This window comes from Cupriavidus sp. 01L45, assembly GCF_056399885.1.
Map to the genome: position 1 here is coordinate 1 of NZ_JBFTSG010000021.1, position 115,343 is coordinate 115,343.

Below are 115,343 nucleotides of genomic sequence, written 5' to 3' on the forward strand. Positions count from 1 at the left end.
CGCCCAGCTGCAAAGCATCAACGTGAACACGCTCAACAACGTCGGCGTGATCGGCTCCGGCTTCGGCCCGCTGAGCATCGACGTCAACCCGTCGCAATGGGCCGCCACCCACGCCAAGGTCTGAACGAAATGCGCCAGGCTCCGTGGAATCCCCTGCGGTTTCCACGGCCGTTGCGCATGCAAAGGCAGTGCCTCGGAGGTAAAACCCGTGGCCTATACTGATCTGGATGGGCTTGCCGCATCACCCGCACCCACCCGGCGAGCGCTGGACAACCCGGCCCTCGCCATCAAGCAGGAGGAAGTCATGGCCGTCATCGTCATCAAGGATTTGCCAGACAGCGTGGATCTCGACAAGGAAGCCATGGTGGCAATCACAGGCGGCGCGAGAGTTCGCGCCGGGCATGCATGGACGCCGCGCAAGGCAGGGGGAGGCATGCGCGTCATCAGCTATCCGGGGGGCTTTCCAGGCCAGCCGCTGGCAGGTACGCAGGAGCGGCCGGCCACGGACATCAAGCGCAAGTAAGCAGAATCAGAAGCGCAAGGCAGCGATATTCTGCCCTCCGCGCCCGCTGCCCTGTCGGCAGCGGGCGTCAGTGCTTTTTGGGGGGGGGGTTGACGTTGATTCCTGTTGCTTGACGTCAAAGACTTCAAAGTCAGGGGCCTGAAGTCAACGACGGTCCCCCTCTGCCAGTATCAGCGCGGTGCGTTGCGCTCGATCCAGGCTTCGAAGGTCGTCAGGTATTTGCCCAGGAAGCCGCGAGTGGATTCGTTGGCGATGCCGCCTTGTTCGTCGAACAGTTTATCGACACCGCTGATATAGGCTTCCGGCTGCTGCAGCACGGGGATATTGAGGAAGACGAGCGACTGGCGCAGGTGGTGATTGGCGCCGAAACCGCCGACGGCGCCCGGCGACGCGCTGATCACACCGCCCGGCTTGCCGTCCCAGGCACTCTTGCCATAGGGGCGGGAGCCGACGTCGATGGCATTCTTGAGTGCCGCCGGCACCGAGCGGTTGTATTCCGGCGTCACGAACAGCACGGCATCGGCACGGCGGATGCGATCACGAAAGACCACCCACGGCGCGGGCGGGCTGGCGTCTTCGTCCTGGTTGTACAGCGGGAGCTGCCCGATCTCGATGATCTCGAGCTTGATGCCTGCCGGCGCCATCGCGGCCAGCGCCAGCGCGAGCTTGCGGGTGAAGGAGTCCTTGCGCAGGCTGCCTACCAGTACGGCTACGTCACGGGGAGTACTCATCGCGATTCCTTTCTCGTTCACTGCACCATGGGTGGCAGGACACAACCGTCCCGGTCGGCACAGACAGCGTGCTGCGCGCAGCGGCAGGTCCAGACGACACTCTAATCCATTTGCGGGAAAGGAACCGCCCGGCACGTGCCTACAGCGACGCGAGGGGATGTCCGCCGTGCGCCCAGGGACTGTCGAAGAAGGCGCGCACGCGTTCGCGGCTTACCTCATCCAGGCGCGCCGGCTGCCACTTGGGCGCATGGTCCTTGTCGACCGCCAGTGCACGAATGCCCTCGACGCCATCGCCTTGACGGAACACGTAGTACATCATGTCCAGCTCCATGCGCAGTTCGTCTTCCAGCGACATGGTGCGGGCGCGGCGGATTTGCTCCAGCGTGACATTCAGCATCAGCGGCGAGCGTGCGCGCAGCATGGCGGCTGTCTGCGCGGCCCAGTCGGAGCCGGCATCGCTGACGGCAGCCAGGATGTCGATCACCGAGGCAGCGGCGAACAGACGGTCGATATCATCCTGCAGCGCGGCCAACTGGCTTTCCCCCGGCGGGCAGGCTGCACGGTGCGCGGCGGTGGCCTCGTCGATGCATGCCAGCACGGCGTCGCCATTGGCGAAGTCGCGGGCACGCAGGGTGTCCACCAGCTCGGCCATCGCATTGCCCGGCAGGTAGGCATCGGCCAGGCCGGCATGCAGTGCGTCGGCGGCATGGATCATGGCGCCGGTCAGGCCCAGGTATTCGCCCAGGCGGCCTGGCGTGCGCGACAGGAACCAGCCGCCGCCCACGTCGGGAAACAGGCCGATATTGGTTTCGGGCATGGCCATCTTGGTCCGCTCGGTCACCAGCCGGCGGCGCGCACCTTGCGAGATGCCCATGCCGCCGCCCATCACCACGCCATCCATCAACGCGATATAGGGCTTGGCATACCGATGGATCAGGTGATTGAGCGCGTACTCCTCGACAAAGAACTGGTCGAGCGAAGGATCGCCGGCCTGCGCGGCCTTGTGGAAGAAGCGAATGTCGCCGCCGGCGCAAAAGGCCTTGCCGCCAGCGCCGGCGATGACCACCGCCACCACCTCGGGCGCCACCGCCCAGTCATTGAGCGCCGTGGTAATGGCGCGAATCATCTCCAGCGAAAGCGCGTTGAGCGCCTGGGGCCGGTTCAGCGTCAGGTAGCCGATACCGCCGCGAATCTCGCTTGCGACCAATTCAGTCATGTCTCTTTCTCCGCGAATGCAACCCGCAACTTTACACCAGCCGCGCCGCAGGCCGCACCCGCCGGCACATGGCGCGCGGCGTGCCGCTCAGCGCCGCCGCGCGCCATCCGCTCAGACCACCCGGAACGCCGACATCAGCCCTGTCAGGCGCTGCGCCTGGTCTTCCAGCGATGCCGCGGCGGCGGCTGCCTGCTCGACCAGCGCGGCGTTCTGCTGGGTCATGCCGTCCATCTGCGCCACCGCCTGGTTGACCTGCTCGATCCCGCGCGATTGCTCGTCGGAGGCCGAGCTGATGCCGCCCATGATGCCGCTCACGCGCCGCACCGCATTTACCATCTCCTGCATCACCTGCCCCGCCTGATCCACCATCTCGCCGCCGGCGCGCACCCGGGACACCGAATCGCCGATCAGCGTGCGGATCTCCTTGGAAGCGCCCGCGCAACGTTGCGAAAGATCGCGCACATCACCCGCCACCACCGCGAAGCCGCGCCCGTGCTCGCCGGCTCGCGCAGCCTCCACCGCCGCGTTGAGCGCGAGGATATTAGTCTGGAACGCAATTTTCTCAATCACGTCGATGATGTCCACGATCTTGTTGGCGCTGGCATCAATGGCTTGCATCGTGCTTGCCACCCGCGCCACAGCGTCGCTGCCGCGCTCCGCCAGGCCGGTGGCATCGCTGGCAAGGTCGTTGGCCTCGCGCGCGCTGTCGGCGTTCTGGCGTACCGTGCCCGTGAGCTGCTCCATGCTGGATGCGGTCTCTTCCAGCGACGCGGCTTGCTGCTCGGTGCGCTGCGAGAGATCGCTGTTGCCGCTGGCGATCTGCTTGCTGGCGGCGGCAATCGAGTCCGCGCCACCGCGCACATCGCTCACCATCGCGGCCAGGCTCGCCTGCATGCGGCCGAGCATGGCCAGCATCCGGCCTGTCTCGCTGCGCTCGCCCTCGGCGCTCAAACCCGCGCCATCGGACTTAGCGCCAAGATCGCCGGCCGCGATGCGTTCGAAGCGTGCGATGGCCGCATCGAGGGGACCCACGATGGAGCGGCGCAAGCGCCAGGCCACCACCGTGCTGAAGCACAGCCCGAGCGCCAGCACGCCAATCGAGAGCGAGCGCAACGTGGTGTAGCGCTCCTGCGAACCGTGATAGACCGCCTCCGCGCTGGCGACCTGTAGCCTGCCCAGCTCGGTGTTGACGGCGGTAAAAGCGATATCGAGCTTGGGAATGGTTTCCAGCACGGCACGCATCACGGCCTCGCGGTCCCCTTGATGCAGCGCTGCGATCATCGGTGAGACGCCTTGCGTGAACAACGCTTCACGCCTGGCGGCAACTTCCTCGGCGGCCTTGGCTTCCTCGGGCGAACGCGGCAGCGCCAGGTAAGCCTTCCAGGCGGCGTCCGACTGGCGCGCAAAGCCCTCTGCGGTAGCGGCACGCGCACGCGCATCGGCCGGGTCGGCGGCAAAGGTGGCCTGGTCCAGCAAGACGCGAACGAGCAACTGGTTCGAGCGTGCCTCTGCCAGATTCACGGCGGCGGCGAGCTGCTGCTGGTAGATCTGCCGGGTGGCGTCATTGCTGCACGACATGCCGAGCCAGCCTACGGCACCGACAACCAGCAACAACATATTGGTAACAACAGTCAAAATCCACAATCTAGTACCGATGGTGGTGTTGCGAAACATGAGGGCTCCCCGTTGGAATTAGCGCTGACGCGGCTCTGTTTTCAGCCGCCCTGCTATAACGGCGCCACGCTTGCCGGCTTGACCCCACGCGCATGGATATTCAGTCGTGCAAAATGATCAGGAATGCAAATGTGCGTCACAAGCATTACTGAGTGCATCGGCGTGCGCATTTGGCAACGCCACACGGGCGTATAGAGGGCCGCCTCCAGACAAAACACCCTGAATCGCGCAACATTGCCCGGATGAAACCGTCAACAATCGATCCCGGCCTGATCCTGCTGGCGTTCGCGCCGGCCTTCCTGCTGACCATCGGCGCGGAGGCGTGGTACTGGGCGCGGCGCGATCCCGCCGTCTACAGCTTGCGCGATACCGTTTCCAACGCGGCGCTGGCGCTGATGCATCAGGCGTCGGATGCCTTTTTCCTCTGGCTGATGGTGCGCACGGTCTACACCTGGAGCTACCAGCACGGGTTGAAGGCGATGCCGCAAACCCTGTGGTCGTTTCTTCTGCTGCTGCTATTGCAGGACTTTCTCTATTACTGGTTTCATCGCGCCAGCCATCGGGTGCGCTGGATGTGGGCCTCGCACGTCACCCATCATTCCTCCGAGGGCATGAATTTCTCGACGGCCTTCCGGCAGAGCCTGACTTATCCGCTTTCGGGAATGTGGCTCTTCTGGATTCCGCTGGCGCTGATCGGCTTCACGCCCGACTGGGTGATCCTGGCGGTGGGGCTGAACCTCGCATTCCAGTTCTTTGTGCATACGCGGCTGGGCGGCCGCTGGCACCGGCTTGAATGGCTGGTCAATACGCCCTCGGTCCACCGTGTGCACCATGCCAGGAACCCGCAGTACATCGACCGCAACTATGCGGGCGTGCTGACCGTGTGGGACCGGATGTTCGGATCCTTCGTGCCTGAGCAAGCGCCGCCCGAGTACGGCATAACCCGAGGCATTGCCAGCCATAACCCGCTCACCCTCACCTTCCACGAATGGCGCGACATGTTCGCCGACGCATGGCGCCACCGGGATCCGCGCCATCTCTGGAAGCCGCCGGAGTGGCGCAATCCGCGCGAAGCGGCCGCCAAGCTGGCGCCGCCCGGCGCGGCGTTTGGAGCGGATCGCAGCCAGAATGCCCGACAGCCCCGATAACCCCGAAAAACGGGCAACAAAAAACCGCGCACAAGGCGCGGTTTTTTGTTGGCAAGACTGCCCGAGGCGAAACGCTTACGCGGTTTCGCGCGAAGCACGCTTACGCTCGTGCTCCTTCAGGTGACGCTTGCGCAGGCGGATGCTCTTCGGCGTGATCTCGACCAGCTCGTCGTCGGCGATGAATTCCACCGCGTATTCCAGCGACATCTGGATCGGCGGCACCAGGCGCACGGCTTCGTCGGTACCCGAGGCGCGCACGTTGGTCAGCTGCTTGCCCTTGATCGGGTTCACGACCAGGTCATTGTCGCGGCTATGGATGCCGATGATCATGCCTTCGTACAGCGCATCGCCCGGCTTGACGAACATGCGGCCGCGGTCCTGCAGCTTCCACAGTGCGTAGGCCACGGCATCGCCGTCGTCCTGCGAGATCAGCACGCCGTTGTGGCGCTCACCCAGGCCGCCTTCGCGCACGGGCGCGTAGTCGTCGAAGATGTGGCTGATCAGGCCGGTGCCGCGCGTCAGCGTCAGGAACTCGCCCTGGAAGCCGATCAGGCCGCGTGCCGGAACGCGGTACTCGAGGCGGGTGCGGCCCTTGCCGTCCGATGCCATGTCGAGCAGTTCGCCCTTGCGGCGGCCCAGTTCTTCCATCACGCTGCCCTGGTGGCCGTCTTCGACGTCCACGGTCAGCAGTTCGTACGGCTCGTGCTTGACGCCGTCAATTTCCTTGAACACCACGCGCGGGCGCGACACGGCCAGCTCGTAGCCTTCGCGGCGCATGTTTTCCAGCAGGATGGTCAGGTGCAGTTCACCGCGGCCCGACACTTCGAAGATGGTGTCGTCGCCGGTTTCGGCCACGCGCAGCGCCACGTTCGACTTCAGTTCGCGGTCCAGGCGCTCGCGCAGCTGGCGGCTGGTCACGAACTTGCCTTCGCGGCCTGCCAGCGGCGAGGTGTTGACGCAGAAGTTCATGGTCAGCGTGGGCTCGTCCACCTTCAGCATCGGCAGCGCGTCCTGCGCGTCCGGTGCGCACACGGTACAACCGATGCCCAGTTCTTCGATGCCGTTGATCAGCACGATGTCGCCGGCTTCGGCTTCCGCCACGATTTCGCGCTCCAGGCCCTGGAACTTCAGCACCTGGTTGATACGACCCTTGATGGGGTTGCCTTCGGGGCCGAACTTGACCACCACGTCTTGCAGCGAGCGAGCGCGGCCACGCGAAATGCGGCCCACGCCGATCTTGCCGACATAGCTGTTGTAATCGAGCGAGATGATCTGCAACTGCAGCGGGCCATCCGGGTTGTCGTCACGGACGGGCACCTTGGACAGCACCGTCTCGAACAGCGGCTTCATGTCGCCTTCGCGCACGTCGTCGGTCAGGCCGGCGTAGCCGTTCAGGCCCGAAGCGTAGATCACCGGGAAGTCGAGCTGTTCGTCGGTGGCGCCCAGCTTGTCGAACAGGTCGAAAGTCTGGTTGATCACCCATTCCGGACGCGCGCCCGGACGGTCGACCTTGTTGATGACCACGATCGGCTTCAGGCCCAGCGCCAGCGCCTTGCGCGTGACGAAACGGGTCTGCGGCATCGGGCCTTCAACGGCGTCGACCAGCAGCAGCACGCCGTCGACCATCGACAACACGCGCTCCACTTCACCGCCGAAGTCGGCGTGGCCAGGGGTGTCGACGATATTGATATGGGTGCCGTTGTATTCGACAGCGCAATTCTTCGCGAGGATGGTGATCCCGCGTTCCTTTTCAATGTCGTTCGAATCCATCACGCGCTCGACCACTTGCTGGTTGTCGCGGAAGGTGCCTGCCTGGCGCAGGAGTTGGTCGACCAGAGTGGTCTTGCCATGATCGACGTGAGCGATGATGGCGATATTGCGGATGGCGCGGGTCATTGCAGCGTCTCGCTTTGGGGGCTGAGCATCAAAAGATAACCCGAAATTATAGCATGTTGCGGCGCAAAACCCGAGGCCGACATTCGGACACTTCTTACCCACCCCGCTCGACTGGATTTGGATTATTGCGTCATTAGCAATAACAAATTGCCCTCCTTGCGATTAGCAAATCGTGAACATATAGTTGCCACGACAAACATTGCAGCGACAAGCACCCGAGCGAGATGTCCGAGCAGACCCAATCCACTCCCGATGACACCCACCCCTTCGACCCGGCCGAATATTGCATGGGCGAAAGCGTGGGCTACCTGATGGCGCGCGCCAAGAACGTGTTGTCGCACGAGGTGGAGCAGGAGGTGACCGGCCTGGACATCACGCATGCCCAGGCAACCTGCCTGATGATGCTGGCCGCTGGCCGTGGCAGCACGGTGACCGACCTGGGCCGGGAACTCAACACGGACATGGGTTCTGTCACGCGCCTGCTCAGCCGCATGGAGAAACGCGGCCTGATCGAGCGCCAGCGCAGCGATGCCGACCGGCGCGTGGTCGACCTGTCGATCACGCCCGCCGGCCGGATCCTGGTGGACGAGTTGCCCCGGATCTACTGCCGCGTGCTGAACCGGCATTTCAAGGGCTTTTCCGATACCGAGTTGCAGACCTTCCGCTCGATGCTGCACCGGATCATCAGCAACAACAGCGGCTAGCCGGCGTAACAGACGCGCCTTTGCCAAGCCTCCCGGCCGCCGCCGCCCCGACCTCTCGAATAAAAGAACAAACAACAAGGCTCTGTCGTTCCGCACCCAGATGAATCAAGCTCTCTTCTCTCTCGCCCTGTCGCCGCGCGCAAGCGCGGCGGGCCGCCGGGCCGGCACGCTGGCGCTGACGGCGCTCGCGGCCGCGGTTCTTGCGGGTTGCGCCGCGTTCGGCAATTCGCACAGCACGCAGACGGTCACCGCCCCTGGCGCTCTTGCCAGCGCCCAGTCCCTGCCCTCGCAGCACGGCCAATGGCCCTCGCTCGACTGGATCGACCAGTTCAAGGATGCGCAGTTGCGCGGCCTGGTCGACGAGGCGGTGAAGGACAGCCCTAACCTGCAAGCCGCTTTCGCCCGCGTGGAAGCCTCGCGCGCGATCGCCGACGCCACCCGCAGCGCCCTGTATCCACAGGTCGACCTCCAAGGCAGCCTGGTACGCCAGCGCTTTTCCGAGACAGACCTGTTTGAAGGCACGCCGCTGGCCGGTTCGTGGCAAAACCAGACACGCCTGCAAGCCGGCCTGTCGTACGACTTCGATTTCTGGGGCAAGAATCGCGCGGCGCTCGAAGCCGCGCTGTCCGACGATCGCGCCATTGAGGCCGAAAGCCAGGCCTCGCGCCTGATCCTGACCACATCCGTGGCCCGCACCTATGCGCGCCTTGCCGCCTTGTACGCGCAACGCGACGTGGCCGAGCGCGCTATCGCCCAGCGGCGCGGCCTGACCCAGTTGTCGAGCGAGCGTCTCAGCGCCGGGCTGGATACCCAGGTGGAAACCACCCAGGCACGCGGCACGGTGGCTTCGGCGCAAACCGACCTGCTGCGCGTGGACGAAGACATCACGCTGGCGCGCAACCAGCTCGCCGCCCTGTTGGGCAAGGGCCCGGACCGCGGCCTGGCGATCCAGCGCCCGACCATCCTGGCGCAAGACACACCGCAACTGCCGGACAACCTCACCATCGACTTGCTGGGCCGCCGCCCCGACCTGGTTGCAGCCCGCTGGCGCGTCGAGGCCAGTAGCAAGGATATCGAGGTGGCGCGCGCGGAATTCCTGCCCGCCGTCAGCCTGACCGCCTTCGCCGGCGTCGCCTCGCTGGACCCCGCCAACCTGCTGATGAGTATCAGCCGCACCTTCGGCATCGGCCCGGCCATCCGCCTGCCGATTTTCCAGGGTGGCAAGCTGCGCGCCAACCTGAAGGGCAAGTACGCGCAATACGACCTCGCCGCGGCAAACTACAACCAGACGCTGGTCGACGCGCTGCGCGAAACCGCCGATACGGTCGCCAGCATCCGCAGCGTGGACACGCAGATCACGGCCCAGCGCGAAGCACTGGCCCTGGCCGAGCGGGCTTACTCGCTGGCCACCATCCGCTACAAGGCCGGACTGGGCACGCAGCTCACCGTGCTCAATGCCGAAAGCAATGTGCTGCAGCAGCGCCGCCTTGCCACCGACCTGCAGGCGCGCCGCCTGGATCTGCAAGTGGGCCTGATGAAAGCGCTCGGCGGGGGCTACCAGGAACAAGCCGAAGGCACGCCAAAGCCGGCCGAGGCACGCGGCTAAGCCCGCCCTCGCAGCGCAGGCACAGACAACAAGAACAGACCAACGGTACCGACAGCATTCTTCAAAGACGATCATGAGCGATAACAAGCAAGCGGCCCAGACTCCCGCCTCCCAGGCGGCCCCCGTCAACAACAACGGCAAGCGCAAGCGCCTGCTGCTTTCCCTGACCGCCGCGGTAGTGGTGGCCGGCGTGGGCTACGGCGTTTACTGGGGCCTGTACGCGCGCCATTTCGAAAGCACCGACGACGCCTATGTGGCGGGTAATGTCGTGCAGGTTACGCCGCTGGTGGGCGGCACCGTGATCTCGATCGCGGCCGACGACACGCAACTGGTCACTGCCGGTCAGCCCTTGATCCAGCTCGACCGCGCCGACTCGCAGGTCGCCCTGGAACAAGCCGAAGCGCAGCTGGCGCAAGCCGTGCGCGAGGTCCGCACCCTCTACGTCAACAACGGTTCGCTGGCAGCCAACGTGGCGATGCGCGAGGCCGATGTGGCCAAGGCGAAGGAAGATCTCAGGCGGCGCATGGCCATCGCCAACTCCGGCGCGGTGTCGGGTGAAGAAATTTCGCACGCCCAGACGGCGCTGACGGCAGCCCAGTCGGCGCTGTCGGCAACACGCGAGCAACTGGCGTCCAACAAGGTGCTGACCGACCAGACCACGGTGGAGAAGCATCCCAATGTGCAGCGTGCCGCGGCCAACCTGCGTGCCGCCTACCTCGCGTTCGCGCGCTCGACCCTGCCGGCGCCGGTGACGGGCTACGTGGCCAAGCGTTCGGTGCAGGTGGGCCAGCGCGTGGCACCGGGCGCGCCGCTGATGGCCGTGGTGCCGCTGGACCAGGTGTGGATCGACGCCAACTTCAAGGAAGTGCAGATCACGCATATGCGTGTTGGCCAGCCGGTCACGCTGGAGGCCGACCTGTACGGATCCAAGGTGACTTACAACGGCAAGGTAGAGGGTTTCTCGGCCGGTACCGGCTCGGCCTTCTCGCTGCTGCCGGCGCAGAATGCCACCGGCAACTGGATCAAGGTGGTCCAGCGCCTGCCGGTGCGTATCGCGCTGGATCCGAAGCAGCTGAAGGACCACCCGCTGCGTGTCGGCCTGTCGATGAACGTGACCGTCGACGTGCGCAAGGAGGAAGGCGCTGCGATGTCCAGCACCACGGTCGCCCGGCCGATGCAGACCGACGTCTATGAAAAGGTCGCGCAGGACGCCGACGCGCTGATCGCCCGCATCATCTCGCTGAACAATGGCGGCCGCCATGCGGCCGAACCCATGGCAGCGCCGGTTGCAGCCCCCGCCTCGGCCAAGCCCGCCAACACCTGAACATGGCCACCTCCATCCCCGCGCGCGACGGCGCCGCTCCCGGCGCCCCCGCGCCGGCTGCGCGCCCTGCCGCGCCAGTACCGCTCTCGGGCGGCAAACTGATCATCGGCACCATCGCGCTGTCGCTGGCCACGTTCATGAACGTGCTCGACTCGTCCATCGCCAACGTGTCGATTCCGGCGATTTCGGGCGACCTCGGCGTGGCGCCCAACCAGGGCACCTGGGTCATCACCTCGTTCGCGGTGGCCAACGCGATCTCGGTGCCGCTCACAGGCTGGCTGACAACGCGCTTCGGGGCGGTACGGCTGTTCATCACCTCGATCCTGCTGTTCGTGCTCTCGTCGTGGCTGTGCGGCGTCGCGCCCAACCTGGAAGTCCTGCTGGCGGCGCGCGTGCTGCAAGGCGCCGTGGCCGGGCCCATGATCCCGCTGTCGCAATCGCTGCTGCTATCGAGCTATCCACCGCAGAAGAGCACCATGGCGCTGGCGCTATGGGGCATGACCACCCTGGTGGCGCCGATCATGGGGCCGCTGCTGGGCGGCTGGATCTCAGACAACATGACCTGGCCGTGGATCTTCTACATCAACATCCCGGTGGGCCTTGGCGCTGCCTATGCCACCTGGGCGATCTACCGCGATCGCGAAACGCCCGTCAAGATCCTGCCGATCGACCGGATCGGGCTGGCGCTGCTGGTGATCTGGGTGGGGTCGATGCAGCTCATGCTCGACAAGGGCAAGGAGCTGGACTGGTTCCACTCGACCTCGATCGTGGTGCTGACCGTGGTGGCCATTGTCGGATTTCTGTTCTTCCTCATCTGGGAGAGCTATGAAAAGCATCCGATCGTGGATATCACGCTGTTCAAGGGCCGCAATTTCAGCGCGGGCGTGGTCGCCATCTCGGTCGCGTACGGACTGTTCTTCGGCAACCTGGTGATCCTGCCGCTGTGGCTGCAAACCATCGTCGGCTATACCGCGACCAATGCCGGCATCGTGATGGCGCCGGTCGGGATCTTCGCTATCCTGCTGTCCCCGGTGATCGGGAAGAACCTGCCCAGGATGGATGCCCGCTGGGTCGCCACCGTGGCCTTCATCACCTTTGGCGTGGTCAGCCTCATGCGTTCGGGCTTCACCCTGCAGGTCGATACCCGCTCGCTGATGATCCCGACGCTGATCCAGGGTGCGGCGATGGCGATGTTCTTTATCCCGCKGACCTCGATCATCCTGTCCGGCCAGCCGCCGGAGAAGATCCCGTCGGCCTCGGGCGTCTCCAACTTCGTGCGGATCACCTTCGGCGCGATCGGCGCTTCGATCTCGACCACAATCTGGGAGAACCGCACGGCGATGCATCACGCGCAGCTGGTGGAACAGGTCAACCCTTACAACCCGGCATACGCCGACCAGTTGAATCACCTGACGCAGTTGGGCATGAGCCAGGCCCAGGCCATTGGTCAGATCGAGCGCAGCATTTCGCARCAGGCGGCCATGCTCGGCGCCAACGACATCTTCTGGATCTCGGGCGTGCTGTTCTTCGTGCTGATTGTTTTCGTCTGGCTGACCAAGCCGAAAAAGGGAGGCGAACTTGACGCCTCCGCCGCCGGGGCGCACTAAGCCAAGCGAGTGCTTCGCGCCCCCGGGCCAGGCCGGTGCCCTCACAGGCATCGGCCTCCCCCCCAATCGCCAATCGCCGGCGTACCTGCTCGACCCTCCCCTACCGGTTCAAGCCGGCAGGATTTCCTGCACCACGAATTCGACTGACTGCGCACCATCGGCGACGGGCAGGCGAACATGCCATCCAGTTGGCGTCCCTAGCAACGCCATGCCGGCGGGCGACAGGACAGACAGCTGTCCGCGCCGGAAGTCCGCCACATCGGGGTAGACGATGCGCCAGACAAAGTGCTCGCGGTGCTGCGCCTCAATGCAGAGAAAAGGTGCATTCAGCGTGACCACCTCGCGCGGCCGGTTGGCGGAGGCGCCGACCACGGCACGTCCGATGACTTCGCGGATGGACTTGCGCTGGAGCGCCGCCGTCCGTTGATCGGCGGCGAGCGCATTCAGGCGTTCGATATCGCAGGGGGTGAGGAAAACTGTCTTTCGCATGCCGACTCCCGGTGTCAACGCGCGCGACGTGGTCGCGCGTGTGGCATTTGGCTTCTGGGGGGAGCGAGGTTCGGCCCGGTGCGCTGCGCTTCGACGCGCCTTGCAGGCGGATCAGGCAGCGTACCGGGCGGCAGCGAGCGAGGCGGCTGTTGCCGCGCGTAAGAGCAGGAAGAGGCGGTTCACGAAGGCTCTGCAGTCGTGCCGCGTGTGCCCGGACGCAGGATGCGCCGGGTTGCGCGACAGATATTTTATATTTAAACAAATATCCGCCACAAAGGAAAGGCATCGCGCCAACCCTGCGCGCTTTCGCCGCGGCTCTCGTGATGTGAAGCGGCCTTTTTGCGCGATGCAACACGTTGGTAGCACCAAAGTCAGGCCGATGCGCCATTCGGAGCAGGGTCGGGCGCCCGCCTCCCTTATAGCTTGACCAGCCGCTCGGGACGGAGCGCCCCTTCGCGCATGCGTGCCACGCCCAACAGGCGTTGCGGTGCATCGCCATAGACGCGGGCAAGCTCGTCCTCCGCCAGCGCGGTGCCGGCAGGCAGGTCGCGCTGCGCAATACGCTGCCCCTGCAGGAAGCGTCCCATCGCCGCCGCATCGAGCGTCACCGGAACGCAGCGCTGCAACAAGGCATCGACCGGAGCCAGCAACGCCGGGCGTTCGTCATCGCCGTGCTGTTCGATCTGTTCCAGCGTGACCGCGCCGGCCAGGCTCAGGTCGCCAACCGCGGTGCGGCGCAAGCCGGTCAGGTGCGCGCCACAGCCCAGCGCCTCGCCGATATCTTCGGCCAGGGTGCGGATATAGGTGCCCTTGCTGCAAGTCACGCGCATGCTGAAGGTGGGTGCCAGCGGCAAGCCGCACTCCAGCAGCGTGATTTCGCGAATGGTGACGCGGCGCGCCGCGCGCTCCACTGTCTGGCCCGCGCGCGCGTACTCGTACAACGGGCGCCCGTCTTTCTTCAGCGCGGAATGCATCGGCGGCACCTGCTCGATTTCTCCCGCAAAGCGCGTCATGGCTTCTCGCAGTGCCTCCATGTCACACGTCACCGGGCGTTCCACAATCGCCTCGCCTTCGGCATCGCCGGTGGCGGTCTTGATGCCCAGGCGCACGACCGCCTCGTAGGTCTTGTCGGCCTCAAGCAGGTCCTGCGAAAACTTGGTCGCCTCGCCGAAGCACAACGGCAACAGCCCGGTGGCAAGCGGGTCGAGCGTGCCGGTATGGCCGGCCTTGAGCGCGCGCAGCAGGCGCTTGGCACGCACCAGCGCATCGTTGGACGACAGGCCGAGCGGCTTGTCGAGCAGCAGTACACCATGCACCTCGCGGCGGGGCTGCCGGGGCGGGCGGTTGTTTTGGGGATCGGTCATGACGGGAGCAATGTGGCGCCGGCGGGATTCCGAGCCCGGCGCGACAAACGGAAACAAGACAAGCGGGAACAAGAAAACGGCCCGTAATCACGGGCCGTCTTTCAGTCTTCTTTTGCGCGAGTGGAGTTCGCTTCTTTAATCAGCTTGGACATCTCGATCGCCTGTTCCACCGAGGTATCGTGGAAAAAGCGCAGCGTCGGCACCGTATGGATATGCAGCCGCTTGTAGAGCAGCGAATGCAGGTAGCCGGACTTTTCGTTGAGGATGCCTTCCACTTCCGCGGCGTCGGCCGCCAGCACAGTGAAGTACACCTTGGCGTGCGCGTAGTCGGGGGTCAGCGTGACCGACTGCAGTGTGACGAGCCCCAGGCGGGGATCGCGCAGCTCACGCTGGATCATCTCGGCCAGGTCGCGCTGGATCTGGTCGGAAATCCGGAGATTACGGGAGGAGATACTGCCTTTCTTGGCCATTCAATACGCTTCTGTCGAGAAGGGCAGCGGCGGGCCAGTTGGCCCGCCGCCCGCAACACGCCTTACAGCGTGCGCGCCACCTCGGTGATTTCATACACTTCGAGCTGGTCGCCTTCCTGAACGTCGTTGAAGTTCTTGATCGACAAACCGCACTCGAAGCCTTGCTTGACTTCCTTGACGTCGTCCTWGAAGCGCTTGAGCGAATCGAGCTCGCCGGTATGGATGACCACGTTGTTACGCAGCACCCGCACCAGGGCGGTACGCTTGACCATGCCATCGGTGACCATACAGCCAGCCACCGCACCGATCTTCGGCACACGGAATACCTGGCGCACCTCGACCGTACCCAGCGTGACTTCGCGCTTTTCCGGAGCCAGCATGCCCGACATTGCCGCCTTGATCTCGTCTACCGCATCGTAAATGATGTTGTAGTAGCGGATATCGATGCCGTTGTTCTCGGCCAGCTTGCGCGCGCCAGCATCGGCACGCACGTTGAAGCCGATGATGACCGCCTTCGAGGCCGTGGCCAGGTTGACGTCCGACTCCGAGATGCCGCCCACGCCACCGTGCACGATCTGCACGCGCACTTCTTCGGTCGACAGCTTCTGCAGCGATTGCACCAGCGCTTCCTGCGAACCTTGAACGTCGGCCTTGACGATCAACGGCAGCGTCTGCACTTCGCCTTCGCTCATCTGCTCCAGCATGGTTTCGAGCTTGGCCGCCTGCTGCTTGGCCAGCTTGACGTCGCGGTACTTGCCTTGGCGGAACAGCGCGATTTCGCGCGCCTTGCGCTCGTCCGGCAGGACCAGGACTTCTTCACCGGCGGCCGGCACTTCGGACAGGCCCTGGATCTCGACCGGAATCGAGGGACCCGCTTCCTTGGTCGGCTTGCCGGTTTCGTCCAGCATGGCACGGACACGGCCGTATGCGCTGCCAGCCAGCACCACGTCGCCACGCTTGAGCGTGCCGCTGGTGACCAGAATGGTCGCGATCGGGCCCTTGCCCTTGTCCAGCTGGGCTTCCACCACCAGGCCCTTGGCCGGGGCATCCACCGGAGCGCGCAGTTCCAGCACTTCGGCCTGCAGCAGCACTTGCTCCAGCAGATCGTCGATGCCCGCGCCGGTCTTGGCGGATACCGGAACGAACGGCGAATCACCGCCGTACTCTTCCGGCAGCACCTGCTCGGCCACCAGTTCCTGCTTGACGCGGTCCGGGTTGGCTTCAGGCTTGTCGATCTTGTTGATCGCCACAACGATGGGCACGCCCGCCGCCTTGGCGTGGGCGATAGCTTCCTTCGTCTGCGGCATCACGCCGTCGTCGGCCGCCACCACCAGGATCACGATGTCGGTTGCCTTGGCGCCACGGGCACGCATGGCCGTGAAGGCCTCGTGACCCGGGGTGTCCAGGAAGGTGATCACGCCGCGTTCGGTTTCCACATGGTAGGCACCGATGTGCTGCGTAATACCGCCGGCTTCGCCCGCCGCCACCTTGGCACGACGGATGTAGTCCAGCAGCGAGGTCTTGCCGTGGTCGACGTGACCCATCACGGTCACCACCGGCGGACGCGGCAGCTGCTCGGCGTCGGTGTGGTCTTCGCCACCCACCACCAGCAGCGCTTCCGGATCGTCCAGCTTGGCGGCAAACGCCTTGTGGCCCATTTCTTCCACCACGATCATGGCGGTTTCCTGGTCCAGCACCTGGTTGATGGTCACCATCTGGCCGAGCTTCATCATCTGCTTGATGACCTCGGATGCCTTGACGGCCATCTTGTGGGCGAGATCCGCCACCGAGATGGTTTCCGGCACGTGCACTTCGCGCACCACCGGTTCCGTCGGCGCCTGGAAATTGGTGCCGCGATCATCCTGCTGGTGACGGTTGCCACGACCGCGCGGACCGCCGCGCCAGCCGCCAACGCCACCCGACGAATCGCCGCGAGTCTTCAGGCCGCTGCCCTTCTTCTTCGAGCCTTCGTCCTGCCAGGTCGAGGACGTACCAGCCTTCACTACCTTGCCGGTCTTCTTGTCGACGGTGGTGGTGGCGGTGGTCGTCGTCGTTGCGGGCTTCTTGTCGTCTTTCTTGACTTCGGTGCCCGGTGCCTTGACCGGCTTGTGCAGGGTACCGGTCTGCTCGGCCTTTTTCTCTTCGGCCTTGCGTTCCGACGGCGCCTTGAGCACGCGCGCCGGCGCATTCAGCATCTGCTGAATGGCTCGCGCCTCGGCTTCGGCGGCCTCGCGGCGCTTGCGCGCTGCGTCCTGCTCTGCACGCGCCTTGTCGGCAGCCTGCTTGGCATCGTCGGCGGCCTTCTGCGCGGCAGCGCGCTCGGCGGCCAGACGGACCTTTTCGTCCTCGGCCTTCTTGCGCGAGTCGTCGTCTTCCGGCGCCTTGGCGGTAGCGGCGGCGCGCAGGGCAGCGGCTTCCTCTTCCGCCTTGCGGGCGGCGAGCTCAGCCTGGCGGCGTTCTTCCGCCTCCAGTGCTTCCTGCTTGGCACGGCGCTCGGCTTCCTCGCGTTCAGCCGCCTCCTGGCGTGCCTTCGACTCGGCTTCCTGGCGTGCCAGCAACTCGGCCTGCTGACGATCTTCCTCTTCCTGGCGCGCCTGCTCGGCCGCATCGACCTGCAGGTCGGCCACGTCGTGGCCATCGGCGCCCTCGGGCGAAGCCTCGTCGCGCTTGATCAGGACGCGCTTCTTGCGCACCTCGACCTGCACCGTGCGAGTCTTGCCGGTGGAATCAGCCTGGCGGATCTCGGAAGTCTCACGCTTGGTCAGCGTGATCTTCTTGCGCGCGCTGTCATCGGCCGCCCCGTGCGAACGCTTGAGGTAATCCAGCAACTTGGTCTTGTCGGATTCGGTGATGATGTCGTCAGGCGTCACCTTGCCCACCCCAGCTGCCTGCAATTGTTCCAGCAGGGCAGCTGCGCTGCGGCTCAGTTCTGCGGCCAGTTGGGCAACTGTTGTGCTTGCCATTCAAACCCTTTCAATGCTCGGTTTATACGTCGGGACAGTCGTGTGCGGAATGCGCGCTCAGGTAGCCTGAAAAAGCGTTACGTGAGCGTGTCCCTCAGTTAAACCAATGTTCCCGTGCTTTCATGATCAGCGCGCGGGCGTCTTCCTCGCCGAGACCAACCATGTCGACAAGTTCGTCGACGGCCAGCTCGGCCAGTTCGTCACGCGTGTGGATATTGCCTTCAGCCAGCTTGCCGATCAGTTCCGGGGTCAGGCCGTCGAGCGAACGCAGATCCTGCGACACCTCTTCCACCTTTTCTTCCCGGGCCAGTTCCATCGTCAAGAGCGCATCGCGTGCGCGGTTGCGCAGCTCGTTGACGGTATCTTCATCGAAGGCGTCAATCTCCAACATCTCGCTGATGGGCACATAGGCCACTTCTTCCAGCGTGGAGAAACCTTCGTCGATCAAGATGTCAGCCACTTCTTCGTCCACGTCCAGCTTGGCCATGAACAACTTGCGCACCACGTCGCTTTCCTCGGCCTGCTTCTGCGCCGATTCTTCCTGCGTCATGATGTTGATCTGCCAGCCGGTCAGCTCGGACGCCAGGCGTACGTTCTGACCGCTGCGGCCGATGGCGACAGCGAGGTTTTCCTCGTCCACCACCACGTCCATGCTGTGCTTTTCCTCGTCGACAACAATCGACTGTACCTGTGCCGGCGCCAGCGCGCCAATCACGAACTGCGCTGGGTCTTCCGACCACAGCACGATGTCGACCGCTTCGCCGCCGATTTCGTTACGGACCGCGGTCACCCGCGTGCCGCGCACGCCAACGCACGTCCCGATCGGGTCGATGCGCTTGTCATGCGCCACCACGGCGATCTTGGCGCGTACGCCAGGGTCACGGGCAGCCGCCTTGATCTCCAGCAGGCCCTGCTCCATCTCCGGCACTTCATTCTCGAAGAGCTTGATCAGGAACTCGGGCGCGGTACGCGACAGCTCGATTTGCGGGCCGCGTGCGGTGCGATCCACATTCAGGATATAAGCGCGCACACGGTCGCCGGTGCGCAGATTTTCCTTCGGAATGATCTGGTCGCGGGCCAGCAGCGCTTCCACGCGGCCGGACTCGACGATCAGGCCCTTCTTGTCGGCACGCTTGACCGTACCGGTCATGACCTTTTCGCCACGATCGAGGTAATCGTTGAGGATCTGCTCGCGCTCGGCGTCGCGGATCTTCTGCAGGATCACCTGCTTGGCGGCTTGCGCACCGATACGGCCGAACTCGACCGATTCGATCTGCTCTTCGATGAAGTCATCCAGCTCGATGTCCGCATTCTGCTCGCGTGCCTCGAACATGAGGATCTGCTTGTCCGGCTCCTGCAGGCCCTGTTCATCGGGGACCACAAGCCAGCGACGAAACGTCTCGTGCTCACCGGACTCGCGATCGATGGCGACGCGAATGTCCACGTCTTCCTCGAAGCGCTTCTTGGTTGCCGAAGCGAGTGCCGCTTCCAGCGCACCGAATACCACATCCTTGTCGACGTTCTTCTCACGCGCAAGCGCATCGACGAGCAACAGAACTTCGCGGCTCATTGCTTGTTCCCTTTTTTCTGATTTCCTTTGAAGTCGATCACCGGCACCAGGCGTGCGCGATCGACATCGGATATGGCGAATTCCAGCAGTGCCGTGCCATTCTGGCCTTCGAACTCGAGGCCGACCTGCTCCGCCCCCGGCTCGCCGGTGGGCGTCTGCAGGATGCCGACGAAATTCTTCTGGCCATTGATCGGCAGGCGCAGCGTGACCCTGGCTTCCTGACCCGCGAAGCGGACGTAGTCAGCCAGTTTCTTCAGCGGCCGGTCCAGCCCCGGCGAGGACACTTCGAGGCGCTCGTAGTCGATATTCTCGACGGTCAGCACGTGGGTAAGCTGGCGGCTTACCTTCTCGCAGTCCTCAATGACGATGCCGGTTTCAGGCTGATCGATATAGACGCGCATGAGTCCGCCCGGAGCGCGCTCGAGCTCAACCAGCTCGTACCCCATGCCGTTAAGGGTGGTTTCGATCAAATCTGCCAGATGCACTGTATTCCCGAATAATGGCCATCAATACCGTGGCAGACCCAGCCCACCGGCACGGCCGCCTTTGTTGGCGGCTTGCAGCCTGCTTGCCTGCCAGCCATCCCGACCGGCGCGCCGTGAAACACGGCAAGCACACGAAACGGGCGAAGCAAAAAAAAAATGGGCGCAATGCCCATCATTCGCCCACCCTTTTACAGGATGACTTTTGAATAGACTTGGATTATACGCTGTCGCGATGCAAAAGGCAAAGGCACCAGGACTTGGCTTGCCAGGGGCGCGGCCCGGGCCGCGCTTTTCCTTGCGTGGCCGGCCCCGCGCGCACTGCCTTCCCTCGCTTTAGCGATTGCCGTCGCGGCCACCGCCGCCGCGAGGACGGCGATTGCCACTGGGCTTGCCAGCCTGCGGCATCACATTGCCGTTGGCTTCACCACCGCCRCGACGCTGGGAACGGCCTTGGCCGCCACCCATGCCACCCATGCCACCCATACCGCCCATACCACCCATCGGGCCCATGGGTCCRTTCGTGCCTCGGCTGCCCCGGCCACCGCCGCGCCCCGGACCACCAGGACCACGCGGGGAACCCGCCGCGCCACCGCCAAACTTCGTGGTATGCGAGGTGAGCAGCGTCGGGCCGCCGATATAACCCATCGAGGTCTGCATCGGATCTGGCTGACCCCGGCCTGCGCCACTACCGCGCGGGCCATTGTTCCTGTTGACGCGCGGCAGGCCATCCATGCCGGTCGGCATCGGCATGCCGGCAATGGCTGCCTCGGTGCGCTGCTGGCGACCACCCACCTTGGTGCCACCTCTGGGGCCGCCATCACCCTTGCCGGGCGCCTTCAGGCCGATGGACGCCATCAGCGCGCGCACGTCATCCGCGGCGAGTTCCTGCCAGCGGCCGCGCTTAAGGCCGCGGGGCAGCAGGAACTGACCGTACCGGGTGCGAATCAGGCGCGACACGGTCAGGCCGACGGCCTCGAACATGCGGCGCACTTCGCGATTGCGGCCTTCGGTCAGCGCGACGTGATACCAGTGGTTGATGCCCTCGCCACCGCCGTCGGCGATGCGCAGGAAATTGGCTTCACCATCGTCAAGCTTGATGCCATGCAGCAGGCGCTGGCGATCCGCCTCCGCCAGCTCGCCCAGCGTGCGGACCGCATACTCGCGCTCCACGCCGTAGCGCGGATGCATGAACTTGTTGGCGATATCGCCCGAGGAGGTAAAGATCAGCAGCCCTTCGGTGTTGAAGTCCAGGCGGCCCACGGCCACCCATTTCCCTGCCTTGATGCGCGGCAGGCTGTCGAACACGGTCGGACGGCCTTCCGGATCCGACTGGCTGACGATCTCGCCCGCCGGCTTGTGGTAAAGCAGCACGCGCGGCGGCTTGGTCGACACACGGCGATGGATCAGCTTGCCGTTGACGCGGACCTGATCGGCCGGCAGGATGCGTTGTCCAATATGGGCCGGCAGGCCATTGACAGAAACGCGCCCCTGCAGGATCAGCTCCTCCATCTCGCGGCGCGAACCCAGGCCGCCCTCGGCGAGCACTTTGTGCAGCTTGGGCGCATCGTCATCGGCCGAGAGCTCGCGCACCGGCTTTACCTTGGCACGCACACCGCTGGTATCTTCCTGGTCGTACTGGCCGGAGATGACGAAACGAAACAGGTCTTCGCCACCTGCGGCTGCAGCCGCGGGGGCCTTCTCGGGCACGCCCGGAGCCTGGCGCTGCGTGCCGCCCCTGCCTTTGTTTCCTTTGCTTGCCTGGCGCGGGCCACCCTGCTGCCCCTCGGCACTGCCGCGCCTGGCCGCGCCCTGCGGCTGCTGGCCTTGCTGCGGCTTGCGCTTGCGCGCGCCGTTGGAGTTGGCGCGGGCACCGTCGCGCTGGCGCTCTCCAGCGGCTTCGCCGCCGGTTTCGCTCGCACCTTCGGCAGTGTCGCCGCCGAACGCGCGGCGGCCTCGCGGCGCCGGGCGTTCGCCCTGCTGCTCGCCGGCCTGCACGGACTCGCCTTCGGCGGGCTTGCGCTTGCCGCGCGTACGCCCCTTTCTCACGCCATCGCCACGCGCGGATTGCGCGTCCGGTGCGGCTCCCGCGTCCGGACCGCCAGCGAAGGCAAGTGCATCGCCTTCCGCGGCACGCCCGCCATCGCGGTCCTGCGTGGCCTGGCGGCGCGTGGCCACCAGATTGCGCAGGCCACGGCGCAGGCCCTTGCGGCGCGGCGCGCCTTCGGCGCCATTGCCGGCATCGCCGGCCGGCGTATCCGCCTGGCGGACGTCTTGATCAACAGAATCGGACAAGGTATTCACATTCGGATGTTGCATGGTGTTCAGTTGGACACGCGCTCGTCGTGCTCGCTGGGGTGCGCCGGATTCGTCTTGGACGCCCCCGGGACTTCGGACTCCTGCTCGCCGGAGGCCACTTGCTCGTGGTAACCGTTGGCGGGTGCTTCCGTTTGCTCATTTGCTTCGCCGTCGTCGACGGCATCCTCCACGGCTGTGCCGTCAAGCCGCGCCCCCATGGGCCCGGCGGACACCAGTTCGCTCTCCGGCCCATCATCCGGCTCGGACACCGCGGGTACTTCAGCCTCGGGCACGGCTTGCGCTTGCACCGAGGCGTCCTTCTTTTCAAATGCTTCCACCAGTTCGGCGATGCCATCCGTGGCACCGGCATCGAGGACACCGGGGACGGAGCGGGTCAATTCGCCAGCATTGGACACATCGGCGACGGCAGCGCCAGCGCCGCCCGCAGGCTCCTCGCCGGCCTCCGCGAACGCTTCTTCGTCGCTTCCGGCCGGCAAAGCGGGCACAGTGCCCAGGGCCTCGAAATCTATGGGCTCCTGGTTCAGCAGCGCGGCTTGCGTCTGCGCCTGGACATCCTCCAGCGGCGGCAACTCATCTAGCGAGCGCAGGCCAAGGTCATCAAGGAAGTTCTTGGTGGTAGCGTACAAGGCCGGCCGGCCCGGTACGTCGCGGTAGCCGATCACCTCGATCCAGCTACGGTCCTCGAGCTTCTTCACGACTTCGGTGCTCACCGCAACACCGCGGATTTCCTCGATATCGCCCCGGGTGACCGGCTGCCGGTAGGCGATGATCGCCAGCGTCTCCATGACCGCGCGGGAATATTTCGGCGGCTTTTCAGGATTCAGCCGGTCCAGGTATTCGCGCATGACGGGGCGGCTCTGAAAGCGCCAGCCGCTGGCCAGCGCCACGAGTTCCACGCCGCGCTGCTCCCAGTCGCGGCGCAACTCTTCCAGCAGCACCCGAATGGTGTCGGCACCGACGTCGTCGGCAAAAAGCCGGCGCAAGTCATTGACGCGCAAGGGTTCCTGCGCACAAATCAGCGCGGTCTCGAGGACGATCTTCGCCTCTTGGGTATTCATGTGATTGCGTGCAGCCTGTCTTTGCACCTGCGCCCCGGACAAACCCGGACGCACTGGAGATTGCGGGTTCAGCGGTTGGAATTGCCACCGCCATCTGACCGCGCAGCCAACCACAATGCTTGATGCATGCAGTCGTGCGCTTTCTTTTTTGCATCGGGTGCCGGACCTGCCCGGCAGGAGATCGCCCGGCCACCGGCTTTACCTGCCGGTCGACGGAGCCCTTGCGTCGCGCCTTCCCCCTGATGTGGCGGACCTGTCCGGCACGACGTCCGTCGCTCCGGGTGCAAGAAAAATACGGATATCGGGCCTGCTTGGCCTATTTCACCCCGCCCTGCCGTGGCTGGTCTTTTGAACCAAATAATCTTTTGAACCGGACGGCGGATTGGGAACGGTCCCTGGCGGTAATACGTGCTGGAGGGTTCCTGGCATGCATCCCCGAGTGCGAATGCTACCTGACGATGCCACGATGAAATACGCTGCGCGATATCGCTGTTCTTGCGATTGTATGGCATTCCCTGGCAAACCTGCAACCGATTCACACAGGCATCTGCCCGACAAAGTGCGTAATGCGCCATGAAGCGGCGTATCAGAAGACCAGACAGAAGCCGTGCGCGGCCAGCGTCTCTGGCAAAAGCAGCGCGCGCGCCACCCCGACGACACCAAAGGCAGCCACTGCCAAACCGGCAAGGGTACGTACCGCCGGGCGGCRCGACCACTGCCTGAGGTAGCCGGACAGGCCCGAGATAACCAACAGGTTTGGCAAAGTGCCCAGTCCGAACACGGCCATCACCAGCGCACCCGAAGGGGCGTTCCCGGCCAGCAGCGCCATCGCCAGGGCGCCATAGACCATGCCGCATGGTACCAGCCCCCAGGCCAGCCCCATGCCGTAGCGGCGCAGCAGCCGCCCCTGTGGCAGGCCCAAGGGCGCCAGGCGCACGCCCACGGCGGCAAGAAAACGGAGCAAACCGCCAGCGCCGCGCGCGGCAAACCGCTCCAGCCAGCCAGCCCCCACGGCGCGCCCACGCAACATCCATAATCCCGACATCACCAGCATCATGCTGCCGATTCCGAACAGCCAGCGCTGCAGCGGCAAGTACTGGGCCTTCCACACACCGGCGCCCAGGGTACCCAGCAAGGCGCCCAACAGCGCATACATGCTCAGCCGCCCGGCATGCATCACCAGGAGTTCGAGCAGCCAGTGGCCTGGCCGGCGCAGGATGGTGGCCGGCACACGGGCCGTGCCGCCTTGCTCGGCCGCAAGCGCAATGCCGCCACACATGGCCGCGCAATGCACACCACCTAGCAAAGCCAGGGTAAAAACGCTGAAGAGCACGCCTACGGTCAACTTCTCCTCCCAATCACATCGCCTGGCGCGGTAAAATGCGCCCTACGCGCCCCCGCGACTCCAAGAGGCGCTATCAACATGAAGCCCAGCGCCCGCGCACATCCGCGCAATCGCAAATCATGACGACGGGCACGGCAGGCGGCGCCACGCAGATGGCAGGCCCCGCCAGACCCGCGCCAGGCTAATGTGGATAGCGCTTCCAACCGACAGCTCTCAACGTCAAGCTTTCAACTCAATGCGCCTGCCACACGCGCTTGAGTGATTGCGCTAAACCGACAGGCCCCAATTGCTAACATCCATTCCCATTACCGAGATGTCGCCCCGCTGCTCCACTTGCTCGCTGGGACAGCTCTGCCTGCCCGTCGGCATGTCGCAGCAGGACCTCGAAAAAATGGATTCGCTGGTGCAGGAGCGCGTGCGCGTACGCAAGGGCGAGACCCTGTACCGCCTCGGCGATCCGCTCACCGCCGTCTATGCGATCCGCTTCGGCACGCTCAAAACCCACCTGACGATGGAAGATGGCCGCTCGCAGATCACGGGCTTCCACCTCCCCGGCGAAGTCGTCGGGCTCGACGGCCTTGGCGAAATGCAGCACGCGTCCGACGCCACCGCCCTTGAGGATACCGAAGTTTGCGTGGTGCGCTTCGGCGACCTCCAGTCGCTGTCCGGTGCGCTCCCGTCGTTGCAACATCAGTTCATGCGGCTGATGAGCAAGGAAATCTCGCAGGACCAGGTGATGCTGATCACGCTGGGCTCGATGCGCGCCGAAGAGCGGCTTGCCGCCTTCCTGATCAACCTTTCGGAGCGCCTTTCCGCGCGCGGCTATTCGGCCTCCGAGTTCGTGCTGCGCATGAGCCGCGAGGAGATCGGCAGCTACCTCGGGCTCAAGCTCGAAACCGTCAGCCGCCTGTTCTCCCGTTTTGCGGAAGCCGGGCTGATCCAGATCCGCCAGCGGCACGTCAAGCTGGTCGACATGACAGGCATCAAGCAGATCATCAACAAGTCCTGCTAGTCCGGCAGGCATCGACCGGCCGCGCGGAGTTTCCCGGCTCCCGCGGCATTGGCAGCCGCCTTGCCTTCCTTGCGTGGTGCCAATACCACGTCGCGCCGGCCTGGTCACGACACTCCTGCTCCGCCGCCCCCTGCCCCGCGGCGCGAAGACGCGCATCGCGCTCACTCCAGTTCGTCTGTCTCCGCCAGCCGCGTGGGCATGGTGTAAAGCGTCAGGCCGCTCGACAACGAACAAAGCACCCACGCGACCAGGAAGCCCACGGTGTAAACCGCCTCCCGCGACGCCTCGACCGGCTGTCCGAAGAAGCGCAGATCGCCGGGATCGACCATCGAAAACACCAGGGCGGTCGTCAGCCCGGCTACCAGGAAGCCGGGCCATAGCACCCACATCAGCCAGCGCAGTCTCATGGTCACCTCGCCTGCGCCGTGGCCGGCTCAGCCTGCCGCCCGATACCCGTCTTCTCGACCACCAACCCGTGCCGCGATACGCCATCGACAACGGGCGGGTCCGGGTGCGTCATGGCCAGCCAGATCGTGACCCCGCAGGCCACCATCGCCAGCAAGGGCCCGCTCATCAGCAGCCATGGCCAGGGTTCCTTCCACCAGGGATTGCTTTGCTGCATCATCAGGCCTCCTCTAGATTTCTCGGTTCAAAGATTGCGCGGTACGATGAAGCTGGTGCCCTGGCTGATTTCCGCACCGCCCCCACTGTCATCTCCTGTCGCAGTGACCGTCACCTGGATCTTGTGGGTGCCCTGGCCAGCGGCTTCGATCGGCACGCGCACGCGAATCGGAATCAGGCGGTTTGAGGTGGGCTCGAGATTGCCGGCAGCGTGATCGTATTCCACGGCCAGGCCCTTCAGGTCATCACTGTCCGCGCGAATGGCCACATGCATCGGCGCCTCGGTCGTGTTGATCAGTTGCAGGCGATACACGTTCTCGATCCAGCGTCCCTCCACTTCCCTGCCCAGCGCGCCGCGGTCGCGGATGATATCGACCTTGAGCGGTGTGCGCATGGCCAGCGACACCGTGAAGCCGGCAACCAGGGCCAGCCAGATCACGGAGTACACCACCGTGCGCGGCCGGAACAGACGCTTGCGCGCCTCCGCCTCGGGCAGCACGCTGCGCATGGCGTTCTCCGAGGTGTAGCGGATCAGCCCGCGCGGATACGCCATCTTGTCCATGACCTGGTTGCAGGCGTCGATGCAGGCGCCGCAACCGATGCAGTCGTACTGCAGGCCGTCGCGAATATCGATGCCGGTGGGGCAGACCTGCACGCAGATGCTGCAGTTCACGCAATCGCCCATGCCGGCGGCCTGGTGGTCCACCTTGCGCGAGCGGCTGCCGCGCGGCTCGCCGCGGCCCACGTCATACGTCACCACATACGTGTCGCGATCGACCATCACGCTCTGGAAGCGTGCATAAGGACACATGTACTTGCACACCTGCTCGCGCATGAAGCCGGCGTTGCCCCAGGTGGCGAAGGCGTAGAACAGCATCCAGAACGTTTGCCACGGCCCCAGCGACAGGCTGAGCACGTGGCCGCCCAACTCGCGAATGGGCGAAAAGTACCCGACGAAGGTAAAGCCGGTCCATAGCGCGATCACGATCCAGAGCGTGTGCTTGGTGGCCTTGAGCCGCAGCTTGCGCGCGCTCCACGGATCGCCATCCAGGCGGATGCGGGCAAAGCGATCGCCTTCCACATGCCGCTCGATCCACATGAAGATTTCTGTGTACACCGTCTGCGGACAGGCATAGCCGCAGAACAGGCGACCCGCGATCGCCGTGAACAGGAACAGCGAGAGCGCGGAAATCACCAGCAGCACGGACAGGTAGATCACATCCTGCGGCCAGAGCACCAAGCCGAAGATGTAGAACTTGCGCGCGCCGAGATCGAACAACATGGCCTGGCGGCCGTTCCATTGCAGCCAGGGCATGCCATAGAAGAACAGCTGGGTCAGGACCACCATCCAGACCCGCCAGCTCGAAAACGCCCCTGTGACTGAGCGCGGATAGATCTTGCGGCGGACTTCGTACAGGGTTTCATCCGAGGTTTCCCCATCCCCCGTGGCGGATGCGGGCTCCCGCAGAGGCCCCCAGGCGGCTCCGTGCTTTCTCAGCGGTTCCGGTTCCGGGGCATTCATGGGCGATCACCCCCAGCGGCACGCAGGCTCCACATGCTGGCGTCGCCGTTCATTGCCCGCTCCCCGCGGGGGCTGCCCCATTGTTCGACAGTCCCCAGACATAGGCCGTCAGCATGCGGATGCGCTCCGGCGTCAGGATTTCCTCGTGTGCCGGCATGTGGTTGTTGTGACCCTTCAGGATGGCGTCGACGATGTTTGCCTCCGAACTGCCGTACAGCCAGACCTTGTCCGACAGGTTGGGCGCACCGAGCGCCTGGTTACCCTTGCCGGAAGAGCCATGGCAGGCCGCGCACGTGGACTTGAATGTGCTTTCGCCACGCGAGGCGCGAATCGGATCGGAAGACAAGCCTGACAGCGAACGAACGTATTGCGCCACGTCGCCGGCCAGTTTGCCGTCGATGGTCGAAGCGAATGACGGCATCACGCCGTTGCGCCCCTTGGTAATGGTCTGGGTGATGGTCGCGGGATCGCCGCCATACAGCCAGTCGTTGTCGGTCAGGTTGGGAAAGCCGCGGCTGCCGCGCGCGTCGGAGCCATGGCATTGCGCGCAGTAGTTGAGAAACAGGCGCTGCCCGATCTCGCGCGCAGCCGGATCCGCGGCCACCTGCTTGACGTCCATCTGCATGTACTTGCCATAGACATCGCTCTGCACCTGCTCAGCCGCCTTGCGATGTGCCTCCAGTTCGACCCGGCTGGATGTCTTGAGCACGCCGGCGTAGGAACCCAGTCCCGGGTACAGCACCAGGTAGACCAGYCCGAAGAGGCAAGCCAGCAGGAACATCCACATCCACCAGCGTGGCAGCGGATTGTTCAGCTCGCGCAGGTCGCCGTCCCACACGTGGCCAGTGTCTTCGGTAGCGCCGGCCACCTTGACCACCTTGCGCTGGGAGAACAGCAGCCATATGCACCAGACGATGCCTACCAGCGCAATGGCGGCGATGTAGTAACTCCAGAAATCCGTGAAGAAGTCGCTCATGACTCAGTGTTCCTGCTTGGTGTTGTTTGCTCCGCCGGCACGATGGCGGCCGTCGTGGTTCGCGGCCAGCGGCTCGTCGGGCAGCGCGAATGGCAGCATGGCCGACTCCTGGTTGGCTGCCTTGCGGCCGGACGACCAGGCCCACCAGCAGATCGCGAGAAACGCCACCATCGAGATCACGGTGGAAAACGCAGTGATCATTGCCATGGCTTACTCCTTGGCCGGCGCGGCTGCGGGCTGAACCGCGGCTGCGGTGTCCACACGCACATTGCGCTTGCTGATGCCAAGCTCCTGCAGGTAGGCGACCATCGCGTCCTCTTCGGTCTTGCCTGCCAGCGTGGCGGGCGCCTGTTCGATCTCGGCGTCGGTATAGGGCACACCCAGCCGCCTCAGCGCACGCATGCGGTCGCGGATATCGTTGGCCTGCAGCGGAGCCTTCTCGAGCCACGGGTAGGACGGCATCACCGACTCGGGCACCACGTCGCGCGGATTGCGCAGGTGGATGCGCTGCCAGTCATCGGAATAGCGGCCGCCCACGCGCGCCAGGTCGGGACCAGTACGCTTGGAGCCCCACAGGAAGGGATGGTCATAGACCGATTCGCCGGCCGTCGAGTAGTGGCCATAGCGTTCGACATCGCCCTGCAGCGTACGCACCTGCTGCGAATGGCAGCCCACGCAACCCTCGCGGATATAGATATCGCGGCCCATCAGGCGCAGCGGCGAATACGGCTTGATCCCCGCATCGGGCTCCGTTGTGGAGTGCTGGAAGAACAGCGGCACAATCTGGACTAGCCCGGCGATACTGACCACCAGGATGGTGCAGATGATCAGCCAGCCGATGTTCTTCTCCAGGGTCTCGTGCGTAAAGAAGCTTCGTTTTTCAGACATCGTTTCTATCCTGGAATGATCAATGGGCGGAGGCACCAACGCTGGTCGGGATCGGCGCATCCACCGCGGGCTTGCCGATGATGGTTCGCGCCACGTTGTAGGCCATCAGCAACATGCCGGACAGGAAACACAGGCCACCCAGCAAGCGGATCAGGTAGAACGGGTACTTGGCCTTGACCGCTTCCACGAAGGCATAGGTGAGCGTGCCGTCGGGCTGCGTGGCCCGCCACATCAAGCCTTCCATCACGCCTGCGATCCACATCGAGGCGATATACAGGACCACGCCGATGGTGGCGATCCAGAAGTGCAGTTCGATCAGCCGCACGCTGTACATCTCCTTCTCGCCAAACAGACGCGGGATCAGGTAATAGAGCGAGCCGATCGAAATCATCGCGACCCAGCCCAGCGCACCGGAGTGCACGTGGCCGATGGTCCAGTCCGTGTAGTGCGACAGCGCGTTGACAGTCTTGATCGACATCATCGAGCCCTCGAAGGTCGCCATGCCGTAGAAGGACAGCGCCACCACCAGGAACTTGAGGATGGGATCGGTGCGCAGCTTGTGCCAGGCACCCGACAAGGTCATGATGCCGTTGATCATGCCGCCCCAAGAAGGCGCCAGCAGGATCAGCGAGAACACCATGCCGAGCGACTGCGCCCAGTCGGGCAGCGCGGTGTACTGCAGGTGGTGGGGGCCGGCCCACATATAGGTGAAGTTCAGCGCCCAGAAGTGAACGATCGACAGGCGGTAGGAGTAGATCGGGCGGCCGGCCTGCTTGGGAATGAAGTAATACATCATGCCCAGGAAGCTGGTGGTCAGGAAAAAGCCCACCGCGTTATGGCCGTACCACCACTGCACCATGGCGTCCTGCACGCCGGCATAGGCCGAGTAGGACTTCCACATCGTCACAGGCATCTCGACGTTGTTGACGATGTGCAATATGGCGATGGTCAGGATGTAAGCGCCGAAGAACCAGTTGGCCACGTAGATATGGCGGGTCYTGCGCTTCATGATGGTGCCGAAGAACACGATGGCGTAAGCCACCCAGACCAGCGTGATCAGGATGTCGATCGGCCATTCGAGTTCGGCGTATTCCTTCGAGCTGGTGAAGCCCATCGGCAGCGTGATGGCCGCGGCAACGATCACCAGTTGCCAGCCCCAGAACGTGAACGCGGCCAGCGGGCCGCAGAACAGCCGTGCCTGGCAGGTACGCTGCACGATGTAGTAGGAGGTGGCAAACAGCGCGCTGCCGCCAAACGCGAAAATGACGGCATTGGTATGCAGCGGACGCAGGCGCCCGAAGGACAGCCATGGCGTGTTGAAGTTAAGCTCCGGCCAGATCAGCTGTGCTGCGAGCAGCACGCCGACGGCCATACCGACGATCCCCCAGACTACCGTCATGACGGCAAATTGCCGCACGACGCCGTAATTGAAGGTGTCGGCGCGAGAATACGCGGCGGTGACAGCCATTCAGACCCCCAGATTGGATAAATATGAATTGATGTTGTGACTGTAGGAAAACCGCGCTCCGGGCGTCTTGATCTGTATCAAGCGCACGGGAAAGCATGGGAACTAAGGCGCAACGGCGTCTCGCATCCGCACGCATGCGCGTCGCGCGTGGGCGAGGACAGCCATTCTTGCCGCGGCAAGCGGCGGCGAAAAAGGGGGATCTCCATGCGGGGCGGAGCGCGGCCGCGATGGATCAGGGCTTGTCGTTATCGAGCAGGATGGCCTCGCCGGGCCGGTCGAGGTCGTCATATTGCCCGGCATGCAGCGCCCACCAAAGCGCGCCGGCGATCACGGCCACCAGCACCAGGCTCATCGGCACCAGCAGGTAGAGCATGTCCATGTGTCAGTCTCCGGGCTTGCCCGAGCGCAGCAGGCGCCAGGCGTTGGCCACCACCAGCAGCGACGACACCGACATGCCGATGCCCGCCATCCAGGCGGTGACATAGCCGGTCGCAGCCAGCGGGATGGCGATCACGTTGTAGGCAAAGGCCCAGCCGAGATTCTGGCGCACCACGCGGCGGGTGCGGCGAGCCATCTCCAGCGCGTTCGCGATCTCGGCCACACGGCCATGGGTCAGCACGGCATCGGCGCCGGCCTGCGCCAGCGGGGCGCCGCTGCCGATGGCGATCGAAACCTGCGCCTGCGCCAGTACCGGCGCATCGTTGATGCCGTCGCCCACCGCCAGCACAACCGCACCGGCACGCTGCAGGTTCGCCACATACTCGCGCTTGCCTTCGGGCGTGACGCCGCCCTCGCGGCGCGCGATCTGGAAATGATCGGCCCACCAGCCGACCGTGGCCGGCGTGTCGCCTGACACCAGGTGGCAGGTCACGCCGAGCGCACGCAATGCAGCAAGCAATCGCGCCGACTGCGCGCGTTCAATGTCGGCGAGCACGAACACAGCCTGCGCGCCCTTCGCACTACCCAGCCACACCAGGGTGGCGCCGCTGCGCTCGCTGGCTGCCAGCGCGGTGGAGATACCTTCACGGTCCGTGCTTGCGCTCGTGCCCAGCGCGGTAACAAACTCGCGCCGGCCCAAGCGGTAACGCTGCCCGTCCACTTCAGCCTCCAGGCCCTGCCCCGGTACATTGCGCATGGCACTGACGGCGTGCGCGCCGCAGGCGAGTCCCTGAGCCTGCGCTGCCTCGACGATGCCCCGCGCGATGGGATGCTCGCCGGAACGTTCCATGGCCGCGGCCAGTTGCAGGCTGGCATCGGCGCTGGCGTCGCCCAGGGCCAGGATTTCGGTCAGCGCGAAACGGCCTTCCGTGAGCGTGCCCGTCTTGTCGAGCATCACGTCGGTAACGGCAGCGAGCGTTTCCAGCGCGTGACCGCGCGTCAGCAGCAGCCCGCGGCGCGAAAGCGCCGCCCCGGCGGCGGCCAGCGCGGCGGGCGTGGCCAGCGAGAGCGCGCACGGGCAGCTGACCACCAGCACCGCCACCGTCACCAGCAGCGCGCGCGACGGGTCGATCCAGGCCCACCAGACCGCCCCGGCAAGGGCGGCAAGCACCAGCAATATGCCGACGAACCATCCGGCAACACGGTCGGCCACTGTGGCCAGGCGCGGCTTCTCCGCCAGCGCGCGGTCCAGTACGGCGACGATCTCGGCCAGCCGGGTCGCCGCGCCTACCTTCGACACGCGCAGCTCAAGCGGACTGGTGGTATTGAAGCAACCCGCCAATACCGGATCGCCGATACCACGCGGCACCGGACGGCTCTCGCCGGTCAGCATGGATTCGTCCAGCTCACTGGCGCCAGCAACAACGGTCGCATCGGCCGGAACCACCTCGCCAGCCTTGACGCGGATCAGGTCACCTGCACGCAAGCGCGCCACCGGCACCCGCTCGCCCGCCCCGCCTTCGGCCCGCAGGCGTTCGCAGGTGGCAGGCAACTGCCGTGCGAGCATCTCGGCGCCGCTGCGCGATGCCTGGCGCACGCGCAGTTCCAGGTATCGCGCCAGCAGCAGGAATGCGACGAACATGGTGACCGAGTCGAAGTAGACCTCGCCAGTGCCGCGCAGCGTGGCCACCGTACTGGCAAGGAAGCCCGCGCCGACGCCGATCGCCACGGGCACGTCCATGCCCAGATGGCGCTGCCTCAGGCTGCGCCATGCCCCGGCGAAGATTGGCGAAGCCGAGTACAGCACCACGGGCAAGGTCAGCACCAGGCTGGCCCAGCGCATCAACTGCAACTGGCCGGGATCGATGGTGGCTTCATGGGTGTAGATAGGCCATGCGTACATCATCACCTGCATCATGCCCAGCATGGCTACCGCCATGCGCATCAGCAGGCCACGGCGTGCGTGGCGATCCTGCCGGTCGGAGCGTGAGACCTCGAACGGCCACGCCAGGTAGCCGATGCCGGCCAGTGCCGCGAGCAAGGCGGAAACCGGCTGCTCGGCGGCGCGCCAGCGCACCACCACGCGGCGGGTCGCCACATTGGCAATCACCGATTCCACGCCAGGCAGGCTGCCGAGGTGCTGCTCGATCAGCCAGGCACAGGCCGCGCAACGGATGTTCTCCGGCGCCAGCGTGATCTCGGCACGGCGTTCGTCGAGCGGGCGCACGAACTGCGTCCGCAATTCCTCGGTGTCGTAGGCGGCCCACACGGGCTCGGCCTCGCGCCGCGCCGCCTCGTCGATGGGGCGGGCAAAACGGGCTTGGTCGCCATAAAGATGCCCGAACCCGGCGGCGTGCAGGGTCTGCGCCAAGGCCTGGCAGCCGCCGCAGCAGAAGGATTGGTCCTTGCCGTCGATGCTGGCACGCAGGGAGGGCTCGGCGGCTGAAAGCGGCTGTCCACAGTGAAAGCAGCCTTCCTGCACGACGGCCGTCGGCGCGCCGCTTGCGCGTGCAAGCGGCGAATTGGGCAGATCGGGCAGGGAATAAGCAGGAGAAGGCGGCATCGGGGCTCTTTTTTACCAACTGCATGGTAAGAGCCCAGGCTGCAAGCCGCCTTGATACAGATCAAGCGTGCGGTGGGATGGCCGCCTCAGGTCAGCGAGGTGTCGACAGTACGGCGCGGCGCTTCGAGATATTCGCGCGACTGCATCTCGATAATGCGCGAGACCGTGCGGCTGAACTCATTGGCCATCTGACCTTCCGTATAAAGCTCATCGGCAGGCACTTCCGCGGAGATCAGCAGCTTTACCTTGTGATCATAGAAGACGTCGATCAGCCAGGTGAAACGCCGTGCTTCCGAGGACATGCGCGGCGTCATCTTCGGCACATCGGAGAGAATCACCGTGTGGAACTCGGTGGCCAGTTCGAGATAGTCGTTCTGCGAGCGCGGGCCGCCGCACAGCGTATTGAAATCGAACCAGACCGCCCCGCCCGCCTTGCGCAGCGCACGCAGTTCGCGATGCTCGATATGCAGGATGGGCGACTCGTCGGCCACACCGGCAATGCTGGTGAATGCGTGACGCAGCGCCGAACTGGCTTCGGGCCCCAGCGGCGTGTGATAGGCATCGACCTGTTCCAGCGCACGCTTGCGATAGTCGATGCCGGCATCCACGTTGAGCACATCGAGCTTCTGTTGCAGCAGTGCGATTGCCGGCAGCACACGGTCACGGTGCAGCCCGTCCGGATACAGCAGGTCGGGCCGGTAGTTGGAGGTCATCACGAACTGCACGCCGTTCTCGAACAGCTGCTGCAGCAGGCGGTGCAGGATCATCGCGTCGGCCACATCGCTGACGTGGAATTCGTCGAAGCAGATCAGGCGGAAACGCCGTGCAATCCGCTTGGCCAGTTCGTCCAGCGGGTCCGGGCGGCCACGCAGCTCTTCCAACTGGCGGTGGACCTCGCGCATGAATTCGTGGAAGTGCAGCCGCGTCTTGCGCACCACCGGCACGCAGGTATAGAAGCTGTCCATCAGGAAGGACTTGCCGCGCCCCACCCCACCCCACAGGTAGACGCCCTTGGGCACGTCCGGGTGCACCAGCAGCTTCTTCAGCGTGCTGTTGCGCCGGCTCTTGTACGCCACCCACTCGTCGTAGCACTGCTGCAGCCGGTCGACGGCGCGCAGCTGCGCCTCGTCGGAGGTGTAGCCACGTTGCTTCAGTTCCTGCTCGTAGTACTCACGGACGTTCATGCTGACTGCTTGCGCTGGATGCCGGGAGGCTCCGGCTTGAATGAGGATCGGGACGCCTGACAAGGCAAATAGCCCCTGTCGCCCCGAAAGCGAAAACGGCGCGCCGCTGGAGCGGCGCGCCGGTACTCAACAATACGAAGGCTTGTGCCTTACATATTGAGCTGGCGCTTGTCCACGGCGAGTGCGGCTTCGCGCATGACTTCCGACATCGACGGATGCGGATGGCAGGTGCGGCCGATATCTTCGCTGGCGGCCTTGAACTCCATCGCCACCACGGCTTCGGCGATCAGGTCCGACGCGTTCGCGGCAACCACATGCACGCCCAGGATCTCATCGGTCTTGGCATCGGCCAGCATTTTGACGAAGCCATCCGAATGACCCATGCCCAGCGCACGGCCGTTGGCCATGAACGGGAACTGGCCGGACTTGTACTCGCGGCCCTCGGCCTTGAGCTGCTGCTCGGTCTTGCCCACCCATGCGATTTCCGGGAAGGTGTAGATCACCCACGGAATGCAGTTGTAGTCGATGTGCGGCTTCTGGCCGGCGATGCGCTCGGCAACCGCCACGCCTTCGTCCTCGGCCTTGTGCGCGAGCATCGGGCCACGCACCACGTCACCGATGGCCCACAGGCCCGGCACCTTGGTGGCGCAGTGGTCGTCCACCTCGATAAAGCCGCGCTGGTCGGCAGCCAGGCCGATGGCGTCCAAACCGAGGTTATCGGTGTTGGGCACGCGGCCGACCGACACGATCAGGCGATCGACTTCCAGCGTCTGAGCAGCGCCGTCCTTGTCGGTGTAGCTGACAGTGACGTTGTCCTTGCCGGTCTTGACTTCCTTGACCGTCACGCCCAGGCTGAACTTCAGGCCCTGCTTGGTCAGCAGCTTCTGCGCTTCCTTCGCCACGCCTTCGTCGGCGGCGCCCAGGAAGGCCGGCAGCGCTTCCAGCACGGTGACTTCGGCACCCAGGCGGCGCCATACCGAACCCAGCTCGAGGCCGATCACGCCGGCACCRATCACACCCAGCTTCTTCGGCACGCCGGAGAACTTGAGCGCGCCTTCGTTATCGCTGACCAGCACGTTGTCCACCGCGACGCCCGGCAGGTGACGCGCCTTGGAGCCCGTGGCGATGATGACCTGCTTGGCCGTCACGACTTCGGCGCCGGCCTTGCCGGCGATCTCGACCTGGAAGCCCTCGGCGGTCTTGCCGACGAACTTGCCGTAGCCCTTGAGCAGCGTGACCTTGTTCTTGCGGAACAGGAACTCGATGCCCTTGGTCATCTTGCCGACGATATCGTCCTTGCGCTTGAGCATCTTGGCCACGTCGACCTTGACGTCGCCAACCGTGATGCCGTGGTCGCCCAGGTGATGCTGCACGTTCTCGAATTCTTCCGAGGAGGCCAGCATTGCCTTGGAGGGGATGCAACCCACGTTCAGGCAGGTGCCTCCCAGGCGCGGTTCGTCCTTGGGATCGTCGTAGGCATTGCCTTCGCAGCAGGCCACGTTCAGGCCCAGCTGGCCGGCACGGATGGCGGCGATGTAGCCGCCGGGGCCGGCACCGATGACCAGCACGTCGAATTGTTTGCTCATGGAGATTCCTTTTGCAGCCCGGGCCGGGGCAACATCGCCCGCCAGGCCGCCTTCAACTCTTCGGTCCGTCATGCCCGCCCGCGCCGCGTATATCTGCGGGCATGGCGGGCAAGACCTCAGTCAATGCGGATGATTACAGGTCCAGCAGCAGGCGGGCCGGATCTTCCAGCGCATCCTTCATGGCGACCAGGCCCAGGACGGCTTCCCGGCCGTCGATGATGCGGTGGTCGTAGGACATGGCGAGGTAGTTCATCGGACGGATCACGATCTGGCCGTCTTCCACCACCGCGCGGTCCTTGGTGGCGTGCACGCCCAGGATGGCCGACTGCGGGGGGTTGATGATCGGGGTCGACAGCATCGAACCGAAGGTGCCGCCATTGGAGATCGAGAACGTACCGCCGGTCAGCTCTTCCAGGGACAGCTTGCCGTCACGGGCCTTCACGCCGAATTCGGCGATCTTCTTCTCGATGTCCGCCAGGCTCATCTGGTCTGCGTTGCGCAGGATGGGCACCACCAGGCCGCGCGGCGAGCCCACCGCGATACCGATGTCGAAATAGCCGTGGTAGACGATGTCATTGCCGTCGATCGAAGCGTTGATCAGCGGGAACTTCTTCAGCGCATGCACCGCGGCCTTGACGAAGAAGGACATGAAACCCAGCTTGACGCCGTGTTCCTTCTCGAAGCGGTCCTTGTATTTGGCGCGCAGGTCCATCACCGGCTTCATGTTCACTTCATTGAAGGTGGTGAGGATGGCGTTGGTGGATTGCGATTGCAGCAGGCGCTCGGCAATACGGGCGCGCAGGCGACTCATCGGCACACGCTCTTCCGGACGGTCGCCCAATGCGGCGAAGTCCACCGGGGCGGAAACCTGCTGCAGCGCCGGCCTGGCGGCGGCCGGAGCCGGAGCGGCCTTGGCGGCAGGCGCGGCGGCCGGAGCCGAGGTCGCGGCCAGCACGTCGCCCTTGGTGATGCGGCCATCCTTGCCCGTGCCAGCGACCTGGCCGGCCGACAGGCCACCTTCGGCCATCAGCTTGGCTGCCGAAGGCATGGCAACGGCGCCGGCTGCGGCGGGCGCAGCGGCGGCCGGTGCGGCAGCGGCAGCAGCGGCGGGCGCCGGTGCGGCAGCAGCCGGTGCGGCGGCGCCAGCGGTGGCTTCGGTGTCGATCTTGGCGATCACTTCGTCGGCGACCACGGTGTCGCCATCGTTGCGGATGATTTGCGACAGCACGCCGGCCGACGGGGCGGGCACTTCGAGCACGACTTTGTCGGTCTCGATTTCAATCAGGATTTCGTCTTGGGCAACCGCTTCGCCCGGCTTCTTCTTCCAGTTCAGCATGGTTGCTTCTGCAACCGATTCAGAGAGTTGCGGAACCTTGACGTCAACAATAGCCATGGTTGGAATTTCCTTGATGTATTCGTTTTTGCTTAAGGCAGGTGGCAAAAAACATGGCGGTGCGCGCTCTTCGCGCGCGCCGCCATGCTGGCCACGATCATTTGGTCAGGACAAAGCCCTTGAGCTTGGAGAACGCCGCATCCAGCAGCGCCTTTTGTTGCTCGTTGTGCTTGGCGTAGTAGCCCACCGCCGGCGATGCCGAGGCGGGACGACCTGCGTAACCGAGCTTCTGGCCTTCCGCCATGTTTTCCATGATGAAATGCTGGACGAAGAACCAGGCACCCTGGTTCTGCGGCTCGTCCTGGCACCACACGATTTCGTTGGCGTTCGGGTACTTCTTCAGCTCGGCTGCCACTGCCTTGTGCGGGAACGGATACAGCTGTTCCATGCGGATGACGGCCGTGTCGGTAGCGCCGCGTTCCTTGCGGGTGTTGACCAGGTCGTAGTAGACCTTGCCCGAGCACATGATCACGCGCTTGACCTTGCTGGCGTTCAGTTCTTCGTGATCGGGGATGACCGTCTCGAAGTGACCCTTGGCCAGGTCGGACAGTGGCGAGACCGCATCCTTGTTACGCAGCAGCGACTTCGGCGTCATGATCACCAGCGGCTTGCGGAACAGACGGATCATCTGGCGGCGCAGCAGGTGGAAGATCTGGGCCGGCGTGGTCGGCTGGCAGACCTGCATGTTGTGGTCCGCGCACAGCTGCAGGAAGCGCTCGATGCGCGCCGAGCTGTGTTCCGGACCCTGGCCTTCATAGCCGTGCGGCAGCATCAGGGTCAGGCCCGAGGCGCGGCCCCACTTCACTTCGCCGGAGGAGATGAACTGGTCGATCACCACCTGGGCGCCGTTGACGAAGTCGCCGAACTGGGCTTCCCAGATCACCAGCGCGTTCGGCTCGGCCGTGGAGAAGCCATATTCGAAGCCGAGCACGGCCTCTTCCGACAGCACCGAGTCGATCACCGTGAACGGTGCCTGGTTTTCCGACACGTTCTGCAGCGGCACGTAGCTGCCGGCATCCCAGCGCTCGCGGTTCTGGTCATGCAGGACCGAGTGGCGGTGCGTGAACGTACCGCGGCCTGCATCCTGGCCGGTGATGCGCACCGGGTAGCCCGAAGCCACCAGCGACGCGAAGGCCAGGTGCTCGCCCATGCCCCAGTCGAGCGCCTGGTCGCCGCGGCCCATGTTGGCGCGATCCTTGACAACCTTCTCGACCAGCGGGTGCAACTTGAGGTGCTCGGGGATGGCGGTAATGCGTTCGGCCAGGCGCTTGAGCTCGGTCACCGGCACGGCGGTGTCGGCGGCGTCGGTCCACTTGCGGTTCAGGAACGGCATCCAGTCCACGGCGAACTTGTTCTTGAAGTTCGACAGGACGGGGTCGACCGTGTGCTTGCCCGCATCCATGGCGGCGCGGTATTCCTTGACCAGTTGATCGCCGAAGTCAGCGGGCACCAGGTTTTGCGCAGCCAGCTTGTCAGCGTACAGCTTGCGCGTGCCCGGGTGCTGGGCGATCTTCTTGTACATCAGCGGCTGGGTAACGGCCGGGGTGTCCTGCTCGTTGTGGCCCAGCTTGCGGAAGCAGATGATGTCGACCACGACATCCTTCTTGAATTCCATGCGGAATTCCACCGCCAGCTGCATGGCGAACACCACGGCTTCGGCATCGTCGCCGTTCACGTGCAGCACCGGTGCCTCGATCATCTTGACGACGTCGGTGCAATACAGCGTGGAGCGCGAGTCGCGCGGGTCCGAGGTGGTGAAGCCGATCTGGTTGTTGATCACGATGTGCATCGTGCCGCCCGTGCCGTAGCCGCGGGTCTGAGCCAGGTTCAGCGTTTCCATCACCACGCCCTGGCCTGCGAAGGCCGCGTCGCCGTGCACTTGCACCGGCAGCACTTCCGCATGGCCTGCGGGTTCGCCGCGGCGTTCCTGGCGGGCCTTGACCGAGCCTTCCACGACCGGGTTGACGATTTCCAGGTGGGAAGGATTGAAGGCGAGCGACAGGTGGATCGGGCCGCCTTCGGTGGAGACGTCGCTGGAGAAGCCCTTGTGGTACTTCACGTCGCCGGCCGGCAGGTCGTCGACGTGCTTGCCCTCGAATTCGGCGAACAGGTCAGCCGGCATCTTGCCCAGCGTATTGACCAGCACGTTCAGGCGGCCGCGGTGGGCCATGCCGATGACGATTTCCTGCACGCCCTTGCTGCCGCTGTGCTGGATCAGTTCGTCCATGGCGGCGATGAAGCTTTCACCGCCTTCGAGCGAGAAGCGCTTCTGGCCAACGTACTTGGTGTGGAGGAAACGCTCCAGGCCTTCGGCCGCCGTGAGGCGGTCGAGGATATGCTTTTTCTTCTCGAGCGTGAACACCGGCTTGGAACGCGTGGTTTCCAGACGCTCTTGCCACCAGCGCTTTTGCGCCTGGTCGCTGATGTACATGAACTCGGCGCCGATGCTGCTGCAATAGGTTTCGCGCAGGTTGTTGAGCAGCTCGCGCAGGCTCATCGATTCCTTGCCGAAATACGTATTGCTGGCGTTGAAGACGATATCGAGATCGCTTTCCGAGAAGCCGTAGAAGGCCGGATCGAGATCCGGCAGGGGCGGACGTTCCTGGCGCTTGAGCGGATCCAGGTCAGCCCAGTGCGAACCGATGTTGCGGTAAGCGGCGATCAGCTGCGTGGCAGCGACGCGCTTGCGCCCCATATCGGAGTCGGCCGAAGCAACAATTGTCTTGATCGGGCCCGCCTTGGCGCGCTCTGCGAACGAGGCGACGATGGGAGCGTGGGGGATATCGCGGGCGTTGGAGCCATCGACAGCCGGCACGTTCTGCATCGCGTCGAAGTACGCGCGCCAGTTATCGGGAACCGAGGAGGGATTTTCGAGGTAGGCCTCGTACAGCTCTTCTACATAGGGGGCATTGCCGCCGAAGAGGTACGAATTGCTCTGATACTGCTGCATCATGGGGCGCTCACTATTATCCGGGAATGCCGGAATAAAGCGGGTTTATCAACCTTCCGCGACACGGCTTGACCGGTTAGCGGATTGCAAACAACTCTTTAGGGGCAGCAACCGAAACATATTCATGCATCATTATGCAAACGGCACCACAGCGGGTGCCGAACTGTTCAGTCGCCCTGAAAGGGTCAGTTGTGCGTGGAAGGACCTAAGTCTTCACTCGCATAAGGATAGCACGTTTGACACATAAGCCGGGGGAATTTTGCCTCACGGCCCTTTTGCGGGCGTGCCACGTTGCGTAGAGGCCAATGCACGCAGCCAGCAAGGCAGCAGGGCCTGCCGGTTCGATAGCATGGACAGGAAACCAAAACCAATGGAGCGCTCGGTGTATTTCTCGAAATATCTACGCCAATCCGGCGCGAACGGCAGCCAATAATGCCAGCTCCCACCATCAACGCCGCCGCACCGAGCGCCGGCCCCGCCACATGGCGGGCAGACCTGGTGGCCGGGCTAGCCATCGCCGGTCTGTTGCTCCCCGAAGCCGTGGCCTATTCCGGTATTGCCGGACTGCCGCCGCAAGYCGGCGTGATCGCGCTCTTCGCCGGCCTGTTGGTCTACGGCGTGCTTGGCAGCAGCCGCTTTGCCATTGTCTCGGCCACGTCATCGTCGGCAGCGGTGCTGCTGGCTGCCACCACCGCTGCGGCAGAAGGTGACATGGGACTGCGCATCGCGCTTGGCACCGCGGTCATCCTGCTGGCGGGGGTGTTGTTCCTGCTGGCGTCGCTGGCGCGCCTGGGGGCGATTTCCAGCCTGATCGCCAAGCCCGTGCTGCGCGGCTTTGCATTGGGGCTGGCGCTGACCATCGTGCTTAAGCAATGCCCGAAGATCCTGGACATTCATCCGGCGCATGGCGACTTCCTGCGCCTGGCCTGGGAACTGCTCGCCGGATGGCGCCACTGGAACCTGGCAGGCGCGGCGGTGGCCCTGGTGGCGCTGGCGCTGCTGCACGTGTTCGCGCGCTGGCGCGCCATGCCGGGCGCGCTGCTGGTCATCGCCGCCGGCATCGTGCTCGATCTCAGCGGCTGGACCCAGGCGCACGGCGTGGCGGCCGTCGGCAACATCGCCTTGCAGTTCTCGGCGCCGCGGGTGCCGGAACTGACCCCGACCGACTGGATGCGAGTGGGCGAGCTGGCGGCCGCGCTGGCGCTGATCCTCTACGCCGAAAGCTACGGCTCGATCCGCACCTTTGCCATGCGCCATGGCGATATCGTCTCCCCAAACCGCGACCTAGCGGCACTGGGGCTAGCCAATCTCGCCTCGGGGCTGTTCCAGGGCATGCCGGTGGGTGCGGGTTTTTCCGCCACCTCGGCCAACGAAGCGGCCGGCGCGCAAAGCCGCCGCGCCGGCCTGGTTGCCGGCACGGTGGTCTTTGCCGCTGTGTGCACGCTGCTCCCCTGGATCTCGCACACGCCGGAGCCGGTACTCGCGGCCATCGTGATCCGCGCGGTCGGGCATAGCCTCAATCCGGGCAGCCTCAAGCCGTATTTCGACTGGCGGCGCGACCGGCTGGTCGCGCTGACCGCCTTTGCCGGCGTGCTGTTGCTGGGTGTGCTGCATGGGCTGCTGCTGGCGATCGGGGTCAGCCTGGCGATGCTGCTGCAACGCTTGTCGCGCCCGCAGGTTACGTGGCTGGGCCGCTGGGCCGATAGCCACGACTTCGTCGACATGGCGCGCCACCCCGAGGCCACCGCGCCCAAGGGACTGCTGATCGCGCGCCCGGAAGTCCCGCTGTTCTTCGGCAATATCGATAGCGTGCTTGGCACCGTGCGCCAGGCACTGGCGCACGAGCACCCCCAGTATGGCCTGGTGCTAAGCCTCGAAGAATCGTCGGATCTCGACGGCACCGTCCTGGAAGCCCTGGGCGAACTGGCGGTGTTTGCGAAGGCACACGGCATACCGCTGCGGCTCGCGCGGGTCAAGGACGAGGTGCGCGACCTGCTGGCCCACGCGCGCAACCCGGCCCTGCCCGAAGAAATGTGGCGCGGCTGGAGCGTGGACGACGCGGTCCGCGACGCGCTGGCGCAACCTGCATGAACAGGCGATGCGCCCGCGCCTGGCGGACTAGCCCTGGCGCGGCGCGATCAGGTCGACCGCGTCGGTAATCAGCGCGTCGAGCCCCCAGCCAAGCAGTTCAGTCGCGCGCTCCGGGTCATTGACCGTATAGCAGGCCACCCTGAAGCCGGCCGCATGGGCGGCCCGGATGACCTCGGCACTGAGTTCGCGATGATTGGCATCGAGCGCCACGCAGTCCAGACGGCGCAGCCGCTCCAGCCAGTCGGGTGGCAGCTTGTCGAGCAGCAGCGCGCGCGGCAGGCCCGGCGCGGCCCGACGGGCCGCCTCCAGCGACTCTTCCGAGAACGACGACAACAGCGGCTGGGTGTCGCTGCCAGCCCACAGCGCCTGGGCATCGAGGGCCACGGCGGCGCCGGTACGCCATTCCGCGCCCGGCACCGGCTTGATCTCGATATTGACCATGAACCCGTTGGCGCGCGTATAGCGGGCAATCGCCGCCAGCGTGGGAACCGGCTCCCCGGCATAGGCCGGGCTATGCCAGCTGCCCGCGTCCAGCATGGCAATCTCACCCAGGGTCAGCGCATCGGCGCGACCCTGGCCGTTGGTGGTGCGGTCGAGCGTAGCGTCGTGCAGCAACACCGGCCGCCCGTCGCCCGACAGCTTCACATCGAACTCGAACATGCGATAGCCGAACGACGCGCCGTGGCGGAAGGCCGCCAGGGTGTTCTCGGGCGCCAGCTTGCCGGCGCCCCGGTGGGCGATATGGCGCGGATAGGGCCAGGCGGCTTGGGTCATGTCAGGCCTCGATGCGTTTGCCCGAATCGGCGTCGAAGAAGTGCAGGTGCTCGGCCGTGGCCGTAATCGGCAGGCGATCGCCGCCGCGCACCGGCATGTTGCTGTCCAGCCGCACCACGACCGGCTGGCCACCCAGCGTGCCGTAGGCAAAGGAATCGGCACCCAGCGCTTCCACCAGACGAACCTCGATTTCGGCAATCGCATCGTGCGCCGCGCACGGCTCGATATGCTCGGGACGCAGGCCAAGCAGCGCGCGCTGAGGCAGGTGCAGGCCCATCGGCAGGTGGCCGAGGGTGGCGGCTTGCCCTTGGGCGCCCTCCTTCTGCTCCACACGCATCTGCGCCTCGCCCTGCCCGCCATTGGTCCGCGCAACCGGCACGAGGTTCATCGGCGGCGAGCCGATGAAGCTGGCGACGAACGTGCTGGCGGGGCGCGCATAGACTTCCAGCGGCGTGCCGATCTGTTCCACGCGCCCGCCGTTGAGCACCATCATGCGGTCGGCCAGCGTCATGGCCTCGACCTGGTCGTGCGTCACATACATGCTGGTGGTACGCAGGCGCCGATGCAGTTCCTTCAGTTCCAGGCGCATCTGCACCCGCAGCTTGGCGTCGAGGTTGGACAGCGGTTCGTCGAACAGGAACACGGCAGGCTCGCGCACGATCGCGCGGCCCATGGCCACGCGCTGGCGCTGGCCGCCCGACAAGGCGCGCGGCTTGCGCTCCAGCAGCGGCGCCAGCTCGAGAATGCCCGCGGCATGCTTGACGCGCTGCTCGATCTCGCTCTTTGCCATGCCACGTATCTTCAAGCCATAAGCCATGTTGTCGTACACGCTCATATGCGGATAGAGCGCGTAGTTCTGGAACACCATGGCGATGTCCCGCTCGGCGGGTTCGAGGTTATTGACGATCTTCTCGCCAATATGCACCTCCCCGCCACTGATGGCTTCAAGCCCGGCCACCATGCGCAACAGCGTGGATTTGCCGCAGCCCGACGGGCCGACAATGACGATGAACTCGCCATCGTTGATTTCCATATCGATGCCGTGCACAACCTTGACGTTGCCGGCGTAGGTCTTCTGTACGTTGCGAAGCGACAGTTTTGCCATTGCTATTCTTTCTCGCTGGGCAAGCGTGGCGGGCGCGCCAACCAGTGGGCACACCCCGCCCCGCCCGCTTATTTTTCGGTTTCGACCAGGCCCTTGACGAACCACTTCTGCATCAGCACCACCACGATCGCGGGCGGCACCATGGCCAGCATCACGGTGGCCATCACCAGGTTCCAGTCGGTGGCTGCGTCTCCGGAGCGGGAGATCATCTGCGTCACGCCCACCACCACCGGCGTCATCGACTTCTGCGTGGTGATCAGGAGCGGCCACAGGTACTGGTTCCAGCCGTAGATGAACTGGATCACGAACAGCGCCGCGATGCTGGTCTTGGACAGCGGCAGCACCACGTCCTTGAAGAAGCGCAGCGGCCCGGCACCGTCGATGCGCGCGGCCTCGGCCAACTCGTCCGGGATGGTCAGGAAGAACTGGCGGAACAGGAAGGTCGCGGTGGCCGAGGCGATGATCGGGATGGTCAGGCCAAAGTAGCTATCCAGCATGCCCAGGTCCGACACTACCTTGTAGGTCGGCAGGATCCGCACTTCCACCGGCAGCATCAGCGTGATGAAGATCATCCAGAAGAAGGTCTTGCGCAGCGGGAACTTGAAGTACACCACCGCGAAGGCCGAGATGATCGAAATCGCGATCTTGCCCAGCGAAATGCCCAGCGCCATGATCAGGCTGTTGAACATCATGCTGGAGACGGGGGAAGCGGACTCGCCCACGCCCCTGAACAGTACGGTGCGATAGTTCTCGAAGAAATGGCCGCCGGGGATCAGCGTCATCGGTGCGTCAAGCACCTGCTCCGCCGTCAGCGTGGAGGCCACGAAGGTGATATAGACCGGAAACGCCACTACCAGGATGCCGAGGATCAGCACCGCATGCGTGAGGAAATCCAGAAAGGGTCGTCGTTCTACCATGTTTGCGCCCGCCTGATCAGTATTGAACCTTGCGTTCCACGTAGCGGAACTGCACCACCGTGAGCGCGATCACGATCACCATCAGCACCACCGACTGCGCTGCCGAGCCACCGATGTCCATGCCGCGGAAACCGTCGTGGAACACCTTGTAGACCAGCGTGTTGGTGGAGTTGAACGGACCACCGTGCGTCACCGAGTCGATGATGGCGAAGGTATCGAAGAACGCGTACACCACGTTGATCACCATCAGGAAGAAGGTGGTCGGCGACAGCAGCGGAAAGATGATCGACCAGAAACGGCGCCACGGCCCCGCGCCGTCGATGGCGGCAGCCTCGATCAGCGACTTTGGAATGCTCTGCAGGCCCGCCAGGAAGAACAGGAAGTTGTAGCTGATCTGTTTCCACGCCGCCACCAGGATCACCAGGGTGAGAGCCTGCTGTCCGTTGAGCAGGAAGTTCCAGTCCATGCCCAGCGCGCGCAGCGCGTACGACACCACGCCCAGGCTGGGGTTGAACAGGAACATCCACAGCACGCCCGCCACTGCCGGCGCCACGGCATAGGGCCAGATCAGCAGCATCTTGTAGGCCATCGCGCCACGCAGCACGCGGTCGGCGAAATACGCCAGCACGAGCGCGAAGGAGAGCCCCACCAGCGTGACGCCCACGGCGAATACGCCGGTAATGCGGAAGGACTCCAGGTAGAGCGGATCATTCCACAGCGTGCGGAAGTTCTCCAGCCCGACAAAGTCCAGGTTGATGCCGAACGCGTCCTGCTGCAGCACGGACTGGTACAGGGCCTGGCCCGCGGGCCAGAAGAAGAAGATGAGCGTGATGGCGATCTGCGGAAAAACCAGCAGATAAGGCAGCCATCGCGATCGGAAGACAACCCGTTTTTCCATGGGCAATTGTCCAACGGATGCCGCGCGAAGCGGCATCAAACCAGATCACAGCGCGAGTCCGCGAAGCGGCGCGCCAACCAATCGGCGCATTGGCCGGGACGCACCCTTGCGGGAACGCCCCGGCCAATGCGCCGGGCCAACAAAAACGGGCGGGATACTGCCCCGCCCGTTTTGCGGCAAAACAGGCCTAGCTTACTCGCGCGCGGTCTTCTGGAAACGCTCGAGCAGATCGTTGCCGCGCTTGACGGCGGTATCGAGGGCTTCCTGGGGCTGCTTCTTGCCTGCCCAGACCGCTTCGAGTTCCTCGTCAACCACGGTACGGATCTGCACCAGGTTGCCGAGGCGCACGCCGCGCGACTTGTCGGTGGTTTTGACCACCATCTGCTCCACGGACACGTCGGCGCCCGGGTTCTTGTCATAGTAGCCGGACTTCTTGGTCAGCTCGTAGGCCGCCATGGTGACCGGCAGGTAGCCGGTAGCCTGGTGCCAGTCGGACTGGATTTCCGGACGCGACAGGTAGGTGAAGAACTTGGCCACGCCCTTGTACTCCTCGGCCTTCTTGCCGCCCATCACCCACAGCGAAGCGCCGCCGATGATGGTGTTCTGCGGGGCGCCCGGCACGTCCGCGTAGTACGGCAGCTGCGATACGCCGAAGGCGAACTTGGCATTCTTGCGGATATTGGCCAGCGAAGCCGACGAACCGGTGAACATCGCGCATTCGCCGTTATAGAACTTGGCCTGCGATTCCGACTTGCGCCCGCCGTAGCTGAAGTAGCCCTTCTTCACCATTTCCTGCAGGTTGGCGATGTGCTTGACATGCAGCGGGCTGTTGAAGACCAGGCGCGCATCGGTGCCGCCGAAGCCGTTGTTCTTGGTGGCGAACAGCGTGTTGTGCCAGGCCGAGAAGCTCTCCAGGTGCACCCAGCCCTGCCAGTCGGTGGTGTACGCGCACTGGCCGCCGGAGGCCTTGATCTTGGCCGAGTACTGCATCACTTCGGGCCAGGTCTTGGGCGGCTTGCTGGCGTCCAGGCCGGCCTTCTTGAAGGCGTCCTTGTTGTAATAGAAGACCGTGGTCGAACTATTGAACGGGAAGGACAGCATCTCGCCCTTGGACGAGGTGTAGTAGCCGGCGACGGCGGGGATGTAGATCTTCTGGTCGAATTTCTCCCCCGCATCCTTCATCACGGTGGATACCGGCTTGATGGCCCCCTTGGCGCTCATCATGGTCGCGGTGCCCACTTCGAAGACCTGCAGGATGGCAGGCTGCGTACCGGCGCGGAAGGCGGCGATGCCCGCTGCCATGGTCTCGTCGTAGTTGCCTTTATTGACCGGCACGATCTTGTAGTCGGACTGGCTGGCGTTGAACTTGTCGGCGATCTCGTTCACCTTGTCATTCAGCGCGCCCTGCATGGCATGCCACCATTGGATCTCCACAGCGGCGTGGGCGGTCCCGGCCCCGGCCAGCGCGGCAAAGGCCGCAATCTTCAGCACGGTACGTTGGAAGGTCATCGACAGCTCCTAGTTTTGTTTTCTCAGTACGGACAAAAATCGTCCGACTGTATGCAGTTTTTGTGACAGCCGGATGTTACCCCGCCGTGTCGGATTGGAAAACCGGGCATTTCTACTAAATTACAATAATATGACAACGATTTATCGACAGCTTGACAGGGTAAAATCTTGCGCTATGCAAGCCATCCACACCCTTCCCGCTCCGGCGCTGCGCCGCGTTCGCGGCGTACTGACCGATATCGACGGCACCATCACCACCGACGGCAGGCTGCCGGCGGCCACCTACCTTGCGCTGGACCAGCTCAAGCGAGCCGGCCTCCATGTCATCCCGGTGACCGGCCGCTGCATTGCCTGGGCCGAGATCCTGACCCGGCTCTGGCCAGTGGACGCCATCATTGGCGAAAACGGTGCCTTTTACTCCCACCTGCGCGCGGGGAAGCTCGTGACCCGCTACCTGGACGACTCCGCTACCCGGGCCGATAACCTGGCGCGCATCCATGCCCTGGGCGCACGCATCGTGCAAGAGGTGCCGGGCTGCGCGCTGGCCTCCGACCAGGCCTGGCACGCCGCCGACCTGGCCATCGACCATGCCGAGGACGTGGCGCCACTACCCCCGGCAGCGGTCGACCGCGTTGTCAGCCTGATGCGCGAAGCCGGCATGACCGCTACCGTCAGTTCGATCCATGTCAATGGATGGTTCGGGGAGCACGACAAGCTGAGCATGAGCCAGTTGTGCGCTGCGGAATTGCTGGGCGCCGACCTCGATGCCGAACGCGACGAGTGGCTGTTTATCGGCGACTCGGCCAACGATGCGAGCATGTTCGCCCATTTCCCCTTGTCGGTCGGGGTCGCCAATATCCGCGACATCCTGCCGCAACTGCCGGCCAAGCCCGCCTACATTACCGAGGCGGCTTGCGGCGAGGGTTTTGCCGAGATGGCAGCGTTGCTGCTGGCCGCGCGCGACTGAGCGCGGCGACGAAAGGCGACGGCGGCAAGCCACCATCAAAAAAAACAGCCGGGACAAGCCCGGCTGTTTTTTTGTGCCCCGCAGCAACCCACTACCTGCTTCAATCGAAGCCCAGTTCCTGCAGCTTGCGGGTAATGGTGTTGCGGCCGATGCCCAGGCGGGTTGCCGCCTCGACACGGCGCCCACGCGTCACGCCCAGGGCCGCCTCCAGCACCGCCTTCTCGAAGCGCCGCGTGAGCGCATCCATCACCTCCGGCTGGCCAGACTCCAGCATGGCGCGGGCCTCCCCTGCCAGCAGGTGCTCCCAGCCGGCAATCGCGCTCGCGGCAGCAGTGCGGTTCGCGTAGGCCTGCGCGGAATCGGCCTCCGCGCCCATGCCGGCAGGCGCGGCGCCATAGTCGACGGCGTCGTGGCCCTCGGCGTCGTCCGCCCTGCCCTCGGCGCGTGGCTCCGCCATGCGCGGCACACCGGCATGGCTGCCCTGCGGCGTGCCCGTGCCGATCATCTCGCGCGGCATGTCCTTGACCTCGATGGTCTGCGCCGGCGCCATCACGGTCAGCCAGTTGCACAGGTTCTCGAGCTGGCGGACGTTGCCGGGGAATGGCAGCGTGCTGACATAGACCAGGGCCTCGTCCGACATGCGCTTGGGCTCGACGCCTAGTTCCTTGGCGCTCTTCTGCAGGAAATGACGGGCCAGCAGCGTAATGTCTTCCGGCCGCTCGCGCAGCGGTGGCAGGCGCAGCCGGATCACGTTGAGGCGGTGGAACAAATCCTCGCGGAACAGCCCTTCCTTGACGCGCGTTTCCAGGTTCTGGTGGGTGGCGGCAATCACGCGCACATTGGCGCGCAGCGGATTGTGCCCCCCCACGCGGTAGAAGTTGCCATCCGACAGCACACGCAGCAGGCGCGTTTGCAGGTCGAACGGCATATCGCCGATTTCGTCGAGGAACAGCGTGCCGCCCTCGGCCTGCTCGAAGCGGCCGCGGCGCATGGTCTGCGCGCCGGTGAAGGCGCCGCGCTCATGGCCGAACAATTCCGACTCGAGCAGATCCTTGGGGATGGCCGCGGTATTGAGCGCGATAAAGGGCCCATTGGCGCGCGGGCTGTGCTTGTGCAGCGCCTGCGCCACCAGTTCCTTGCCGGTGCCGGACTCACCGGTGATCAGCACCGTCACGTTCGACTGCGACAGGCGGCCGATGGCGCGGAACACATCCTGCATGGCCGGCGCCTGCCCGAGAATCTCGGGCGCGTCGACCAGGCGGTCTTCCAGCTCCTCCTCGCGCAGGCTTTCCTGCAGCGCGCGGCGGATCAGCTCGACCGCCTTGTCGACGTCGAACGGCTTGGCCAGATACTCGAAGGCCCCGCCCTGGAAAGCGGCTACCGCGCTGTCCAGGTCGGAGTAGGCCGTCATCACGATGACGGGCAGCCCCGGGTGCCGGGCCTTGAGCGCTTGCAGCAAATCCAGGCCCGAGCCTCCCGGCATGCGGATGTCGGAGATCAGGACTTGCGGCTCGTCATCTTCCAGCGCGGCCAGTACGTCGCGCACGTTGGTGAAGCTGCGCGAAAGCAGGCTTTCACGGGCGAGGGCCTTTTCCAGGACCCAGCGGATTGATTGATCGTCGTCGACTATCCAGATCGGCTTCATGTGCGTCGCTTGTCTGCTCGGTGTCATTTGGTCTTCCGTGAACCTGGCCGCACACCGCCGGCAAGCCGGTCGGCAGCAATCATTGGGGCAGTTCCAATTGCTGTCGCCGATGCGCTCAATGCAGGGGCAGCAGGATACGGAAGTCGGTACAGCCGGGCCGGCTCTCACATTCGATCAAGCCCTCGTGCTGCTGCACGAAGGTTTGAGCGAGTGTGAGACCGAGGCCGCTGCCGCCATCCCTACCCGACACCAGCGGGTAGAAGATGCGTTCGCGAATATCCTCGGGGATGCCCGGACCGTTATCGATGACATGCAAGTCCAATGCCAGCTTGAACAAACGCTTGGCAATTGTTACCTGGCGGGCCACCCTGGTACGCAGGATGATCTGCGCATCGCCGCGCGCGACGCGCTCGGYGAGCGCCTGGGCGGCGTTGTGGACGATGTTGAGCACGGCCTGGATCAACTGTTCCATGTCGCCGCGCAAGTCGGGCAGGCTCGCGTCGTAGTCGCGCACGATATCCAGCCCGGAGGGGAATTCGGCCAGCACCACCGAGCGCACGCGCTCCAGCACCTCGTGGATATTGAGGTCGGACACGATATGCGGATGGCGGTGCGGCTCCAGCAGGCGGTCCACCAAAGTCTGCAGGCGATCCGACTCCTTGATGATGACCTGCGTGTATTCGCGCAGCGAACGATCGGGCAACTCGAACTCAAGCAGTTGCGCCGCGCCGCGGATGCCGCCCAGCGGGTTCTTGATCTCGTGGGCGAGATTGCGGATCAATTCCTTGTTGGCCGAGGTCAGGTCGAGGATGCGCTCCTCGCGGTCGCTGCGCACCTTTTGCTCGTTGGGCAGCACCTCCACCACCACGGCGTCGGAATTGGCGTCCAGCGCCCCGATGACGACATGGGCGTGCATGGGCTCCTGCAACGGCGGATGCAGCACCACGTCTTGCCGGCGGGCATCGAACTGCCGCGAAATCACGGTCTCTATCATGCTGGCCAGCTCTTCCGAGCTACCAAACAGGTCCGCGAGCGACAGCTCCACCATGGCCTTGCGCGACACCGCGAAACTCGCCTCGGCCGCGGGATTGGCATAGACGATGCGCAGGCCGGGCTGGCGCACCAGCAACACGGGGTTGGCCACGACGTCCAGCCCCTGGTGGTAGGACACATCGCCCAGGGGCAGCACCACGGCCTCTCCTTCGGGCGGGGTACCGGCTCCGGCCGAGGCTACCTTGCGCGAGACGCTGCGAATCAGGCGGCGCATGACACTAGTCCTTCAAGTTGGAGAGTTCGCGCCGCAGTGAAGCGGCATTGGCCTCACCGCGCGCAATGTCGTCGCGTAGCGCGGCGGTGCGGTCGAGATACCTCTGGTAGTTGCGTTCATTGCCCTGGCGCTCGGGCTGGCCGTTGTTGTACTCGGCGCGCAGCGCGGCCAGCTTGGCCTCTTCGCTTTGCAGCTCCTGGTCGAGTACGGCGCGGCGCTCGCCATCGCGGCTTTTCTGGGTCGCGCTGTCGACTCGCGGAAACGCCGCGGGCGCCACGGCAGGGCCGGCGCCCTTGCCCGCCGCAGGGGCATTCACGCGCCCGCCCGGCACGGTCATCACCTCGGGCAGGCTGAGCCGCTTGCAGCCCTTGCCGCCGTTGCCGTTCCGGTATTCCGGCACCCCGTTGGGGCCGGTGCAGACATAGATTTCCGACTGGGCCGGGGCCGGGCGGCTCCAGCACAGCAGGGCCAGCGCCAGCATGGCGCAAACGGCTGCCGATGCGTGCATGCGGGCACCGAAGCGGTGCACCGGGTGGAGCGAGGGGGGCGGGAATTCGAGCGCGTCCATTGACATCAGCAGGGATGGTGGGAAAGGAGCCCCATTCTAGCGATCAAACCAGCGAACAAAACAAAAAGGGACAGCCGAAGCCGCCCCTTCCTGGTGCAACTGTTGCCCGGTCACAACCTGGCAACGCCTCGCCTTACAGCGAGTAGTACATGTCGAACTCGATCGGGTGAGTCGTCATGCGGAAGCGGGTCACTTCTTCCATCTTCAGTTCGATGTAGGCATCGATCATGGAGTTGGAGAAGACGCCGCCGCGCGTCAGGAACTCGCGGTCATTGTCGAGGTATTCCAGGGCCTGGTCKAGGCTGGAGCACACGGTCGGGATCTTTGCATCCTCTTCCGGCGGCAGGTCGTACAGGTTCTTGTCGGCAGCTTCGCCCGGGTGGATCTTGTTCTGCACGCCATCCAGGCCGGCCATCAGCAGTGCCGAGAAGCCCAGGTACGGGTTCATCAGCGGATCCGGGAAGCGGGTCTCGATACGGCGGCCCTTCGGATTGGCAACGTACGGAATGCGGATCGAAGCCGAACGGTTGCGAGCCGAGTACGCCAGCTTGACCGGTGCCTCGAAGCCCGGCACCAGACGCTTGTACGAATTCGTGCCCGGATTGGTCAGGGCGTTCAGCGCGCGAGCGTGCTTGATGATGCCGCCGATGTAGTACAGGGCGAATTCCGACAGGCCGGCGTAGCCGTTGCCCGCGAACAGGTTCTGGCCGTCCTTCCATACGGACTGGTGCACGTGCATGCCCGAGCCGTTGTCGCCAACGACCGGCTTCGGCATGAAGGTGGCGGTCTTGCCGTAGGTGTGGGCGACGTTCTGGATCACATACTTTTGCAGCTGGGTCCAGTCGGCGCGCTGCACCAGCGTGCTGAACTTGGTGCCGATTTCGTTCTGGCCCTGGCCGGCAACTTCGTGGTGGTGGACTTCCACGGGGATGCCCAGCGATTCCAGGATCAGGCACATTTCCGAACGGATATCCTGGAACGTGTCGATCGGGGCGACCGGGAAGTAGCCGCCCTTCTTGCCCGGACGGTGACCGCTGTTGCCGTGCTCGAATTCCTTGCCCGACGACCACGGTGCTTCTTCCGACTGGATCTTGACGGAACAGCCCTGCATGTCGATGTTCCAGGTCACGCCGTCGAAGATGAAGAATTCGGGTTCCGGACCGAAGAAGGCGGTGTCGCCCAGGCCCGTGCTCTTCAGGTAAGCCTCGGCGCGCTTGGCGATGGAACGCGGRTCGCGGTCATAACCCTTGCCGTCCGACGGTTCAACCACGTCGCAGGTCAGGATCAGGGTGGGTTCTTCGTAAAACGGATCGACGTTGGCGGTGTTCGGATCCGGCATCAGCAGCATGTCCGAAGCCTCGATACCCTTCCAGCCGGCGATCGACGAGCCGTCGAAAGCGTGGCCGCTTTCAAACTTGTCTTCGTCGAAGTGCGACACGGGTACCGACACGTGTTGCTCTTTGCCTTTGGTATCGGTGAAACGGAAATCGACGAACTTGACGTCGTTTTCCTTCACAAGCTTCATCACATCTGCAACGCTGTGGGCCATGCCTATCTCCTGGAAATTCGGCTGAAGTCTATAAAGCCATTCTTGCGTCGATCTCTACAGCGCTACGCCTGGAAGGCGTTGGGGGCAGGATAAAGATCGGCCACGAAAGGGACGAGGAATGTTAGCAGAAAGCGTGCCAAGGCAACCCCCTTGTCACCCCTGCGTTCCCGAAAAAAGTGCAGCTGCGCGGCGCGATTCAGGGCCTGCGGCGCGTTCCGGGTGCAGCATATGACATACACCACAATTCTGCTGCCTCGTCGGTCGCGCCCGCTGCGGCAAGGCTCCGCGACCGCCGCAAACAAAAACACCTTAATGGTGCATTTGCACGCCAATTTGCACCGTTTCCGTGCTCACGCACCAGATTAGTTCATTTTGGCGCGAGCGGGGCAGTCTTGCCTGCTTGCGGTGCAGAAGTACCCGGTGCGGACGCCATGCCGCCGGTATTCCCGTTGTCCCGGCGGAAGTCTATACYGTTCCCCGCCAAACGCACCGGCACGCACTCCCGGCGCGCTAGAATACTTGCCGGGCTCCCCTTGACGCCATTCCACCCATCGATTTTGTCACCCAGATGACCACCCGAGACGAACTCCTCCAAGCGGCGCGGCAGCGCCAGCAGCAAAACCAACTGCCCTACTTCGGCGCCCTCTCCCCGCAGGAAGCCTTCGCCTTGCTGCAGGGCGACCCCACTGCCGTGATGGTGGATGTGCGCACGCAGGCCGAACTGGACTGGATCGGCGCGCCGGACCTGCCGGAAGCCCAGGCGGCGCATGTGGAATGGAGCAGCTATCCGGGCGGCGCGCAGAATGCTGCGTTCATCGCCCAGCTGAAGGCCCGCGTGCCCGCCGACGTGCCCGTGCTGTTCCTGTGCCGCAGCGCGGCGCGCTCCAAGCATGCCGCCCGCGTCGCCACGGAGGCTGGCTACCAGTACGCGATGGATGTGCTGGAAGGTTTCGAAGGCAGCCGCGATGAACACCATCACCGCAAGACGGTGGAAGGCTGGTGCTTCCGGGGCCTTCCCTGGCATGGCGCCTGAAGCGGCGGCACGCCCGCGCCCCAAGCAAAACGGGACAGCCTGGCTGTCCCGTTTTTCATTTCCCCGGCGCTTGGCGGTTCAGTCCCCCGCCGGATCGCCTGGCCTCCGCGCTGCCACTTCCACCAGTTCGAAGCCCATCGCCCGCACACCTTCGCGCAGCATGGCATAGGCCGGCTCGACCTGATCGGCCGGGCCCTTGACGCCCAGGTCAATATGGCGGCGCGCATAAAGTTCGCCGCGCTTGGCATCTCCCACCGACGGCAGGCTGAACACGCGGATGCCGTCGAACGCGGCCTCGACCCGCTCCATCAGCGGCGTCAGCGTGGACTCCGGCGCCTCGAACACCAGGAAGGAGCGCTCCACCTGCACCGCCAGATGGAACAGGTGCGGATAGTAGTGGTCCAGCACCCATTCCATCATCGGCCACGCCATCACCGGGAAGCCCGGCATGAAGTGATGGTCGGCCACCGAGAATCCGGGGATGCGGTTGTAGCTGTTCGGGATGATGCGCGCCCCGGCGGGGAATTCGCCCATCTTGAAGCGATGCTGGTTTTCCGGCAGGTTCAGGTCGGCCTTGACCGCATCGCCAGCCGCCGTCTCGGCAATGCGCTGCGCGATCAGTTCCCGCGCCTCGGGATGCAACTCAAGCGGCACCCCCAGCGCAGCCGCCGCGCACTGCCTGGTGTGATCGTCCGGGGTCGCGCCAATGCCGCCGGTGCAGAACACCACATCGTCGCCGGCGAAGGTACGGCGCAGCGTCGCGGTAATGCGTGCGCGTTCGTCGCCCACGTACTCCGCCCAGTCCAGCGCCAGCCCGCGCGCCGCCAGCAGTTCGATGGCACGGCGCATATGCTTGTCTTCACGCCGCCCCGACAAAATCTCGTCACCAATGACGATCAGGCCGAAACCCATGATGCCCTCGCTTCAGGATTGTTCAAGGCGCCGCACATCCGACGGCGCGAGATCGATAACGTCCACTACCGGCGCGGCCGCTGCGGCCGCGGCCGCGCGTTCGACACGCAACTGCTCCAGCGCGCGCAGGCAGAAATGGCCGAACCACAGCGCCGAGAAGATAAAAATCAGCACGTAGAGCCAAAGCGTGGCGGCCAGTACGAACGGAAAGAGAAAAATCAGCGCCGCCGAAAACACCCAGATCAGCGTCGGCGCCGAGCCCAGCAGGCCCACTGCCACGCCAATGGTGAGCAAGGCCCCGCGGTGGCGCTTCATCAGCGTCTTGCGCTCCTCCGCGGTGGCATGCTGGGCCAGCGCATCGTAGGTCATCACGCGGTAGGTCAGCCAGCCCCACAGCAACGGCGGAATCAGCGCGAAGAACGGCGGAATCAGCCACAGAGGCAACGTCACCAGCGTCAGCAGCAGGAACACCATGGTGCTGCCCAGTGCGTGGAACACGCTGCCCAACATGCTGCCGCCCCTGGACTTGACGAGGTCCGGATAGCTGCGCTCCAGGTGCCGCACCGCCGCCGGCACCGAGAACAGGCTGATAAACACCAGCATGGAGGCGATCACCAGCGGGATCATCAGCGCGATCACGAACAGCGGCGCCACCACCGTGCGCAGGGACTGCAGGCCGAACCAGTCGAGCGCGCCGTAGATCCAGCTGGTCAGCACCGAGGCTTCCAGCACGCCGCGCGCGGCCGTCATGATCGGCTCCCATCCCCACAGCAGCAGGCCACCCCACAGCCCGGTGGCGAGCAGGAAAGGAATGACGGTGAGCATCAGCATGCGCGGATGCAACTGGCTGATCAGGGCACGGCCAAGCGCGCGGAAAATATCGTTCATGCAGTGAATTGGGTTTCCACAAAGGCGGGGACAAATAGACTAGCACACGTCATAAGTGTCGCGGGGGACGCGTGCGCGGCCGCTGCTTGACAGCCCGGCGCCGCCGATACGGCAGGCGGGGGGGATGGCGCCACCTGGCCGCCGCTCAGGCGGCCAGGCGCGTCAGCCGCGCCGCAGCAGGCGCTTGATGCCGTACCACTGCTGGGACAGCAAACCGGTGCCGTAGTTGCGTCCCTTGCCTGCCGGCGGCGGCATCTGGTCGCGGATGCCGGTGGGGTAATAGGCGTCGGTGAATACGGCGGTGCGAAACAGCATGTCCCACCAGGGGAAGATCACGCCGTAGTTGCATCCGCCCAGCCGGGTGGGCCGGCCGATTGCCTCGTGCCCGAGACCCACCGCATGATGCATGCGGTGAAAGCGCGGCGAGACCAGCAACCGCTCGCCCAGGGGGCCAAAGTGCAGGCGCAGGTTGGCATGCTGCAAACTTTGCAGCAGTTGCGACAGCGCCACCAGCAGTACGTACTGCGATGGCTCGACGCCCACCGCCAGCGCGGCCACGGCGAACACCACGTCGCGCAGCATGTCGTCGAGCAGGTGGTTGCGGTTGTCGCTCCACAGCGTCATCTGGCGCTGGCTGTGATGCACGGCATGCAGGCTCCACCACCACCGGTAGGTATGCGAGAGCCGGTGGTACCAGTAGTCGAGCAGGTCGAACAGCAGCAGGTAAATGAAGAAGCTGACCAGCGGGATCGAGGTCACCGCCGGCCACCAGTCTTCCACATTCACGCGCTGCCAGCCAAGCAGCCGCAGATGTCCTTCCAACCCGTCCATCAGCGGCCCGAGCAGGAAGAACATGGCGAGCCGGAACAGGCCAAGGCGATGCACCACGGTATAGAGGATATCCGTGCGGATCGCTGCGCGATCCGTGACGGCCTCGACCGGGCGCAGCTTTTCCAGCGGCCCGAGAATCAGCACCATCACTGCGATCTGCACCAGCCCCACAAGCAGCCATTCGGTGCCGGTGAAGGCGTCCTCGGCATAACCGCCGAAGCCGAGTTGGTAGACCACGGGCAGGATCACATCCTGGAACAGCGTGGCCTCGATCTGGCCTACCCAGGCATTGAGCGCATCGAGCATCAGCGTCTCCCGGCCATGGTGGCGGCCTGGCCGCGTATCCAGTCACGATAGGCCGGATGGTCGCGCAGCGTCGCAAAGCAGAAGCCCTTCTGCTCCAGGCCGCTGATCAGCGGCTCCAGCACGCCGGGCGCCCACGGATCCTTGCGCGACCAGATGCCAAGATGGGCCATGGCGATGTCGCCATCGCGCAGGTCGCGCAGCGCGCGCGCCAGTAATGCCTGGTTGGAAAAACGCTCGGAAGATAGCTCGTCCCCGAGGAAGCCCGCCGGCGCCCAGCCCACATGCTTGAAACCGCACTGCTCGGCCCATTGCAGGGTCTGCGGTGCGGTATGGCCGCCCGGCGCGCGCCACAGCGGCGACATGGCGGTCCCGGCAAGGCTGCGCAGCGCCTGCGCGCTGCGGTTGAGTTCGCTGCAGAAGCTCTGCTGGTCCATGACCACATCCTGCCCCGCATGCGCGCCGAACTGCGGGCGCATCTTCACCTTGCCGTCGCGCACGCCGCGCAGGTAGACGTGATCGAAGGTATGGCTGCCAAAGACATGGCCATCGGCCGCCAGGGTCTTCCAGTATGCGGCCCAGCCCGGATCGAGCGAGCTGTCCTTGTTGATCGTAGGCTCGTTGGCGAGGAAGAAGGTGGCCTTGATATGGTGGCGGCGCAGCGTGTCGGCAATCAGCGCCGCCTGGCTCATGCTGCCGGTGTCGAAGGTCAGGTAGAGCGTGCCGGCGCGGCAGGCCGGTGGCGCGGTCTGCCCGGCTTCGGCCGAGCCGGCCGGCGAGGCGGCCAGCGCCAGCCCGGTGGCGGCAAGCCCCGCAGCCACCGCGCGGACCAGGGCGCCGGGCAGCCAGGGCTGCGAAATCTTGCTCATGATGCCTGTCCTGATTTCCTGTGACTGCGTTGGAGTGGCAGCGGCCATACTAGTTTCGATACCGTGCCGGCCGCGGCGTTCCCGCCCGTGGCGCGGCTACCCGCCATCCCTCAATAAAGCGGTGCGCGGGTACGGAAATAAATACCGTGGGGCGAACGGCCCACGCGGATGGTCTTGACCAGCTTGCGACTGGCCACGTCGATCAGGCCCACCGAGCGCGCCCAGCGGAAACTCACCCACAGGGTCTTGCCGTCGGCCGTCAGCTCCATGTCGTCGGGGCCGGCCGGCAGGCCGGTGATGTCGCCGACCTTGGTCAGGGTCTGCTGGTCGATGATGCTGATGGTGCCGGAAACCCGGTTGGACAGGAACAGATGGCGCTTGTCGCCCACCGCGCGGAAGTTGTGCGCGCCCTTGCCGGTCTGGATCTGCTTGACCATGGTGCGGGTACGCCAGTCGATCACGGCCACGTAGTCGGCGCCGGTCATGCCTACCAACAGGTATTTCTGGTCCGGCGTGACCCATACGCCCGCGGGTGCGGAACCGGCATCCATGCGCCACATCACGGTCTGCGTGGGCAGGTCGATGGCGACCACCTCGTTGGAGTCCTGCAACGTGACAAAGGCGATGCGGCTATCGTCGGTGAAGGCGATATGGCTGGGGGTCTTGGCCAGCGGCAACTGCTTGGCGATCTTCAGCGCCTTGCCGTCCCAACGGTAGATATCAACCCGATCCAGCCGGTTGCCGGTAGCCAGGAACCATTTCTGGTCGGGCGAGAAGCCGATCTGGTAGGGATCGTCGATATTGGCAACGCGCTGCTGGACCTTGCCGGTAACCGGATCAAGGAAGACCAGGTCGTTGCCCACCGCATTGGCGACAATCAGCGACTTGTCGTCAGGGGTGGCGATCAGGTGGTGCGGCTCCTTCCCGATCGGGAACGTCTCCAGCACCTTCTGGGTGTCCTTGTCAATCAGCGTGACCGTGGCATCACCCGAATTGAGCACCACCACGACTTCCGCCAACGCCGGCGCCGCTACCATCCCCAGGGCCAGGGTGCCGATGGCGGCAAACCCGGAAACTACACGACGCAATGCGAGCATAAGACCGTTAAACAATGACTTAATCGATCATTCTAACGTTTTCGGACTGTGATCCGATKACCTAGCGCAACAAACTAACATTTGGTCACAATCTCCGCCCGGACCAGTGCCCGGGCGGGGCGACGCGCCCGGTCTTCAGCGCTGCATGGCCTCCCACACCTTTTGCAGCCGCTTCACCGACATCGGCACCGGCGTGCGCAATTCCTGCGCGAAGAGCGCGATCCGCAGCTCTTCCAGCATCCAGCGGAACTCGTCCAGCCGGGCGTCTTCCACACCCCTGCCCTGCTGCCGCAATTGCGTCTCGGCGCGCTGCCATTGCTGCAACAGCGGCGTGATTTCCTGCAGGCGCTGCGTATCGCGCGCCGGATCGCCCTTGATCTTGTCGATGCGCATGGCGATGCCCTTCAGGTAGCGCGGGAAATGCACCAGCTGCTGGTAAGGCGTATCGGCCACGAAGTTCTTGCCCATCAGCCGCGTCAGCTGCGCCTGCATATCGGCATGCGCAGCGGCAAACGGCTTGGCCTGGATCAGCTTGCGCGGCAGCGTCGCGTATTCGGCCAGCACCGCCCCAACCAGCCGGGCGATTTCCTGCGCGAGCAGGTTCAGGCGCGAGCGCCCTTCCTCCTTACGCGCGGCGAACTCGGCCTCGTTGCGCGGCAGCGGCGCCTGCAGGCAGGCCCGCTCCAGCGCCAGCATCACGATCTGGTCGCGCAGCATTTCCTGCGTGCCCAGCGTCATGTACTGCATCGCCATCTGCTGCAGGCCGGGGATGTTCTTCTCCAGGAACTTCACCTGCTCGCGCAATTGCAGCGCGAACAGGCGGCGCAGCCCGGCGTGGTGGATGCGCACCGCCTCCTGCGGATCGTCGAACACCGCCACTTCGCAATAGGTGGTGTGGTCAACCAGCGCCGGGTAGCCATACAGCGTCTGGTTGCCCTTGCGGATCTCCAGCAGCTCAGGCAGTTCGCCGAACGACCAGCTGGTCAGGTTTTCGTACTGCCCGGCCTCGGCCGCCGGCACATCGCGCGCCGCGATGTTCTGGAACGACTGCTGCGCCTGCCCGCCGAACTCGGCGCGCAGCTGCGCCAGGTTACGGCCCATGTCCAGCTGCCTGCCGTGCTCGTCCACCACCTTGAAATTCATCGCGTGGTGAGCGGGCAGGGTTTCCAGCTTGAAGTCCGCGCGCTTGACCATGGTGCCGGTCTGCTCGCGGATGTCGGCGATCAGCACGTCGAGCAGTTCGCCTTCGCCAAAGGGATTGCGATCGACAAAGCCCGCCGCGTAATCCGGCAGCGGCACGCAATGGCGCCGCAGCTTCTGCGGCAGCGACTTGAGCAGCAGGTGGACCTTCTCCTTGACCATGCCCGGCACCAGCCAGTCGGCCCGCTCCGGGCGCACCTGGTTGAGCGCATACAGCGGCACGGTCAGCGTCACGCCGTCGCGATGGCTGCCAGGTTCGAAATGATAGGTCAGCGACATATCGACGCCGGCCACCGGCATGACCTTGGGGAACAGGTCCGTGGTGATGCCGGCAGCCTCGTGGCGCATCAGCTCTTCGCGGTTCAGGTAAAGCAGCTTGCGGTCGCGCGCGCTTTCGCTCTGGTACCACTGCTCGAACGTGGCCTGCTGATGGATCTCCGCGGGGATCAGACGGTCGTAGAACGCAAAAATCAGTTCATCGTCCACCAGCACGTCCTGGCGGCGCGACTTGTGTTCCAGATTCTCGATCTCGCGTGTCAGCCGCTGGTTATGCGCGAAAAACGGCAGCTTGGTGTCGAACTCGCCCTCCACCAGCCCGCGGCGGATAAACAGCTCGCGTGCTTCCTGCGGGTTCATCGGGCCGTAGTGCACGCGCCGGTGCTGGTAGACCACCAGCCCGTACAGCGTGGCGCGCTCCATCGCCATCACCTGGCCGGATTTTTTCTCCCAGTGCGGATCGCTCCAGCTCACGCGGAGCAAATGGCGGCCCACCTGTTCCAGCCATTCCGGCTCGATCCTGGCCAGCGTGCGAGCGAACAGCCGGCTGGTCTCGATCAGCTCGGCGCCAATGACCCAGCGGCCTACCTTGCGCGCGATCAGCGAGCCGGGCCACAGATGGAACTTGATGCCGCGCGCGCCCAGGTACTCGCGCCCGCGGCCGTCGGCGTCTTCCAGCTTGCAGCCCACATTGCCCAGCAAGCCGGTGAGCAGCGCCTTGTGCACTTGTTCATAGGTGGGCTCGCTTTCGTTGAGGCGCCAGCCCTGCTCCGTCACGGTGGTCAGCAACTGCGAATGCACGTCGCGCCATTCGCGCAGGCGCACATGCGACAGGAAATTGGCGCGGCACTGGTCCTGCAACTGGCGGTTGGTCTTCTTGTGCGCCACCGCCTCCTCGAACCATTTCCACAGCTTGACCCAGCCCAGAAACTCGGACTTCTCGTCCATGAACTTGCGGTGCGCCTGGTCGGCCGCTTCCTGCGCCTCCTGCGGGCGGTCGCGCGGGTCCTGCACCGACAGCGCGCTGGCGATGATCAGCACCTCGCGCAGGCAATGGTGCTCGCGCGCGGCCAGGGTCATGCGGGCCACCCGCGGGTCGAGCGGCAGGCGCGCCAGCTGGCGCCCGGTCTGGGTCAAAGCGTTGGCGTCGTCACCCACGCTTTCCACGGCACCCAGTTCCTGAAGCAACTGGTAGCCGTCGGCAATGGCGCGGCCCAGCGGCGGCTCGATAAAGGGGAAGGTCTCGATCGCGGTCAGCTTCAGCGCCTTCATGCGCAGGATGACCGCGGCCAGCGAGGAGCGCAGGATTTCCGGATCGGTAAAGCGTGCGCGGCCGATGAAATCGGCCTCCTCGTACAGCCGGATGCACACGCCGTCGGCCACCCGGCCGCAACGCCCGGCCCGCTGGTTGGCCGCAGCCTGCGAAATCGCCTCGATCTGCAACTGCTCGACCTTGTTGCGGTAGGAATAGCGTTTGACTCGCGCCATCCCGGTATCGACCACATAACGGATGCCTGGCACCGTCAGCGAGGTTTCGGCCACATTGGTCGCCAGTACGATGCGGCGGGCATTGGAGGGCCGGAACACGCGTTCCTGCTCCTGCACCGACAGCCGCGCGAACAGCGGCAGGATCTCGGTATGCGGCGGATGGTGCTTGCGCAGCGCTTCCGCCGCCTCGCGGATCTCGCGCTCGCCGGGCAGGAATACCAGCACGTCGCCCGGCCCGAGACGGCATAGCTCGTCCACGGCCTCGACGATGCCGTCGAAGAGGTCGCGATCCTTCGTTTGCGCCGATCTGGGCGCAGCCTCGCCCGGCGCGGGCTTGTCCTTCTCGATCGGCCGGTAGCGGATCTCAACCGGATACAGGCGCCCGCTGACCTCGATCACCGGCGCGGGCTTGCCACCTTGTGCGAAATGCTCGGCAAAGCGGTTGGCGTCGATGGTCGCGGACGTGATGATCAGCTTCAGGTCAGGCCGCTTCGGCAGGATCTCCTTCAGGTAGCCGATCAGGAAATCGATATTGAGGCTGCGTTCATGCGCCTCGTCGATGATGATGGTGTCGTAGGCCCGCAGCAGCGGATCGGTCTGCGTCTCGGCCAGCAGGATACCGTCGGTCATCAGCTTGACCGAGGCACCGGGCGACATGGTGTCGTTGAAGCGCACCTGGTAGCCCACATGCTCGCCCAGCGGCGTGCCGATCTCCTGCGCGATCCGCTTGGCCGTGGAGGTGGCCGCGATCCGGCGCGGCTGGGTATGGCCGATCAGGCCACCGCCGCCATCCGCGCCCGGGCCGCGCCCGATCGACAGGCAGATCTTGGGCAACTGGGTAGTCTTGCCGGAGCCGGTCTCGCCGGAAACGATCACCACCTGGTTGGCCAGCAGCGCTTGCGCGATTTCCTCGCGGCGGGCCGATACCGGCAGCGCCTCGGGGAAGCTGATGGGCGGCAACGGATTGGCCTGGCGAACCGGACGGCGCGCTTCACCCGGCGCACGTTCCTGGCGCTCTGCCCTGTCCTGACGCTCCGGACGCTCCTGGCTTCCGGGCGGCGCGGCGCGGCGCGGGCCGGCCTCGCGGCCTTCCCGTGGCGGGCGTGGCGGCGTGGCCGTGCCATTCGTGGGACGCGGACGGGCGGGCCTGTCCTGGCGCGGCTGTCCTGGCGGGCGTTCGGCGGGTGCGCCGGCTTGGGCCGGGGAGCCGCCTGCCGGCTGGGGTGGATGGCGCCCCTCCTGCCGTCCGGACGGGCGCTGCTCGCGGCGCCCTTCCTGGCGCTCGCCGGCTACCGGCGCAGCGGCGACGGCAGGCGCGCGGGCCTGCCTGGCGGCGGGCTGATTAGCGGGCTGGGCGGGAGACGGGGCGACCTTGGGCGCCGGCTGGCCGGCATCGGTTTTCCGATCCGGCGACAAAGGTTTGGCGGGGCGTTGTGCTGACATTGGCCGGGATTATAATCCGCGGCATGAATGCAAGAACCGACACGCTAGCCGACGCGCCCGCGCCGTCCGAAAAGGACGAGCCCCTGCCCGTCACGGACCCTTCCGCGCCACCCGCGCCTGCTGTCTGCGCCGACCCGGTCGAGCGCGGCGGCCCCGACCACCAGCAGTTCGTCGACTGGCTACGAGCGGTCGCGCCCTATATCCACGCCTTCCGCGGCAAGACCTTCGTGATCGCCTTCGGCGGCGAACTGGTCAAGGCCAACATCCTCAATGCGCTGGTCAACGACGTGGCGCTGTTGCACGCCATGGGCATGCAGATCGTGCTGGTACACGGTTCGCGCCCGCAGGTGGAAGAACAGCTCGCGCTGCGCCACGTCGAGTCGCAATTCACCGACGGCGTGCGCATCACCGACAACGCCGCGCTCGAATGCGCCAAGGAAGCCGCCGGCGAACTGCGCCTGGACATCGAGGCCGCCTTCAGCCAGGGCCTGCCCAATACGCCCATGGCGGGCGCCCAGCTGTCGGTGATCTCGGGCAATTTCGTTACCGCGCGCCCGCTGGGCATTGTCGACGGCGTGGACTACCAGCATACCGGCCTGGTGCGCAAGATCGACGGGGAGTCGGTGCGCATGTCGCTGTCGCACGGCAAGATCGTGCTGCTTTCGCCACTTGGCTTCTCGCCGACCGGCCAGGCCTTCAACTTGTCGATGGAAGACGTGGCCAGCGCCACCGCCATCGCGCTGAAGGCTGACAAGCTGGTCTTTATCACCGAGGTGCCCGGCGTGCAGGACGCGGTCGGCAAGCTGATGCCGGAAATGTCGCTGCGCACCGCCATCGAGCGGCTGCAGAACAACCACCTGCCGCCCGACGTCGCTTATTACCTCGAACACCTGGTCAAGGCGCTCAAGGGCGGAGTGCCGCGCGCCCACCTGATCCCCTTCCACCTGGACGGCTCGGTGCTGCTGGAACTGTTCCTGCACGACGGCGTCGGCACCATGATCTCCGACACCGACCTGGAAAGCCTGCGCGAAGCCACGCTGGACGACGTCGGCGGCATCCTGCAGCTGATCGCGCCGCTGGAGCAGGACGGCACGCTGGTGCCGCGCGGGCGTCACCTGATCGAGCGCGACATCGCCAACTTCTCGGTCATCGAGCACGACGGCGTGCTGTTCGGCTGCGCGGCGGTCTACCCTTACCCGCGCGAGGGCATGGCCGAGATGGCCTGCCTGACGGTGTCCTCCGAAGCGCAGGGCACCGGCGACGGCGAACGCCTGCTCAAACGCATCGAGCGCCGCGCGCGCAGTCTCGGCCTGGACCGCCTGTTCGTGCTCACCACGCGCACGGAACACTGGTTCCTCAAACGCGGCTTTGTCCACGCCAACGTGGACGACCTGCCGGAAGACAAGCGCAAGCTGTACAACTGGCAGCGCAAGTCCATGGTGCTGATGAAGAAACTGTGATGGCGGTGGGGGTAGCCTGAAGGCTGGCCTCCGCTTCGTTACAATAGCGGCACCGCAACGGCCGGCTCCCTCGCCGCGCCGGCTACATCACACGATAACAAGGAGTTCCCATGGCCCGCATGGTTCAATGCGTCAAGCTCAACAAGGAAGCCGAAGGGCTCGACCTGCCGCCGCTGCCGGGCGAACTCGGCAAGAAGATCTGGCAAAGCGTGTCCAAGGAAGCCTGGGCCGGCTGGCTCAAGCACCAGACCATGTTGATCAACGAGAACCGCCTCAATATGGCCGATGCCCGGGCACGCCAGTACCTGCTCAAGCAGACGGAGAAGTACTTCTTCGGCGAAGGCGCCGACCAGGCACAGGGCTACGTCCCGCCGCCGCAAGCGTGATTTCCCCTGCCCGCGGCCTTGCGCCTCCGGGTGGGAAGAAAAAAGGGTGCCATTCGCGGCACCCTTTTTTCATGCGCTGGCGGCCCGTCGGCGGGGCCGGTCAATGGTCAATAATCGCTGCGCGCCACGCCATCGGGCGTGCCAAGCAGCAACACGTCGGCGCCGCGCAAGGCAAAGAGTCCCACTGTGACCACGCCGGGCACATGATCGATGGCCGCTTCCAGCGCCTTCGGATCGGTGATCTTCAGGCCTGCGACGTCCAGGATCACATTGCCGTTGTCGGTCTTGTAGATGCCGCCCTCCTTGGTCATCCGCAGGCGGGGCTGGCCGCCAAACGTGGCAAGCTTGCGCGCCACCGCGGCACGTGCCATCGGAATCACTTCCACCGGCAGCGGGAATGCGCCCATCACATTCACCAGCTTGCTGCCATCGGCGATGCAGACAAAACGCTGCGCCACCGAGGCCACGATCTTTTCGCGCGTCAGCGCGCCGCCGCCGCCCTTGATCATGGCGCCGCTCGCGTCGATCTCGTCGGCGCCGTCCACATATACCGGGATCTCGTCGACCTCGTTCAGGTCCAGCACCTTGAAGCCGTGCTGTTGCAAGCGGCGAGTGGAAGCCTCGGAGCTGGAAACCGCGCCAGCGAACCGTTCCTTGAACGCCGCTACCGCATCGATAAAAAGGTTGGCGGTGGAGCCCGTGCCCACGCCCAGCACCGCACCCGCCGGCACTACCTCCTTGACATAGTCGGCCGCGGCTTGCGCCACCAGCGCCTTGAGTTCATCCTGTGTCATGACAACAGCCCGTCTGCTTTGGGGGAAACCGCATAGTGTACCGGATTGCCGTGGCATCGCAGGTGCTGGCGCGTACCGACGGTACAATGCCCCGAGGCATGCATCAGCGCGGCGTCCGGGACCTGCCGCTTCGGTCCCGCGCCATCACCAAACCTTTATAAGCAACTCACTGACCATGAACCAGCTCGATCAGCTCAAGCAGTTCACCACCGTGGTGGCGGACACCGGCGATTTCCAGGTGATGAAGCAGTACACGCCGCAAGACGCCACCACCAATCCCTCCCTGATTCTCAAAGCCGTCCAGAAGACCGAGTACCGCCCGCTGCTCGAAAAGGCCGTGCGCAGCCATGAAGGCACCGACGCGGTCATGGATGCCCTGCTGATCGCCTTCGGCTGCGAAATCCTGGCCATCGTGCCGGGCCGCGTCTCGACGGAAGTCGACGCCCGCCTGTCCTTCAACACCGAAGCCACCGTGGCCAAGGCGCGCCACCTGATCTCGCTGTACGAGCAGCGCGGTATCGCCCGCGAACGGGTGCTGATCAAGATCGCTTCSACCTGGGAAGGCATCCGCGCYGCCGAAGTACTGCAGCGCGAAGGCATCCGCTGCAACATGACGCTGCTGTTCTCGCTGGCGCAGGCCGTCGCCTGTGCCGAGGCCGGCGCGCAACTGATCTCGCCCTTTGTCGGCCGCATCCTGGACTGGCACAAGAAGCAGGCCGGCGACAAATGGGATGCCGCCGCCAACGCCGGCGACAACGATCCCGGCGTGCGCTCGGTGCGCCAGATCTACGACTACTACAAGAAGTTCGGCTACCCCACCGAAGTGATGGGCGCCAGTTTCCGCAGCACGGAGCAGATCCTGGCGCTGGCTGGATGCGATCTGCTGACGATCAGCCCGGACCTGCTGGAAACGCTGGCCGGCAGCGCAGGGACGGTCGAGCGCAAGCTGTCGGTCGACCAGGCGCAGGCCGGCAATATCGCCCGCATCGCGTGCGATGAAGCCGCCTTCCGCTGGCAGCTCAACGAGGATGCGATGGCGACGGAGAAGCTGGCCGAGGGAATTCGCGCGTTTGCCGCGGATGCGGTGAAGCTGGAGGCGTTGATTACGGCTTGAGGGTAGCGGCGCCACGCCGGCTGGTCGGCGCTCGGGCGGCACTGACCAGTTGATATGCAGGCCTGGATACAAGGCGAAATCCTGCATGCGGGCGGCCACCACGATCACGTCCCCCGCAGCTCTCGCTGCCGTATCGATGGGTTGCGGCATTTTGAGAATCAGGCGGCGAAGCGGTTCAGGCCGGCGCCGCCGGAGCGCCGTCCCACAGCAAGGGCAAGACTACCCCGGCCGGTCCCCGCAGCACGGTGTCAGCGGTCTGGTCCAGCGCCGACGGCTCGGGATTGACCACGATGACGTGGGCGCCATGATCCTTGGCGGCACCGGGCATGCCGGCGGCCGGATAGACCAGGCCCGAGGTGCCCACCACCAGGCAAAGGTCGCAATTCTCGGCCGCGTGCTCTGCACGATAGCGCGCCACGCGCGGGAGTTCCTCGCCAAACCACACCACGCCGGGACGCATCATGGCGCCGCAGATGGCACAACGCGGCGGCATGCCGGGCGCGGCGGTCGCCGGGTCGCAACGGCCGCAGCCGTCCAGCCATTTGTTGGCGAACAGGTTGCCATGCAACTCGATCGCATCGGGGCTGCCGGCACGCTGGTGCAGGCCGTCCACGTTCTGCGTGACGAGGGTGACAGCCTTTTGTGCCGCGAGTGCCGCGATGGCGAAATGCGCCGGGTTCGGATGCGTTGCCGCCACCAGCTCGCGCCGGTGCAGGTACCACTCCCACACCAGCGCAGGCTGGCGCCGGTAGGCATCTTCCTGCGCCAGTTCCTCGGGATTGAATCGCGACCACAGGCCGGTCATGGCATCGCGGAACGTGGGCACGCCGGACTCGGCGGAAACGCCGGCTCCGGTCAGCACCATGACATTGCCGGCCCCGGCGATCAGGCGGCGCGAGGCTTCCAGTGCCTGCGCGTCAAGGTCCGCCGCCATGCCGTCAGCGCGGCAGGCGGCGCTGGCGCACCGCTTCATAGAGGCACACGCCACTGGCTACCGAGACGTTCAGGCTTTCCACGCCACCAGCCATCGGGATGCCGACCAGTTCGTCGCAGGTTTCGCGGGTGAGGCGGCGCATGCCCTCGCCTTCGGCGCCCATAACCAGAGCCATCGGGCCCTTGAGGTCGACGTCGTAGATCGTCTTCTCCGTGCCGTCCGCGGTGCCGATCACCCAGATGCCGCGCTCCTGCAGTTCGCGCAGGGTGCGCGCCAGGTTGGTGACAGTGATGTAGGGGACGGTTTCCGCCGCGCCGCTGGCCACCTTGGCCACCGTGGTATTCAGGCCCACGCTGCGGTCCTTGGGGGCGATCACCGCATGCGCGCCGGCGCCGTCGGCCACGCGCAGGCAGGCGCCCAGGTTGTGCGGATCGGTAACGCCGTCCAGCACCAGCAGCAAGGGCGTGCCCTCGATGCCGTCCAGCAGTTCGTCGAGATTAAGGGCCAGCGCCACGTCTTCAGCGCGGGCGACCACGCCCTGGTGACGGTCGGTGCCGGCCATGCCGCGCAGGCGCTCGGCGTCCACCGGGTGCAGGCGAACGTTAAGGCTTTCGGCAAGGCGGATGAAATCCTGCATGCGGCGGTCACGCCGCGCGGATTCTACGTAGACATCGGTGACGCCGGCGGCGTCCTGGCGCAGGCGCGCGGTGACGGCGTGAAAGCCGATCAGGAGTTTTTGTTTAGCCATGGCGGGATTGTACATTCCCGCCATGGCTTGGCCAGTTGCCGGGGCCGCTTGGCGCTGCCCCGGCAACTACCCGCCATCAGCGCTTGCGCGACGCGCGGCTGCTCTTGCCGGCCGGCTTGGCACCGGCCTTGTGGGTCGAGCCCAGGTGCTGCGGCTTGGGCTTGGCGGCGCGCTTGGCCGGTTTGCCGCCGGCCTTGGCGCCCTGCCCCACATGCGGCTTGACCGGCGTCATGACGGCCTCGAACACCGATTGCTCTTCGATCACGCGATCCAGCGTTTCGTCGAACGACTCTTCCGGCTTGGAGCTGCCGCCCAGCAGGGCTGCCAGCTGGCGGCCTTTCTTGCGCGCGGGCACGGCGTGCGCGGCAGGCACCCTGGGCGCGGCCTCGGTGGTCGGGACGCGGGCGCGCAGGTTCTTGGCCGACGGCTCCTGCACCAGGCGGAAATCGATCTTGCGGGCATCGAGATCCACGCGCGAAACCTGCACGCGTACGCGGTCGGTCAGGCGGTAGCGGATGCCGGTACGCTCGCCGCGCAGTTCATTGCGCGCCTCGTCGTACTGGAAGTAATCGCTGCCCAGCTCGGTGACATGGACCAGGCCTTCCACATAGAGCTCATCGAGCTGCACGAAGATGCCGAACGAGGTAACGGAGCTGACGGTGCCCGAGTACTCGCTGCCGAGCTTGTCACGCATGAAGTAACACTTGAGCCAGGCTTCCACATCGCGCGAGGCTTCGTCGGCGCGGCGTTCATTGGCCGAGCAATGCAGGCCAAGCTCATCCCAGATGGCTTCATTGCGCTTGGCGCGCGCTGCGGTCTGCTCTGCCTTGGCCGCGGCATCCTTGGCTTGCAGGCGGCGCGCCTTGGGTGCGATCGCGGTGTTCAGCGCGGTACCCGGCGCAAATGCCGGTACGTACTTGGTATGCGCCAGCACGGCCTTGATCGCGCGGTGCACCAGCAAATCCGGGTAGCGGCGGATCGGACTGGTGAAGTGGGCGTAGGCCTCATAAGCCAGGCCGAAGTGGCCGATATTGTCGGGGCTATAGACCGCCTGCTGCATCGAGCGCAGCAGCATGGTCTGCAGCATGGGCGCATCGGGACGGCTCTTGATCTTGTCCATCACTTCGGCGTAATCGGCCGCCTGCGGCTTGTCGCCGCCAGCCAGCGAGAGGCCGGCCGAGCGCAGGAACTCGCGCAGGTTCTTCAGCTTTTCCTCGCTCGGGCCGGCGTGGATCCGGTACAGCGCGGGATGCTTGAAGCGCTCGAGGAAATCGGCTGCGCACACGTTGGCGGTCAGCATGCATTCCTCGATCAGGCGGTGGGCATCGTTGCGGGTACGTGGCAGGATCTGCTCGATCTTGCCCTGCGCATTGCACACGATATACGTCTCGGTGGTGTCGAAGTCGATCGCACCACGCTCGCGCCGCGCCTTCAGCAGGACCTGGAACAGCTCATACAGGTTCTGCAGGTGCGGCACCAGGTCGGCACGCTTGTGCGCCTCCGGCCCCTTGGTATTGGACAGCACCGACCAGACCTCGTTATAGGTCAGACGTGCCGCCGAATGCATCACGGCGGGATAGAACTGGTAGCCCTTGAGCTCACCCTTCGCGGTAATCACCGCGTCGCACACCATGCACAGACGGTCGACTTGCGGGTTAAGCGAGCACAGCCCGTTGGAGATCTTCTCCGGCAGCATCGGGATCACGCGCCGCGGGAAATACACGGAGGTGGCGCGGTCCAGCGCATCGGCGTCCAGCGGCGTGCCCGGGCGCACGTAGTGCGACACATCGGCAATCGCCACCACCAGGCGCCAGCCCTTGGCGCGGCCGATCTTGACGGGCTCGCAGTAGACCGCATCGTCGAAGTCGCGCGCGTCTTCGCCGTCGATGGTCACCAGCGGCACGTCGCGCAGGTCGATGCGGTGTTCCAGGTCGGCTTCGCGCACCTCGTCGGGCAGCGCCAGGGCTTCCTTGGCGCAGGCGTCCGAGAAGGCATGCGGCACACCGTACTTGCGCACGGCGATCTCGATTTCCATGCCGGGATCGTCAAAGTCGCCCAGCACTTCGACCACGCGGCCCACCGGCTGGACGTAGCGATCGGGGTAATCAATGATCTCCACGCTGACCACCTGGCCGACTTGCGCCTTGCCCTGGGCCTTGGGCGGGATCAGGATGTCCTGGCTGATGCGCTTGTCTTCGGGCGCCACCACCAGCACGCCGCCCTCGCTCAACAGGCGACCGATCACGTAGCGGTTGGCACGCTCGAGGATCTCGACGATCTGCCCTTCGGGCCGGCCGCGCCGGTCGTAGCCGATCACGCGCACCTGGGCGCGGTCGTTGTGCATGGCCTTCTGCAGCTCGCGCTCCGGCAGGAAGATGTCGTCATCGCCATCATCGCGGATCAGGAAGCCGAAGCCGTCGCGGTGGCCTTGCACCCGGCCGACCACGAAGTTGGGCTGGTGGGCCAGCTCGTAGCGGCCCTTGCGGTTGAGTTCGATCTGCCCGTCGCGCTCCATGGCGGCGAGGCGTTTCTGGAAGCCGTCGTGTTCCTTGCGCGTGACGGCGAGCGCCTTGGCGATATCGCCAGCCGACAGTGGCGACCCGGACGTCCTCAGGACGCCAAGGATTTCTTCCCGACTAGGGATCGGATAGTTATTCTGATTCAATTTTTTCTAGAAATAATTTGACAAACGTTTTGCGGTCGCTATAATGAGCGCTTCGGTTGTTTCGACGCCCGCCCAGGTGGCGAAATTGGTAGACGCACTAGGTTCAGGTCCTAGCGGTGGCAACACTGTGGAGGTTCGAGTCCTCTCCTGGGCACCAGATCAAACGGAAAACCCGCAGCGCTTTCGAGCCTTGCGGGTTTTTTGTTTTCCGGCGTCTGATCTTGCAACTTTGCACTCCCGATTCGATATTGACGCGACTGCGCGACTTGATAAAAACAGCCGCAACAGCGGCCGCTCCGGAGCCTGGAATCCATTCTCGCCTGTTAAGGCGGATTCACTCGCACACGGCCTGGCGCTCACACGAACTGCCAGGGCGCGGCCCGGACGGCGCCGACTGCTGCGCTGCGGGTGAGTGTATCAGTTTCAGTGGCGATCCCGGCATTCTTCCGCCATCCAGACCCCTGAATGTCGTGTTTTTTGACGTTTCCCGGCGCAAACAACACAGTTATTGCAAGTGCGCGCTTTGCCGGGACGTCCCGGCAACCCGGTCGCCGCTTGACGAGTCATCCAATCTGTAACTATCATGGTTTCATATTGCCTCTTCCGCCATGACCACCAGTAGCCGATTCGCCGTCGCTGTCCACATCCTGACCCTGCTGGCCAGCGCGGCCGACCCCCTGCCGTCGTCGCTGATCGCGGGCAGCGTGGGCACCAATCCCGCATTGATCCGCCGCCTGGTTGGTCAACTGGTGGAAGCCGGCCTGGTAAGTACCATGATGGGCAGCAACGGCGGGGCCTCGCTAGCCCGCGCGGCCGGGTCGATCACCCTGCTGGATGTATTCCGCGCGGTGGAGTCGACAACGCTGATCGCCCCGCATCACAGCGTGCCCAACCCGGCCTGCATGGTGGGCCGGGAAATCTCCGGGGCGCTGAAGCGAGCCGCCGACCGCGCGCAGGCCGCGATGGATGGCGCACTGGCGGAAATCACGATTGCCGGCATGCTCGCCGATGTGGAGCGTGCCGCGGAGCGCCGCGTGCGCTGATTTTTTTATCCCGATATGTAACCGTAATAGTTTCATATCGATATGAAACTCGTGCCAGGCACGGGTTTGACTATGCTGGCCTCACCCTTCGGTGAAGCAGCCTGACCAAGCAACCACGCAAGGAGTTGAGCATGAAGATCGCAATCATTGGCGCTACCGGCCGCGTCGGCACCCGCCTTATCGACGAAGCGCTGCGCCGCGGCCACACCGTCACCGCCATTGCACGCCAGGCAGAGAAACTACCCACGCGGCAGGGACTTGCCACGTGCAATGCCGACGTGGCCGACACTGAGGCCCTGGCCAGTGCCCTCGCCGGCCATGACGTGGCGATCAGCACCGTGCGTTTCCTGCAAACCAGCGCCGCGCAGATTGTTGGCGCGGCCAAGGCAGCGGCCGTGCCGCGTCTGCTGGTAGTAGGCGGAGCCGGCAGCCTCTATGTGGCCCCCGGCGTGCAACTGGTCGATACGCCGCAGTTCCCCGAGGCCTGCAAGGCGGAAGCACTGGCAGGCCGCGACTTCCTGAACGCCTTGCGTGCCGAGACCACACTGGACTGGACCTTTCTCTCCCCCGCCGCGCTGTTCGAGCCGGGTACCCGCACTGGTGCCTATCGGGTCGGTGAGGAAACGCTGCTATCCGATGCCAGCGGCAAGAGCTGGATCTCGATGGAGGACTACGCCATTGCCATGATCGACGAAGTGGAAAAGCCGGCGCACTCGCGCCAGCGCTACACGGTGGCCTACTAAGCGAAAAAAAAGGCGGCTGATCGCCGCCCGCCGCCCTGCTTTGCCGCCGCGGCCATTTCAGCCATGCGGCTGGGGCCGTCCGCAGCTTCAGCCCTGGCTACCGCTGCCAGCAGCATGCTTGCCGCGCTTGAGCCAGGCCGCAAGATTGTGCGGGCGCAGCGTGTCATACTCCTCGAACGGCTGGTGGATCCAGGGGTTCGTCGGCAGGAAGGTAACGTGGTAATCCGGCTTGACCTTCGAGCACGCCTTGTACCACAGCACCGACGAGCGGACTTCCGTCACGGCAGGATAGCGCTCCTGCAAATGGCGGCCCACGCGCTCCAGCGTGACGCCGGAATCGACCAGGTCATCGACCAGCAGGATCTTGCCGGAGAGGTCGCCCCGGGTCATGGTGATGTACTGCGCGATGTCGAGATCGCCCTGCTGCGTGCCAGCCGCTTCGCGATAGCTGCTGGTGGCCAGAATGGCCAGAGGCACGTCGAAAATGCGTGACATCTGGTCGCCCACGCGCAGGCCGCCGCGCGCCAGGCACAGAATCTTGTCGAACTTCCAGCCCGACTCGTGGACGTTCAGCGCCAGCCGTGCGATCAGGCTGTGGTATTCGTCCCAGGAGACCCACAGGTTCTCTTCGTCATTCGATGGCAGGGTCATGATTTATTCTTGGCTCTTCGGCTTGAGGTCTGTCGACCGATAAAGTTTCGGCCCGCTTGCGCGGGCCGATTTGCTCTTGTGCATTTGCCGTCCTGTACCGGCGGCCCGTCAGCCGCGCGGCGCCCTTTCGGGCACAGACAACGTCAGGCCACGTACGGGTGGCGCAGCAGGATGGTTTCGTCGCGGTCCGGGCCGGTCGAGATCATGTCGATCGGGATACCGACTACTTCCTCGATGCGCTTGAGGTAGGTGCGGGCCTGTTCCGGCAGCGCATCCCAGGCCTTCACGCCGAAGGTGGACTCGTTCCAGCCGGGGAATTCCTCGTACACCGGTACGCAGCGCGCCACGGCATCCGAACCACGCGGCAGGATATCGATAGTCTTGCCGTCCAGTTCGTAACCCACGCACAGCTTGAGGGTTTCGAGGCCATCAAGCACGTCGAGCTTGGTCATGCACAGGCCCGACACCCCGTTGATCTGCACCGAACGCTTGAGCGCGGCGGCATCGAGCCAGCCGGTACGGCGCGGACGGCCGGTGACCGAGCCGAATTCCTTGCCGACGTTGGCCAGGCGCACGCCGATCGGATCCTGACGCTTGGGGTTGTCATTGTCGTACAGCTCGCTGGGGAACGGGCCCGAACCCACGCGGGTGCAGTAAGCCTTGGTAATGCCCAGGATGTAGTTCAGGCGGCCCGGGCCAACGCCGGCGCCAGCGGCGGCCGCACCGGCCACGCAATTGCTGGAGGTGACGAACGGATAGGTGCCGTGGTCGACGTCGAGCAGCGTGCCCTGCGCGCCTTCGAACATCAGGTTGTCGCCGGCAGCGTTGACCGCATACAGCTCGGCTGACACGTCGGCCACCATCGGCGCCAGGCGCGGCGCGAAGGCCAGCATCTCGTCCAGCGTCGTCTGGAAGTCGACTGCTTCGGCGCCCAGGTACTGGGTCAGCATGAAGTTATGCAGGTCGAGGTTCTCGCGCAGCTTCTCGGCGAACGCCTTCGGATCGAACAGGTCCTGCACGCGCAGCGCGCGGCGGGCAACCTTGTCCTCATAGGCCGGACCGATACCACGGCCGGTGGTGCCGATCTTGTCGGCGCCACGGCGCGCCTCGCGGGCTTTGTCGATGGCGACGTGATACGGCAGGATCAGCGTGGTCGCTTCGGAAATGCGCAGGCGGTTCTGCACCTGCAGGCCGGCGCTTTCCAGTTCCTCGATTTCACGAAAGAGCGCCTCGGGCGACAGCACGACACCGTTGCCGATGTAGCAAATCGTGCCGGCGCGCATGATGCCCGAAGGGATCAGGCGCAGGATGGTCTTCTTGCCGCCGATGATGAGCGTATGGCCAGCGTTGTGGCCGCCCTGGAACCGCACCACGCCCTTTGCATGATCGGTAAGCCAATCGACGATTTTCCCTTTGCCTTCGTCACCCCATTGGGTGCCGATCACGACGACATTGCGTCCCTGGCTTACTGCAGAAGCGGACATGTTGATTTTGGTCAGTGGGTTAAAAACGTATTTTACTCTCGTTGCAGGTCAACTCCCCGATTTTGGGGAGATCGGCCTGCAACGCGGGGGAATTCCGTGCCCTGGCGCTTGCGCTCAGGTCCCGGCGCTGCGCGGAATCACCGTCCATGCGCCATCCTGGCGCACCAGTTGGCGGTCGCAGTTGAACTCGTCGAGCTGGTGCGTGTGGCCCGGCAGGGACTGGATCACGATCTCGCCGGCCTCGCGCAGCGCCGTGATCGCCGTGCGCAGGGCGGGATCCGCATCCCACGGCGCAAAGATGGCAAAAGCACGCACTTCCAGCGGCGACAGCGAGGCAACCTCGCGCAAATCGAGCGAAAAACCGGTCGCCGGCCGCGCGCGACCGAAGGCTTCACCCACCTTGTCATAGCGGCCCCCGCGCGCCACGTAATTGGGCAGGCCGGCCACATAGGCCGTAAACATCACACCGCTGTGGTAGTGATATCCGCGCAAGTCGGAAAGATCGATATTGACACTCGCGCCGCGGACTTCCGCGGCCAGGGCTGCCAGTTCGTCCAGCGCGCGGCCGATTGCCGGGCTTGCCGGCAACGTGGCACGGGCGCGCTCGATCACCTCCACGCCACCGTACAGCGTCGGCAAGGCCAGCAGCGCGTCGCGCTCGGCCTGCGGCATGCCTTCGGTCAGTTCGCGCAGCGCCGATACGTCCTTGGTTTCCAGCGCTGCGAACAGCGCGTCCTCGATCTTCCGGCTCGACGGCAGGCCGTCCAGCAGCGCTTCCAGGATGCCCGCGTGGCACAGGTCCAGGCGGATTTCCGTCAGTCCCGCCACCTGCAGCGCAGCCAGCATCAGGGCCTGGATCTCTACGTCGGCTTCCAGGCCGGCATGGCCGTAGATTTCCGCACCGACCTGGATCGGCTCGCGGGTTGCACGAAAACCTGCCGGGCGGGCGTGCAGCACATTGCCGGCGTAGCAAAGCCGGGTCACGCCGGAGCGGTTCAGCAAGTGGGCATCGATGCGGGCCACCTGGGGCGTGATGTCGGCGCGCAGCCCCATGGTGCGGCCGGAGAGCTGGTCGACCAGCTTGAGAGTGCGCAGGTCCAGGTCGTGCCCGGTCCCGGTGAGCAGCGATTCCAGGTATTCCAGCATCGGCGGCATGACCAGTTCGTAGCCGTAGGTGCGGAACAGGTCCAGCATGCGGCGGCGCAGTTCCTCGATCTTGCGGGCCTCCGACGGCAGCACGTCGGCGATGTTTTCAGGCAGGAGCCAGTGATTGGACATGGTAAATCTCTTCACTTCACACAGTTGCCGGGCGGCCTGGGCCACCCGTTGAATTACGTTCCCGTCTCGCCTCGGGACACGGGCCAAGCCGGGCACCAGTCACCTGGCGCGGCGGATGAGGCGGCGACGACGCCCGTCGAAGGCATCGGCAGCCACCCCTCCAGCCGGACAAAACCCCGGCAAGCCGGGGTTTTGTCGTATTGCCTGGCGGCCGTGGCCGCCCAGCTTAGCGACGGCTCGCCGGAGGCACTGCCGCCGGCGCCGCGGCGCCGCCCGCCGACCGCATATAGCGGAAGAAGTCGGAATTGGGCTCCAGCACCAACACGTCGCGCTTGTCGCGGAACGTATTGCGGTAGGCCTCCATACTGCGCCAGAACTGGGCGAACTGCGGATCGCGGCCAAACGATTCTGCGTAGATCTGCGAGGCGCGGGCATCGCCCTCGCCCTTGATCTTCTGCGCATCGCGATAGGCCTCGGCCAGCACGACTTCGCGCTGGCGATCGGCATCGGCGCGAATCTTCTCGCCTTCGGCGGCGCCGGTGGAGCGCAGCTCATTGGCCACGCGCTTGCGCTCGGCCTCCATGCGGCGATACACCGATTCGCTGATCGCGGGCAGCAGGTCGACGCGCTTCAGGCGCACGTCGATGATCTCGACGCCCACGGACTGGGCGTAGTCGGCCATCGCGGAGCGGATATTCTGCATCACCTTCTCACGCTCGCCGGCCACCAGCTCCGCCACCGTGCGCTTGCCGAATTCCTCGCGGGCAACGGAGTCGATACGCTGGGTCATGCGGTCCTGCGCGCCACGGATGTTGCCATTGAAGGCCACGTAGAACTTGCGTGGATCGGTGATGCGCCATTTGACGAACCAGTCCACCACCATGCTTTTCTTCTCGGCGGTCAGGAAACGCTCCGAGGCGGCCACGTCGATGGTCAGCAGGCGGCGGTCCATGAAGATCACGTTCTGCAGTGGCGGTGGCAGCTTGAAGTGCAGGCCAGGCTCGTTCACCACCTGCTTGATCTGGCCAAACGCGAACACCACGGCGTACTGCCGCTGGTCCACCACGAATACCATCGACGAGCCGATCGCCAGCACGATGAAGAGGCCGATTACTACGGAAATCAGTCGGTTCATGTCGGGGCTCCTCAGCGCGAATCGCGGTCACGGTTGCGCAACAGCTCGCGCGACCGGGTATCGCTACCGGCTTCCGGCGCGGCAGGCGTGCTGCTGCCGGCCGCGGGCGCCTGCGCGGTGCCGGAACCCGGCGTGCCGCCCTGCGACTGCGCCATCAGCTTGTCCAGCGGCAGGTAGAGGAGATTGTTGCCCTGGCGCGAATCCACCAGCACCTTGGTCGAATTGGTATAGATCTGCTGCATGGTCTCGATGTAGATGCGGTCACGCGTCACCTGCGGGGCCTTGGCGTACTCGGCCTGGACCTGCCGGAAGCGCGAGGCATCGCCTTCGGCCTGGGCGGTCACCCGCGCCTTGTAGGCTTCGGCTTCTTCGTTCAGGCGCGCGGCGGTACCCTTGGCGCGCGGGATCACGTCATTGGCGTAAGCCTGGCCTTCGCTGATGGCACGCTCCCGGTCCTGGCTGGCCTTGTTGACATCGTCGAAGGCGGCCTGCACCTGCTCGGGCGGCTGCACGCTCTGCACGTTGACGGAGATCACGCGGATACCGGTCTTGTAGGCGCTCAGGATCGACTGGATGGATTTGGCCAGATTCTGTGCGATCTGCTCGCGGTTCTCGTAGAGCACCGCGTCCATCTTGTTGCGCCCGACGATCTCGCGCACCGAGGTCTCGGCGGCCTGGGTCACCAGTTCTTCATCGCCACCACGATCGGTCTTGTTGTAGAACAGGAATTCGCTCGCGTCCTGGATGTCGTATTGCACCGTGAAGCGGACGTCGATGATGTTCTCGTCCTGCGTCAGCATGGACGCGTCCTTCAGGTTGCTGTCCTTGATCGAAGTGGAGCGCCCCACCTCTACCGAACGCACGCCCGACAGGTTGACGATCTCGGCGGACTGGATCGGGTACGGCAGGCGCCAGTTGATACCGGGGCCCGTGGTGTACTTGAACTTGCCGAACTGCAGGATGACGGCGGTCTGGCCTTCCTGCACCATGAAGAATCCGCTGGCCAGCCAGATGCCCAGCGCGGCGACCACCACCACGCCGGCGCCGATGCCCGAGCCCTTGCCCGGCGTGCGCGCGCCGCCGCCGAAGCCCTGGTTGCCGCCACCGCCGTTTTCCTTGCGGCCGAGCAGGCCATTCAGGCGGCGATTGAAATCGCGCCAGAGCTCGTCGAGGTCGGGCGGACCATCCTGCGGGGGACGCTGGTGCTGGCGATTGTTGTCGCGGCTGTCCTTGTCCTTGTCCTTGTCTTCGTCATCCGGGCCGCCCCGACCCCAACGTGGATCGTTCAACGACAGGATCGCGCGCAAACGCTGCCAGGCCGTCCGCGACGGTGCATGGCCGCCGTTGCGGCCACCTGCGCGGCTGCCAAAGGCATGGCTCGATTCAGAATTCCGGGGAAACTGGGGCATGAAGTGCACGGGTCCGGGATAGTTGGAACAGGGGGATTCTAACAGTCATCGACGCCACATTTTCCTATTTGAGGCAATCTGGCCGTGATTTCCGTCGAACTGGATCAATGCATGTCGGGTTCTTCCGGATTCACCCCGGCGTCTTCGCGATCATGATCGCCGCCGTCATCGTCGTCGTGATAAGCCGCCACATCAGCCAGGCGCGGGTCCAGCGGCGGACGTTCGGGCGGACGTTCGGCCAGCCAGCGCGCCACGTCCACCAAGGCCTCGCGCAAGGTGTCCAGACCGATGCCGTCGCGCGCACTGACGAACACGCGCGTCGGCACGCCGTCCTCATTGCGCTCCACCCTGGGGCCCTGCGCCAGAAGTTCCGGCGCCGCGTCGATCTTGTTCATCACCACAATCTGCGGGATGTCGTCGGCATTGATCTCGGCCAGCACGCGATTGACCTGCTCGATCTGCTCATGCCGCACCGGACTGGAGGCGTCGACCACATGCAGTAGCAGATCCGCGTGCACGGTTTCTTCCAGCGTAGCCCGGAACGCAGCCACCAGTTGGGTGGGCAGATCGCGGATAAAACCGACGGTATCCGATAACACCACGTTGCCCACATCCTCCAGGTAAAGCCGGCGCGAGGTGGTATCCAGCGTGGCGAACAACTGGTCGGCCGCGTAGGCACGCGCCTTGGTCAGGGCATTGAACAGCGTCGACTTGCCGGCATTGGTATAGCCGACCAGCGAGATGCTCAGGGTGTCGTTGCGGGCGCGCGCCCGCCGCTGGGTGCTGTGCTGGCGCTGCAGCCGCGTCAGGTCAGCCTTGAGCCGTTTGGCGCGTTCGTCCAGCAAGCGGCGATCCAGCTCGAGCTGACGCTCGCCCGGGCCGCCGCGCATGCCGATACCGCCCTTCTGCCGCTCCAGGTGGCTCCAGGCGCGGACCAGCCGCGAAGCCTGGTACTGGACCTGGGCGAGCTCGACTTGCACCTTACCGACGTGGCTCTGTGCCCGCTGCCCGAAGATATCCAGGATCAGGCCCGTACGGTCGATCACGTGGCGTTGCAGGAAACGCTCCAGATTGCGCTGCTGCGCAGGGCTGAGCGTGTGATTGAACACCACCACGTCGGCGTCAAGCGCATCGGCGGCTTCCTTCAGTTCCTCCGCCTTGCCGGAGCCGATGAACAACGCCGGATCCGGGCGCGACCGGCGTCCGGTCAGCGTATGCACCGGGGTGGAGCCGGCGGTTGACGTCAGCAACGCCAACTCGCTCAGGCTTTCCTGGAAATCATGCTTGCCGAAATCGACACCGACGAGGATGGCGCGGGAGGTCTCGGAATTGGAGGTGGCTCTGGATTGCAAACGGGAGGATCGCGAAACGCGAGAAAGGAAAACGGGTTGGAACCGGCTGGGAGGCAGTGGCGGGTGCCGTGAGGCAAGGCGCCGCGGCCCGGGAAGACACTCGAAGCGGGACGCTATCCGCGGCGGCATGCACCAGGGTGAGCATGTCCCTGCTCATGGCCGTTGTGCGCCCAGGATGGCCGGGCATCGTTTGGTGTCGCGCCAGCGCATCTGGCCCCGGCGCGACACCGGCAACTGGCAGCCTTGTCGTGATGCGACCGGCCTGCCGAAAAGACTGCGGAACACTCCGCGAAAGATCAACCTTCAGCCGTTTCGTCCACGCGGAAATTCACTGCGCGGGCCGGTACGACGGTGGAAATCGCATGCTTGTAGACCATCTGCGTCACGGTGTTGCGCAACAGGACGACGTACTGGTCGAACGACTCGATATTGCCTTGCAGCTTGATGCCATTGACGAGGTAGATTGAAACCGGTACGTGCTCTTTGCGCAGCGCGTTCAGGAACGGGTCTTGTAGCAATTGCCCTTTGTTGCTCATGGCACACTCCAAATTTATAGATTTAGTGATAGATGATGGGGACGATGATCCCCGATTCAAGTCAAACGGCGCAAAACCGCGCCAAAAAAAGATCAAAACGGTACCAAGCTAGCATCGTCTCGCAGGGAACCCCCTGCTACCGTGAATTTAGCCTCAGTTCCAAACGAACGCAAACGAAAGTTGGCCGCCTGGGCTCCCGCTGTCCGACTCAATCCTTCGAGTCCGCATATGGGTTTTTGTTCGTACGAAATTCGATGCGAAGCGGCGTGCCCTTCAGTTTGAAAGCCGAGCGGAATCGGTTTTCCAGATAACGCCGATAGGTGTCCGCAATGCCGGAAAGCGAATTGCCGTGCACGATGATGATGGGCGGGTTGGAGCCGCCCTGGTGCGCGTAGCGCAGCTTGGGCCGGGTTGCACCGACGCGCCGCGGCTGCTGGAATTCGACCGCTTCCTGCAGGATCCGCGTGAGCTGCGGCGTGGGCAGCTTGACCATCGCCGCCGCATACGCGTCGTCCACCGAGCGCAGCAGCGCGCTGATGCCGGTGCGCTCCTTCGCCGACACAAAGTGGAAATTGGCGAAATCGAGGAACTGTAGCTTGCGCTCCAGATCGTGCTTGATGCGGTCGCGGGAGTGCCCGTCGAGGCCGTCCCACTTATTGACACCGACCACCAGCGCACGGCCGGATTCCACGATGAAGCCAGCGATATGGGCGTCCTGCTCCGACACATCCTGCTGCGCGTCGAGCAACAGCACCACCACGTTCGCATCGGCGATCGACTGCAGCGTCTTGACCACCGAGAACTTCTCGATCGCCTCGAACACCTTGCCGCGCTTGCGCAGGCCGGCGGTATCGATCAGCGTGTAGGGCTTGCCGCCACGCTCGAACTCCACGTAAATGGCGTCCCGCGTGGTGCCAGGCATGTCGAACGCGATCACGCGCTCTTCGCCGATCAGCGTATTGACCAGCGTGGACTTGCCCACGTTGGGGCGGCCCACAATGGCGATCTTCACGCCACGCTGGGCGCCGTCGTCTTCCTCGGCGAGTTCGGGCCGCTCCTTCACCGCCAGCTCGAGCGCCTCGTCGACGAGTTCGCGCACGCCGTCGCCGTGGGTCGACGAGATGGCATAGGGGTCTCCCATGCCCAGCTCGTAGAACTCGGACACCACGGTGGTGTACTTCATGCCTTCGGCCTTGTTCACGGCCAGCATGACGCGGCGCCCGGTCTTGCGCAGGTAATCGGCGATCACCCGGTCCTGGGGCGCCAGCCCGAGGCGGCCGTCGACAAGAAAGATCACCACATCGGCCTCGACCACAGCCTGGCGGGTCTGCTTGGCCATCTCGGCCACGATGCCGTCCTTGGCCACCGGCTCGAAGCCACCGGTGTCGATCGCGATGAACGGGCGTTCACCGATACGGCCTTCGCCATAGTGGCGGTCGCGCGTGAGCCCCGGCAAATCGGCGACAAGTGCGTCGCGCGAACGGGTCATGCGGTTGAATAGCGTCGACTTGCCCACATTGGGGCGGCCGACCAGAGCGATAACTGGTTTCATGCAATAAACGGAAATGGGGGCCGGCAGATGCCGCCCCCCAGGAACTCCGGAGTGATATGGGTCCGACGGCCGGGCGTCGCGCGCCTGGCCACTTTTCCTGTCGGGCGGCCGGGTTAGCTTTGCAACCCGACCTCGTTCACCTGCACGGCCAGGAGGGCCGTGCTACCGGATTGGCGCCGCCCATGCCGACAGGTGCATGGGCAGTCGCCATGAATATTGACCGCCTCAGTCCGGCACGAAGCCGTAGAGGTTGCCATCGCGCGTCTGCACCACCAGGGACGTGCCCGCCACAACCGGCGCAGCGGTAATCTCGCTGCCATCGGTCTTCAGGCGTGCCACGAACTGGCCGTCCTCACGCGAAATGAAGTGTACATAGCCCTCGTAATCGCCCGCCACCACCGAACGTCCCACCGCCAGCGGCGTGCCGAGGCGGCGGTAGAGCAGTTGATCGTTCTTCCAGCGTTCCGTGCCGTTCTGGCGGTCGAAGGCATGGACCACCGAGCGCTCGTCGCTGGCGTACAGCGAAGCGTCATCCTGCGCAGGGCCGGTCGGAGACGAGAAATCCTTGCCCCATTGCGGCTGGCCATTGGCCAGTTCCAGGCAGGCGATCCGTCCCTGGAACGTGGTGGCGCAAACCTGGCGGCCATTGACCATGGGCTGGCCCGTCACGTCGTTGAGCCGTTCGATCTCGGACACGCCCTTCGGATAGGAAACCGTGCTCTCCCAGCGCAGCACGCCGTTGCCGGGGGCCAGCACGCCCAGCTTGCCGCCGGGGAAGCCCATCACGATACCGTCGCCGGCAAACACCATGCCCATCGACGCGCGCAGGTTGAGCGCGGTCTGCGAGCGCTGGTAGATCCAGCGGCGTTCGCCAGTCTGCGCGTCCAGGCCCAGCACGCGGGTATCGGTCGTACGCACCACCACCAGGCCGTTGCCGACCAGCGGCGCGGAGAGGACCTCGCCATTGACCTGCTTCTTCCAGAGCTGCTTGCCACTTGCGTCGAAGGCGAACACCGCGCCCTTCTCGCCCGCCACCGCCGTGACGGAGCCGTCGCTACCCGGCCCGGAGGTCAGGTCGATGTCGGTCTTGGCCTCCCACAGGGTACGGCCAGTGATGCCGTCGAGCGCCACCACCTTGCCGCCGTTGGAGGACGCATAGACGGTACCGCCTGCGACGGCCGGCTGCAGCGTGTACGGGCCGCCCTTGCCGACGCTGGCTTTCCAGGCCTGGCGCACCGACAGCGTCTGGGTGATCGGCTTGAGTTCGACCGGCGTACGCTTGTCACTCTTGCTGAACAGCGAGCAGCCGCCAAGGCTGGCGACGCTGGCCGCACAAGCGGTGGCCACCACCAGGGCGCGGACGAACTTGCCGTGTTGCTGGTTCTGGGCCGTGCCGGAAAACAATGACTTCATGAGGTTCCGATCCTGAATTGGGTTGAAGCGCAAGGGTGCGGGCCTGCGCAAATGCGAGTGCCCGCGGGCCTGTCGGCTAGCCGGATCCACCGCCTTCAGGCGGCGCCCAGCGCGTCGAGCTTGAACTGGATGATCTGGCGCATGGCCGCATCGTTGGCGCTCAGCTTGTCGAGCGCCTTCTGATAGGCCGACCGTGCTTCCGAGCGCTTGTCCTGGGCTGCCAGCAGATCGCCGCGGCGGTCGGCATACAGCGCCACGAATGGTGCCGGCGGCTCGTTCTTCAGCAGCGCCAGGCCCTGGTCGTAAGCCTTCTCGTCGAGCAGCACGCCAGCCAGGCGCACGCGCGCGAGGTGAGCATATTCGCCTTCACCGTGGTCGATCGCCCACTGCAGCTGGGTCTTCGCGCCGGCCAGGTCGCCTGCATCGTACAGCACCTTGGCCGACACCAGCGCGGTCATGGGGCCATAGGCGGTCTTGCCGAATTTCTGCTCGAGGTCGCCGGCGGCGCGCTTGATCCGCTCGACGTCGCGGCTCTCGGCGGCCTTGACGACCTGCTCGTACAGCAGCGCGGCTTCGCCGGCCTGCTTGCGTTGCCAGTAGTTCCAGCCGCTCCAGGCAGCGAAGGCCAGCAAGCCGGCGATCAGGGCCCAGGTCACGGTATTGCCATACTGGCGCCACCAGGCCTTGAGGCTTTCAAGCTGTTCCTGTTCTTCTAGATCGTAAGCCATGTCGAGGGATCCACCCGCGTGTGTTTGTTATAAGGGACCGCGCCGCGCGGCCCCCGGTTCCGCTGCCTGGTTTTCTTATTCGCTGGCGCCGACCATCGCGTCGATGATGTGGGCAACCAGTTCTTCAGCCGGTACCGTCACCTGCGCGCCACCGCCTTCGGCCTGCGCGCCCTGCCGCAGATCCTTGACCTGGACCGTACCCGCCGCCACTTCGTCGTCGCCAATGATAACGGCATAGCCAGCGCCGTTACCGTCCGCGCGCTTCATCTGCGACTTGAAGCTGCCGCTCTTGCCGTCCGGCGTGGCATGCAGCAGCACGTCGAGCCCGGCATCGCGCAGCCGCTCGGCGACGATCATGGCCTGCAGGCCCGCCGCTTCGCCCTGGTGGACGAGGTACACATCGCACCCTTCCGCCTGCGGCGCGAGTTTCTCCTCGCGCAGCAGCTCGATGATGCGCTCGATGCCCATCGCCCAGCCGCAAGCGGGCGCCGGCTTGCCGCCCATCTGCGCGATCAGCGGATCGTAGCGGCCGCCGCCGGCAATGGTGCCCTGCGCGCCGAGCTTGTCTGTGATCCACTCGAACACCGTCAGGTTGTAGTAATCCAGCCCTCGCACCAGGCGCGGGTTGATCTTGAACGGGATGTTGTTGGCCTTGAGCAGGCGCTGCACGCCTTCAAAGTGGGCCAGCGACTCCTCGCCCAGGAAGTCGATCAGCTTGGGCGCGTTGCTTGCCATTTCCTGCAGCGCGGGATTCTTGGTATCCAGCACGCGCAACGGGTTGGTGTATAGGCGGCGCTTGCTGTCTTCGTCAAGAATGTCCTGGAAGCCTTCCAGGTACTTGATCAGTTCTTCGCGATGCGCGGCGCGCTCGTGCGCCTGGCCCAGCGAATTGAGCTCCAGCCGCACCCCGACCAGCCCGAGATCGTCCCACAGGCGCTGGCACATCATGATGATCTCGGCATCCACGTCGGGACCGGCGAAGCCGAGTGCCTCCGCACCAAGCTGATGGAACTGGCGATAGCGCCCGCGCTGGGGACGCTCGTGGCGGAACATCGGGCCGGTGTACCACAGGCGCTTGGGGCCGTCGTACAGCAGGTTGTGCTCGATGGTGGCACGCACCGCGGCCGCCGTGCCCTCGGGGCGCAGCGTCAGTTGCTCGCCGTTAAGCGCGTCGGTGAAGGAATACATTTCCTTCTCGACGATGTCCGTCACTTCGCCGATGCCGCGCACGAACAGTTGCGTGTGCTCGACGATGGGCGTGCGGATCTGCTGGTAGCCATAGGCGCGCAGCATGGCGCGCGCGGCGTTCTCGAAATGCTCCCACAGCGGCGCGTCCGCGGGCAGCATGTCGTTCATGCCCTTGACGCCCTGCAGTGCCTTGGGCAACTTGATCTTGCTGTCGGCCTTGGCGCCGTCGCTGGCGGCCGCCGGATTCACGGGTTGGTTCATCTTCTCTTGTATTTCCCTGCAGCGCCTGGCCTTGATGGCTCAGGCTGCCGCCTCATTGCCTGCGCGTCCGGCGTCCTTGCCGTAACGGGTCCGCACATAGTCATCGACGATCGCCTGGAATTCCTCGGCAATCCGATCGCCGCGCAGCGTCTTGACCTTGACGCCGTCGACGAACACCGGCGCCGCCGGCGATTCGCCCGAGCCCGGCAGCGAGATGCCGATATTGGCATGCTTGCTTTCGCCCGGCCCGTTCACGATGCAGCCCATCACGGCCACATCCATTTCTTCCACGCCTGGGTAGGCAGTCTTCCAGGTGGGCATCTGCTCGCGCAGGTAGCTCTGGATACTGGACGCCAGTTCCTGGAAGGTAGTGCTGGTGGTGCGGCCGCAGCCGGGGCAGGCAATCACCATCGGGGTGAAGTTGCGCAGTCCCATGGTCTGCAGGATCTCCTGCCCCACATAAACTTCCTTCTCGCGCGCGGCACCGGGTTCCGGGGTCAGCGAGATGCGGATGGTGTCGCCGATGCCTTCCTGCAACAGCACCGAGAGCGCGGCGGTGGAGGCCACGATGCCCTTGCTGCCCATGCCCGCCTCGGTCAGCCCTAGGTGCAAGGCGTAGTCGCACCGCTTGGTCAGCTCGCGGTAGACCGCGATCAGCTCCTGCACTTGCGAAACCTTGCACGACAGGATGATCTGATTGCCGGGCAGGCCGATTTCCTCGGCCTTCTTCGCCGACTCGATGGCGGAGGTGATCAACGCCTCGACCATCACGTTCTGGGCCGGCCACGGCTCGGCGCGCTGCGCGTTCTCGTCCATGACGCGCGCCAGCAGTGACTGGTCCAGACTGCCCCAGTTGACGCCGATGCGCACCGGCTTGTCATGCCGGCAGGCCATCTCGATCATCTGCGCGAATTGCGTGTCGCGCTTCGCGCCCTGCCCTACGTTGCCCGGGTTGATGCGGTACTTCGACAGCGCCTTGGCGCAGTCGGGGAAATCCTGCAGCAGCTTATGGCCGTTGTAGTGGAAGTCGCCCACCAGCGGCACATTCACGCCCATGCGGTCCAACTGCTCGCGCAGGGCCGGCACCGCCGCCGCGGCTTCCGGCGTATTGACCGTGATGCGCACGATCTCGGAACCGGCACGCGCCAGCTCCTTGACCTGGATCGCGGTGCCGATGGCGTCCACCGTGTCGGTATTCGTCATCGACTGCACGCGCACGGGCGCATCGCCACCGATGGTGACCACGTTGTCGCCCCACACCACGCGCGCCTGGCGCGTCTTGCGGCGGGGCAACGGGCCGGGCAGGACCGGCATACAAGCCTGTTGATTCATAGCATTACCACCTTGCAATGCGGAGATACGCATGGCTGGAGAAACGACGTTTCAGGGCAGCGTCAGGCGCGCCACGTTGTTGCGGTTCGCGGACTGCAGGTCGACCGGCGTGCCGTTGCGGGTCAGCGACTCGACGCCCTTGACATTGCCGATCACGATTTTATAAGGCGGCGTACCACCGCCACTCAGATCCTGGCCGGCACGCGCGGTGCCGCCGAGTACGACCTTGCCGCCGCGGTCGCGAATCTCATACCAGGTGTCGGAAGCAAAACGGATCCGCAACTCGCCGGTACCGGCCACCGCAGTTGATACCGCGGTTGCGGCGGGCGCCGCAGCCGCTGGTGCCGCTGACGCAGGCATCGCAGGCGCTGGTGCCGCTGCCGAAGCGGCAATCCCGGCGGAGGCCGGGGCCGCCGGCGCCACCACGGCGGGGCCACTGGCCGGCAGCGCCTCGGAAGGCGCGGGGGCGTCGGACGCAGCCATCACCGGTGGCAGCGCGGCCGTCACGGTACCTGGCTCGCCGCCTTGCACCGTCGCTTCCGCTGCCGGAGGCGCCGTGAGGTTTTCCTTTCGCGCTTCCATCCATTGCTTGAAATGGTCCAGGCCGAACAACACGCCGCCGCCAATCACGGCGACGACCAGGGCCAGCCAGATCCAGCGGCCACCGGAGCCACCCGAGCCAAAGCGGTTGCGGTCGTCGAAGCTTTCGTTCAGGCCGCCTTCGCGGCGCATGCCGATTTCCACCACCGGCACGGCCTGCGCGTGAAAGCGCGCCAGCAGGGCATCGATGTCGACCTGGAGCATTCGCGCATAGGCACGCATCACGCCTTTGGCAAAGGTCACGTCGGGCAACGCCGCGACGTCGCCCTGCTCAATCGCCGCCAGCTTGTGCGCGGCGACTTTCAGCCTCGCACTGACATCTTCCAGCGAGAAACGCTGATCCTGGCGCGCTTGCGCCAGGCGATCACCGATCTCGCGCGCCACCGCCTCGCGCCCGGCGTCGGCGGCGGTGCCGCCCACGTGTCCCGTCGCTGCAGTCTGGCCCTCGGCGCGCTCGTGCTCACTCATCCCATGCTCCTTGTTCGTATGCGGTCAACTCACGCGAATCGGGGAAACGGCTGCGCAACTGTGCCACCAGGGCATTCTGCGCCGCGACGTCGCCCTGACGGCGGGCAATGCGCGCACCCAGCCAGAGGGATTGCGCGCTGACGAAATTGCTGCTGTTGACGCGCCCGACATACTGCTGGGCTCGCTGGTAGTCCCCGCGCTGGTAATACAGCAGCGCCAGGTTGCTGTTCGCCACCGGGTTGCCGCGATCGAATCGCAGCGCGCCAAACAGGCTCTTCTCGGCCGCCTCATCCTTGCCATTGCGCAACTGGCAGGTGCCGAGGCTGGTCAGGGCCTTGCCCGGCCCGCTCGCCGACGGAGCGGACACCGCGCGCTCCAGGTAGGGCACGCCCTCGGCATAGCGCCCGTTCATGCACAGGAACCAGCCATAGTTGTTCAGTACGTCGCCATCGTCGGCGCGCATCGACAGCGCGGTGCGAAAGCTCTCCTCGGCCAGCACGCGCTCGTTCATATTCATATAGACCAGCGCGCGGATATGGTACGCATCGACCAGGGTCGGATCGATCGCGATGGCCTGTTTCGCTTCGTCCAGTGCAACGCCGTACTGGCCGGCCTCCAGGTAGCTGGTTGCCAGCTGGAGGCGGATCGTGGCGCGGCGGCTAACATCGGTCTGGTCGGATGCCGTCTGCAGTTCCGGCTTGGCCGGCGGCGGCAGCTGGCAGGCAGACAGCAGCACCAGCCCCATCAGGACCGCGACTATCAGACGCGTCATGCAGGGCGCGCCTCTTGCGGCTGGCTGGGAGCAGCCACGATCGGCGTGATCTTGCCGAACTTGCCGCGCTGCGCCAGGCGGGTGCGGTCCTTGACCTCGCCAGCCAGCTGGCCGCAGGCGGCATCGATATCGTCGCCGCGCGTCTTGCGGATGGTGGTGACAATGCCGGCGTCCATCAAGACCTGGGCGAAGCGACGGATCTGCTCGTTGTTCGAGCGCTTGAGGCCCGACTCCGGGAAGGGGTTGAACGGGATCAGGTTGAATTTGCATGGCACGTCGGCCACCAGCTTCAACAGTTCCCGGGCATGCTCGACACCGTCGTTGACGCCATCCAGCATGCAATATTCGAAAGTGATGAAATCGCGCGGGGCGAATTCGAGATAGCGACGGCAAGCCGCCATCAATTCGGCCAGCGGATACTTCTTGTTGAGCGGCACCAGCATGTCGCGCAGCGGGTCGTTGGACGCGTGCAGCGAAACTGCCAGCGCCACGGGCAAATCCTTGGCCAGGCGGTCCATCATCGGCACCACGCCGGAAGTGGACAGCGTCACGCGCCGGCGCGACAGCCCATAGGCGTTGTCGTCCAGCATGAGGCGCATGGCCGGCACCACCTGATCGTAGTTGAGCAGCGGCTCGCCCATGCCCATCATCACCACATTGGAGATGACGCGGTCGTCCTTGGGGCCACGGCCCAGCTGGGCACGCATGGCGAACTCGGCCATCCATAGCTGGCCGATGATCTCGCCAGTGGACAGATTGCGCGAGAAGCCCTGCTTGCCGGTGGAACAAAAGCGGCAATTGACGGCGCACCCCGCCTGGGAAGACACGCACAGCGTGCCGCGCGTCTCCTCAGGGATGTACACCGTCTCCACCGCATCGCCAGCGCCAACGTCGAGCAGCCACTTGCGCGTGCCGTCGGCCGACAGGTTGTCGGTGATAACGGCGGGCGAGCGGATCTCGGCCCGCGTGGCGAGCTTTTCGCGCAGCGACTTGGCGAGATCCGACATGGCATCGAAACGGCTGGCGCCGAACTGGTGAATCCAGCGCTGCAACTGCCGCGCACGAAACGGCTTCTCGCCGAGCTCCCCGCAATAAGCGGTGAGCGCGTCCGCATCCAGATCGAGCAGGTTGACGAGAGTGTTCATGACGGCAGTATCGACTTCAATATCAGTCTAGTCTTGGGCAATATGCCAGACAATCAGCGGCTGTAAACGTTCATGCCGGGGAAGAAGAAAGCAATCTCGACGGCAGCGGTTTCCGCTGCGTCCGAGCCGTGCACGGCGTTGGCGTCGATGCTGTCGGCGAAATCGGCGCGGATGGTACCGGCTTCAGCCTTCTTCGGGTCGGTCGCGCCCATCAGGTCGCGGTTCTTCAGGATGGCGCTTTCGCCTTCCAGGGCCTGGATCATCACCGGGCCGGAAACCATGAAGTCCACCAGGTCCTTGAAGAACGGGCGGGCTGCGTGCACTGCGTAGAACTGCTCGGCTTCGCCGCGCGACAGGTGAACCATCTTGGCAGCCACGACCTTCAGGCCGGCGGCCTCGAAACGCGCGTAAATCTGGCCAATGACATTCTTTGCCACGGCATCCGGCTTGATAATCGACAGGGTGCGTTCGATCGCCATAAAAACTCCGAAAAATGAAGGGGTTACAACTGGAATAAACGTGCAATTCTAGCACGAGACAGTTATGGTTTCGAGAATGCCCATAGTCGCCCGTCACCGAATGCCGGGACTGATGGAGCTTGCGCCGCAAAGCAGTGCAAAGATCACATTAAATTGAGCGCATGTACAGGGAACGCACAAGGCGCATGGCGATCAAACGATCACTGGCAACGCGGATTCTGCATAAAAGTGGCGAATGGGTTCCCCGCCCCTTGCAATTCCCCCTCCGCGATGCCACATTTGCGTTGTGCCCGCTGGGTTACCCCGGCGCCTCACCGTTTTGAGACAGGAGTCACCATGGATAACAAGCTGAACACATACAGTTTCGGCAGCGGCACCGCAACGAGCGACGTTGCGGTGCGCAATCGGGTCATGCGCAACACTTACTGGTTGCTCGCCATTTCGATGATCCCCACCGTACTCGGTGCCTGGATCGGCGTCACAACCGGCTTCAGCCTGATGAAAGGCAGCCCCGGCCTGTCGCTGATCCTGTTCCTGGGTATCGCGTTCGGCTTCTTCTACGCCATCGAGAAGACCAAGAACAGCAGCATGGGCGTGGTCCTGCTGCTGGCCTTTACCTTCTTCATGGGCCTGATGCTGTCGCGCCTGATTGGGTCGGTGCTGCAGTTCTCGAACGGTCCGGCATTGATCATGTATGCCTTCGGTGGCACAGCGGCGGTATTCGGCGCCATGGCCACCATCGCCACSGTCAGCAAGCGCGATTTCTCCGGSMTGAGCAARTTCCTGTTCGTCGGSGTGATCCTGCTGATCCTGGCCAGCGTCGCCAATATCTGGCTGCAGTTGCCGTCCCTGATGATCACGGTTTCGGTGATCGCCATCGGCATCTTCTCGGCCTATATCCTCTTCGACGTGYAGCGCGTGCTGAACGGCGGCGAGACCAACTACATCACGGCAACGCTGGCAATTTATCTGGACGTGTACAACGTCTTCGCCAACTTGCTGGCACTCCTCGGCATTTTCGGCGGCAACCGCGACTGAGGCGGGCGGCCTCGCGCGCCGCCCTGCTCCGGAACAAGAAAGGCCAGCGCCTGGGCGCTGGCCTTTTTCTTTTTGCCTCGTCCGCCCGCCGGCGCCGGTCATCAGCCCCGATCGAACACCGCGATCGACTCGACGTGCGATGTGTGCGGGAACATATTGACCACCCCCGCGCCCGACAGGCGGTAGCCGGCCTCGTGCACCAGCAAGCCGGCGTCCCGCGCCAGCGTGGCCGGGTTGCAGGACACATAGACAATGCGCTTGGGCAGCACATCGCTGCCAGCCTGGGCCAGTTCGCCCAGCGCCCTGCTTACCGCCAGCGCGCCTTCGCGCGGCGGATCGATCAGCCAGCGGTCGAAGCGGCCGAGCGCGGCGATGTCCTCGGCGCCCACCTCGAACAGGTTGCGGCAGGCGAACTCGGTCTTGTGGTCCAGCCCGTTGACAGCCGCATTGGCAAGCGCCCGCCTGGTCAGGACCTCGCTGCCCTCGATGCCCATCACCGAACGGCCGCGCGTCGCCAGCGGCAGCGTGAAGTTACCGATGCCGCAGAACAGGTCGAGCAGCCGGTCATCCGGCTGGGCGTCCAGCAAGCGCAACGCCCGGCCGATCAGCGCGCGATTGATCTGATGGTTGACCTGGGTAAAATCGGTCGGCTTGAACGGCATCCGGATATTGAATTCCGGCAGCGTATAGGCCAGTTCGCGGTCAAGCGGGTAGAACGGCACCACCGTGTCCGGCCCCTTGGGCTGCAGCCAGAACTGCACGCCGTGCCGGTCCGCGAAGCCGCGCAGCAACACCTCGTCAGCCTCGGTAAGCGGCTCCAGGATACGCAGCACCAGCACGGTCACGTCCTGGCCCACAGCCAGTTCGACCTGCGGCATGCGGTCACGGATCGACAGCCCCGTGATCAGTTCACGCAGGGGCACCAGCAGGGCCGAAACGTGCGGCGGCAGCACTTCGCAGCGCGTCATGTCTGCCACATAGCTGCTCTTCCTTTCATGGAAGCCGACCAGTGCCGTGCCTTTTTTGGCCACATACCGCACGGTCAGGCGGGCCCGGTAGCGGTAGCCCCAGTCGGGCCCCGCGATCGGGCGGAACACCACGTCCGGGCGCAGTTTCGACAGATGCCAGAGATCATCCTCCAGGACGCGTTGCTTGATGGCCACCTGCGCGCGTGCATCCAGGTGCTGCATTGAACAACCACCACAGATACCAAAGTACTGGCAGCCCGGATTCACGCGCATCGACGAAGACTTCTTGATCTCGACCAGATTCGCCTGTTCGTAACTTGCCTTGCGCTTGAAGCTGCGGTAGCTGACGGTTTCGCCCGGCAGCGCGCCTTCGACGAAAATCACCTTGCCGGGAGTGCCGTCTTCATTGACCAGCCGGCCAACGCCACGCGCCTCCATATCGAGGCTGTGGATCTGTACGACGGGCTGCGCCGCGGGCGCGGGCTGAGCGGAAACGGGAGCCGCCGGGGAGGCGGAAGCGCCACCTTCGGGCGCCGATTGGGCTTGCGGACGAGTCACGGCTTGGGACACCTGGGGGACCTGACGTATTGTTTTGTAAAAGCGCGATTGTAGTCCAGACGCTGCCTCGAGCGGCCGCGCGGCGGCTTCGACGTAACAACAATGGGACAAGCGCGCAAGATAGGCGCAACATGGATGCAGCATGCGCGTGGCACCGCCGGCACCGAACACCGGCACCGCGCGCAACGGAATTCGAGCAGGGAGGCGACATGGAACTGATTTCCTGGAATATCCAGTGGGGTCGTGGCGCCGACGGGCGCGTGGACCTGGGCCGCACGGTCAGGACTCTGCGCGCGATCGCGGATGCCGATGTGCTCTGCCTGCAGGAAGTGACACGGGGCTATGGCGACCTCGGCGGCGGACCTGGCCCAGACCAGGTGGCTGAACTGGCGGCACTGCTCCCCGGCTACCGGATTCTGTACGCGCCGGGGGTGGACCGCTTCTCCGCGGATGGTTCGCCGCGCCAGTTCGGCAACCTCATCGCCACCCGCCTGCCCCTGTGCGAAGTGTTCCACCACGCCCTGCCCTGGCCTGCCGATCCAACCGTGCCCTCGATGCCACGCGTCGCGCTGGAAGCTACGGTGCTGGCGGGTGATCGACGCTTGCGCGTGATCTGCACCCATCTCGAGTACTACTCGACGCACCAGCGCGCTGCCCAGACCGACGCGCTGCGCGCATGGCACCGCGAAGCGTGCGAGCACGCCAGCCAGCCCGGCCTGGCGGAAACCGGCCCCGGCCCGTTCACACCCGAGCCGCGCCCCGCCTCCGCCGTATTGTGCGGCGACTTCAACAGCGTCCCGGACGACATTGCCTATCTGCGCATGCTGGCACCGTACGATGGCTCTCACGAGACCGGCATCATCGGTTGGCATGACGCCTGGATGCACGCCAATCCAGGCAAGCCCCACGCGCCCACCTGCGCGTTGCACGACAAGGATCAGTGGCCGGAAGCACCATTTGCGTGCGACTTCGTCTTCCTCACGGAAGACCTGCTGTCGCGCGTGCTGTGCTGCGAGGTGGACAGCGAAACGCAGGCCTCGGACCACCAGCCGATCTATCTGTCCCTGGCGGACGAATAAAAGGGAGGCGGGGCGCTGTCAGATCTCCGGTTCTTCGTCGTCATCGCCGCCAGCGTGCACCGGCTTGACGCGGAAGGACTGGAGGTATTCGATCCACTGCGAACCGGGCAACTCGGCAAGCGATTCCTGCACGAATTCGATCTCGGTATCGAACTGCCGGGGCGTCAGGCCGCCGCGCATCAACTGGAAGCGGCAGTACATCAGATAGGTATTGACGACATCAGTCTCGCAGTAGTCGCGGATCGCGCCCAACTGGCCATCCTGATAGGCCTGCCAGACCTTGCTGCCATCCATGCCCATCTTTCCGGGAAAGCCGCACAACTTGGCCAGGTCGTCCAGCGGTGCGCTGGCGCGCGGCTGGTACATCGCCAGCAGATCCATCAGGTCGAGGTGCCGCATGTGGTAGCGGCTGATGTAGTTATTCCACTTGAAATCGCGGCTGTCAGACTCGCTGCCCTCGCCCATTTCCCAGTAGCGCGGCGCCACGATGCCGTGGACCAGCCCGCGGTAGTGGAGCACGGGCAGGTCGAAGCCGCCGCCGTTCCACGACACGATCTGTGGCGAATAGCGCGCCACCAGGTCATAGAACTTCTGGATCAGCACCGCCTCGCCGTCGTCCATCGTGCCCAGCGAGCCCACATGGAAGACCGGGCTGCCGTCCCGCTGGTTCCGGCGCAACACGCAGGAAATGGCAGCGATGCGCTGCAGGTAGTGCGGCAGGAAATCGCTGCCGTTTTTCTCGCGGCGGGCCGCGAAGGCATGTTCGGCGACTTCGGCGTCGCTCATGGAATCGGGATGGTCGTGCAGACGACGCAATCCATCGACATCGGGAATCGTCTCGATGTCGAAAACCAGCACAGATGTCATAGAACAGCGTCCTTGCGCACGCCTTGYGATGCAAAATGGCGTTTGAGCTTGACCAGCGCCTCTTRCTGGATCTGGCGCACGCGCTCGCGTGTCAGTCCCATTTCCTCGGCAAGTTCTTCCAGCGTGGCCGGCTCGATATGATTAAGGCCGAAGCGGCGCTCCACCACGTAGCGGTGTTTTTCCGACAAGCGCGCCAGCCACTGTTTCATCAGGTTTTCCAGTTCCCGGTGCGCGACCTCCTGGTCGGGCGCGGCGTTGTGCTCGTCCGAGAGGAAATCGAGCAAGCTGGAGCCCGGATCGAGATCGAAAGGCGTGTCGAGCGAGGTGGTGTGCTCGTTGAGCGCGAGCACGTCCTGCACTTCGTCGGGCGTCTTGCCAAGCAGATGGGCGATATCTTCCAGGCTGGCGTCGCGGCCGTCGGTGCCGCCTTTTTCCAGATGACGCTTGGCACGCAGCACCTGGTTGAGCTCGCGGATGACATGGACCGGCAGGCGTACGGTACGCGCCTGGTTCATGATGGCGCGCTCGATGCTCTGGCGGATCCACCAGGTGGCGTAGGTCGAAAAACGGAATCCACGCGAGGGATCGAATTTCTCGATCGCGTGCATCAGGCCGAGATTGCCTTCCTYGATCAGGTCCAGCAGCGGCACGCCGCGATTGAGATAGCCCTTGGCAATGCTGACCACCAGCCGCAGGTTGCGCTCGATCATGACCTGGCGAGCCGAAAAGTCGCCACCCTTGGCCAGCGTGGAAAAATGCAGTTCCTCGGGGGCCGACAGCAGCGGCTTGATGCTGATACGGTTCAGGTAATGCTGGACGGTATCGGCTGCCAGTTCGGTATGCAGCACGGTTCGGAAATCATCATGGTCGGGCGCGGCGGCCTCTGTACCATTCTCGGTTTCCTCTTCGTCCTCGGACTCTTCCTCGTCCTCGTCGCGGGCCTGCCGTTCGACTTCCTCGACCATCAGGTCGGCCTCGCGCAATCCTACCGCCGTACCCGTGGTGATGGGCTCATCGGTCAGTGGAACCATGTCGGCGGCCGGGTCCTGTTCATAGGCTTCGGAATCGGCGTCGGCTCGCGCCACGCCAGCGGACTGCTGCAACTCCGGCTGCTTGGAACGCCGGGTCCGGCTGGTGCTTCCGGTAGAGACAGTTTTCTGGCGTGGCATGAACCCTCACTGTGGCGGCAGATACCGCATCGGATCGACTGGTTTCCCGTTCTTGCGTACCTCGAAATGCAGTTTCACACGATCGGTGTCACTGTTGCCCATCTCTGCAATCTTTTGTCCCTTGCGGACCGTTGCCTGCTCCGTCACCAGCACCTTGTCGTTGTGGCCGTAAGCAGTGAGATATGTATCGTTGTGTTTGATGATGACAAGATTCCCGTAGCCGCGCAAGGGGCCAACGTGAATCACACGGCCATCGTCGGCAGCCTGCACCGCATCGCCCTTCTTGCCGGCAATATCGATGCCCTTGTTGCCTTTTTCGTCGAATCGTCCGATCAACTGGCCGGTGACCGGCCATGCCAGCTTGATTGTGCCATCAGCGGCGGCGGCGGACGCGGGCGCCGAGGGCGCGGAAGCCCCGCCAGCGGCGGCAGTCGACGGAATCGGGGTGGGAACCGGACGAGCCTGGTCGATCGGCTGCGCCTGCACGCTGCCGGGCGCCACCGGCACGGTGGCCACGCCAGAGCCCGCATTCACATCGGCACCCGGCGGCACCACCCGCAACAATTGACCCACCTCAATCTGATTCGCATTCGCGAGCGAATTCCAGGCCGCGACATCGCGGTAGGACTGGCCGTTCTCGAGCGCGATTCGATAAAGCGTATCGCCTCGCTTGACGCGATAGTATCCAGGCGGCGCAGGCTCCAGCGGGACGACGCCAGCGACACCGGCGCCGGAGGTGCGGTCCACCACCGGCGCGGGCATGGGCGAGGAAGCGCAGGCCGCCAGCAGGGCCAGCAACAGGGAGGCGGTGGCGAGCTGCCCGGCGCGGGCGATACGTTCCGTGTTCACGATATTGTGCATAGTTCGACTCAGATAGTGCCCGATTTTAATGGCACAAAGAAAACGGCTTCAAGCGCGGTCCGGTGAAAACGATGCCGGTTACGCCGCTCGATCAACAATAACTGCTGTGTGACGGTCTGGCCCGGCCCGCCGGCGGGGGGCGCCACCGCCACAGGCGCGATCAGCCGCCCGCCGACTGCCAGCTGCTCCAGCAACGCCTGCGGCACCTCCATGCCGGCCGCCGCCAGGATAATCGACGAAAACGGCGCCGCCTGCGGCAAGCCCAGCATGCCGTCGCCATAGTGCAGGCGCAGGTTTGGCACCCGCAACGGCCGCAAGTTCGCTTTGGCTTGTTCGTGGAGCGGACGAATCCGCTCGATGGAAAACACTTCGCGCGCCACCAGGCTCAGTACCGCCGCCTGGTAGCCGCAGCCGGTGCCGATCTCCAGCACGCGCTCCAGCGGCTCGTCGGCGGCGAGGCCATCGCGCAACAGTTCGATCATGCGTGCCACCACCGACGGCTTGGAGATGGTCTGCTGGTGGCCGATCGGCAACGCCGCGTCTTCATACGCTTGCGAAGCCAGCCCAGGCTCGACGAACAGGTGGCGAGGGATAGTGGCAATTGCGTCGAGTACACGCTCGTCGCGGATGCCCGCTGCGCGCAACCGCGCCGCCAACGCGCCGCGCGCCCGCTCGGACGCCATCCCGCCCCCGCCCGCCGTGGACGCACTGGCGCGAGCCTGCACGGCGCTGGCGGCCGGCGTCGGCGCGGCAGGCGCCTTGGCCGCGAGCGACTTGGCGGCCATCGCCGCGCCGCGAGTCCCGCCAACGGCAGGCATGCCGGCGGTACGCGCCGGTGCGGGCTTGCGCTCGACCACGGCGTCCAGCGACAGGGGAAACTTTGGGCGACGCGGGACGGTACTCATGACGGCCAGATACTGCGCGCGCAAGGGCTTATGCGAGCCACTGGTTGATCTGCTCGAGCTGCCCGCGGTGTGTCAGGTCCAGCTGCAAAGGGGTCAACGACACGAAACCTTCGCCCGTGGCGTGGAAATCCGTGCCCTCGCTCGCATCGCGTGCGTCGCCGGCAGGTCCGATCCAGTAGTTGGTGTCGCCACGCGGGTTTACCTGCGTGATGACAGGCTGCGAGGGATGACGCTTGCCTAGCCGGGTGGCGCGATACCCTTTGAGATGCTCGAACGGCAGGCTGGGAATATTGACGTTGAGCAGGAAGGGTTCTTCCGCCGGCTTGGCAATATAGCGCTCGACAATGTCGCGCGCCACGCGGGCGGCCGCGTCGAGGTGCGTCCAGCCCTTGTCCACCTGGGAAAAGGCGATCGAGGGAATGCCCAGCAAGAAACCCTCGATGGCCGCGGCGACGGTGCCGGAGTACAGCACGTCCTCACCCATGTTCTGGCCCTGGTTGATGCCTGACACCACCAGATCCGGTTTCTCGTCCAGCAGGCCGGTCAGCGCGATATGCACACAATCGGTCGGGGTGCCGTTGACGAAACGGAAACCTTTCTGCACGCCCTCGCGCGCCTCGAAGATCGACAGGGGCCGTTGCAAGGTCAGCGAATTCGACGCACCGCTGTGGTTTTGCTCGGGCGCGATCACCGTGATGCGAGCCAGCGGCGCCAGCGCGGCATGTAGCGCGGCAAGCCCCGGCGCCAGGTAACCGTCATCGTTTGCGAGGAGGATATGCATGGGCGCGATTGTACCTGACAAGGCTGCTGCGAGCGCCCTGTCCGTACCGCAAATCGTGCTGCCGACCGACCGCCGAAGATGGCCACTGGTGCGCAACAGAACGATCGTGCTATTTTTGCGCTACACTTGCCCGGGCCTGTCTGGCGCAACGCGCATGGACCTCGCGTTCACCCATTTGCGCCATACTCTGCCGGGCATCGAACATATCACCGGAGACATGATGAAAGCCGTACTTTGCAAAGCCTGGGGCCCGCCTGATTCGCTGGTTCTTGAAACCCTGCCCGACCTGGCGCCCGGCGCGGGCGAAGTGGTCATCGACGTGAAGGCGGCCGGCGTGAATTTCCCCGACGTCCTCATCATCCAGAACAAATACCAGGCCAAGCCGCAACTGCCCTTCTCGCCCGGCTCGGAGCTGGCCGGCGTGGTCAACGCGGTGGGAGAAGGCGTGACGCACGTCAAACCCGGCGACAATGTCATCGCCTATCTCGGCAACGGCGCTTTTGCCTCGCAAGCCAAGGCGCCCGCCAGCGCGGTGGTGCCGATGCCGCCGGGCATCGACTTCGAAACCGCCGCGGCATTCACCCTCACTTACGGCACCTCGCACCACGCGGTGATCGACCGCGGCGAGTTGAAGGCCGGCCAGACCATGCTGGTACTCGGTGCCGCCGGCGGCGTGGGCCTGGCCGCGATCGAGATCGGCAAGGCCATCGGCGCGCGCGTGATCGCGGCAGCTTCCACCGACGAGAAGCTCGCGGTATGCAAGGACCATGGCGCCGATGCGCTGATCAACTACAGCACCGAAGACCTGCGCGAGCGCGTCAAGGCGCTGACCGAAGGACGCGGACCCGACGTGATTTACGATCCGGTCGGCGGCATCTACGCCGAGCCGGCGTTCCGCTCGATCGGCTGGCGCGGCCGCTACCTGGTGGTGGGTTTCGCCAATGGCGAAATCCCCAAGCTCCCGCTGAACCTCGCGCTGCTCAAGGGCGCCTCGCTGGTGGGCGTGTTCTGGGGCGATTTCGCACGGCGCGAACCCAAGGCGAACCAGGCCAATATGGCGCAGATGCTGGGATGGATGAAGGAAGGCAAGATCCGCCCGCATATCTCCGCGCGCTATCCGCTGGAGCAGGCGCCGCAGGCCCTGAAGGACATGGAAGCACGCAAGGTCACCGGCAAGATCGTCATCGTGCCCTGACCGCGCGCGCCTTCGGCGCGGTGCAAAAGAAAAAACGCCTGGCGCCTTGGTGCCAGGCGTTTTTTTGCGCCGTCGATCTTCACGTCACCATGGCGGCGGCGCCCCGCCCCGCCGTTCAGAAGCGATGCTGCAGACCGGCGGTCACGCCCACCTGGTTGTTCGCATAGCCAATGAAATCACGCGACAGGCTCACGTTCTGGCCGTTGCGGGCCTTGGCGTAGCCGCCCGACAGGTAAGCCGTGGTGCGCTTGGACAGCGCGTACTGGGCCCGCACCGAGAACAGAATCGGATCGGCGTCGCTGCCACCCTTGATATTCTGCTTGTAGACGGCACCATACAGCGTGAAGGCCGGTGTGAAATCGTACGAAGCACCCCCCCAGTACATGTCGCTGCGCTGGGATGCTGCGGCGGTGGTAAAGGCGCGCTTGTAGTTGCGGTAGCCGGCATAGAGTCTCAGGTCGCCGAAGGCGTAGCTGGCGCCGGCGTGAATGCCCTGGATGTAATCCGTCGCGTCGGCCGGCGTGGTGCTGGTGCCGGCGCCGTTCTGGCGATCCCAGGTGGCGGCCGCGGCGAAGCCGCCCGCGCTGTAGCCCACGCCGAGGTCGTATTTGGACAAGCTTTTGAAACTGCCGGCCACTTCGCCCAGCGCTACCGTGGCGCCCAGCTTCACGCCGCCGAAATTGCCGTCATAGCGGATCGCGTTGGACGCGCGCGAGAACAAGCCGTCCTTGCGATCGCCGGTCGCCGTGGACGAAGTCGCCCAGGAGTAGTTCGGCGCGTACCCCATCGGGTCGAACGGCAGCATGAAATCGTAGGTGGTGGTAAAGGTGCGGCCCAGCACAACCTGCCCGTACTTGTTGCTGGACAAGCCGACGATGGCGCGGCGGTCGAACAGCGTGCCCTCGGAGTCCAGCCTTCCGGTATCGATGGCGATGCCGCTTTCCAGCTGGAACAACGCCTTCAGGCCGCCGCCCAGGTCCTCGACGCCGCGCATGCCCCAGCGCGACGTGTTCTTGCCGCCCGAGACCAGCTTCGTTACCGAGCCGTCCGGGCCGGCGTGGCTGGCGTATTCGATGCCGGCATCCATGATGCCGTACAGGGTCACGCTGGATTGCGCCGCGGCGGTACCGGCCAGGCTCATGCCCAGTGCTGCCAGCGCGATCGATTTCAACTTCATGACGTCTCCTCTTGTCGTAGTCGTGGTGCGTTGTTGTTTGGTGCCGGGGCAGCCCCCCGGGATGGCACGCATGGTATGGCAGGCGCACTTTCAGTTCGCTTTCGAAATTCGACGGATTTCATCGGCCCACGGGCGTTGGGGGTTGGGAGTTTCCCTAGCTTCAAAGTCGGGCCGGATGCCTGTATTCCTCTGCGGCTGCCGATTTCGCCATTGCGGTGGCGCGCGCTGACTTTTCCGCTTTTCAAGGGGGCCCTGCCCTCGCCTAAACCATGCGAATCCTGCTTGTTGAAGACAATGTGATGCTGGCCAATGCGCTGGTCGAAGCGCTGACCCAGGCCGGCTTCGCCGTCGACTGCATGCACGACGGGCGGGCCGCCGATCACCTGCTGGCGACGCAGGACTACGCGCTGCTCATCCTCGACCTTGACCTGCCCAAGCTCGATGGGCTCGAGGTGCTGCGGCGCCTGCGACAACGGCGCAATGCCTTGCCCGTACTGATCCTGACCGCGCACGGATCCGTCGAGGACCGGGTAAAGGGGCTCAATCTCGGCGCCGACGACTACCTGTCCAAGCCGTTCGACCTGTCCGAGCTGGAAGCCCGCGCCCGCGCGCTGATACGCCGCAGCCACGGGCACGAGAGCACGCAATTGCAATGCGGCACGCTGTGCTATGACGGGATCAGCCGCGCGTTTACGCTGAACGGCGAAACGCTGGCACTGACCGGGCGGGAGCGCGCGGTGCTCGAAGTGTTGATGCTGCGCGACGGACGCGCCGTCAACAAGGAGGCCATGTCGGAGAAAATCTTCGGCATCGACGAGTCGGTCAACCCCGATGCCATCGAGATCTACGTGCACCGCCTGCGCAAGAAGCTGGATGGCAGCGGCGTGGCCATCGTCACCCTGCGCGGGCTGGGCTACCTGCTCGATGCGGGCGCCCAGGCTGGCGCGGCCCTGCCCGCCGCGCGATGAAAGTACCGAGCCTGCGCCTGCAGCTGTCGCTCTGGCTGCTGCTGCCGTTGCTGATGTTGCTGGCGCTCGACGCATGGATGACTTACCACCGCGCCATGGATGCCGCCCACGTGGCATTCGACCGCACGCTGGAAGCCTCGCTCAAGTCGATGCGCGAAGGCATCCGCCTGCATGAAGGCCGCTTCGCCATCGACGTGCCCTACCTGGCGCTGGAGATTTTCGAGTCCGAGGCCGGCAGCCGCATCTATTACGTGATTCGCGATGAAAAAGGGGCCACGCTGACCGGCTACGACGACCTCCGGATGCCTGCCGCGCCCAAGCCCCAGCTCTACAAGACCGTTTTCTACGATGCCCGCTTCCGGGGAGAGCCGGTGCGCATGGCGGCCCAGCCACTGCCGGTGCGCGACACGCCGTCGGGACAGACGCGGCTGGTCTGGGTACTGATCGGCGAGACCATCGAGCCGCGCCAGATGCTGGCGCGCGAGATCCTGACCGGTTCGCTGCAGCAGGAACTGGTGCTGGTGACGCTGGCACTGGGTATCGTCTGGCTTGGCGTGCGGCGCGGCCTGCGGCCGCTGCACCGGCTCAGCGGCACGGTGGCCGCGCGCGGCGCCGATGACCTGGCGCCGCTGGAACATCGGCACCTGCCCGCCGAGATGCAACCGCTGGTCGAGGCCATCAACCAATATGTCGCGCGCCTGCACCGCATGCTGCTCGCGCGCAAGCGCTTCTTTGCCGACGCGGCCCACCAGTTGAAGACCCCGCTGGCGATCATGCAGGCACAGTCCGAGCTCGCGCTGCGCGAGCACGATGGCGAACGCATTCGCCGCCACCTGCGTCCGCTGCACGATACCGTGCGCCAGGCGGCCAGAGGCGTACAACAATTGCTGTCGCTATCGCGCCTGGAACCGGACAGCGGCTATGCGCCGGCACTGCAGCCCCTGCGCCTCGACCTGCTCGCCAGGGACGCTGCGCTCGAATGGACAGCGGTGGCGCGCGCCGGCCGGGTCGACCTGGGCTTCGAGGCCCAGGCGCCGGTACACGCGATGGGACAGGCAGAACTGCTGCAGGAGCTGGTCGGCAACCTGATAGACAACGCGATCCGCTATGCCGGCCATGGCGCGCAGGTGACGGTCCACGTGGCCGCGCGGGGAAAACAGCCGTTGCTGCAGGTGATCGACAACGGTCCCGGCGTTGCAGACGAGGAGCGCGACAAGGTATTCCGGCGTTTCTATCGTGGCGAATCCACCCAGGCGCAGCAAGGCAGCGGCCTTGGCCTGCCGATCGTGCGCGAGATTGCACGCACCCATGGCGCCACGGTAACGCTCGAGCAAACGCCGGGTGGCGGCCTGACGGTCAGCGTACGCTTTGCGCCGGTGGCGGCTGCGAGTGCCGCCACCTGACCCGCATCGCGTTGCCTTCGACGGTGCCGCTAAGGCGGGCAATTGGTCGGCACGGCAAGCTCCTGGCGAAAAGGATCGACCTTCAGGCTGGGGTCCTTCGCGCGCAGGCAGTAGGTTCCCGCTGCGCCCCGCACTCGCGCGGTGCGATTCACACCCGCCTGCCCTTCGCCGAGATCCGCGCCCGGTGCCGCGGCAGCAATGCCCGCGGCAAGCCGGCGCGCGGGCGACGCCACCGCATCCGAGGCTGCGCGCTCGAAGCTCGCCCCGCCCCGCTGCCTGCTGCGGGCGATATTGTCCAGTGCGGCGCCGGGGACTGGCGGCGCGTCGCCGGAGGCAGGCGGTTCCAGCCGCAACATGGGTACCGTGGCGGCACCGGAGGGTGCCGCACGCGTAGGGTGCGCAGAGACCGTTGCCGCGGCAGGCGGCTGCACGGGCTGCTCAGCCCGTGCGGCGGGGCGCGCTCCGACTGCAGGCTGGCCACGCGTGGTCGCGGCAAGTGGCGCGTGTGCTGGCATGACAGGGATTGGCGGCGCCGCGGAAGGCATGACGGTGACCCATTGCAAGGCCTTCGCGCCGGCTTCGTCCCGCCGCTGCGGTTCGGAAAGCAACTGCCGGGCAGGCCAGGGCACCGGCGCCAACACCAGGACATGCGCCGCCAGCACCAGTGCGGCCACGATCAGGCGCTGGCTGCGGGCGCCGCGGCCGGCAGTCGGTATCGGGTACGTCAATGGCATCGGTGGCTTGCCTGCGCGTCCCGGCGCCTCGGCGCTGGAACGCGCAGCATGTCTCGGGCAATGGAAATCAGGTCCCGATTCTAGGTGAAAATAATTGTCTTAAACACAAAACATTACGCCCGACAATTGCGCCCTACCCCCGTCGACAGTGCCAGATGAAGCGGCACCAGGGCAGGCTACGCAATTACCTCGCAAAATAAAAACGGCCGGAGGAAAGTCATCCTCCGGCCGCTCCTATTGCCACGCGCGATCGCCGCCGCGCCATGCCGATGCCAGTCTTACAAGCGCTCGGTCTCCCCGCTACGCGGTTGCCACTTCATCAATCGCTTCTCCACGATGCCCACCAGCGTGTCGAGCACCAGCGCCGCCGCGGTCAGCACCACGATGCCGGCGAACACGGTGTTGATGTCGAAAGTGCCTTCGGCCTGCAGGATCAGGTAACCCACGCCCCGCGCCGAGCCCAGGTATTCGCCCACCACCGCGCCCACGAAAGCCAGGCCAACCGAGGTATGCAGCGAGGAGAAGACCCAGCTGGTCGCGCTCGGCAGGTAGACATGGCGCAGCAGCTGTTTCTGGTTTGCGCCCAGCATGCGCACATTGGCCAGCACCACCGGGCTGACTTCCTTGACGCCCTGGTAGACGTTGAAGAACACGATAAAGAACACCAGCGTCACCGCCAGCGCCACCTTGGACCAGATGCCCAGACCGAACCACACGGCGAAGATCGGCGCCAGAATCACACGCGGCATCGAGTTCATGGCCTTGATGTAGGGATCGAGGATGGCGGACGTCAGCGGGCTGAGCGCCAGCCACAGGCCAACGCCGAGCCCCGCCGCCGTGCCGATGCCGAAAGCCAGCAGCGTCTCGATCAGGGTCACGCCGAGGTGGATATAAATATCGCGCTCGACCACGAACCAGTTCCAGATACGCTGGGCCACCATCAGCGGTTCGCCGAAGAAGAAGGCAACTTGTTGCGAGCGCGTGGCGATATGCCAGGCGCCGAGGATCACCACGAGGACGAGCAACTGCCAGAATCGCAGCATGCCCTTGGAGTCGGGACGGAAAGCCATGGGAATCGGAGTTCGAATTTAAATCAGACAGGATTGAGTGGGAAGCGGGCGGGCCGGGCCATCGTGGCGACCGGCGCGCTCGCGGAGTTCGTTGCGCGCTATGCGCCGCGCGAAGTGACGGTAGTCAACTCACGCAACCTTGCGCTGCTGCGCATAGCCCTTGAGGACTTCCTCGCGCAGCACATCCCAGATCGCGGCGTGCAGTTCGACAAAACGCGGGTGATTGCGTATCTCGGCGACATCGCGCGGACGCGGCAGGTCGATGGCGAATTCGCCGATCGGGTGCGTGCCCGGCCCCGCCGACAGCACCACCACGCGATCGCTCATGGCGATGGCCTCATCGAGATCGTGGGTGATGAACAGGACCGCCTTGCGCTTGGCCGCCCACAGGTCGAGCACTTCGTTTTCCATCAGCTGACGGGTCTGGATGTCGAGCGCGGAGAACGGTTCATCCATCAGGATGATGTCCGGATCGAGCACCAGGGTCTGGGCCAGGCTGACGCGCTTGCGCATGCCACCCGAGAGCTGGTGCGGATAGCGGTCGCCAAAACCGCCCAGGCCAACGCGGCGCAGCCAGGCCTCGCCCTCTTGCTCTGCCTGGGCGCGCGCCATGCCGCGGAATTCCAGCCCGGCGATCACGTTGTCGAGTGCGCTGCGCCAAGGCATCAGGGCCTCGGCCTGGAACATGTAGCCGGCGCGGGTGTTGATGCCCCGCAGCGGCTCGCCGAACACGCGCACCTCGCCAATCGAGGGCTGCAGCAAACCCGCCCCCACATTAAGCAAGGTGGACTTGCCGCAGCCGGTCGGCCCCACCACGGAGACGAATTCACCCGGCTGGATATCCAGGGTGACATCCTTGACGGCGGTATAGCGCTGGCTGCGGTCTTCGCGCGAGACGAAGGTGCAGGTGACGTTGTCGAGGGAAAGTGCGGCAGTGCTCATGGCAGGCTCTTGGCGGATACGGTGCTGAATAACGCTGACTGCGCGAACGGTGCGAACGGTGCGAACCGTGCAAGCGATACGGACAGCGCAGTACCGCGTGACAGGAATAACGTGGAAGGCAAGTTCAAGGCGGCGTGCCCGATGCCATGGCCGGCATCGGCGCTTGCCAATGCAAAGGCCCGCTGCACGCAGCGGGCCGCCGGCACCCTGGGCGCGGGCGATGCCTTATTTGTACTTGGCGTTTGCCTTCTGCACGAAGCTGTTGGTGAAGGTGTTTTCCAGCTTGATGGTCTTGCCCTTCAGGTCCGGATCGAACTGTTGCAGCGCGCTCAGCGCGGTCTTGGGGCCGTCGGCGGGCATGCTGCCGTCCGGCGAGATGGCTTCCTTGACCTTTTCCCAGGCAGCCAGGTAGAGCGCGCGGTCGCCCAGCAGGTAGCTTTCAGGCACGGTCTTGACGATGTCCGACGGACCGGCCTTCTGCAGCCACTTGAGCGCGCGCACCATGGCGTTGGTGAGCGCCTGCGTGGTGTTCGGGTTCTGCTGGATAAACGCCACCGATGCATACAGGCAGCCCGACGGCATATTGCCGCCGAACACGGCCTGGGTGTCCTTCAGCGTGCGGGTATCCGAGGCGATGCGGACTTCGTTCTTCTGGGTCAGCATCGACACCACCGGATCGAGGTTGGCCATCGCGTCGATCTGGCCGGAGCGCATTGCCGCCACCGCGCCGGCGCTGGCGCCGACACCGATGAAGGAAACGTCCGACGCCTTCAGCCCTGCCTTGGCCAGAACGAAGTTGGCCATCATATTGGTCGACGAACCCGGCGCGGTCACGCCGATCTTCTTGCCCTTCAGGTCGGCCACCGACTTGAAGTCGGGCATGGTCTTGTTGGAAACCATCAGCACGATCTGCGGGGCACGGCCCTGCAGCACGAACTCCTGGTACTGCTGGCCCTTGGCCTGCAGGTTGATGGTGTGCTCGTAGGCGCCGGAAACCACGTCGGCGCTGCCGCCCACCACCGCCTGCAATGCCTTGGCACCGCCGGCGAAGTCGACGATCTCGACGTCGAGGCCTTCATCCTTGAAGTAGCCAAGGCGCTCGGCGATGGTCAGCGGCAGGTAGTAGAACAGGTTCTTGCCACCCACGGCGATGGTGATCTTGGCCTTCTCGGGCTTGCCTTGCGCCTGGGCGTAGCCACCGAACGTGAACCAACCCGCAAGGAACAGCGCCAGCGCGAGCAGCGCCTGCTTCCAGAACTTCTTGTTATACATTTTTCTCTCTCCTACCTGTTGTACCCGGCTGCCGGCCGGCGGCATGCACCGTTGCGTGCCATCCGCCGACGCCAGCCGCCGATCTCGCGCTCATGCGTGCCACGGCGTGCCACGGATTCCGTGGTGCCGCGAAGCGGCAAGTTGCGATGCTAGCCGATGCCGCGCCGGGTCGCATCGGGATCAACACCTACAGTGCGGCTCCGCATGGCGGCATGCGGGGCACTAACAATACAGGTCGTGCCTTTCGACCGCCTTACTGACCGGCTTTACTCGATGGCCTTGCGGAATCGCCCTGACGGCCAGCCCGACGCGCGCCTCATTCCGCGTGGATATCGGCCGACTTGATGACCTTGCCCCAGCGCGCCAGTTCGTTGCGCTGATACGTGGCGAGCTGCTGCGGCCCCATGAACTTCGCCTCGGCGCCGAGTTCTTCGGCCTTCTTGCGGAAGGCCTCGGTCTGCATGATGCGTTCGATCTCGCCCGCGAGCTTGTCGAGGACCGGCTTGGGCGTGCCGGCCGGCGCGTACATGGCGAACCACGAAGACACGTCGAGGTCGGGGTACCCGGCTTCCGGCGCGGACGGCACGTCCTTCAGGCTGGGCAGGCGCTGCTTGCTGGTCACCACCAGCGGGCGCAGCTTGCCGCCCTGGATATGGCCCATCAACGGCGGCGGCGTGGTGATGGTGAGATCGACCGAGCCGCCAAGCAGGTCGGTCATGGCCGGGCCGGTGCCTTTGTATGGAACATGGGTGATCTGGATGCCGGCCATCTGGTTCAGCAACTCGGTGGAAACGTGCTGCAGCGAGCCGTTCCCCGACGACGCGTAGTTGAGCTTGTTGGGATTGGCCTTGGCATACGCCACCAGTTCCTTGAGCGTCTTGACCGGCAGGCTCGGGCGCACCACCAGCACTTGCGGCGCCGACAGAAGGTTGGCGACCGGCGCGAAGTCCTTCACCGGGTCCCACGAGGTCTTCGTCAGCAGCGGCGTGATGACCTGGAAGCCAGAGTACTGCACCAGCAGCGTATAGCCGTCCGGCTTGGCACGCGCCACGGTCTGCGCGGCAATGCCGCCTGAACCACCGGGCCGGTTGTCCACCACCACCGGCTGGCCGAGGGCCTTGGACAGCGGCTCGGAGATCATCCGTGCGGCCAGGTCGGTGGTGCCGCCGGCGGCGGCGGAGACCACCAGCGTGACAGGCCGGTTCGGATAGCTGCTGTCCTGGGCCCAGGCGGAAGTACCCGCCAGGCTGGCGGCTGCCAGCGCCACGGCGGCGAGTGTCTTGCGGCGCGCCGGCGATACGGACAGGGAAGAATGCGGACGTGCGTTGGCAAATGCCGGGATGCGAGGCATGGAGCGTCTCCTGCTTGGTGCTTGTTGATCTTGGTCTTTTACAGCGCCCGCGCCAGCCCTCGCCGCGCGGTGCGCAACCGTTCTTCGGGATTCGGTATGGCCGTGCGGCGTCAGTGCTGCCCGCCGAAATGTTCGGCCAGCCAGGCCGGCGGCTGATGCGTGCGCAGGCGCGGCCCCGCGCGCAGCAACTGACTGGCGGTGTCGCGCTGGACCAGCGCCGGCAGCCCGGCCACCACATCGAGCAGGYGCCCCAGGTCCACTCCGGTATCCACGCCCATTGCCGCGAACATGTGCACCAGCTCTTCGGTGCTGACATTGCCGCTTGCACCCGGCGCGAACGGGCAGCCGCCCAGGCCGCCCGCGGCGGCGTCGAAACGCGTCACCCCCGTTTGCCAGGCGGCCAGCGCGTTCGCCAGGCCCATGCCGCGGGTGTTATGCAGGTGAATGGTCAGGCCGGCTTGCGGCAGGCCTTGCTGGAAGCGCTCGCACAGCGAGGCGACCTGGCTGGGATAGGCCATGCCGGTGGTATCGCACAGCGTGATGCCGGCCGCGCCGGCGCTGGCGAAGGATTCGGCCAGCGCCATCACGGCATCGGGATCCACCTCGCCTTCGAAGGGACAGCCGAACACCGTGGACAGCGAAACATTGACCGGCACGCCAGCCGCGTTGGCGGCCTCGGTCATCGCCAGCAACTGGGCTTGCGACTGGACACGCGTCATACGCAGGTTGGCGCGGTTATGGGTCTCGCTGGCGGACATCACCAGGTTGAGCTCATCGGGCCGGCACGACAGCGCACGCTCCAGGCCGCGCAGGTTGGGCACCAGCGCGGTATAGCGCACGCCCGCGGCGCGCGCCATGCGATGCATCACGGCCTCGGCGTCGGCCAGCGCCGGGATAGCCTTCGCCGATGTGAAGGACGTGGCCTCGATGCGGGCGAAGCCGCAGGCCGACAAGGCGTCCAGGAATGCGACCTTGGCGTCGGTGGGCACCACCACCGGTTCGATCTGCAGGCCATCGCGGGGCGCCACTTCGTTGATCTCGATGCGGCCCGGTCCGCGCAGGCGGGTGGAAATGGCGGCGCTCATGCGACCACTCCGCGCGCGCGCAGCTCGGCGATGGTGGCGGCGTCGAAACCGGCGGCCTCCAGCACGCTATCGGTGTGCTCCCCCAGCGTAGGGGCGCGATCGTGAATGGCGCCGGGGCTTGCCGAGAGCTTCGGCATGATGCCCGGCACCTCGACCGTCAGGCCGCTGGCCGCAGTCACGCTTTCGATCACGCCGCGCGCGCGGTAGTGCGGATCTTCCGAGATGTCCTTGACGGTGTAGATGCGGCCCGATGGCACTTCGGCCTGCTTGAGCACCGCCAGCGCGTCTTCCACGCCTTGTGTCCGTGTCCACGCCGTGATCGCCGCATCGATCTCGTCGACACGGCTGACGCGGCCGTCGTTGCGCGCGAGCGCCGGATCTTCAGCCAGGTCGGCGCGGCCGATGGCATGCATCAGCCGCTTGAAGATGGCGTCGCCGTTGGCCGCCACCAGCACGTATTCACCGCTGGCGCAGGGATAGGCGTTGGACGGCGCGATGCCCGGCAACGCGCCGCCGGCCGGCTGGCGCACCGCGCCGAAGGCCGAGTATTCCGGCAACAGGCTCTCGCTCAGGTTGAACAGCGACTCGTACAGCGCGACATCGATCACCTGCCCTTCGCCGCCGCGCGCATCGCGCTCATACAGCGCCAGCAGCACGCCCAGCGCGCCATGCAGGCCGGCAATGGTGTCGCCCAGCGACAGGCCCGCGCGCACCGGGGCACGCCCCGGCTCGCCGGTGAGATAGCGCAGGCCGCCCATGGCCTCGGCTACCGCCGCAAAACCGGGCTCGTCCCTCTTCGGGCCGGTCTGGCCATAGCCGGACACGCGCACCATGATCAGTCCGGGGTTCTCCGCGCGGAGCGCCTCGTAGCCCAGGCCCCATTTTTCCATGGTGCCCGGACGGAAATTCTCGATCAGCACGTCGGCCTCGGCCGCCAGCTTGCGCACCACCTCCTGGCCCTCGGGATTGCGCAGGTCAATGCAGATCGACTGCTTGTTGCGCGACTGCGCTTCCCACCAGACCGAGGTGTCCTCGTAGAGCATGCGCCATTTGCGCAGGGGATCGCCCTGCCCCGGCGGCTCCACCTTGACCACGTGGGCGCCGAAATCGGCAAGGGTCTTGGCGGCGAAGGGGCCGGCTATCAGTTGCCCGAGTTCCAGGACCCGGATGCCTTCGAGGATCTGTCGCGCCATGATGGGGGTGTCTCCGTGCGATGTCGCAATGTCGATTGGGGCTGGCGTGTGGCCGTTGCCGGCACCACGCCTTGTTTCGACGCAGTGTGCCCCAGCCGCGCGGCTGGCGGAATCGGCATTCGGAGAAGCGGGCTTTCTCGGAACGCGAAAGCCCTCGGGGGTTCAGAATGGCGCGCGGTCGCCGCAGAGGTGGGTAATGAGCAGCCGCGCCGACACCGTCAGGCCAGCCGGATCGCGCATGCCGATGAGCAGGGAACGGCGCGCCCAGGCGTCCTGCAACCCCACCAGCGACAAGCCCATCGACTGCACATGCGGCTCGGCCGCGATGCGCGGCAGCACGCCCACGCCCAGCCCCGCCATCACCATGCGGCACATGGCGTCAAAGCTGCGTACCTGGATGCGCAGGCGGAACGGCCGGTCCAGCCGGCTGCTTTCCTCCAGCAGGCGGGCCGCCAGCGAAGTAACCTGCGGCAAGCTGACGAAATCGTATTCGAGGGTGTCCGCATAGCGCACCGGCCCGCGCTCGGAGAGCGGATGGCCTGGCGGTGTCACCAGCACCAGTTCGTCCTGCCGGTACTCCACCGTGACCAGGCCCGCGCTGGGCGTGCGGTCGGCAAAGATGCCCACATCCGCCCGGTTCTCCACCAGGGCGGCGACGATCTCGCTGCTGTTCTGCTCCTCGAGCTCGATACGGATGGTGGGATGCAGCGCCATGAAGGTCGCCAGGTCGTCGGGCAGGAACTGCGTGATGGCCGACGTATTGGCGCAGACGCGCACCTGGCCGCGCACGCCACTGGCATAGTCCGACATCACGCCAGCCATGCGCTCCACGTCCTGCAGGATGGTCAGCGCGTGATGGAAGCATGCCTGACCGGCCTCGGTCAGCTGCACGCCGGCCGCGTGGCGGAAGAACAGCGGCGCCCCGACCGCGGTCTCCAGATCCGAGATGCGCTTGCTGGCCGCCGCCACCGCCAGGTGGGACTGGCGCGCACCGGCGGAGATACTGCCCTGGCGCGCCACGGCGACGAACAGGCCGAGCGTGACGAGGTCGAAGCGGGCGAGATTCATGCGGTTGCGTTCAAGCGCACGGCCGGATACAGGGCGAGGCAGTCCGGCACGGCTAGACCGAGCGCCGGTCCATCACCGCGCGGGCGATGGTGCCGGCATCCACGTATTCGAGTTCGCCACCCACCGGCACGCCGCGCGCCAGGCGCGACACCTTGAGCCCGCGCGCCTTCAGCATCTCGCCGACATAGTGCGCGGTGGCCTCGCCTTCGCTGGTGAAATTGGTGGCGACGATCACCTCCGACACGGGTCCGCCCATGGCGGGATCCGTGGCGCGCGCCAGCAGCCGGTCCAGGTGGATCTCGCGCGGGCCGATGCCGTCGAGTGGCGAGAGCCGGCCCATCAGCACGAAATACTGGCCACGATAGGTCAGCGTCTGCTCGATCATGATCTGGTCGGACGGGGTTTCCAYCACGCACAGCAGCGAGGCATCGCGCCGTTCGTCCAGGCAGGTCGAGCAGATTTCCTGCTCGGTGAAGGTATTGCAGCGCGAGCAATGCTTGATGCCATCGGCCGCGCCGCGCAACGCGTCACCCAGCTTGCGGGCGCCCTCTCGGTCGTGCTGCAGCAGGTGGTAAGCCATGCGCTGGGCCGATTTCGGGCCTACGCCGGGCAACACCCGCAACGCCTCGATCAGCGCCTGCAGCGAGGTCGGGGGGGCGCCTTTCACGCTGCGTCTCCCAGGGCCGGCGCCGTCATGCTCACCACCGGCGTGTGATGCAGTACGGTGGGGAACGGCTCGTAGAAATGATGCAACAGGGCTTTCCATTGCTGGTATTGAAGCGAACCGCGAAATCCCACGGTGTGGTCTTTCAGCGTGCGCCAGCGTACCGTCAGCAGGTAAGCGGACGGTTGTTCGATGCCGCGATGCAACTCAAGCCCGAGGAAACCCGGCATGCCCGCGATGATATGGCGCGCCTGCCCGAAGGCCGCCTCGAAGGCGGCTTCCTGGCCCGGGCGCACCGGCAACACTGCGGATTCGAGAATCATGCGCGAGCTCCGTAACTGGCTCAGAACGGCAACTTGAAGCCCGGCGGCAGCGGCAGGCCGGAAGTCATCGAACCCATCTTTTCCTGCGAAGTGGCTTCGGCCTTGCGCACGGCGTCGTTGAAGGCAGCCGCGACCAGGTCTTCCAGCAGTTCCTTGTCCTCGCCCTCGGCGAGCAGGCTGGGGTCGATGGACACGCGCTTGACGTCGTTCTTGCAGGTCATGGTCACCTTGACCAGGCCGGCGCCGGACTGGCCCTCGACCTCGATCAGCGCGAGCTGCTCCTGCATCTTCTTCATGTTTTCCTGCATCTGCTGGGCTTGCTTCATCAGCCCGGCCAGTTGG

General features: G+C 65.1%; 99 protein-coding genes and 1 tRNA gene (1 of these 100 running past the window's edge). 21 read left to right on the forward strand and 79 right to left on the reverse strand.

Features of this window, described 5'->3' with window-relative positions; translation table 11 throughout:
- The first annotated feature begins 208 nt into the window (after positions 1–208).
- A complete protein-coding gene (locus AC1DT6_RS16190; RefSeq protein ID WP_441632210.1) occupies positions 209–523 on the forward strand; it encodes a hypothetical protein in 315 nt (104 codons plus the stop codon).
- A gap of 170 nt (positions 524–693) precedes the next feature.
- On the opposite strand, the gene AC1DT6_RS16195 is transcribed toward AC1DT6_RS16190, so the two are convergent.
- The 3 genes from AC1DT6_RS16195 to AC1DT6_RS16205 all read right to left on the reverse strand — a co-directional run bounded on the left by AC1DT6_RS16195 (position 694) and on the right by AC1DT6_RS16205 (position 4,144).
- Positions 694–1,254, reverse strand: coding sequence for an NADPH-dependent FMN reductase (locus AC1DT6_RS16195; RefSeq protein WP_441632208.1), 561 nt, complete (start codon positions 1,252–1,254; stop codon positions 694–696).
- Between the two features lie 139 nt (positions 1,255–1,393).
- On the reverse strand, positions 1,394–2,470 hold the full coding sequence (locus tag AC1DT6_RS16200; protein ID WP_441632206.1) for an enoyl-CoA hydratase/isomerase family protein: 1,077 nt from the start codon (positions 2,468–2,470) through the stop codon (positions 1,394–1,396).
- A gap of 111 nt (positions 2,471–2,581) precedes the next feature.
- On the reverse strand, positions 2,582–4,144 hold the full coding sequence (locus AC1DT6_RS16205; RefSeq protein WP_441632204.1) for a methyl-accepting chemotaxis protein: 1,563 nt from the start codon (positions 4,142–4,144) through the stop codon (positions 2,582–2,584).
- Positions 4,145–4,386: 242 nt separating this feature from the next.
- On the opposite strand from AC1DT6_RS16205, the gene AC1DT6_RS16210 reads away from it, so the two are divergent.
- A complete protein-coding gene (locus AC1DT6_RS16210) occupies positions 4,387–5,292 on the forward strand; it encodes a sterol desaturase family protein (protein WP_441632203.1) in 906 nt (301 codons plus the stop codon).
- A gap of 75 nt (positions 5,293–5,367) precedes the next feature.
- Here the strand turns inward: AC1DT6_RS16210 and typA are convergent, their stop codons facing one another.
- A complete protein-coding gene (typA, locus tag AC1DT6_RS16215) occupies positions 5,368–7,188 on the reverse strand; it encodes a translational GTPase TypA (RefSeq protein WP_035867884.1) in 1,821 nt (606 codons plus the stop codon).
- Positions 7,189–7,412: 224 nt separating this feature from the next.
- On the opposite strand from typA, the gene AC1DT6_RS16220 reads away from it, so the two are divergent.
- The 4 genes from AC1DT6_RS16220 to AC1DT6_RS16235 all read left to right on the forward strand — a co-directional run bounded on the left by AC1DT6_RS16220 (position 7,413) and on the right by AC1DT6_RS16235 (position 12,429).
- Positions 7,413–7,892: a MarR family winged helix-turn-helix transcriptional regulator gene (locus AC1DT6_RS16220; RefSeq protein WP_035867882.1), complete on the forward strand. Its 480-nt coding sequence runs from the start codon at positions 7,413–7,415 to the stop codon at positions 7,890–7,892.
- A 100-nt stretch (positions 7,893–7,992) separates the two neighbouring features.
- A complete protein-coding gene (locus AC1DT6_RS16225) occupies positions 7,993–9,498 on the forward strand; it encodes an efflux transporter outer membrane subunit (protein ID WP_441632200.1) in 1,506 nt (501 codons plus the stop codon).
- Positions 9,499–9,571: 73 nt separating this feature from the next.
- The gene (locus AC1DT6_RS16230; protein WP_441632198.1) at positions 9,572–10,822 is read left to right on the forward strand and encodes an HlyD family secretion protein; all 1,251 of its coding nucleotides are present in this window, start codon (positions 9,572–9,574) and stop codon (positions 10,820–10,822) included.
- A 2-nt stretch (positions 10,823–10,824) separates the two neighbouring features.
- On the forward strand, positions 10,825–12,429 hold the full coding sequence (locus tag AC1DT6_RS16235) for a DHA2 family efflux MFS transporter permease subunit (RefSeq protein WP_477114779.1): 1,605 nt from the start codon (positions 10,825–10,827) through the stop codon (positions 12,427–12,429).
- A gap of 108 nt (positions 12,430–12,537) precedes the next feature.
- On the opposite strand, the gene AC1DT6_RS16240 is transcribed toward AC1DT6_RS16235, so the two are convergent.
- The 9 genes from AC1DT6_RS16240 to AC1DT6_RS16280 form a co-directional block, all read right to left on the reverse strand.
- Complete coding sequence (locus AC1DT6_RS16240; protein WP_441632194.1) at positions 12,538–12,918, reverse strand: GreA/GreB family elongation factor; 381 nt, start codon at positions 12,916–12,918, stop codon at positions 12,538–12,540.
- A gap of 416 nt (positions 12,919–13,334) precedes the next feature.
- Positions 13,335–14,282 (reverse strand): tRNA pseudouridine(55) synthase TruB, encoded by a 948-nt coding sequence (truB, locus tag AC1DT6_RS16245; protein WP_441632192.1) that lies wholly within the window; start codon positions 14,280–14,282, stop codon positions 13,335–13,337.
- A 101-nt stretch (positions 14,283–14,383) separates the two neighbouring features.
- On the reverse strand, positions 14,384–14,752 hold the full coding sequence (gene rbfA, locus AC1DT6_RS16250; RefSeq protein WP_035867871.1) for a 30S ribosome-binding factor RbfA: 369 nt from the start codon (positions 14,750–14,752) through the stop codon (positions 14,384–14,386).
- Positions 14,753–14,814: 62 nt separating this feature from the next.
- Positions 14,815–17,715, reverse strand: a complete 2,901-nt coding sequence (gene infB, locus AC1DT6_RS16255; protein WP_477114780.1) for a translation initiation factor IF-2 — start codon at positions 17,713–17,715, stop codon at positions 14,815–14,817.
- Positions 17,716–17,809: 94 nt separating this feature from the next.
- Positions 17,810–19,285: a transcription termination factor NusA gene (nusA, locus tag AC1DT6_RS16260; RefSeq protein WP_477102916.1), complete on the reverse strand. Its 1,476-nt coding sequence runs from the start codon at positions 19,283–19,285 to the stop codon at positions 17,810–17,812.
- Entirely contained in the window at positions 19,282–19,770 is a 489-nt protein-coding gene (gene rimP, locus AC1DT6_RS16265) for a ribosome maturation factor RimP (protein ID WP_441632187.1), read from the reverse strand. Before rimP ends, nusA begins: the two co-directional genes overlap by 4 nt.
- 333 nt (positions 19,771–20,103) lie before the next feature.
- Positions 20,104–22,086, reverse strand: coding sequence for a 23S rRNA pseudouridine(2605) synthase RluB (gene rluB, locus AC1DT6_RS16270; protein ID WP_441632185.1), 1,983 nt, complete (start codon positions 22,084–22,086; stop codon positions 20,104–20,106).
- A 5-nt stretch (positions 22,087–22,091) separates the two neighbouring features.
- The gene (gene scpB, locus AC1DT6_RS16275; protein WP_441632183.1) at positions 22,092–23,144 is read right to left on the reverse strand and encodes an SMC-Scp complex subunit ScpB; all 1,053 of its coding nucleotides are present in this window, start codon (positions 23,142–23,144) and stop codon (positions 22,092–22,094) included.
- A gap of 586 nt (positions 23,145–23,730) precedes the next feature.
- Positions 23,731–24,489, reverse strand: coding sequence for a sulfite exporter TauE/SafE family protein (locus tag AC1DT6_RS16280; RefSeq protein WP_477114781.1), 759 nt, complete (start codon positions 24,487–24,489; stop codon positions 23,731–23,733).
- A 286-nt stretch (positions 24,490–24,775) separates the two neighbouring features.
- Between AC1DT6_RS16280 and fnr the strand changes: the two genes are divergently transcribed.
- Complete coding sequence (gene fnr, locus AC1DT6_RS16285) at positions 24,776–25,501, forward strand: fumarate/nitrate reduction transcriptional regulator Fnr (RefSeq protein WP_035867856.1); 726 nt, start codon at positions 24,776–24,778, stop codon at positions 25,499–25,501.
- A 161-nt stretch (positions 25,502–25,662) separates the two neighbouring features.
- Here fnr and AC1DT6_RS16290 read toward each other — a convergent pair whose 3' ends face one another.
- The 13 genes from AC1DT6_RS16290 to AC1DT6_RS16350 all read right to left on the reverse strand — a co-directional run bounded on the left by AC1DT6_RS16290 (position 25,663) and on the right by AC1DT6_RS16350 (position 41,033).
- Positions 25,663–25,908: a hypothetical protein gene (locus tag AC1DT6_RS16290; protein ID WP_441632179.1), complete on the reverse strand. Its 246-nt coding sequence runs from the start codon at positions 25,906–25,908 to the stop codon at positions 25,663–25,665.
- Between the two features lie 2 nt (positions 25,909–25,910).
- The gene (locus AC1DT6_RS16295; RefSeq protein WP_081862235.1) at positions 25,911–26,126 is read right to left on the reverse strand and encodes a FixH family protein; all 216 of its coding nucleotides are present in this window, start codon (positions 26,124–26,126) and stop codon (positions 25,911–25,913) included.
- Positions 26,127–26,150: 24 nt separating this feature from the next.
- Complete coding sequence (ccoG, locus tag AC1DT6_RS16300) at positions 26,151–27,644, reverse strand: cytochrome c oxidase accessory protein CcoG (protein WP_441632177.1); 1,494 nt, start codon at positions 27,642–27,644, stop codon at positions 26,151–26,153.
- Between the two features lie 49 nt (positions 27,645–27,693).
- Positions 27,694–28,620, reverse strand: coding sequence for a cytochrome-c oxidase, cbb3-type subunit III (gene ccoP, locus AC1DT6_RS16305; protein ID WP_045239399.1), 927 nt, complete (start codon positions 28,618–28,620; stop codon positions 27,694–27,696).
- A 3-nt stretch (positions 28,621–28,623) separates the two neighbouring features.
- Entirely contained in the window at positions 28,624–28,827 is a 204-nt protein-coding gene (locus tag AC1DT6_RS16310; protein WP_035867847.1) for a cbb3-type cytochrome oxidase subunit 3, read from the reverse strand.
- A gap of 3 nt (positions 28,828–28,830) precedes the next feature.
- The gene (ccoO, locus tag AC1DT6_RS16315) at positions 28,831–29,508 is read right to left on the reverse strand and encodes a cytochrome-c oxidase, cbb3-type subunit II (RefSeq protein ID WP_441632174.1); all 678 of its coding nucleotides are present in this window, start codon (positions 29,506–29,508) and stop codon (positions 28,831–28,833) included.
- A gap of 19 nt (positions 29,509–29,527) precedes the next feature.
- Positions 29,528–30,976: a cytochrome-c oxidase, cbb3-type subunit I gene (ccoN, locus tag AC1DT6_RS16320; RefSeq protein WP_477114782.1), complete on the reverse strand. Its 1,449-nt coding sequence runs from the start codon at positions 30,974–30,976 to the stop codon at positions 29,528–29,530.
- A 232-nt stretch (positions 30,977–31,208) separates the two neighbouring features.
- Positions 31,209–31,355 (reverse strand): cbb3-type cytochrome oxidase assembly protein CcoS, encoded by a 147-nt coding sequence (gene ccoS / locus AC1DT6_RS16325; protein WP_006162067.1) that lies wholly within the window; start codon positions 31,353–31,355, stop codon positions 31,209–31,211.
- A gap of 3 nt (positions 31,356–31,358) precedes the next feature.
- Positions 31,359–33,917 (reverse strand): heavy metal translocating P-type ATPase, encoded by a 2,559-nt coding sequence (locus tag AC1DT6_RS16330; RefSeq protein WP_477102920.1) that lies wholly within the window; start codon positions 33,915–33,917, stop codon positions 31,359–31,361.
- 86 nt (positions 33,918–34,003) lie between these two features.
- A complete protein-coding gene (gene zapE, locus AC1DT6_RS16335) occupies positions 34,004–35,101 on the reverse strand; it encodes a cell division protein ZapE (RefSeq protein ID WP_441632170.1) in 1,098 nt (365 codons plus the stop codon).
- Between the two features lie 149 nt (positions 35,102–35,250).
- Positions 35,251–36,687, reverse strand: a complete 1,437-nt coding sequence (lpdA, locus tag AC1DT6_RS16340) for a dihydrolipoyl dehydrogenase (RefSeq protein WP_477111422.1) — start codon at positions 36,685–36,687, stop codon at positions 35,251–35,253.
- Between the two features lie 133 nt (positions 36,688–36,820).
- On the reverse strand, positions 36,821–38,080 hold the full coding sequence (gene odhB / locus AC1DT6_RS16345; RefSeq protein WP_441632166.1) for a 2-oxoglutarate dehydrogenase complex dihydrolipoyllysine-residue succinyltransferase: 1,260 nt from the start codon (positions 38,078–38,080) through the stop codon (positions 36,821–36,823).
- A gap of 97 nt (positions 38,081–38,177) precedes the next feature.
- Positions 38,178–41,033 carry a 2-oxoglutarate dehydrogenase E1 component gene (locus AC1DT6_RS16350; protein WP_441632164.1) on the reverse strand — a complete coding sequence of 952 codons (2,856 nt, stop codon included), beginning with the start codon at positions 41,031–41,033 and terminating at the stop codon, positions 38,178–38,180.
- 429 nt (positions 41,034–41,462) lie between these two features.
- Between AC1DT6_RS16350 and AC1DT6_RS16355 the strand changes: the two genes are divergently transcribed.
- Positions 41,463–43,121 carry a SulP family inorganic anion transporter gene (locus AC1DT6_RS16355; protein ID WP_477114783.1) on the forward strand — a complete coding sequence of 553 codons (1,659 nt, stop codon included), beginning with the start codon at positions 41,463–41,465 and terminating at the stop codon, positions 43,119–43,121.
- 27 nt (positions 43,122–43,148) lie between these two features.
- Here AC1DT6_RS16355 and ugpQ read toward each other — a convergent pair whose 3' ends face one another.
- The 5 genes from ugpQ to ugpB all read right to left on the reverse strand — a co-directional run bounded on the left by ugpQ (position 43,149) and on the right by ugpB (position 48,324).
- Positions 43,149–43,895, reverse strand: a complete 747-nt coding sequence (gene ugpQ / locus AC1DT6_RS16360) for a glycerophosphodiester phosphodiesterase (protein WP_441632160.1) — start codon at positions 43,893–43,895, stop codon at positions 43,149–43,151.
- Between the two features lies 1 nt (position 43,896).
- Positions 43,897–45,000, reverse strand: coding sequence for a sn-glycerol-3-phosphate import ATP-binding protein UgpC (locus AC1DT6_RS16365; RefSeq protein WP_035867003.1), 1,104 nt, complete (start codon positions 44,998–45,000; stop codon positions 43,897–43,899).
- A 68-nt stretch (positions 45,001–45,068) separates the two neighbouring features.
- On the reverse strand, positions 45,069–45,917 hold the full coding sequence (gene ugpE / locus AC1DT6_RS16370) for a sn-glycerol-3-phosphate ABC transporter permease UgpE (RefSeq protein ID WP_035867005.1): 849 nt from the start codon (positions 45,915–45,917) through the stop codon (positions 45,069–45,071).
- A gap of 16 nt (positions 45,918–45,933) precedes the next feature.
- A complete protein-coding gene (ugpA, locus tag AC1DT6_RS16375; protein ID WP_276291302.1) occupies positions 45,934–46,815 on the reverse strand; it encodes a sn-glycerol-3-phosphate ABC transporter permease UgpA in 882 nt (293 codons plus the stop codon).
- A gap of 192 nt (positions 46,816–47,007) precedes the next feature.
- Positions 47,008–48,324: a sn-glycerol-3-phosphate ABC transporter substrate-binding protein UgpB gene (gene ugpB, locus AC1DT6_RS16380; RefSeq protein WP_035867008.1), complete on the reverse strand. Its 1,317-nt coding sequence runs from the start codon at positions 48,322–48,324 to the stop codon at positions 47,008–47,010.
- A gap of 175 nt (positions 48,325–48,499) precedes the next feature.
- Between ugpB and AC1DT6_RS16385 the strand changes: the two genes are divergently transcribed.
- Complete coding sequence (locus tag AC1DT6_RS16385; RefSeq protein ID WP_441632155.1) at positions 48,500–49,291, forward strand: HAD-IIB family hydrolase; 792 nt, start codon at positions 48,500–48,502, stop codon at positions 49,289–49,291.
- A gap of 100 nt (positions 49,292–49,391) precedes the next feature.
- Here AC1DT6_RS16385 and ntrC read toward each other — a convergent pair whose 3' ends face one another.
- The 4 genes from ntrC to AC1DT6_RS16405 all read right to left on the reverse strand — a co-directional run bounded on the left by ntrC (position 49,392) and on the right by AC1DT6_RS16405 (position 54,320).
- On the reverse strand, positions 49,392–50,936 hold the full coding sequence (ntrC, locus tag AC1DT6_RS16390; RefSeq protein ID WP_441632153.1) for a nitrogen regulation protein NR(I): 1,545 nt from the start codon (positions 50,934–50,936) through the stop codon (positions 49,392–49,394).
- Positions 50,937–51,051: 115 nt separating this feature from the next.
- On the reverse strand, positions 51,052–52,203 hold the full coding sequence (glnL, locus tag AC1DT6_RS16395; protein ID WP_477114784.1) for a nitrogen regulation protein NR(II): 1,152 nt from the start codon (positions 52,201–52,203) through the stop codon (positions 51,052–51,054).
- A 4-nt stretch (positions 52,204–52,207) separates the two neighbouring features.
- Positions 52,208–52,771 carry a DUF4124 domain-containing protein gene (locus AC1DT6_RS16400; RefSeq protein ID WP_441632150.1) on the reverse strand — a complete coding sequence of 188 codons (564 nt, stop codon included), beginning with the start codon at positions 52,769–52,771 and terminating at the stop codon, positions 52,208–52,210.
- 133 nt (positions 52,772–52,904) lie between these two features.
- Positions 52,905–54,320, reverse strand: coding sequence for a 3-hydroxylaminophenol mutase (locus tag AC1DT6_RS16405; protein ID WP_035867014.1), 1,416 nt, complete (start codon positions 54,318–54,320; stop codon positions 52,905–52,907).
- 568 nt (positions 54,321–54,888) lie between these two features.
- Here AC1DT6_RS16405 and AC1DT6_RS16410 point away from each other — a divergent pair.
- A complete protein-coding gene (locus AC1DT6_RS16410; protein WP_035867017.1) occupies positions 54,889–55,353 on the forward strand; it encodes a rhodanese-like domain-containing protein in 465 nt (154 codons plus the stop codon).
- A gap of 78 nt (positions 55,354–55,431) precedes the next feature.
- Here the strand turns inward: AC1DT6_RS16410 and AC1DT6_RS16415 are convergent, their stop codons facing one another.
- The 6 genes from AC1DT6_RS16415 to hrpA all read right to left on the reverse strand — a co-directional run bounded on the left by AC1DT6_RS16415 (position 55,432) and on the right by hrpA (position 64,660).
- The gene (locus AC1DT6_RS16415) at positions 55,432–56,265 is read right to left on the reverse strand and encodes a competence/damage-inducible protein A (protein WP_441632148.1); all 834 of its coding nucleotides are present in this window, start codon (positions 56,263–56,265) and stop codon (positions 55,432–55,434) included.
- A gap of 12 nt (positions 56,266–56,277) precedes the next feature.
- Positions 56,278–57,153, reverse strand: coding sequence for an EI24 domain-containing protein (locus AC1DT6_RS16420; RefSeq protein ID WP_477114785.1), 876 nt, complete (start codon positions 57,151–57,153; stop codon positions 56,278–56,280).
- A 162-nt stretch (positions 57,154–57,315) separates the two neighbouring features.
- On the reverse strand, positions 57,316–58,290 hold the full coding sequence (locus AC1DT6_RS16425) for a sterol desaturase family protein (protein ID WP_441632145.1): 975 nt from the start codon (positions 58,288–58,290) through the stop codon (positions 57,316–57,318).
- The gene (locus AC1DT6_RS16430) at positions 58,290–59,156 is read right to left on the reverse strand and encodes a polysaccharide deacetylase family protein (RefSeq protein WP_441632143.1); all 867 of its coding nucleotides are present in this window, start codon (positions 59,154–59,156) and stop codon (positions 58,290–58,292) included. Before AC1DT6_RS16430 ends, AC1DT6_RS16425 begins: the two co-directional genes overlap by 1 nt.
- 110 nt (positions 59,157–59,266) lie before the next feature.
- Complete coding sequence (locus tag AC1DT6_RS16435) at positions 59,267–60,193, reverse strand: YVTN family beta-propeller repeat protein (protein ID WP_441632212.1); 927 nt, start codon at positions 60,191–60,193, stop codon at positions 59,267–59,269.
- A gap of 195 nt (positions 60,194–60,388) precedes the next feature.
- Positions 60,389–64,660 carry an ATP-dependent RNA helicase HrpA gene (hrpA, locus tag AC1DT6_RS16440; RefSeq protein ID WP_477111423.1) on the reverse strand — a complete coding sequence of 1,424 codons (4,272 nt, stop codon included), beginning with the start codon at positions 64,658–64,660 and terminating at the stop codon, positions 60,389–60,391.
- Positions 64,661–64,683: 23 nt separating this feature from the next.
- Between hrpA and argA the strand changes: the two genes are divergently transcribed.
- Positions 64,684–66,120 (forward strand): amino-acid N-acetyltransferase, encoded by a 1,437-nt coding sequence (argA, locus tag AC1DT6_RS16445; protein WP_045239419.1) that lies wholly within the window; start codon positions 64,684–64,686, stop codon positions 66,118–66,120.
- 110 nt (positions 66,121–66,230) lie between these two features.
- Complete coding sequence (locus AC1DT6_RS16450) at positions 66,231–66,506, forward strand: oxidative damage protection protein (RefSeq protein WP_035874906.1); 276 nt, start codon at positions 66,231–66,233, stop codon at positions 66,504–66,506.
- Positions 66,507–66,613: 107 nt separating this feature from the next.
- Here AC1DT6_RS16450 and rpiA read toward each other — a convergent pair whose 3' ends face one another.
- Complete coding sequence (gene rpiA, locus AC1DT6_RS16455) at positions 66,614–67,300, reverse strand: ribose-5-phosphate isomerase RpiA (protein ID WP_035874903.1); 687 nt, start codon at positions 67,298–67,300, stop codon at positions 66,614–66,616.
- A gap of 175 nt (positions 67,301–67,475) precedes the next feature.
- Between rpiA and tal the strand changes: the two genes are divergently transcribed.
- Positions 67,476–68,414: a transaldolase gene (gene tal, locus AC1DT6_RS16460; RefSeq protein WP_441637509.1), complete on the forward strand. Its 939-nt coding sequence runs from the start codon at positions 67,476–67,478 to the stop codon at positions 68,412–68,414.
- Between the two features lie 175 nt (positions 68,415–68,589).
- Here the strand turns inward: tal and AC1DT6_RS16465 are convergent, their stop codons facing one another.
- From AC1DT6_RS16465 to rnr, 3 genes are all read right to left on the reverse strand, one after another.
- Positions 68,590–69,348: an SIR2 family NAD-dependent protein deacylase gene (locus AC1DT6_RS16465; protein ID WP_477102934.1), complete on the reverse strand. Its 759-nt coding sequence runs from the start codon at positions 69,346–69,348 to the stop codon at positions 68,590–68,592.
- A 4-nt stretch (positions 69,349–69,352) separates the two neighbouring features.
- Entirely contained in the window at positions 69,353–70,096 is a 744-nt protein-coding gene (gene rlmB / locus AC1DT6_RS16470; protein WP_035874924.1) for a 23S rRNA (guanosine(2251)-2'-O)-methyltransferase RlmB, read from the reverse strand.
- 76 nt (positions 70,097–70,172) lie between these two features.
- Positions 70,173–72,761 carry a ribonuclease R gene (gene rnr / locus AC1DT6_RS16475; RefSeq protein ID WP_441632062.1) on the reverse strand — a complete coding sequence of 863 codons (2,589 nt, stop codon included), beginning with the start codon at positions 72,759–72,761 and terminating at the stop codon, positions 70,173–70,175.
- A 70-nt stretch (positions 72,762–72,831) separates the two neighbouring features.
- Here rnr and AC1DT6_RS16480 point away from each other — a divergent pair.
- The 3 genes from AC1DT6_RS16480 (at position 72,832) to AC1DT6_RS16490 (ending at position 74,547) form a co-directional block, all read left to right on the forward strand.
- Positions 72,832–72,918 (forward strand) — tRNA-Leu (locus tag AC1DT6_RS16480).
- A gap of 451 nt (positions 72,919–73,369) precedes the next feature.
- On the forward strand, positions 73,370–73,804 hold the full coding sequence (locus AC1DT6_RS16485; protein WP_045239423.1) for an Rrf2 family transcriptional regulator: 435 nt from the start codon (positions 73,370–73,372) through the stop codon (positions 73,802–73,804).
- Positions 73,805–73,935: 131 nt separating this feature from the next.
- Positions 73,936–74,547 carry an NAD(P)-dependent oxidoreductase gene (locus tag AC1DT6_RS16490; RefSeq protein ID WP_477114786.1) on the forward strand — a complete coding sequence of 204 codons (612 nt, stop codon included), beginning with the start codon at positions 73,936–73,938 and terminating at the stop codon, positions 74,545–74,547.
- An 87-nt stretch (positions 74,548–74,634) separates the two neighbouring features.
- Here AC1DT6_RS16490 and AC1DT6_RS16495 read toward each other — a convergent pair whose 3' ends face one another.
- From AC1DT6_RS16495 to ndk, 16 genes are all read right to left on the reverse strand, one after another.
- A complete protein-coding gene (locus tag AC1DT6_RS16495; RefSeq protein ID WP_441632058.1) occupies positions 74,635–75,198 on the reverse strand; it encodes a phosphoribosyltransferase in 564 nt (187 codons plus the stop codon).
- A gap of 143 nt (positions 75,199–75,341) precedes the next feature.
- Positions 75,342–76,682, reverse strand: coding sequence for an adenylosuccinate synthase (locus tag AC1DT6_RS16500; RefSeq protein WP_035874886.1), 1,341 nt, complete (start codon positions 76,680–76,682; stop codon positions 75,342–75,344).
- Between the two features lie 114 nt (positions 76,683–76,796).
- The gene (locus tag AC1DT6_RS16505) at positions 76,797–77,960 is read right to left on the reverse strand and encodes an ATP phosphoribosyltransferase regulatory subunit (protein ID WP_035874882.1); all 1,164 of its coding nucleotides are present in this window, start codon (positions 77,958–77,960) and stop codon (positions 76,797–76,799) included.
- 226 nt (positions 77,961–78,186) lie between these two features.
- Complete coding sequence (hflC, locus tag AC1DT6_RS16510; protein ID WP_441632055.1) at positions 78,187–79,095, reverse strand: protease modulator HflC; 909 nt, start codon at positions 79,093–79,095, stop codon at positions 78,187–78,189.
- An 11-nt stretch (positions 79,096–79,106) separates the two neighbouring features.
- On the reverse strand, positions 79,107–80,504 hold the full coding sequence (gene hflK, locus AC1DT6_RS16515) for an FtsH protease activity modulator HflK (RefSeq protein ID WP_441632053.1): 1,398 nt from the start codon (positions 80,502–80,504) through the stop codon (positions 79,107–79,109).
- A gap of 104 nt (positions 80,505–80,608) precedes the next feature.
- The gene (hflX, locus tag AC1DT6_RS16520; RefSeq protein ID WP_441632051.1) at positions 80,609–81,856 is read right to left on the reverse strand and encodes a GTPase HflX; all 1,248 of its coding nucleotides are present in this window, start codon (positions 81,854–81,856) and stop codon (positions 80,609–80,611) included.
- A gap of 296 nt (positions 81,857–82,152) precedes the next feature.
- The gene (gene hfq, locus AC1DT6_RS16525) at positions 82,153–82,392 is read right to left on the reverse strand and encodes an RNA chaperone Hfq (protein ID WP_006157757.1); all 240 of its coding nucleotides are present in this window, start codon (positions 82,390–82,392) and stop codon (positions 82,153–82,155) included.
- Positions 82,393–82,600: 208 nt separating this feature from the next.
- Complete coding sequence (gene der / locus AC1DT6_RS16530) at positions 82,601–83,944, reverse strand: ribosome biogenesis GTPase Der (RefSeq protein WP_035874870.1); 1,344 nt, start codon at positions 83,942–83,944, stop codon at positions 82,601–82,603.
- A 225-nt stretch (positions 83,945–84,169) separates the two neighbouring features.
- Positions 84,170–85,357: an outer membrane protein assembly factor BamB gene (gene bamB, locus AC1DT6_RS16535; RefSeq protein WP_441632048.1), complete on the reverse strand. Its 1,188-nt coding sequence runs from the start codon at positions 85,355–85,357 to the stop codon at positions 84,170–84,172.
- A 95-nt stretch (positions 85,358–85,452) separates the two neighbouring features.
- The gene (locus AC1DT6_RS16540) at positions 85,453–86,085 is read right to left on the reverse strand and encodes a YfgM family protein (protein WP_441632046.1); all 633 of its coding nucleotides are present in this window, start codon (positions 86,083–86,085) and stop codon (positions 85,453–85,455) included.
- A 75-nt stretch (positions 86,086–86,160) separates the two neighbouring features.
- Positions 86,161–87,534 carry a histidine--tRNA ligase gene (gene hisS, locus AC1DT6_RS16545; protein WP_441632044.1) on the reverse strand — a complete coding sequence of 458 codons (1,374 nt, stop codon included), beginning with the start codon at positions 87,532–87,534 and terminating at the stop codon, positions 86,161–86,163.
- A gap of 39 nt (positions 87,535–87,573) precedes the next feature.
- The gene (gene ispG / locus AC1DT6_RS16550; RefSeq protein ID WP_441632042.1) at positions 87,574–88,866 is read right to left on the reverse strand and encodes a flavodoxin-dependent (E)-4-hydroxy-3-methylbut-2-enyl-diphosphate synthase; all 1,293 of its coding nucleotides are present in this window, start codon (positions 88,864–88,866) and stop codon (positions 87,574–87,576) included.
- A 51-nt stretch (positions 88,867–88,917) separates the two neighbouring features.
- Positions 88,918–89,934 carry a helix-turn-helix domain-containing protein gene (locus tag AC1DT6_RS16555; RefSeq protein ID WP_441632040.1) on the reverse strand — a complete coding sequence of 339 codons (1,017 nt, stop codon included), beginning with the start codon at positions 89,932–89,934 and terminating at the stop codon, positions 88,918–88,920.
- A complete protein-coding gene (pilW, locus tag AC1DT6_RS16560) occupies positions 89,927–90,706 on the reverse strand; it encodes a type IV pilus biogenesis/stability protein PilW (protein ID WP_035874855.1) in 780 nt (259 codons plus the stop codon). Before pilW ends, AC1DT6_RS16555 begins: the two co-directional genes overlap by 8 nt.
- The gene (rlmN, locus tag AC1DT6_RS16565; RefSeq protein ID WP_276290033.1) at positions 90,703–91,851 is read right to left on the reverse strand and encodes a dual-specificity RNA methyltransferase RlmN; all 1,149 of its coding nucleotides are present in this window, start codon (positions 91,849–91,851) and stop codon (positions 90,703–90,705) included. The genes pilW and rlmN overlap by 4 nt, the downstream gene beginning before the upstream one ends.
- 53 nt (positions 91,852–91,904) lie before the next feature.
- Positions 91,905–92,330 carry a nucleoside-diphosphate kinase gene (gene ndk / locus AC1DT6_RS16570; protein ID WP_441632036.1) on the reverse strand — a complete coding sequence of 142 codons (426 nt, stop codon included), beginning with the start codon at positions 92,328–92,330 and terminating at the stop codon, positions 91,905–91,907.
- A gap of 336 nt (positions 92,331–92,666) precedes the next feature.
- On the opposite strand from ndk, the gene AC1DT6_RS16575 reads away from it, so the two are divergent.
- Positions 92,667–93,368: a Bax inhibitor-1/YccA family protein gene (locus tag AC1DT6_RS16575; protein WP_477114787.1), complete on the forward strand. Its 702-nt coding sequence runs from the start codon at positions 92,667–92,669 to the stop codon at positions 93,366–93,368.
- Between the two features lie 101 nt (positions 93,369–93,469).
- On the opposite strand, the gene rlmD is transcribed toward AC1DT6_RS16575, so the two are convergent.
- On the reverse strand, positions 93,470–94,924 hold the full coding sequence (rlmD, locus tag AC1DT6_RS16580; protein WP_441632068.1) for a 23S rRNA (uracil(1939)-C(5))-methyltransferase RlmD: 1,455 nt from the start codon (positions 94,922–94,924) through the stop codon (positions 93,470–93,472).
- Between the two features lie 179 nt (positions 94,925–95,103).
- On the opposite strand from rlmD, the gene AC1DT6_RS16585 reads away from it, so the two are divergent.
- The gene (locus AC1DT6_RS16585; protein ID WP_035874841.1) at positions 95,104–95,973 is read left to right on the forward strand and encodes an endonuclease/exonuclease/phosphatase family protein; all 870 of its coding nucleotides are present in this window, start codon (positions 95,104–95,106) and stop codon (positions 95,971–95,973) included.
- A gap of 18 nt (positions 95,974–95,991) precedes the next feature.
- Here AC1DT6_RS16585 and AC1DT6_RS16590 read toward each other — a convergent pair whose 3' ends face one another.
- The 5 genes from AC1DT6_RS16590 to surE are packed head-to-tail and all read right to left on the reverse strand — an operon-like array spanning position 95,992 to position 100,556.
- The gene (locus tag AC1DT6_RS16590; RefSeq protein WP_441632032.1) at positions 95,992–96,840 is read right to left on the reverse strand and encodes a 3'-5' exonuclease; all 849 of its coding nucleotides are present in this window, start codon (positions 96,838–96,840) and stop codon (positions 95,992–95,994) included.
- Complete coding sequence (gene rpoS, locus AC1DT6_RS16595; RefSeq protein ID WP_477114788.1) at positions 96,837–98,009, reverse strand: RNA polymerase sigma factor RpoS; 1,173 nt, start codon at positions 98,007–98,009, stop codon at positions 96,837–96,839. Before rpoS ends, AC1DT6_RS16590 begins: the two co-directional genes overlap by 4 nt.
- 6 nt (positions 98,010–98,015) lie before the next feature.
- On the reverse strand, positions 98,016–98,870 hold the full coding sequence (locus tag AC1DT6_RS16600) for a peptidoglycan DD-metalloendopeptidase family protein (RefSeq protein ID WP_441632030.1): 855 nt from the start codon (positions 98,868–98,870) through the stop codon (positions 98,016–98,018).
- A gap of 8 nt (positions 98,871–98,878) precedes the next feature.
- The gene (locus AC1DT6_RS16605; RefSeq protein WP_441632028.1) at positions 98,879–99,775 is read right to left on the reverse strand and encodes a protein-L-isoaspartate(D-aspartate) O-methyltransferase; all 897 of its coding nucleotides are present in this window, start codon (positions 99,773–99,775) and stop codon (positions 98,879–98,881) included.
- 28 nt (positions 99,776–99,803) lie between these two features.
- Positions 99,804–100,556, reverse strand: a complete 753-nt coding sequence (gene surE / locus AC1DT6_RS16610; protein WP_045239443.1) for a 5'/3'-nucleotidase SurE — start codon at positions 100,554–100,556, stop codon at positions 99,804–99,806.
- A 220-nt stretch (positions 100,557–100,776) separates the two neighbouring features.
- On the opposite strand from surE, the gene AC1DT6_RS16615 reads away from it, so the two are divergent.
- Positions 100,777–101,751, forward strand: coding sequence for an NADPH:quinone oxidoreductase family protein (locus tag AC1DT6_RS16615; protein ID WP_441632066.1), 975 nt, complete (start codon positions 100,777–100,779; stop codon positions 101,749–101,751).
- Between the two features lie 115 nt (positions 101,752–101,866).
- Here the strand turns inward: AC1DT6_RS16615 and AC1DT6_RS16620 are convergent, their stop codons facing one another.
- Positions 101,867–102,928 (reverse strand): porin, encoded by a 1,062-nt coding sequence (locus AC1DT6_RS16620; protein WP_441632026.1) that lies wholly within the window; start codon positions 102,926–102,928, stop codon positions 101,867–101,869.
- Between the two features lie 269 nt (positions 102,929–103,197).
- Between AC1DT6_RS16620 and AC1DT6_RS16625 the strand changes: the two genes are divergently transcribed.
- The gene (locus tag AC1DT6_RS16625) at positions 103,198–103,896 is read left to right on the forward strand and encodes a response regulator (protein ID WP_441632024.1); all 699 of its coding nucleotides are present in this window, start codon (positions 103,198–103,200) and stop codon (positions 103,894–103,896) included.
- A complete protein-coding gene (locus AC1DT6_RS16630; RefSeq protein ID WP_441632022.1) occupies positions 103,893–105,299 on the forward strand; it encodes a sensor histidine kinase in 1,407 nt (468 codons plus the stop codon). The genes AC1DT6_RS16625 and AC1DT6_RS16630 overlap by 4 nt, the downstream gene beginning before the upstream one ends.
- A gap of 29 nt (positions 105,300–105,328) precedes the next feature.
- Here AC1DT6_RS16630 and AC1DT6_RS16635 read toward each other — a convergent pair whose 3' ends face one another.
- The 11 genes from AC1DT6_RS16635 to AC1DT6_RS16685 form a co-directional block, all read right to left on the reverse strand.
- A complete protein-coding gene (locus AC1DT6_RS16635) occupies positions 105,329–106,033 on the reverse strand; it encodes a hypothetical protein (protein WP_441632020.1) in 705 nt (234 codons plus the stop codon).
- 278 nt (positions 106,034–106,311) lie between these two features.
- Entirely contained in the window at positions 106,312–107,103 is a 792-nt protein-coding gene (locus tag AC1DT6_RS16640; RefSeq protein ID WP_441632018.1) for an ABC transporter permease, read from the reverse strand.
- Between the two features lie 129 nt (positions 107,104–107,232).
- Positions 107,233–108,045 (reverse strand): ABC transporter ATP-binding protein, encoded by an 813-nt coding sequence (locus tag AC1DT6_RS16645; RefSeq protein WP_035874817.1) that lies wholly within the window; start codon positions 108,043–108,045, stop codon positions 107,233–107,235.
- Between the two features lie 225 nt (positions 108,046–108,270).
- Positions 108,271–109,317, reverse strand: a complete 1,047-nt coding sequence (locus AC1DT6_RS16650; protein WP_441632016.1) for an ABC transporter substrate-binding protein — start codon at positions 109,315–109,317, stop codon at positions 108,271–108,273.
- A gap of 316 nt (positions 109,318–109,633) precedes the next feature.
- Positions 109,634–110,668 (reverse strand): Bug family tripartite tricarboxylate transporter substrate binding protein, encoded by a 1,035-nt coding sequence (locus AC1DT6_RS16655; protein ID WP_441632014.1) that lies wholly within the window; start codon positions 110,666–110,668, stop codon positions 109,634–109,636.
- 110 nt (positions 110,669–110,778) lie between these two features.
- Complete coding sequence (locus AC1DT6_RS16660; RefSeq protein WP_477114789.1) at positions 110,779–111,753, reverse strand: hydroxymethylglutaryl-CoA lyase; 975 nt, start codon at positions 111,751–111,753, stop codon at positions 110,779–110,781.
- Positions 111,750–112,946, reverse strand: coding sequence for a CaiB/BaiF CoA transferase family protein (locus AC1DT6_RS16665; RefSeq protein ID WP_441632010.1), 1,197 nt, complete (start codon positions 112,944–112,946; stop codon positions 111,750–111,752). The genes AC1DT6_RS16660 and AC1DT6_RS16665 overlap by 4 nt, the downstream gene beginning before the upstream one ends.
- 162 nt (positions 112,947–113,108) lie before the next feature.
- The gene (locus AC1DT6_RS16670; protein ID WP_035874805.1) at positions 113,109–114,014 is read right to left on the reverse strand and encodes a LysR family transcriptional regulator; all 906 of its coding nucleotides are present in this window, start codon (positions 114,012–114,014) and stop codon (positions 113,109–113,111) included.
- Positions 114,015–114,066: 52 nt separating this feature from the next.
- Complete coding sequence (recR, locus tag AC1DT6_RS16675; RefSeq protein WP_477114790.1) at positions 114,067–114,681, reverse strand: recombination mediator RecR; 615 nt, start codon at positions 114,679–114,681, stop codon at positions 114,067–114,069.
- Positions 114,678–115,001, reverse strand: coding sequence for an antibiotic biosynthesis monooxygenase family protein (locus tag AC1DT6_RS16680; protein ID WP_441632007.1), 324 nt, complete (start codon positions 114,999–115,001; stop codon positions 114,678–114,680). Before AC1DT6_RS16680 ends, recR begins: the two co-directional genes overlap by 4 nt.
- 20 nt (positions 115,002–115,021) lie before the next feature.
- Positions 115,022–115,343, reverse strand: the 3' portion of a protein-coding gene (locus AC1DT6_RS16685) for a YbaB/EbfC family nucleoid-associated protein (protein ID WP_035874797.1). Its footprint extends 11 nt past the window's final position; 322 of the gene's 333 nt are visible here — the last part of the coding sequence; the start codon falls outside the window, past its right edge; its stop codon occupies positions 115,022–115,024.

Coding starts and splice junctions, on each gene's coding strand:
- rbfA (WP_035867871.1), bottom strand. CDS start 14,752: ATGGCCAAGAAAGGCAGTATCTCCTCCCGTAATCTCCGGATTTCCGAC.
- nusA (WP_477102916.1), bottom strand. CDS start 19,285: ATGAGCCGCGAAGTTCTGTTGCTCGTCGATGCGCTTGCGCGTGAGAAG.
- AC1DT6_RS16655 (WP_441632014.1), bottom strand. CDS start 110,668: ATGCCTCGCATCCCGGCATTTGCCAACGCACGTCCGCATTCTTCCCTG.
- AC1DT6_RS16310 (WP_035867847.1), bottom strand. CDS start 28,827: ATGGCAATGATCACTGCGTTTTCCACCGTGATCTCGATGGTGGCGTTT.
- AC1DT6_RS16240 (WP_441632194.1), bottom strand. CDS start 12,918: ATGCGAAAGACAGTTTTCCTCACCCCCTGCGATATCGAACGCCTGAAT.
- AC1DT6_RS16400 (WP_441632150.1), bottom strand. CDS start 52,771: ATGGACGCGCTCGAATTCCCGCCCCCCTCGCTCCACCCGGTGCACCGC.
- ugpB (WP_035867008.1), bottom strand. CDS start 48,324: ATGACCTTCCAACGTACCGTGCTGAAGATTGCGGCCTTTGCCGCGCTG.
- AC1DT6_RS16290 (WP_441632179.1), bottom strand. CDS start 25,908: ATGAGACTGCGCTGGCTGATGTGGGTGCTATGGCCCGGCTTCCTGGTA.
- ndk (WP_441632036.1), bottom strand. CDS start 92,330: ATGGCGATCGAACGCACCCTGTCGATTATCAAGCCGGATGCCGTGGCA.
- odhB (WP_441632166.1), bottom strand. CDS start 38,080: ATGGCTATTGTTGACGTCAAGGTTCCGCAACTCTCTGAATCGGTTGCA.
- der (WP_035874870.1), bottom strand. CDS start 83,944: ATGAAACCAGTTATCGCTCTGGTCGGCCGCCCCAATGTGGGCAAGTCG.
- zapE (WP_441632170.1), bottom strand. CDS start 35,101: ATGAACGTCCGTGAGTACTACGAGCAGGAACTGAAGCAACGTGGCTAC.
- truB (WP_441632192.1), bottom strand. CDS start 14,282: ATGACCGATCCCCAAAACAACCGCCCGCCCCGGCAGCCCCGCCGCGAG.
- AC1DT6_RS16230 (WP_441632198.1), top strand. CDS start 9,572: ATGAGCGATAACAAGCAAGCGGCCCAGACTCCCGCCTCCCAGGCGGCC.
- ccoO (WP_441632174.1), bottom strand. CDS start 29,508: ATGTCTGAAAAACGAAGCTTCTTTACGCACGAGACCCTGGAGAAGAAC.
- AC1DT6_RS16500 (WP_035874886.1), bottom strand. CDS start 76,682: ATGTCCGCTTCTGCAGTAAGCCAGGGACGCAATGTCGTCGTGATCGGC.
- AC1DT6_RS16365 (WP_035867003.1), bottom strand. CDS start 45,000: ATGGCAAAACTGTCGCTTCGCAACGTACAGAAGACCTACGCCGGCAAC.
- scpB (WP_441632183.1), bottom strand. CDS start 23,144: ATGAATACCCAAGAGGCGAAGATCGTCCTCGAGACCGCGCTGATTTGT.
- hflK (WP_441632053.1), bottom strand. CDS start 80,504: ATGCCCCAGTTTCCCCGGAATTCTGAATCGAGCCATGCCTTTGGCAGC.
- AC1DT6_RS16220 (WP_035867882.1), top strand. CDS start 7,413: ATGTCCGAGCAGACCCAATCCACTCCCGATGACACCCACCCCTTCGAC.
- hrpA (WP_477111423.1), bottom strand. CDS start 64,660: ATGTCAGCACAACGCCCCGCCAAACCTTTGTCGCCGGATCGGAAAACC.
- AC1DT6_RS16600 (WP_441632030.1), bottom strand. CDS start 98,870: ATGCACAATATCGTGAACACGGAACGTATCGCCCGCGCCGGGCAGCTC.
- AC1DT6_RS16605 (WP_441632028.1), bottom strand. CDS start 99,775: ATGAGTACCGTCCCGCGTCGCCCAAAGTTTCCCCTGTCGCTGGACGCC.
- typA (WP_035867884.1), bottom strand. CDS start 7,188: ATGACCCGCGCCATCCGCAATATCGCCATCATCGCTCACGTCGATCAT.
- AC1DT6_RS16590 (WP_441632032.1), bottom strand. CDS start 96,840: ATGACATCTGTGCTGGTTTTCGACATCGAGACGATTCCCGATGTCGAT.
- rlmN (WP_276290033.1), bottom strand. CDS start 91,851: ATGAACACTCTCGTCAACCTGCTCGATCTGGATGCGGACGCGCTCACC.
- AC1DT6_RS16625 (WP_441632024.1), top strand. CDS start 103,198: ATGCGAATCCTGCTTGTTGAAGACAATGTGATGCTGGCCAATGCGCTG.
- AC1DT6_RS16620 (WP_441632026.1), bottom strand. CDS start 102,928: ATGAAGTTGAAATCGATCGCGCTGGCAGCACTGGGCATGAGCCTGGCC.
- ntrC (WP_441632153.1), bottom strand. CDS start 50,936: ATGAAGCCGATCTGGATAGTCGACGACGATCAATCAATCCGCTGGGTC.
- ugpE (WP_035867005.1), bottom strand. CDS start 45,917: ATGGTAGAACGACGACCCTTTCTGGATTTCCTCACGCATGCGGTGCTG.
- AC1DT6_RS16420 (WP_477114785.1), bottom strand. CDS start 57,153: ATGAACGATATTTTCCGCGCGCTTGGCCGTGCCCTGATCAGCCAGTTG.
- AC1DT6_RS16465 (WP_477102934.1), bottom strand. CDS start 69,348: ATGGCGGCGGACCTTGACGCGCAGGCACTGGAAGCCTCGCGCCGCCTG.
- bamB (WP_441632048.1), bottom strand. CDS start 85,357: ATGAAGTCATTGTTTTCCGGCACGGCCCAGAACCAGCAACACGGCAAG.
- AC1DT6_RS16205 (WP_441632204.1), bottom strand. CDS start 4,144: ATGTTTCGCAACACCACCATCGGTACTAGATTGTGGATTTTGACTGTT.
- AC1DT6_RS16630 (WP_441632022.1), top strand. CDS start 103,893: ATGAAAGTACCGAGCCTGCGCCTGCAGCTGTCGCTCTGGCTGCTGCTG.
- hisS (WP_441632044.1), bottom strand. CDS start 87,534: ATGAACCAACCCGTGAATCCGGCGGCCGCCAGCGACGGCGCCAAGGCC.
- ugpQ (WP_441632160.1), bottom strand. CDS start 43,895: ATGACCCAAGCCGCCTGGCCCTATCCGCGCCATATCGCCCACCGGGGC.
- hfq (WP_006157757.1), bottom strand. CDS start 82,392: ATGAGCAACAAAGGGCAATTGCTACAAGACCCGTTCCTGAACGCGCTG.
- AC1DT6_RS16425 (WP_441632145.1), bottom strand. CDS start 58,290: ATGCTCGATGCGCTCAATGCCTGGGTAGGCCAGATCGAGGCCACGCTG.
- AC1DT6_RS16640 (WP_441632018.1), bottom strand. CDS start 107,103: ATGGCTTTCCGTCCCGACTCCAAGGGCATGCTGCGATTCTGGCAGTTG.
- ccoS (WP_006162067.1), bottom strand. CDS start 31,355: ATGGACATGCTCTACCTGCTGGTGCCGATGAGCCTGGTGCTGGTGGCC.
- AC1DT6_RS16410 (WP_035867017.1), top strand. CDS start 54,889: ATGACCACCCGAGACGAACTCCTCCAAGCGGCGCGGCAGCGCCAGCAG.
- rlmB (WP_035874924.1), bottom strand. CDS start 70,096: ATGGCTAAACAAAAACTCCTGATCGGCTTTCACGCCGTCACCGCGCGC.
- AC1DT6_RS16450 (WP_035874906.1), top strand. CDS start 66,231: ATGGCCCGCATGGTTCAATGCGTCAAGCTCAACAAGGAAGCCGAAGGG.
- AC1DT6_RS16435 (WP_441632212.1), bottom strand. CDS start 60,193: ATGGTAGCGGCGCCGGCGTTGGCGGAAGTCGTGGTGGTGCTCAATTCG.
- ispG (WP_441632042.1), bottom strand. CDS start 88,866: ATGAATCAACAGGCTTGTATGCCGGTCCTGCCCGGCCCGTTGCCCCGC.
- AC1DT6_RS16385 (WP_441632155.1), top strand. CDS start 48,500: ATGCAAGCCATCCACACCCTTCCCGCTCCGGCGCTGCGCCGCGTTCGC.
- AC1DT6_RS16225 (WP_441632200.1), top strand. CDS start 7,993: ATGAATCAAGCTCTCTTCTCTCTCGCCCTGTCGCCGCGCGCAAGCGCG.
- AC1DT6_RS16650 (WP_441632016.1), bottom strand. CDS start 109,317: ATGTATAACAAGAAGTTCTGGAAGCAGGCGCTGCTCGCGCTGGCGCTG.
- AC1DT6_RS16330 (WP_477102920.1), bottom strand. CDS start 33,917: ATGCCGCCTTCTCCTGCTTATTCCCTGCCCGATCTGCCCAATTCGCCG.
- rpiA (WP_035874903.1), bottom strand. CDS start 67,300: ATGACACAGGATGAACTCAAGGCGCTGGTGGCGCAAGCCGCGGCCGAC.
- AC1DT6_RS16485 (WP_045239423.1), top strand. CDS start 73,370: ATGACCACCAGTAGCCGATTCGCCGTCGCTGTCCACATCCTGACCCTG.
- AC1DT6_RS16635 (WP_441632020.1), bottom strand. CDS start 106,033: ATGCCATTGACGTACCCGATACCGACTGCCGGCCGCGGCGCCCGCAGC.
- AC1DT6_RS16495 (WP_441632058.1), bottom strand. CDS start 75,198: ATGACCCTGCCATCGAATGACGAAGAGAACCTGTGGGTCTCCTGGGAC.
- AC1DT6_RS16505 (WP_035874882.1), bottom strand. CDS start 77,960: ATGTCCAATCACTGGCTCCTGCCTGAAAACATCGCCGACGTGCTGCCG.
- AC1DT6_RS16645 (WP_035874817.1), bottom strand. CDS start 108,045: ATGAGCACTGCCGCACTTTCCCTCGACAACGTCACCTGCACCTTCGTC.
- AC1DT6_RS16540 (WP_441632046.1), bottom strand. CDS start 86,085: ATGGCTTACGATCTAGAAGAACAGGAACAGCTTGAAAGCCTCAAGGCC.
- AC1DT6_RS16555 (WP_441632040.1), bottom strand. CDS start 89,934: ATGAGTGAGCACGAGCGCGCCGAGGGCCAGACTGCAGCGACGGGACAC.
- ccoG (WP_441632177.1), bottom strand. CDS start 27,644: ATGAATGCCCCGGAACCGGAACCGCTGAGAAAGCACGGAGCCGCCTGG.
- AC1DT6_RS16585 (WP_035874841.1), top strand. CDS start 95,104: ATGGAACTGATTTCCTGGAATATCCAGTGGGGTCGTGGCGCCGACGGG.
- hflC (WP_441632055.1), bottom strand. CDS start 79,095: ATGAACCGACTGATTTCCGTAGTAATCGGCCTCTTCATCGTGCTGGCG.
- pilW (WP_035874855.1), bottom strand. CDS start 90,706: ATGACGCGTCTGATAGTCGCGGTCCTGATGGGGCTGGTGCTGCTGTCT.
- AC1DT6_RS16200 (WP_441632206.1), bottom strand. CDS start 2,470: ATGACTGAATTGGTCGCAAGCGAGATTCGCGGCGGTATCGGCTACCTG.
- AC1DT6_RS16195 (WP_441632208.1), bottom strand. CDS start 1,254: ATGAGTACTCCCCGTGACGTAGCCGTACTGGTAGGCAGCCTGCGCAAG.
- AC1DT6_RS16295 (WP_081862235.1), bottom strand. CDS start 26,126: ATGATGCAGCAAAGCAATCCCTGGTGGAAGGAACCCTGGCCATGGCTG.
- AC1DT6_RS16670 (WP_035874805.1), bottom strand. CDS start 114,014: ATGAATCTCGCCCGCTTCGACCTCGTCACGCTCGGCCTGTTCGTCGCC.
- AC1DT6_RS16490 (WP_477114786.1), top strand. CDS start 73,936: ATGAAGATCGCAATCATTGGCGCTACCGGCCGCGTCGGCACCCGCCTT.
- AC1DT6_RS16680 (WP_441632007.1), bottom strand. CDS start 115,001: ATGATTCTCGAATCCGCAGTGTTGCCGGTGCGCCCGGGCCAGGAAGCC.
- ugpA (WP_276291302.1), bottom strand. CDS start 46,815: ATGGAAAAACGGGTTGTCTTCCGATCGCGATGGCTGCCTTATCTGCTG.
- argA (WP_045239419.1), top strand. CDS start 64,684: ATGAATGCAAGAACCGACACGCTAGCCGACGCGCCCGCGCCGTCCGAA.
- AC1DT6_RS16615 (WP_441632066.1), top strand. CDS start 100,777: ATGAAAGCCGTACTTTGCAAAGCCTGGGGCCCGCCTGATTCGCTGGTT.
- AC1DT6_RS16350 (WP_441632164.1), bottom strand. CDS start 41,033: ATGATGCAGCAGTATCAGAGCAATTCGTACCTCTTCGGCGGCAATGCC.
- AC1DT6_RS16430 (WP_441632143.1), bottom strand. CDS start 59,156: ATGAGCAAGATTTCGCAGCCCTGGCTGCCCGGCGCCCTGGTCCGCGCG.
- AC1DT6_RS16415 (WP_441632148.1), bottom strand. CDS start 56,265: ATGGGTTTCGGCCTGATCGTCATTGGTGACGAGATTTTGTCGGGGCGG.
- surE (WP_045239443.1), bottom strand. CDS start 100,556: ATGCATATCCTCCTCGCAAACGATGACGGTTACCTGGCGCCGGGGCTT.
- AC1DT6_RS16665 (WP_441632010.1), bottom strand. CDS start 112,946: ATGGCGCGACAGATCCTCGAAGGCATCCGGGTCCTGGAACTCGGGCAA.
- AC1DT6_RS16210 (WP_441632203.1), top strand. CDS start 4,387: ATGAAACCGTCAACAATCGATCCCGGCCTGATCCTGCTGGCGTTCGCG.